We start from the raw sequence: 113,573 nt of genomic DNA, 5'->3' as shown, positions 1-113,573 counted from the left end.
CAGTCCCTCTGCGGGGAGAGGGACGATTACTGTGCCTGCGCCAGCTGACGGTCGCGGCGGCATTTGAACATCCAGCCCAGCAGCAGCAGGACGATCCACGCACAGCCCACGTAAAGGGAGATACGGGTATCCGGATGATAGCCAATCAGGGCGATGATAAAGACCAGGAAGACCAGACCGACAGCGGTTGTCACCACCCCACCCGGCACTTTGAACTTCAGCGCTTTCGCCTCTTCCGGTGACAGACGGCGACGGAACGCAATCTGTGACAACAGGATCATGATCCACACCCACACGGTCGCGAAGGTCGCCAGCGACGCAATCACCAGGAACACATTCTCCGGCATGATGTAGTTCAGGTAGACCGACAGCAGCAGGGCTACGGTCATCACCATTACCGTCACCCACGGCGTGCCGCGACGAGAGGTTTTGGCAAACACCTTAGGCGCACTGCCCTGCTCCGCCATTCCGTGCAGCATGCGGCCCACGCCAAAGACGTCACTGTTGATTGCCGAAAGCGAGGCGGTCAGCACCACAAAGTTCAGGATGCTGGCGGCAAACGCGATGCCCATATGCTGGAAGGTCAGCACAAACGGGCTGCCGTTAGTGCCCACCTGGTTCCACGGGTAGATGGACATAATGACGAACAGCGTCCCCACATAGAACACCAGAATACGCATTGGCACTGAGTTGATGGCGCGCGGAATGGATTTCTCCGGGTCTTTCGCTTCCCCGGCGGTAATGCCGATAATCTCGATCCCGCCGTAGGCAAACATGACCATCTGCAGCGACATCACCATGCCGAGCCAGCCGTTGCTGAAGAAGCCGCCGTTGCTCCAGAGGTTATGAATCCCCGTTGGCTGACCGCCGTTGCCGATACCCCAGATGATGATCCCGAAGCCCGCGATAATCATGATGATAATGGTGGCAACTTTGAAGAAGGAGAACCAGAACTCCAGTTCACCAAACACCTTCACGCTCATCAGGTTGACGGCACAGATGATCAGCACCACGCTCAGCACCCAGATCCAGTGCGGAACCGCGGGGAACCAGACGCCCATGTAGATGCCAAAGGCGGTAACGTCGGCAATGGCCACAATCAGAATTTCGAAGCAGTAGGTCCATCCGGTGATGAAGCCCGCCAGCGGGCCTAAGTTTTCCTGCGCATAGCGCGAGAACGAACTGGCAGACGGATTGTGAACCGACATCTCCCCGAGGGCGCGCATGATAATATACGCGGCCACGCCACCGATGATGTAGGCCAGCAGAACGCTGGGACCGGCCATTTTAATGGCATCTGCCGAGCCATAAAAAAGACCGGTACCGATAGCGGATCCCAGCGCCATAAAGCGAATGTGGCGGGTGCTGAGTCCACGTTTGAGTTTGTTAGTGCTTTCCATTTAAATCTTGCCATTCAACTCGAAAAAAACAAAAAACCACGGGGCCTTAAGCCCCGTGGTTAAACAGTTTGTTGCCGTTGATTAATGGGCGTTCGATGCGACCTGACGCCCTGCAGCACGATCCCAGATAATGGCCAGAACCAGTACAACAACGGTAGGCATCAACCAGGCCAGGCCTTGCTCGGACAGCGGCAGACGCTGTGTCCAGGCTGGCAGTATTTGCGCAAAGGCGGATGCTTTAATCCCGTCAAGGATACCAAAAATCAGGCTGATAAACATGGCTGGCGCAATAATTCGCGACGAGTTGTTCCACCACGGGCGGGTGAAGCTCAGCACCACCAGCACGATACACGGCGGATAAATGGCCGTCAGCACCGGGATAGAGACCTGAATCAGGTGGCTCAGACCGAGGTTTGACACCGCCATGGAGAAGATGCCCAGGATAAAGACCAGCGTACGGTAAGAGAGCGGCAGATACTGAGCAAAGAACTCAGCGCAGGCGCAGGTCAGCCCCACGGCGGTGACAAGGCACGCCAGGAAAATCAGTACCGCCAGCAGCAGGCTACCCGCACCACCAAAGGTGTGCTGTACGTAAGCATGGAGGATCGCCGCGCCGTTGGCATTTTGATCGACCAGTATGGCGCTATCTGAGCCCAGGCGGAACAGCGCCAGGTACAGCAGCGTCAGCCCCACACCGGCCATCAGGCCAGCCCAGATGGTGTAGCGAGTCAGCAGACGCGCTTCCGTCACGCCGCGGGAACGTGCGGCATTCACGATAACAATACCAAACACCATTGCGCCCAGCGTATCCATCGTCAGGTAGCCGTTCACAAAGCCGTTGGAGAACGCGGCGTTTTTATAGGCGTCCATCGCATCGCTAATCGGGCCTGCGGGCCAGACGATGGCCGCAACCGCCAGCACAATCAGCGCCACGATTTTCAGCGGAGCCAGGAAGTTACCCACGGTATCCAGCAGCTTGCCCGGATAGAGGGAAACCAGAATCACAATCGCGAAGTAGATCAGGCTGTAGATAAACAGCGGCATCGCGCCATCGCCAGTGAGCGGGGCAATCCCCACTTCGAAGGATACGGTCGCGGTACGCGGGGTCGCAAACAGCGGGCCAACGGCCAGATAGCAGACGGTCGCCAGCAGAATGCCGGCCACTTTGCCAATCGGGGTGCTGAGGCTATCAACGCCACCACCGACTTTCGCCAGCGCGACGACGGTCAGTACCGGCAGACCCACAGCAGTAATCAGGAAACCAAACGCAGCGGTCCAGACGTGTTCACCCGCCTGTAAGCCAACCATTGGAGGGAAAATGATGTTGCCTGCGCCAACGAACAGCGCAAATGTCATAAAGCCCAGCGCGATGATGTCACGCGATTTTAAGTGATGGGTCATAAAACCTTACTGCCTGTGGATGTGGTGTTGAAAACATTGAGATTTTCGCTATCCCTGACGGGACGATACAGCGGAAAATTTGCTCAATTTCAGCGGGATATGCTCCCGTCCTGGCGTGGAGAAGAATAGTTTTTCGATTTACCACGCAAATACAGTCGGTATGACAGTATCTGGGGCGCAATTTAAACGCTTATAACGTTTAAAGGCAAGATGGGATCGTGAAACCAGAACAATATGCCAGCATCAAAAATCAGACCAGCACAATACGCTAATTATAAGAAAAACCCATGGCTAATCATGCGAACAAAAAACAGCCAGCCGTATAATATTCAGCCGCGTTTCGCTTGACTGCAAAGCAAACGGGCCAGCAAACGCTGGCCCGTGGAAAGGTAAACTGACACGCCTGTCGTCAGGCGATCTTTTTGGCAATTAATCGTTCCGGGATAACGAAACTGAAGCGGGTTCCCTTACCCAGCGTGCTTTGAATATCGAGACGGCTTTCATGATGATTCACCGCGTGTTTCACAATAGCCAGCCCCAGACCGCTGCCGCCGGTCTGCCGTGAGCGCGCTTTATCCACCCGGTAGAAGCGCTCGGTCAGACGCGGGATGTGTTCAGGTGCGATCCCCGGCCCGTTATCCTCTACGCTGAACTCAGCGCCCGTTGGCGTGTGCTGCCAGCGCACCACGATATCCGTCCCCGCTGGCGTATGATTCACCGCGTTATACACCAGATTGGAAATGGCGCTGCGCAGCTCATCTTCGCTGCCAAGCACCTTGAGCGTGTTGTCGACCTCGAAGGTCAGCTGATGCATTTTATGGCTTAACGTCTGCGCTTCGCGCTCCACCACCCGCAGCATCATCGGCACATCAATGGTGTCATTCAATGCCAGCGAGGGGGCGGCCTCAATTTTCGAGAGCGTCAGCAGCTGTTTCACCAGCCCTTCCATACGGTGCGTTTGTTCACGCATCGTATGCAACGCCTTCTCGCGCGGCGCGCCTTCCAGCGTTTGCTCCTGCATCATCTCCAGGTACCCCTGAAGCACCGTCAGCGGAGTGCGTAATTCGTGGCTGACGTTGGCAAAGAAGTTGCGTCGCGCCCCTTCCAGCTGGTGCATCTGGGTGACATCACGGGCAACCATCAGCCACTGCTGATCGCTGTAAGGCATCACTCGGATTTCCAGATGGCGCCCATTGTTGAGCTTCAGGTTGTGGGGGCGGGTAAAATCACGCTTTTTCAGGTACAGCGTGAACTCGGGATAACGCAGAAGATTGAGGATGTTCTGGCCATTATCGTCCGGCCAGCGCAGGCCCAGCAGCTGTTGCGCGAGGCCGTTACACCAGAAGATCGTCCCTTCTTCGGTCGTCAGTATTACAGCATCCGGCAGCGACTCAGCGCCGCTACGGAAGCGTTTGATCAGGCTTCCCAGCTCCCGGCGCCGCTTTTTGTTACGCATCTGCATCTGGTGCAGACCGTACAGCAGCGGCTCCCAGCTTCCGCTTCCCGGCGGAGGCGTCATACTTCGGTCAACCCATAGCCACCAAGAGAGGCGCAGCAGGTTCCAGAAATGCCAGATCAGAAGCCCGGTAACCGACGCCAGCAGAAACCACGGCAAATATCCAAGAAAGGCCCCCAGAATGAAGGCCGGAATACAGCATAAGATCAGTTCAAAGACGAGCCTTTTCCATGACAGACGTTCCAGCACGCGTCACACTCCTGTCATTGTTCAGAAACGGGTTGAAAAACGATAACCCGTGCCGCGGACCGTCTGCACCATGCGATCGTGGCCGCTCAGTTCCAGCGCTTTTCGCAGGCGGCGGATATGTACGTCAACCGTCCGGTCTTCGACATACACGTTAGTTCCCCAGACGTTATTCAGCAACTGTTCGCGGCTGTATACGCGCTCCGGGTGAGTCATAAAGAAATGCAGAAGTTTAAATTCGGTAGGCCCCATATCGAGGGGATTTTCACCGGTCATGACGCGGTGTGAGGTAGGGTCAAGGCTCAGTCCCTGCATCTCAATCACCTCTTCCACCGCCATCGGTGAAATGCGGCGCATCACGGCTTTAATGCGGGCAACCAGCTCTTTCGGTGAGAACGGTTTGGTAATGTAATCGTCCGCCCCCGTTTCCAGACCGCGTACGCGATCCTCTTCTTCACCGCGCGCCGTGAGCATCACAACCGGTATGTCGCGGGTTAGCGCTTCACGTTTCAGGTGTTTGATAAACTGCAGCCCGGAGCCGCCAGGCAACATCCAGTCGAGCAGAATCAGATCGGGCCAGGGTTCATTCAGCTGGTTCACCGCGCTGTCATAATCTTCCGCCTCAACCGGCTGGAAGCCATTTTGCTCGAGCACGAAGCACACCATTTCACGAATCGGAGCTTCATCTTCTACGACCAGAATACGTCTCGCCATACTTTGCCCTGTTTTATCTTATTTAAGTTACAAGTTTGTAATGCGGCGTCATTATGCGTCAGATTTATGACAGATTTATGAAAAACAGTACCACTATAAAGGGCAAACTGTTGTTTTATTACAGCGGTTATTTTCTGTTCCCTGACAGTTTATAATCCTGCTTTCTCTTTTTCGCCACGGATCAGCAATGCGCATACTACACACCTCTGACTGGCATCTGGGTCAAAATTTTTACAGCAAAAGCCGGGCGGCTGAACACGAAGCGTTCCTGAACTGGCTGCTGGATACGGCCCGCTCTCATGAGGTGGACGCCATTATTGTGGCGGGCGACATCTTCGATACCGGCTCGCCCCCCAGCTATGCGCGCGAGTTATATAACCGTTTTGTCGTCAATCTGCAGCAAACGGGCTGTCATCTGGTGATTGTTGCCGGCAACCATGATTCCGTCGCAACGTTAAATGAATCCCGCGATATTCTGGCGTTTCTCAATACTACCGTGGTGGCCAGCGCAGGACATGCGCCGCAGCTCCTGAAAAAGCGCGACGGGACGCCGGGTGCGGTACTGTGTCCGATCCCATTTTTACGCCCGCGCGATATTGTCCAAAGCCAGGCGGGGCTTTCCGGCGCTGAAAAACAGCAGCATTTGCTGCAGGCTATCACCGACTATTACCACCAGCAGCATGCCCAGGCCTGCGCCCTTCGCGGTGACCAGGCGATTCCGGTGATTGCCACCGGGCACCTCACCACCGTTGGGGCCAGCAAAAGCGACGCGGTGCGTGACATTTATATTGGCACGCTGGATGCTTTCCCGGCACAAAACTTCCCGCCCGCGGATTATATTGCCCTCGGGCATATCCACCGGGCGCAGGTTATCGGCGGCTGCGAGCACATTCGCTACTGCGGCTCGCCCATCTCGCTGAGTTTTGATGAGACCGGCAAAGCCAAAAGTGTCCATCTGGTCAGCTTTAGCGACGGCAAGCTCAGCGCCGTTGACACGCTGGAAGTGCCCGTCACCCAGCCGCTGGCGGTGCTGAAAGGCGATCTGGACGCCATCACCGCCCAGCTTGAACAGTGGCGCGGCGTGGAACAAAACCCGCCGGTCTGGCTGGATATTGAGATCGCCAGCGCCGACTACCTGCATGATGTGCAGCGTAAAATTCAGGTACTCACGGAAGACCTGCCGGTAGAGGTGCTGCTGGTGCGCCGCAGCCGCGAGCAGCGCGAGAAAATTCTGCTCGGCGCTCAGCGCGAAACGCTCAGCGAGCTCAGGGTGGAAGAGGTCTTTGAACGCCGGCTCTCCCACGAGGAGATTGACGACGCGAAACGCGCACGGCTGAACGAGCTGTTTTCGCACACCCTGCATGCCCTGAACGATGAGGAAGAAAACGCATGAAAATCCTCAGCCTGCGTCTGAAAAACCTCAACTCACTGAAGGGTGAGTGGAAAATCGATTTTACCGCGGAGCCGTTTGCCAGCAACGGACTGTTTGCGATTACCGGGGCTACCGGCGCAGGGAAAACGACCCTGCTCGACGCCATTTGTCTGGCGCTGTATCACGAAACGCCGCGCCTGCAGAAAGTCTCCCAGGCACAAAACGATTTGATGACGCGCGACACGGCCGAATGCCTTGCTGAAGTTGAGTTTGAAGTCAAAGGTATTGCCTATCGCGCTTTCTGGAGTCAGAACCGCGCGCGAAATCAGCCCGACGGTAATCTTCAGGCCCCACGCGTCGAGCTGGCACGCTGTGAGGACGGTAAAATTCTGGCCGACAAAGTGTCGGATAAACTGGAACAAACGGCCGCCCTCACCGGGCTGGATTATGGCCGTTTTACCCGCTCAATGCTGCTCTCTCAGGGGCAATTTGCCGCCTTCCTCAATGCCAGACCTTCCGACCGCGCCGAACTGCTGGAAGAACTGACCGGAACCGAGATCTACGGTCAGATTTCCGCCATGGTGTTTGAGAAACACAAAGCCGCACGTAACGCCCTTGAGGTGTATGAAGCACAGGCTGCAGGCGTCGTGTTGTTGAGTGAAGAACAACAGCAGCAGTTACAGCAAAGTTTGCAGGCACTTACTGACGAAGAAAAAACGCTGCTGGCGCAACAGCAGAATCAACAGAAAGATTTTCAGTGGCTTACGCGCAATGACGAGCTTATACGTGAGCAGCAGCGCGTTGCCACCTTGCAGCAACAGGCGCAACAGGCACTGACCGAGGCTGCGCCCGAGCTGGCAACGCTCCAGCTTGCTCACCCCGCCGCCCAGCTGCGTCCACTGTGGGACAGCCAGCAAGAGCAAACCACCCGGCTGGGGCAAACGAAGCAGCGCATTGTTGAAGTAAATGCTCGCTTACAAGCAAAAACCGCGCTGCGCTCGCGTATCCGTAATACGGCCCAGCGTAGCCATGCACAACTGCAGACCGACCTTACGGCGCTGGCACAGTGGCTGGCAGAGCACGAGCGGTATCGTCAGTGGGGCCAGGAGATAGCAGGCTGGCGCGCCCATTTTGCACAGCTGAATCGCGATAAACATCAGATCGCCACGCTTTCCACGCGCATTGCTGAATTACGCCAGAAGCTGGCAGAGATGCCGGAAAACGCCCTGACGCTCACGGCTGACGAGGTCAGCGTGGCGATGGAGCAACAGGCTCAGTCACGGACTTTCCGCCAGCGGCTGATGTCGCTTCAGGCCCGTTATCTGCCGCTGCAACAACGTCTGCGCCAGAACGGTGAAAGCCTGCAGAAAGCCCAGGCAGAGCAGGTAAAACTCAATGAAACGCTGACGCTGCGCCGCCAGCAGTACAAAGAGAAAAACCAACATTATCTGGATCTTGAAACGCTCTGCAGACAGGAAGAGAAGATTAAAAGTCTGGAGGCAGAGCGTGCGCAGCTGCAGGCAGGACAGCCCTGCCCGCTGTGCGGCTCAACCTCGCACCCGGCGGTCACTGCCTATCAGGCGCTGGAGCTGAGTGCCAACCAGCAGCGTCGCGACCAGTTAGCCAAAGAGGTCGCTGCGCTTAAAGATGAAGGATTGTTAGTTCTCGGTCAGGTGAATGCCCTGACCCGGCAGATCCAGCGTGAGACAGACGACGCTCAGACGCTCTCTCAGGAGGAGCAAGCGCTCACTAAAGAGTGGCAATCGGTTTGCGCGTCCCTGAATATCACTCTGAATATTCAGGAAGATATTGCCCCGTGGATGAACGAACAAGAGCAGTATGAGCGTCAGCTTTACCAGCTGAGCCAGCGTCTGACGCTGCAGCAACAGCTGAATGAACAGGACGCGCAGGCGCGTCAGTATCAACAGCAGCTGACGGCCACGCGCCAGGCGCTGGAAACAACCCTGCTTACGCTGTCACTCAACGTCCCGGAGGAAGGCACAGAGGCTGCCTGGCTGAACGAACGTGAAACCGAGTTCGCACAGTGGCAGGAAAAACAGACTCAGCATGGCGTCATGCAGGAGCGCATGACGGCTCTGATGCCGCTGCTCGACACCCTGCCCGCCACAAACGACACAGAAACCGAACCGGCCATTCCTGATAACTGGCGCGAAACGCACGACGAATGCGTTTCTCTTCAGAGCCAGCTTGCCACATTGCAACAGCAGGAAAGCCTCGAAAGCGAGCGGCTGCAGCACGCCACGACGCACTTCACCGCCGCACTGACCGCAAGCTGCTTCGCCGATCGGGAGGCCTTTCTGGCTGCACTGCTTGATGAAGAGACTATCCGCCGTCTTGAACACCGTAAGCAGACCCTGGAAAACCAGCTTCAGCAGGCAACCGCGCTGTTCGCACAGGCAAACCAGCAGCTGCAGGCTCATCAGACGCAGCGACCGGAAGGGCTGGAACTCGACGCGCCAACCCTGCAGTTGCAGCTACAGCAACTCGGGCAACAGCTTCGGGAGAACACCACTCATCAGGGTGAGATCCGCCAGCAGCTTAAACAGGACAGCGATAACCGTCAGCACCAGCAGGTGCTCATGCAGCATATTGAAGAGGCCGCGCGGCTGGCCGATGACTGGAGCTATCTGAATTCGCTGATAGGTTCCAGCACCGGCGACAAGTTCCGTAAGTTTGCCCAGGGGCTCACGCTGGATAATCTGGTCTGGCTTGCCAACCAGCAGCTAAATCGCCTGCACGGGCGCTATTTGCTGCAGCGCAAGGTCAGCGATGCGCTGGAACTCGAAGTGGTGGATACCTGGCAGGCGGACGCGGTGCGCGATACCCGTACCCTCTCCGGCGGCGAAAGCTTCCTTGTTAGCCTGGCACTGGCGCTGGCGCTTTCCGATCTGGTGAGCCACAAGACACGCATCGATTCGCTGTTCCTGGATGAAGGCTTCGGCACGCTCGACAGCGAAACGCTGGATACCGCCCTGGATGCGCTCGACGCGCTGAACGCCACCGGGAAAACCATTGGCGTGATTAGCCACGTCGAGGCGATGAAAGAGCGGATCCCGGTGCAGATCAAAGTGAAGAAGATTAACGGGCTGGGGTATAGCAAGCTGGATAAGGTGTTTGCGGTGGAGTGAGGGTGCCCTGCATAAGGGCACCCTCATCCCGCCCCTCTCACGTAGGGAGAGGGAGAATGGCTATAGCGGCCAGAGCCACGCGGCGCCGCGCACGCCGCTGGAGTCCCCGTGCACCGCTTTGCGGATCGGGGTTTCACACTCGCCGCCGAAGACCCACTGCTTCAGCAGATTCGGCACCGTGGCATATAAACGGTCGACGTTGCTCATCCCGCCGCCGAGCACAATCACGTCAGGGTCAAGGATATTCACCACGTGCGCCAGGGATTTCGCCAGCCGCATTTCATAGCGGCTGAGAGCCAGCTCAGCCACCGGATCGTGTTCCCCGACCCGGCGCATAATTTCGTTCCCCTTGAGTGGCTGGCCACTCAGGCGGTGGTAATCGGTGGCAAAACCGGTGCCGGAGATAAACGTCTCAATACAGCCCTGCTTGCCGCAATAGCACGGCACCTCGGCGCGGTATTTAAGTTCATCTTCATCCATCCACGGCAAGGGGTTATGTCCCCACTCGCCCGCCGTACCGTTGCCGCCAATATGGGCACGCCCGCCCAGGGCCACGCCTGCGCCACAGCCGGTCCCGATAATGACCGCAAAAACGGTCTGGGCCCCTGCGGCGGCACCGTCAATGGCTTCGGAGACGGCCAGACAGTTGGCGTCATTTGCCAGACGCACTTCCCGGTTCAGGCGCTGACTTAAATCTTTATCAAAAGGCTGACCGTTGAGCCAGGTGGAGTTGGCGTTTTTAACCACCCCGGTATAGGGCGAGATTGAGCCCGGGATCCCCATCCCAACGGTGCCGGTCTGCCCTGTCGCCTGCTCAGCCATGTCGACCAGCCGGGCAATCGTCTCGATAGTCTGGTGATAATCATCGCGCGGCGTAGGCAGACGGTGGCGGAACAGTTGCTCCCCCTGCTCGCTCAGTGCGATGACTTCTGTTTTGGTGCCGCCCAAATCAATCCCAATACGCACAAGACACTCCTCATTATTTTGATTATCAACAGAGTAGAAGCCCGCTTCCCGATTAGCAATGCAAGCGATGCGACAATTCGTTATCATGCCCGCTGATTTAACGACAAGGCCGTGGAAATTATCATGCTGTGGTTCAAAAATTTGATGGTTTACCGTCTCAGCCGCGACGTTTCGCTGCGTGCAGAAGAGATGGAAAAACAGTTAGCCGCTTATAGCTTTTCCCCTTGCGGTAGCCAGGATATGGCAAAAACCGGTTGGGTTCCTCCAATGGGTTCACAAAGCGATGCATTGACCCACGCCAGCAGCACGGGTCAAATCATCGTCTGCGCCCGCAAAGAAGAAAAAATTCTGCCCACGCCGGTGGTCAAGCAGGCGCTCGAAGCGAAAATTTTCAAGCTTGAAGCCGAACAGGGTCGCAAGCTGAAAAAAACCGAAAAAGATTCGCTGAAAGACGAAGTTCTTCACTCTCTGCTGCCGCGCGCCTTTAGCCGTTTCAGCCAGACAATGATGTGGATCGATACCGTTAACGGGCTGATCATGGTGGACTGCGCCAGCGCCAAAAAAGCGGAAGATACGCTGGCCCTGCTGCGCAAAAGCATCGGCTCGTTACCGGTCGTTCCGCTGGCGCTGGAAACGCCGATTGAGCTGACCCTGACCGAATGGGTGCGCAGCGGTACAGCGGCCCAGGGCTTCCAGATCCTTGATGAAGCCGAGCTCAAAGCCCTGCTCGAAGATGGCGGCGTGATCCGCGCGAAAAAGCAGGATCTGGTGAGCGACGAGATCGCCGTACACATTGAAGCGGGCAAAGTGGTAACCAAACTGGCACTCGACTGGCAGCAGCGTATTCAGTTTGTGATGTGCGATGACGGCTCGGTGAAGCGTCTGAAATTCTGCGATGAGCTGCGCGATCAGAACGAAGATATCGATCGTGAAGATTACGCCCAGCGCTTTGACGCGGACTTTATCCTGATGACCGGAGAGCTGGCAGCGTTAATTCAGAATCTGGTGGAAGGCCTCGGCGGCGAAGCGCAGCGGTAATGCCTGCAGTGACCCTCTCCCGGCAGGGAGAGGGAATAAAACGTTTTATTTCAGGTAGCGGCACAGATAAGAGGTCGGTTCAGCAACCTGCAGATGGAATTCGCTGTGGCCAGGGACGTTGAACGCTTGTCCGGCAGAGTAAACTTTCCATTCTGTTTCCCCCGGCAGTAAGACGTTGAGCGCACCGCTGATCACCGTCATCTCTTCAGCTTCGGCTGTACCAAAGGTGTATTCCCCTTCAGCCATAACGCCGACACTGGCGCGGCCAGTGCTGCTGCTGGTAAAACCAATGGATTTCACTTTACCGGAAAAGTATTCGTTACTTTGAAGCATGAACTGGCCCTTATATTTTTAGATAAAAATTCACTATAGGGGCCATGATCATCACCTGTCACGCAAAATCATTAGATCAACAGCTCTGCGGCCAGCCGGGCCATCAGAACATTGGACAACAGCACCGGGACATCCAGCGCCTTTTGCAGTAAATCACGGTGGTGCTGGTGGAATCCAAGGCAGTCCAGAATCAACACATCGGCCCCTCTCTCCAGCAGTTCCCGTCCTGCCTCAATCAGCGCAGCCTCGCTATCCCAGAAGGGATTGGCCAGCGCATACAAAGGCATTTTTTCGAGTACGTGCCATTTTGCCGTCTGGTTGTCCATGAGCTCTTCAATGGGAACAATGACACCCACCTGATGCCCGTCAACAATGGAGGCCACCAGCGGCGGAATGATCCGCATCGGCTCCAGCAAAATCGCATTACGCGCGATGAGTCCCTTAACAGGTGCAGTACTCATCAGTAAAATAACGTCATAGCCTTGATTATCGAGCACTTCTATTACGCTCTGCAGCGCGCGCTCTATTTTCTGACGCGAAACATGCGCCAGTTTACCGTCACTTAATAACGTCGCCAGGGGATCCTCCCCCGCCTCTACAGCGTAGTCTTCCATGACCTCTTCCCGACTCATCTTCCCCAGCAGGCTTAGATGCGTTATCTGTTGTTCAGATACATGCTCGGTTAAGAGCGGTAACACTTCGCTTACAGGGACCACACCAATAGTGAGGATCGCCAACGTCGCCTTCATCTTCATCGCCTTCCATTACCGCTAAATCTTTCACACAGGTACAGGCTCACTACGCTGCACAGTTCGTTTTTTCAACAAAACAGCACCAAGCGTAGCAGGTGATCCCCATCGCGAAATGTAAAGATCGCCTGCCCATTACGGAGCTACCTGTAATAACTAAATATTAACTCCTGCTTAACATTTGCGATGAGTAAAAAGTGTGATTCAGGCACGGTATTTAGCCCTTTAGGAATTCATTCACGACTTATCAGGATCTTCGTAGCGCCGTTTGGCATCCAGCGCTTCCTGTTCAGTTTCATGTTCACTGATCAGAGAGTCTGGTTTGGGGTGATCGGCACGCAGCTGATACCAGGTAACGGTTTGATCGCCATTACCTTTTTCAACGGTAACGATGCGTGCTTCACGTGGATAGGGAGGTCTGGTTGGCATAGCTCATCCTTTTTTTATGTCTGAGCTATAAGTATAGACGCCGCTTAGCTGGCACAAGCCAAACGCAGGGCGGTAATAATCTGAATTACCACGTCCTCGGGTGAAGCGGAAGCATCCACAACGTGATGTGCCGCTTCGCGGTATAACGCATCGCGTTCGGCCAGCACTTCGCTCACCTCTTCGCTGAGCGGCCGGGAGGTCAGCGCAGGACGTTGCCCCTCTTCCGGAAATGCTTCCAGCCGCCCTACCAGGGCCGAAACGGGTGCGCTGAGGTAGATGACAATCCCTTTTTCACGCATAAAGCGACGGTTACACTCGGCGAGAACAATGCCGCCACCGGTTGCGATAACAGCAGACGGCGTGGTGACCGCCTTCAGCGCGGCCGTTTCACGAGCGCGAAAGCTCTCCCACCCCTCTTGCTCAACGATTTCCGCGATGCTTTTCCCGGCTTCGGTTTGCAGCCAGTGGTCGGTATCAACAAACTGACGATCGCACGCGCGTGCCAGTTCCAGGCCAACGGTGGTTTTCCCACAGCCGCGGGGGCCAACTAAAAAGATGGGTTGGGTCATAACCAGGTGTTCCCCTTGATGCCGGATGGCCGAAGAGCGTAAAGAAATAATTGCAGAAGATGTTGCGTTTACTTTACTGCAAAGCGGTACGGGATGACAACCCTGCGGAGGCCATACTGTACCACAAAGTGACAATGGTTATCATTACGCAGTGCGACGCTTGACTTCGAGCAGCCACTTATCAAGCTCTGCAGCGAACTGCTGGCGATCGCGCTGGGACAGGCTGTCTGGCCCGCCGGTCTGCACGCCGCTGGCGCGAAGCGTATCCATAAAATCACGCATGGTGAGTCTTTCACGAATGGTCGCCGGCGAATAACGCTCCCCTCTCGGGTTCAGCGCCGCCGCTCCCTTTTCAATCACTTCCGCGGCCAGCGGGATATCCGCCGTGATCACCAGATCCTCAGGGCTACACAGACGCACAATCTCGTTATCCGCCACGTCAAAGCCGGCCGGAACCCGCAACGCGCGAATAAATCGGGAAGGCGGTACGCGAATATTCTGGTTCGCCACCAGCGTAAGCGGCATCTGCACGCGCTCGGCCGCGCGGAATAAAATCTCTTTAATCACATTCGGACACGCGTCCGCATCAACCCAAATCGCCATATTGTCTCCCCATAATGATTCTGCCGACTATTGTCGCCTGCATTTCGTTGTTAAGCTATCAATCAGAGAAAACAACGCATAATGACGGAGAATCGTGATGGATAAGAAAATCGGGTTTATCGGCTGCGGTAACATGGGCAAAGCCATCCTGGGTGGCCTGATCGCCAGCGGACAGGTGCTGCCGGGTCAGATTTGGGTCTACACCCCATCACCGGACAACGTCGCCGCGTTACGCGATCGGTACGGGATCAACGCAGCCGAAAGCGCGCAGGAAGTGGCTCAGGTAGCCGATATTGTCTTTGGCGCCGTCAAGCCGAACATCATGATCAAAGTGCTGAGCGACATCACCACCAGCCTGAACAAAGAGACGCTGGTTGTATCGATTGCCGCGGGCGTCACGCTCGATCAGCTGGCGCGCGCGCTGGGTCATGACCGTAAAATCGTACGCGCTATGCCGAATACCCCGTCACTGGTTAACGCCGGCATGACCTCCGTCACGCCTAACGCGCTGGTGACGTCGGAAGACGTGGCGGATGTCCTGAACATCTTCCGCTGCTTCGGTGAAGCGGAAGTCATTGCCGAATCCATGATCCATCCGGTAGTGGGAGTGAGCGGTTCAGCGCCTGCGTATGTCTTTATGTTTTTAGAAGCGATGGCCGACGCCGCGGTGCTTGGCGGTATGCCACGAGCGCAGGCGTATAAATTCGCTGCACAGGCCGTGATGGGCTCTGCCAAAATGGTGCTGGAGACCGGTAAGCATCCGGGTGAACTGAAAGATATGGTCTGCTCGCCTGGCGGAACCACTATTGAGGCGGTGCGGGTGCTGGAAGAGCGCGGCTTCCGTTCGGCCGTTATTGAAGCGATGACAAAATGCATGGAAAAATCAGAGAAACTGAGTAAATCCTGATTATCTGAGCCGGACGTCAGGCGGCCACCTCGGTGCGGCCGCGTCCGGCATTTTTGGCCTTATACAGCGCCACATCGGCCGCTTTTAACCACTCCCGATAGTGCCCGAACTGCGGTCCCCAGGGCGCGACACCGACGCTAATACGCAGAGATTCCTTGGGCGCACACGGTAACGACAGCGTTTCCAGCCGCTCATGTACGCGTGACATCACGGCGATGGCACTGTCAGCCGCCGTCCGGGACATGATCACCGCAAACTCATCCCCGCCAAAACGGCCTATCGCATCCCCGGAACGCACCGTTAGCTGCAGTTGCCGCGTCAGGGCAATGATCGCTTCATCACCCACATCGTGGCCCCAGGTGTCATTGATATTCTTAAAATGATCGATATCGATAAGCAAAATCGTGGCGGTGCAGTGGTTGCGGCGACAGTGTTCAAATTCATTTCTCAACAACACTTCCCAGTGCCGGCGATTAAAGACGCCGGTCATGCCGTCGCGGGTACTCATCAGCTCCAGCCGCCGTTTATGCTCTGCAAGCCTGATGGCAGTACGATGGCTGAGCCAGGCAAAAAGCATCGGATATAACACCAGCACGGGAAGCGTTAAGCCCCATGCCAGAGGCTCCGGGTTAAAGACAGCCACCCGGCCCACGACGGGGAGCGTCACCAGGGAAGACAGAAGGGTTAACATGATGCCGGTAAAAAACAGCCGACAGCCGCCGGCCCCCATCATGTTCATTCCCACCATCATCAGCAGCGCTGCCGTAGGTAGCGCATTGATCCCCATCATGCCGATCCAAAGCCCGGCAATAATGGCATCAATCTTCAGATTAAAATGTTCCTGCTGATGAGGAGAAGCAGCGCGGCAGGACCACTGCCAGGCGAAATGGGGCCAGATAAATGCCCACCCCACCAGGAACAACCACCAGACGCCGGATACAGAAAAGGTGACCAGCACGCCAGAGAGGGGAAAAAACATCGCCGCCAGTCCGACAACACGCGCCAGCCGGGCTCGCCGGGCAAACGGGATCCCGGTACGGTGGGGGTCATCCTGAGAAAGGGTCATATTCCACTCTTCCCGAATGCGCTTTATATTGTAATAAGATTCATCATTCATCATTTTTGGGAATATTCTGAAATATTTCCCAAATTATAGAGAGGGGGCTTACGGGGAAAGTATGAAATTTCGGGTGAGCCGCCGGGGCCACTCACCCGATAGGACTACACGTTTTTCTTCAGACAGGCACTCATGAACTTGCTGCGATCGTCGCCTTTCAGGGACTGTTCGGTCGCTTTCGCATTACACTCGCGCATTTTTTGCTGCTGCGGCGTCAGGCTTTTCTCACCCGGTTTCGCGGCACCGTTTTTGAGGCAACCGCTCATGTAGGTCTTACGGGCATCGCCCTTCAGGCTCTGCGCGGTCGCCTGTTGATTACAGGTGGTCATGCGTTGCTGCTGCGGCGTTAATGTTTTCTCTTCCGCGTTCGCCGATGAGATCAGAAACAGACCCGAGAGCAGAGTAACCAGTAATGTTGTTTTCATTGCACCATCCTTTTGTGAACATTCACTGTAAGTCTGGTTCGTGACAGGAAAAAAACCACCCGGCAGATGTGATTTCCGCCGGGCTTTTATTATTTCAGCCCCAAAGCCGCTTTCATGGTGTAGAACAGATCCGTTTGATCGGTCAGCCCTACCACGTTTGCCGCATGCGGACCGTATGCTGCGATGCGCAACTGGGTTCCGGTATGCTCCATGGACTCTTCTTCAGAGTTGCCATAGCTCAACACCATCACCGCGCCGTCTTTGGTGTTCAGCGCCTGCGTCAGGCCCGGTGCTTTGGTATCCGCTGGGATGATCTGGCTGGCGTGCGCATGGTCTGCAGTAACGACCACCAGGGTATTGCCGTCTTTCTTCGCGAACTCAAGTGCCTTCTGCACTGCTTCGTCCAGATCGACCGTCTCGCCAATCTGACCGCACGGGTTAGCCGCATGATCCTGTTTATCGATCGACGCGCCTTCCACCTGCAGGAAGAAGCCCTTTTCACTCTTGCTCAGCAGTGAGATCGCTTTATCGGTCATCGCCGCCAGCGTCGGGATGCTGTCGGTACGTTTTGGGTTTGGCGCACAGGTTACGGCAGGTTTATCAATGTTGCCGTGGTAGGACGCTTTTGGCCCTTCCCAGCGCACCGGCATGTTGCCATCAGAGAAAAGACCCAGCAGCGGTTTATCCTGGCTTGCTTCGGTGATCGCCGCCAGAGAAGATGCATCACTCACCAGCTGATAGCCGCGAGCCTGCGCCTGCTCACGCAGCGTTTTGCCCTGCCATTCGCCCGCCGTTGCGGTTTCCGCGAAGGTTTTCGCCCCGCCGCCCAGCGTCACGTCAGGACGTGCGTTCAACAGTTGTTCCGTAATCGAGCCTTTGCCGCCCTTTTCCAGCGCGTTAGTCGGGCATTTTTCGCTGGTCACCGACGGGCCGTAGCATTTACGCGAGGTGACATGCGCCACCAGCGCCGCTGGCGTTGCATCCTGAAGTTCAGCCGTAGAGACGTTGCCGGTAGCCAGTCCCGCCGCTTTAGCCATCTCCAGAATGGTCTGGTGATCTTTTTCGTGAATATCTACACCCAGCGCACCATTATAGGTTTTCACACCGGTGGACCACGCCGTGGCAGAGGCAGCAGAATCCGTCACGTAATCGGGTTTACCGTTTTTTTTATCCAGCGCGTAATGGGTATATTGTCCGGTGAGAGGCAGTACGTCGATACCTTTAAAAAAGCCGCCCGCGCCTTCGGCATAATTTCGTGCTGCCGTTATTTCGGAATCGCCCATCCCGTCGCCAATCAGCAGAATAATGTTTTTAGCGGGTTTCTCATTCAGCGAAGCGCGAATGGCGGCGGTTTGATCTTCAGTCAACCGGCGCGCGCCGCCAGGCTGGGTGATATCCCCTTTGGCCGCACGATTATCCAGCACGCTGGTATTGTGATTGTCGGCATAAATAGCGGGTGACATTAACAGGGGAAGTAATGCGATGAAAAGTGCGCTCTGTTTCAATTTATTTTCTCCATGTACAAATACATAAAAAATAAAACAGAGCGACTATAGGCATCCTGCATGACAATTCTATGACACGCCGTCAGGTTCCGTGATGGTTTAGTTGCGAGGATGCCTTAACAGCTTTTTTACGTACTGGCGGAGCATTTCAGCATCCTCAACCGGCACCTGGGAATCGGGTCTGACGCTTTCCAGCGCGCCTTCAACGTTCTCAATCAACGTCTGTTGTTCGTTTTTCGCCATTTGTCGCAGCAGCGCGGTGACCACAATTTCCAGCGCTTCAACCTGGGCGACCAACTCTTTTGACTCTTCTTCCTTTTGTGCAAGCTTGACCAACAACTCAGCAATGAGATTTTTCATGGTGCTATTTCCTTATCCGTTTTGTCTGAACTTAGCATTCTGAATCCATTATGCAAAGAGAAGAAATTTATTATGTTATGCAAAAGTGATGCAGCAGGAAAAATAGATTACTCGCGGCTTTCAGCGAAACGTTTTTCTATAAAAAACGCCGCATTTAGTTATATAAAAATGCGGCGACCATAAGAATATATAATACATCCACGAAACAGCTATCGCGCCGACTTCGCCTCCGCCATTTGTCTGCGGCGACGCAGTGCAATAGCCAGTTGAATAATATTTATCAGCACCACAATAGCGGTAGCAGCAAATACCCAACGGAAACCGGCCATTGCCGAAACAGCGGCTCCCATAAGCGGACCGGCAACGTTACCTAAATACATAAACGACTGGTTATAGCCAAAAATACGGCCCGTTACCTGGTCACTGGAATATTTCACCAGCAATGTTTGCACCGCGGGTAACATCGCACCATCGGCAAAGCCCAGCAGAAACCGCAGCACGCCAAGCTGAAGCGGAGAAGTGACAAACGACATTGCGAAAAAGAGCACCACCGCAAAAATCAGCGTGGCCATCAGGATACGCGCCGTGCCGATCCTGTCGCCCAGTTTTCCAAGGCGTGGCGCCGAAATGAGGGCTGATACGCCCGGGACGGCAGCAATCATCCCGCTGAGGAAAGCAATATTATTGCTGTCTGGCTCCATCGACTTAATAAACAGCGCCAGAATCGGGCCGACCGAACCGTTGCAAAGCTGGATCACCATGGTGGTCACAAACAGGCTGATCATCAGGCCCGGATAGGGCAGCGAGGCGAAGACGGCCTTGCCGCTCAGGCGTTCAGCTTTGCTGATGACGGGGCGTCCTCCCTCTTTAATGAGGAAGAGCGTGACCAGAAAACTGACCACCAGCAGGATGGCCGTAATGATAAACACCGCGCGCAGCCCGACATGATCGGCGAGGAAGCCCCCTAGCAGCGGGCCGCCAATGACCCCGCTTATCTGAGCAGTAGAGAGCGTACTCAGCGCCCAGCCGCTGCGTTCACGGGGCACCTGCGAGGCCACCAGCGCCATGGCATTCGGAATATACCCGGACGTCAGCCCCATCACCGCTCGCAGGAAAAAGAGCTGCCATACGTTAGTGGCAAAGGCCTGCAGCAGAATGGCTATCGCCATCCCCAGCGATGCGCGCAGCAGCATCAGCTTGCGCCCTTTGCGGTCGGCCAGACTCCCCCACATCGGCGAGACGATGGCAGAGACCAGAAACGTGACGCTGAACGTCAGACCTGACCACATGGAGAGCGCTTCATGGGAGGTAACACCCAGCTGCGACACGTACAGCGGCAGGAAGGGCAATATCTGGCTGATGGCCAGCCCGGTAAAGAAGCACCCGAACCAGACCGAGATGAGATTAACTTTCCAGGATTCCATAAAAGAAATAGTCTTCATTTTTAGGCGAATTCGCCGACAGATTAGCAAGTTACGCGTTATGACGTCGCACCAGAGATGCGCACTTGCCGACTTTGGTGTTTTATCTTCCCAGTCATCATATTTGTGAAATAAGTCACAAACCATCCATTTTCTGACGGAATATTATGCTTCAGCGGCAGAGACCGAAACCGCGCATCCCCAGGTGAAAGTGGCTGGCATGGGCAGCGTTATACTCTGGCCCCAGGCTGTTACCGTAATAGCTGCAGCTCGCCGCCAGCATGCCTTTCAGCCATGGCTGCGTTTTTGTCGCCTTCCAGCCGTTTTGTACCGTGACCTTCTCACCGTTTGCCAGCCCAAACGCCGTGATATCCAGCGCCTCTGCCGTAGCATGTTCACTGCGTCGCGCGTCGGGGCGATGGTAAATGTTGCGGCAGGCAAAGCTGCCGAGATGCTCAATACGCGTCAGCTCACTTCCCGTATAGCGTCTGGTGAGTGGCCGGGCCTGCTGGCTGATAAACAAGGCAGAACTGAGCGCCAGCGGGCAGCTCGCAAGGAAACTGCTGTTCAGGCTGACCGGACCGAAGTTACGTACCCGGACGACGTTACGGAGTGGACACTCCCCACCGCTGTCTGCGACCGGTTGTGTGCGGATAAGCGCGCGTTGATTGGCCTGTGATAACAGGCTCGTGCACGCCTGGGGCGTTAAGTTCCGAAGCTTATACTGGGTAATGCGGCCTGGCGGGTCGTCGAGATGTAGCGGCGTGAAAGGGTTGTAGTAAGACGGCAACCAGCGATACCCCACCGTTGCGACAGCCGCAATAATGAAAACGGTCAGCAGAGTTTTTCCTTTCACGCTCCCCCCTTAACATTCCCCAAAACATTATGGCAGAAGGCCGCGAAACCCGCTGGGCATCGTGGTATGTTATTGGTTTTTCGTCAGACTGGAAGAGAGTGAGATGGCAAAGCAGCGCGTAGGTATTGTCTTTGGGGGAAAATCAGCGGAGCACGAGGTTTCATTGCAATCGGCCAAAAATATCGTCGATGCAATCGATAAAAGCCGTTTCGACGTGGTGCTGCTGGGCATAGATAAACAGGGGCAGTGGCATGTCAACGATGCCAGCCAGTATCTGTTAAATGCTGACGATCCGGCGCATATCGCCCTCAATCCTTCTGCAATCAGCGTCGCGACCGTACCCGGCGTGGTGCAAGGGCAGCTCATCGACGCCGGTAATGCGCAGTCTCTTGCCCAGATTGACGTGGTCTTCCCTATCGTTCATGGCACCCTTGGCGAAGATGGTTCGCTGCAGGGGATGCTGCGCATGGCCAACCTGCCGTTTGTCGGTTCTGATGTGCTGGGTTCCGCTGCCTGCATGGATAAAGACGTCACCAAGCGCCTGCTGCGTGATGCGGGGCTGAATATTGCGCCGTTTGTCACCCTCACCCGTGCCAACCGTGACCAACACAGCTTCGCTCAGATTTCCGGCCAACTGGGCCTGCCGCTGTTTGTGAAACCCGCAAACCAGGGTTCTTCCGTCGGGGTCAGCAAGGTGACAAGCGAAGCGCAGTTCACGCAAGCGGTCAGCCTGGCGTTTGAGTTTGACCATAAAGTGGTGGTTGAGCAGGGCATCAAAGGCCGCGAAATTGAGTGCGCCGTGCTGGGCAACGATTTCCCACAGGCAAGCACCTGCGGTGAAGTGGTGTTAAACAGTGATTTCTACTCTTACGACACCAAATACATTGATGATAAAGGCGCCCAGGTTGTCGTGCCTGCAAATATCGATCCGGCAATCAACGATAAGATCCGCGCGATCGCGATTAACGCTTATCAGACGCTCGGCTGCAGCGGCATGGCGCGCGTGGATGTGTTCCTGACGCCTGAAAACGAGGTGGTGATTAATGAAATCAACACCCTGCCGGGCTTCACCAACATCAGCATGTATCCAAAACTGTGGCAGGCCAGCGGGCTTAGCTACTCAGCACTTATCACCCGCCTGATCGAACTGGCGCTGGAGCGTCATGCTGCGGACAGCGCCCTGAAAAGCTCCGTAAACGGTTAATCGGGAGTTTTCGCCGTTTCCGTCTCATCCGCTGTCGTCTCTTCAGGACGACGGCGGATAATCATCCCCGCCAGCCAGAAGCTGATAACCCAGGTCACCAGACCCACGGCATACGTTTGCCACCCTTTTGCTTCAAATCCCAACAGCCCCACGACACCGTTAAGAATAAAGATCAGCCCGATAGCAAAGGCGTAGTAATGCCAGTCACGGCGTAGTTTGGAAGTGAGCTTCATGACAAACTCCGGCAGGAAAAAAAGATATCCTCTCACAGATTTATGACGAGGTCTGTGGCAGATGCGGAAATTCTGAAACACGCTGTTGTTTCAATTAAGTTAAGAAATTGTGATGCGCTGCAGAATTCGACAATCCAGGAGAATTCCTTAGGGTAAATTAACACGATTCTGATATTGACAAATGCTATGACCTGTCAAACTCACCTTGTAAGACGCATATAAAACAGAGTGATTTATCGGGAGGTCGTGATGGCTGACTTTACATTGTCGAAACCGATTTTTGGCGGTAAACAACCAAAAACCTCCACGGCGGGTAATATCGCTTATGCCCTGTTTGTCTTGTTCTGTTTCTGGGCGGGTTCGCAGCTACTCAATATGCTGGTTCATGCACCAGGAGTCTATGAACACCTGATGCAGGTGCAGGATAACGGACGCCCGCGAGTGGAAATTGGTTTTGGCGTAAGCACCCTGTTTGGCCTCATTCCTTTCCTCGCAGGGTGTATGATTTTAGGCGTTGTGGCATTAGTACTGCGTTTTCGCCGTCGCTTTTAAAGCCCCATACAGCGAGCCCGGCGGTCATCCACGCGTTTTGCGAACCAGGCGGTTGTCAGGTTACGCGTGATCTTCGGGCTTTCCAGCTGAATACCCGGCAGGATTGCCCTCGGTAACGTTTTCCCACTTTTCTGTTCTGCAAGCGTAAAGACTTTCTTGTAGAGATCGGTTTTCTCAAACGCCAGACTATCGCCTTTCTCAAGCTGATGGCGAATGTCGCTGTCACTCATGCCAAGCCTGTTCGATAATTTCCGCACCGCCCGCTCCGTGGTGCCAGCCTCGCTGCTGCCATAGGCAATAAGATCGCCATCCAGTGCCAGCTTCACGCCGCTCGCGCGGCTGACCGCATTCTGAAACGCCGCGTTACGACTGGCATACCAGCCCGCGTTAAAGTCCGCAAAGCGGTACAGCGGCTCACTGTAATTCGCCGGATAGTTCAGCAGATGATAAGTGCCGAACCACAGGCCGCCACGCAGGGAGAAGACCTCCTGACGCACCGTACCGTCAATTTTCCACGGGTAGCCGTCGGTATGCTTTTCCGCAAAGGCAATGCTGACCTGCATCGGCCCGCCGGTGTGTACCGGGTTAAGTGAACCAAACAGTGTCTGCCCCATCGGCACCATGCTGATGAAATCATCAAAGATGGCGCTGAGCTGTTTCTCGGTTTTTACCGTGTCCAGCCGTTCGCTGTAGCTTTTTCCATTTGGCGAGGTGATCTTAAACGCGGTATGCACGAGGAATACCGGGATATGCATCGATTCCGCACGGCGGTCGATCTCTTTCCAGGCTATTTTGTTCAGACCCGGCACGACCGGGTCTGACTGGTACATTGATTCCTGCTGCGCCACCGCCAGTACCGAGCAGATATTCTCCTCGGTAGGAGCAATCTTCTGGCTTTCAAAGGTTTTTGCCAGCGCATCCGCCCATGCATTGCGATCTTTCACGCTGGCGGGCATTTTTTGCCGCACAACGCTTGCCACATCAACAGGCTTCTCCCCTTCTTTAAGCGGAGCGGCCCCTTTTTCGGCACACCCCACCAGCACCAGAGCGGCCAGTAAGGACAACGGTAACGCACGCGGTACGGCAAAGGTCATAGCAACTCCCTGTATTAGCTAAATGTATTGGTGACTTCCTGCAGTTCCTGGCCGTCCAGCTCACGCTCAAAACTGCGTAAACGTTTATAGATGGACATCAGTTCCACCAGCGTGGTCCAGGAGCTGATCAGATACTGGAATGAGCCACGCACCTGACCAAAAACGTTAGTTATCTGGGTCATCAGACCGAGCGTAATCGTACCCGCAACGATGGACGGGAACAGCAGGAACAAACCGAAAACGTTATCGACCTGCAGATACAAAATGCGCGCAATATTGAAATACATATAGTGGAAGTAGAGACGGAAGTAGTTGCGACGCACGGCACCAAACAGCTCGCGTACGGTTGGTGGCGAGGCGCGGTTAGCATCATCTTCACCGTAGACCAGCTCTTTACGATAAGCCGCTTCCACGCGTTGATTTTTAAACTCCAGCCCCGGCAGCTTAATCCCGACCACCGCCAGCAGCCCCGTCCCCATCAGAGACCAGACAATCGCCGCAATCACCAGCCCATACGGCAGATGACCGACAACAGGCAGATCCGGCACGTGAGCCGAGAGCGTCACCAGCACCGGCAGGAAGGCAATCAGCGTCATGATGGCGTTGATAAAGCTGACGCCCATGTCTTCAAGGGTGGAGGCAAAACGCATGGTGTCTTCCTGCACACGCTGTGCTGCACCTTCGATATGACGCAGGTGTTGCCAGTGCGCCATATAGTGTTCGTTCATCGCGGTACGCCAGCGGAAAACGTAGTGGCTGACGAAGAAGTTGTTCATCACCCCGATCACCACCGCAATCAACGCGATACCGAGGAAAATGCCCACCTCATGGTAAAACTGATTAATGGTTACCTTATGCGGCGAACTCAGCGCGGTCTGGATAAGGTCGTAGAACGGGGCATACCAGGCGTTTACTGCCACCCCCACTTCCACCAGGAACCAGGTCACAAAGATAATCAGCGAGGTTCCCAGAATCGACCAGTATTGCCAGCGGTGCGGCGCATAGACAAACCAGAACAGGGCAAACAGGCCAACGCATACCATGTAGTAGGCGTAAAACAGCAGATAGCTAAGCGACCAGAAGCGGGCGGCGCTGATCGGGACGTCACCCGTTGCACCCGTTATGCGGGCCAGCCACGCCCCGCCGCCAGCCTGCCAGAAAATGACAGCGATCAGTGCCCAAATAAATGCCGACAGGAAAAAAGGCCCCGGCTTTGGGAAAAAAGACTTAAACATAATGCTTCCTTCTTGTTGTTATGGCTGTTGCTGTGCTCAACACATCACCACACGAAAATCTCGCCTGAGCCAGACGGCGCAGGCAAAAAGGTCAGACCCGAGGGTTAATTATTAGTTCGCTTTCCAGTTTTCGAGAATTGTTTCGGTGCGTTTCACCGCGAGAGGATTGGCCGGCGCAATAAAGTCACGCCAGACCTCGTTGTAATGATTAATCAGAATGGGCGCGTCGGCTGCCGGACGATTAGCCGTGGTATGGGCATCTTCCGCCACGGTAATGTGATAGCCACGGCTGACCCCGTTCTTGATGGTCGCGTCGACACAGTAATCGGTGGCACAGCCGCAGATGACAAACTCGCGAATACCTTGCTCGCGTAACACCGCTTCAAGTGCGGTGTTATAAAATGCATCGCAGGCAGTCTTGGTGACGTAAAGCGCGTCAGCGGGCTGATGGAGTTCAGGCAGCAGCGCAAACCCTTCGCTCCCCTCTTCCAGACCGCCTTCACCGGTATGCTGAATAAAAATCACCCGTTCGGCGGCCTGCGTGAGCTGATTGATAAGCGAAACACATTTCTCGCGCTGGTAACGCGGCGTTGCAAACACCCCTTGCTGCATATCGACAACCATAACCACACGCTTCACTGACATATCGTTCTCCGCAAGATTGAGTGACACTGGCCTCTATCATACGGCCGATGTCACAAAATGGGAGACTGGTCGCCAGGAAATTATGCTTATTTACCCATGGTTACGTTTTTCTCGCTATCGTTATGCAATTCGGGGCATTGCACCGTGCGCTTTAGTAGTATAAATACCCATTACTTTTCTCATTCAATTCATGGATGCTTTTCGTTGAAACGTTGTCTGCTCTCTTTTGCCGCGCTGTGTGCGGTGAGCTTCTCCACCGCCCAGGCAGCTCAGCCGCTGACGGCCCCCGTTTTGGCTTCAGATATTGCCGATCGCTACGCGAACCTTATCTATTACGGCAGTGGCGCGACCGGGATGGCGATGGTGGTCATCGACGGCAACCAGCGCGTATTTCGCAGCTTTGGCGAAACGCGACCGGGAAATAACGTTCACCCGCAGCTGGATTCCGTGATCCGCATTGCGTCCTTAACCAAGCTGATGACCAGCGAAATGCTGGTGAAATTACTCGATCAGGGCGTGGTCAAGCTCGACGATCCGCTCAGCAAATATGCGCCGCCAGGCGCACGCGTTCCAACCTATCAGGGCACGCCCATCACGCTGGTAAACCTTGCCACCCATACCAGCGCGCTGCCTCGCGAACAACCCGGCGGCGCGGCGCACCGTGACGTTTTTGTCTGGCCAACGCGCGAACAGCGCTGGAACTACCTGAGCACCGCCACGCTGAAATCGGCCCCGGGTTCACAGGCATCTTACTCAAACCTGGCGTTTGACCTGCTGGCAGATGCGCTCTCGACGGCAGCAGGCAAACCTTACCCGCAGCTCTTTGAAGAGCAGATAACGCGCCCGCTCGGCATGAAGGACACCACCTTTACCCCTTCTCCGGATCAGTGCCGACGCCTGATGGTGGCAGAGAAAGGCGCAAGCCCGTGTAATAACACCCTGGCAGCCATCGGCAGTGGCGGGGTCTATTCAACGCCAGGCGACATGATGCGCTGGATGCAGCAGTTCCTCTCATCAGATTTCTATGCGCGCAGTCACCAGGCCGATCGCATGCAGACCCTGATTTACCAGCGTAGCCAGTTGCACCGCGTGATCGGCATGGACGTACCGGGTAAAGCCGACGCGCTGGGCATGGGCTGGGTCTATATGGCACCCAAAAATGGCCGACCGGGCATTATTCAGAAAACCGGTGGCGGCGGTGGATTCATCACCTATATGGCGATGATCCCGCAGTCCAACGTGGGCGCGTTTGTGGTCGTCACCCGCTCTCCAAATACGCGTTTCGTCAATATGAGCGATGGCATCAATAACTTAGTGGCTGAGCTGAGCGCCAATAAAGCCCAGGTGCTCACCGCCTTCATCCAGCCTTAATATTCCGTGGGCAAACGGTTGATGCTGACCAGTTTGCCCCGGCTCATATTGATGTAGTTGCCTTGTCGCAAAGCAGCGAGCACTTCGGCAACGACAGAGCGTGAAATACGCGTGCTTTGTTGTATATGATTCATCACACCAATTTTTGAACGCAGCGTTTCATCCCACTCGGCCATATTCAGCAGCATTGCGCGGATCTGGTGATAGGAGTTATTTCCCACCAGCTGCCTGTCGCGTTTGCCCAGAATGTAATTTATCCAGGATAACCAGCAAAACGCGTCTTTCCAGAGCGAATGCTGTTGAATGAGTTGACGGGTGGTCGCCGCGGGCAAATAAAAACCGGTACAGGCCGTTTTGGCAGTGACTCTGTATTCCTGGCTGTGATTGATCACTACGGCAGACAGGCCAAAAATAAAAGGGGCTGACGCAATGCCAACCAGCAGATCGTCTGAATGACGATAAACTTCAATAACGCCGGTCTGGAATACGTAGGTACAAGGCTCACTCCCCTTGCCCGAGGTAATTAATTGCTGTGGAGCAGATTTAAACGGGGTACTGGCTGCTATCAAACATGCTTCGAGCCGGCTTAATTCAGAAAGTGGTTTCGCATTAACGTTCATGCAGACCTCAAGACATCCGTATTTGTCGGTTCACTATTATTTTTTATTGTCATCTATAAAAAAGCGGGGGCTTATCCCCCGCTTTTATTCATTACCAGGTATATTTCACACCCAGATTTGCGCCCCAGTTCTGGTCAACGTCACCGCCGCCCAGATAAGTGGCATCAGTGTAAGCACTGAAGTTCTTCGTAAAGCTAAACTGGGTACCCAGACCAACCCGCACTGCGGAGCCTTTCACGCCATTATCAATGCTGTCACCGTTAACATCGGCATCGTTACCAGCGTCGTCATAGACATAAGCGAGTTTGAAGTAAGGCGTAAGCGCCTGGTCACCGCCGTAGTTAAAGGTGTAACCGGCATCCACACCCGCTTCGTAACGCAGGCTGTCATAGGATTGACTATCCATGCGCATGTCGTTGCTGAGGCGATAGTCATCACCGGACTGGAACAGACCCGACACGGCCGCGTATGGCGTCACATAACCAGAGAGGTTTGGTTTCCAGTCATAGCCCAGTTTCAAGCCAAAACCAACGGCGTCGGTGGTGGTGTTACCGTCAACATACTGACCATTGCTCATGGTCGCGGAGAGATCGTTGTTGAATCGGGTGTAGCTCAGGGAACTGTCGATGAACAGATCGTTCGCAAATTTCGCGGACGCGTACATCATTGCCGTCTGGCTGTCCTGATCCACCTGACCGGTGCGATCGCTGATATCGCCTTTGGCGAAACCTGCCGCACCACCGACGATCCACTTCGCATTATTACCGTCAATCAGGGTATCCAGACCAACCATGATACCGCTCACGTCCTGATCGTAGCTGATAACGCCATTATCGCCGTCGAAGTTGCCGCCAACGTAGCTTACCCATGCGCCGCCGTTATCCGCCAGGCCATGACGGCTGTTGGTCAGACGCGCGCTAACTGCATCCTGCTGCAGATTCCAGATGTTGGTGTTAGCAGACGGGATGCTCAGCGCCATGTTGGCATAATCGGTCAGCGCTTGCTGTTGCAGAACAACAGTGTCGCCTTTCTGCTGCGCCTGATAAGTATATGCCCCTAAATCGGCTTTATTTGCCGCAGTGAAGCTGGCGCGGGTCTCCGTGTTGTTGTCATAAACACGGATAATCTCCTGGCCTTTATAGTCAGCAACAGAGCCGGCGCCGGTGGCGTTGTCGATACGCACGGCGTAATTCCCTGCCACGTCACCATTCACGGCCAGATGGCCGTCAGCGTTGAGTGCCACAACGCCATAGTCGTAATCGGCTTTGCTCATATCATTGGTGATATAGCGGGCGTTGTTCAGATCGCTGTTCAACACGTAATCACGGCTGGCCACGTTCAGCACGCCGCCATCCGTCAACACCATATTGTGCGTATCCACCTGGCCGAGGCCGAGAGACAGCTCCGCACCGTTGTCCACGGTAATGGTATTGGCATACAGCTCCGCGGTTTCCTCTGTCAGGGCCGCACGGCTGTCGCTGTCCAGATAGAGGCTGTCGGTTGCCACGGCACCATTGTCACCGATGTTCAGAGATGAAGCATTGGACAGGGTGATGGAATCAGCCAGCAGGCCCGAGTTTTCAACATTGACCTGCGAATGATTATTCACCGTCAGCGTGTCGATGTTAGAGAGCTTACGGGTATCCCACTCAGAGCCGTTATCCAGCGTGACGTTGAACAGACCGCTCTGATAGACCGCTTCACCCGCGACATGTCCATTATTGTCGAACGTGGAATCCGGCCAGATGCTATCTGGAGAGAGGGTGCGCCAGTCAACGTCACTGTAGCCCAGGCCATACATCTGCGCGGTGCCGATGGCCTCAACGCTGGACTGCGCTGCGCCGACCCATTTGCTGCCATTGGTCAGCGTGACGTCCAGCTTATCGGTGTCATCCCAGCCGTTGGTGGTTGGGTTGTATATACCGTCAGCCGTCGTATCGGTTGCCGGATCGCCGTTCGGGTAGAAGTTGTTATCGAAGGTACTGGAGAACAGGATATCGCCGGTGATCGTGGAGTGATCGAACGTGGCGGTGGTCTGCATCGCGTTGTCAGACGCACTGGCAGCAACAATCAGCGCCGCGTCGTCAGCCGCAGTGGCATTGGTTTCACCGTAATCGCTCGGCTTCGCAGTTTGACCATAGAACCCGCTGGTGCCCAGGTCACTGTATGCGCCAGAGGTCAGTACCGAGTCCTTCACCAGCAGCGTGTCGGTAAAGACATTGCTGCTGTTCGCCACACCTTCCACACCGTCATACGGGGTATTATCCAGTTCCTGATACCCCTGAGTCAGGGTAATGCCGGCGATGTGAGAGTTATTCTGAATAACAATATCCGATTCCACATCCAGGGTAATTGCATTGCCCAGCGCATAGGTGTCCAGATAATGCGTTTCCGTATTTTCCCCGTTCACAACGTCATACGCATAATGCTCGTAAGTATCGTTGATCGTGGAGTTATCGACGGTCAGGCTAAAACGGTCGTATTGAGAATGGGTTGTGCCGTCCGTATCCACGCCATCAGCACATGACGCGGTCATGCATTCTGAAGTGATCATGCCATTAATGGTGCTGTTGGAAATGCTCAGCGCATTCGCCCGCCCATTGATACCATCATCCAAATAATAGGTTGATATAACACCATTCACGGTGGATTTATTAATCACCGGATAAATATCACCATCGTGCGTCGCATCAGAGTAATCCCAGTCAGCGTAACCATAATACCAGGGTGCAGCTGCCGTATTATCATATCCGAAGGTATTATATGTCGTACCAGAAATATCCTTCGCATTGGCCTGAGAAGCGATAGCCAGGGTGCAGGCTAATGCAAGTTGTGATACAACCAGTTTCTTTTTCCATGTTTGCATTGGGTCATCCCTCCTCAGGGACGTAAGCAAGTTTGTCCATCTAACGATTTTGCAATACTTAATTGCGGAGGGAATTATGCATTTTCAATCTGAAAAGGTTCAATGAATCATTCCATTAAGTCCGCATTCAGACAAACAACATGAAAATAATACAAAAGCGATGCAATGCCATCAATAATCATTATAAAACAGGCAGTTAAAACACCCTCTTATAAAGATAAAAAATATAATAAAAATAAATAGATCATTCTCAATGATATATTCACTTCATCATAGAAATAAAACCAATATTTCGAGGACAATTAACGCCAGTGGAAGGAAGAATATTATTGATCGCGTAACGCGTTGGCATCGGGATTCCCCCTCGACAAAATGCCCACTTTGGTAAAACACCTTCTTTCACTTTGAGGTACACTAACCCTCTTTGTTCCACAAACCTCAGGCATACCATGACCGATTTAATTGCTCGTCCCCGTCGCCTGCGCAAGTCACCCGCACTACGCGCTATGTTTGAAGAGACAACACTGACCTTAAACGATCTGGTGTTGCCGATTTTTGTTGAAGAAGAGATTGACGACTACAAGGCCATCGAAGCCATGCCTGGCGTGATGCGCATTCCTGAAAAACATCTGGCGCGTGAAATTGAACGTATCGCCAATGCAGGGATCCGCTCGGTGATGACCTTCGGCATCTCCCATCATACCGACGCCACCGGCAGCGATGCCTGGAAAGAGGACGGTCTGGTCGCCCGTATGTCGCGCATTTGCAAAGAGACCGTGCCGGAAATGGTCGTGATGTCCGACACCTGTTTCTGCGAATATACCTCTCACGGCCACTGCGGCGTGCTGTGCGATCACGGTGTGGATAACGATGCTACCCTGCTGAATTTAGGTAAGCAGGCGGTGGTTGCTGCCGCTGCGGGTGCTGATTTCATCGCGCCATCGGCTGCGATGGACGGGCAGGTGCAGGCTATCCGCCAGGCGCTGGATGCTGCCGGTTTTACCGACACGGCCATCATGTCCTACTCCACCAAATTTGCCTCCTCTTTCTACGGCCCGTTCCGTGAAGCAGCCGGTACGGCGCTGAAAGGCGATCGTAAAACGTATCAGATGAACCCGCTCAACCGTCGGGAAGCTATCCGTGAATCCCTGCTCGATGAAGCCCAGGGCGCAGACGCCCTGATGGTGAAACCGGCGGGAGCCTATCTCGATATCCTGCGTGATATTCGCGAACGCACCTCGCTGCCGCTGGGCGCGTACCAGGTCAGCGGCGAGTACGCGATGATCAAATTCGCCGCCATGGCGGGTGCGATCGATGAAGAGAAAGTGATCCTGGAAAGCCTGGGTGCGATCAAACGCGCGGGTGCGGATCTGATCTTCAGCTACTTTGCGCTGGATCTGGCTGAGAAGAAAATTCTGCGCTAAGGCGCAACGGTGCCGGGGGGCGGTTTCGCCTGACCCGGCCTGCTCTCCCTGCCTCACGAAACTTCACCAAACTGCAATACAACCGACATCTCCCCCTTCTACTGTCATCGCAAGACGGCAGGAGGAGTGATCATGTTTAGTCTCGATAGCGTTCTCGATGACCTTTGGCCTCAGGCGAGGCCGGCACCCTGGCAAAAAAGTCTGTTAAAAAGGCTGTTTTACGAAGAAGAATTCCAGCAATTTGCCGCAGCACACCGCCACCTGAAAGGACTGGATATGGTGGAGCAAGTTCTGGAGCACCTTGATATTCTCTGCACCGTTTCCGCCCGCGATCTCGAACAAATCCCCGAACATGGCCCTCTGGTTATCATTGCCAACCACCCGACAGGTACTCTGGACGGGCTGGCGCTGATGTACGCCGTCTCACGCGTACGACGCGATGTCAAAGTCGTGACCAACCGGATGCTGACCCACCTGGAGCCGCTAAGCTCGCTGTTTATCCCGGTCGATAATATGGGCGGCAGAACGGCAAAAACGTCGCTGGTACAGATGGAACAACATCTGCAAAACGCGGGCGTGCTGATCTTCTTCCCGGCGGGTGAAGTTTCCCGGCCGACGCGAAAAGGCATTCGCGATAAAAAATGGCACTCGGGATTTATCAAACTCGCCACCAAACTGCGCGCCCCGCTGCTGCCGGTACATATTCAGGCGCACAACAGCCTCCTCTTTTATGCCAGCACGCTGGTGTCGCCGACGTTATCCATGCTGCTGCTGATGCAGCAGATGTTCCGCCGTCGCCATAGCCAGCTGCCGATTACAATCGGTCAGCAGATTGCCTGGAGTGACTGGTATAGCGCCACCCTTTCGTCGCGTGAGATGACCGAAAAGTGCCGTCAGCACGTGATACGTCTTGGCAAGGGAGTGCCTGGCGTCTTTAAAACCCAGTGCGCCATTGCCCGTCCGGAAGACCGGGCTACGCTAAAACGCGAGCTGGCGCAGGCCGAATGTCTGGGCAAAACCGGCGATGGAAAATCCATCTATCTCTGGCAGCGTAACGGCCAGGAAGAGGCGCCACTGCTACGCGAACTGGGCCGCCTGCGTGAGATTGCGTTTCGCGCGGTGGAAGAAGGGAGCGGTAAGCGCCGGGACACTGACAGCTACGATGATGATTATCTGCATCTGATCTTATGGGACGATGAGGATCTGGAGATTGTCGGTGCGTATCGCTTTATGCCCACCGCCAGACAAGTGGAGCGTCGGGGGCCGGAAGGACTGTACAGCTACAGCCTGTTCCACTACGACGACAAAATGCAGGATGTGCTGGAGCACGGCATTGAGCTCGGGCGCAGCTTTATTCAGCCGCGCTACTGGGGACGCCGCGGTCTGGACTATCTGTGGTCAGGCATTGGTGCCTATCTGGCGCGTTATCCCCACTACCGCTATCTGTTTGGTCCGGTCTCGATATCCGGCGGCTTACCGCCTGCCGCGCGGGATCTGCTGGTGGCGTTCTACCGCCTCTGGTTCCCGGCAAGCCATCCGCTCGCGGCGTCACGCCAGCCCTACCCGGCATCGCTTCCGGACGTGCTGGCGCAGTTTGGCGGCGTGGATTATGTCGACGATCTGACGAAGCTGAAATCCCTGCTCGGCAATCTGGGCTGCGGCATTCCGCCGCTCTACAAGCAGTATTCCGAGCTGTGCGAACCGGGTGGCGTACAGTTTATTGATTTCGGAAGCGACCCGGCATTCAACAACTGCGTTGACGGCCTGGTGCTGGTGGATTTGTGTTATCTGAAGGCGAACCGCTATCAGCGCTATATTGAGGCGCATTTGTAACCCTGCTTTCCCCTCTCCCGTCGGGAGAGGGTCAGGTGAAGGCATCAGCCCGCACGGTAAAACGGTTTATCCCCTAAAATCGTCGCCCGCTGCATAATCCGACGCTGCGGCAGATAATCCGCGTTCGCATAGTGTTGCGTCACGCGATTGTCCCAGATCGCCAGATCGTTCTCCTGCCAGCGCCAGCGCACCTGAAATTCCGGCCTGGTGATATGGGCAAACAGGAAGCTTAACAGCGCATCGCTCTCTTTTTCCGTCACGTCTACGATCCGCGTCGTAAAGCCTTCGTTCACAAATAACGCCTGCTTACCGGTCACCGGGTGCGTACGCACCACCGGATGCAGCAGCGGCGGATGTTTCGCGACCGCGTCCTGCCAGCGCAGATGTTCCTCTTCGCTTTTCCGGTACTTGTACTCCTGGAAGGATTTTTTGAAGTCATGTTCGGCCCGCAACCCGCTCAGCAGCGTCCGGAAGGGCACGGACAGCGCCTCGAAGGCGGCGATACCGCTGGCCCACAGCGTATCTCCACCGGTGTCCGGCAACAGCTTCGCCGCCAGTATCGCCCCGGCAGGTGGCGTTTCGATAAACGTCACGTCGGTGTGCCAGTTGTCGTTGTCCGGCGGATTATCGTTATGGGTATCCAGCACGATGATCTCCTCCACGCCTTCCGCATGGGGATAGACCGGGTGGATATGCAGATCGCCGAAGCGCAGGGCCAGCGCACGCTGCTGCTGCGGGGTGATCGCCTGTTCGCGCAGGAACACCACCTGATGGCGCAGCACCGCGTGGTACAACTGCTCGAACTGGTTATCGCTCAGTGGACGGGTCACGTCCAGGCCGGAGACCTGCGCACCAATGTATGGCCCCAGCGGGGTGATGGTCAGACGTTCACTCATTGTATTTCTCCATGCCAGGGCGTCAGACGTCGCTGTAGCGCGCGCAGCCCCAGTTCTAATCCAAAGGCGATCACGGCGATCACCGCGATCCCTGCCAGCACGACGTCAGTCGCCAGAAACTCTCCCGCCGACTGCACCATAAACCCTAATCCGCGCGTGGCGGCGATCAGCTCAGCCGCCACCAGCGTTGACCAGCCCACCCCGAGGCCAATGCGCAACCCGGTTAAAATCTCCGGCAGTGCGCCCGGTAAAATCACAAACAGCAGCACCTGAAGACGGCTGGCACCAAGCGACTGCGCCGCGCGGATCCGCACCTGCTGCGCACTCTTCACCCCAGCCAATGCCGACATAGCAACCGGGGAAAAAATCGCCAGATAAATCAGCAAGATTTTCGAGGTTTCCCCGATGCCAAACCAGATAACCATCAGCGGCAGATAGGCCAGCGGTGGGACCGGACGGTAAAGCTCAATCAGCGGGTCGAGAATACCGCGCACCGTCGGGCTCAGCCCCATCGCGATACCCACCGGGATGCCAATCACTACCGCCGCCAGCAGCGCCACCAGAATACGCGCCAGACTGGCACCTAAATGCTGCCAGAGCGTGGCATCCATAAAACCCTGCGGCCCGGCGATGGTGATGAGTTTCGCCAGCACCTGTCCCGGTGGCGGAAGGAACAACGGGCTTACCCACTGTTGCGCTGCCACCGCCCACCAGACTGCGAGCAATACCAGCAACGTGCCCGCACTCAGCGTGATCTGGCGAGAGAACGGCCAGCGTAACGCGAGACGAGGACGGCGCGTTTTTTCACTGAAGACAATGCTCATGAGAACGCCTCCCGTTGTTCAAATACGCGGCTTAAAACATATTCGCGCTGTTCAATAAACAGCGGATCGGATTTGATACTGCGGACCGGTTCACCGGCCACATAGCGACGGGCAAAGCTGAGCGGCAACCGCTCCAGCACACGACCAGGCCCCGGCGAAAGCAACACCAGTTCGGTCGCCATAAACACCGCCTCTTCGATATCGTGGGTAATCAGCAGTACCTGCTTGCCCGTTTCGTGCCACAGGCGCAAAAGCAGCGTTTGCATCTGCTCACGGGTAAAGGCGTCCAGCGCACCAAACGGCTCATCCAGCAGCAACAGCTGTGGGTTTGCCGCCAGCGCGCGGGCAATCCCGACCCGCTGACGCTGGCCACCGGAAAGCTGCCAGATAAAACGTTTTTCAGCGCCCTCCAGCCCCACCTTTTTTAGCATCTCACGCGCGGTCGCCAGCCGTTGTTCACGGTGAATCCCCGCAAGCTGCAGGCCGAAGGCGACGTTTTCCTGCACGTTGCGCCACGGAAGCAGCCCTTCACTCTGAAAGACCACGCCGCGCTCTGCACCCGGGCCCTCGACCCGTTTCCCTTCCAGCTGGATGGAACCATGCTGATACGGTACAAACCCGGCGATCAGATTCAGCAGCGTGGTTTTGCCGCACCCGGACGGACCCAGCACGACCAGCAATTCACCGCTGTCCAGCGTCAGGTTGATCTCCTCCAGCACAGGTTTACCGCCGTAATCAGCAGACAGATTTGTAATATTCAGCATCGCTTCCCCCTTATTTCACAAAGCGATCGGTCACGTACTGGCTGTAATCTGTCGCCACCGCAGGCACTTTGCCCTGCTCTTTCAGAAACGTAGCGGTATCGACAATCGCTTTATTGACCGGCCCATTGAGCTGCTGGACCTGTTGTGCAGGCGTGAGATAGGTATTGCCTTTCACCAGCCCCGGCACGTCCGCTTCCGGAACGCCGCTCAGGCGCGACAGTTTTTCCAGATTGCCCGTCTCTTTCAGCCACGCATCGGGGTTGCTGAGATAAGGCTGTTGGGCGTCAATGGCGCTTTTAGCAAACGCCTTCACCACATCAGGGTGTTTCTCCGCGAAGTCTTTACGCACGACCCACACGTCGAGCGTCGGCGCGCCCCACTGCCCCACCTGTTCGGAATCGGTCAGCACGGTGCCGTCTTTTTCCAGCTCATTCACGGCAGGTGCCCAGACGTAAGCGCCGTCGATATCCCCACGCTGCCAGGCGGCAATAATTGCGGGTGGCTGCAGGTTGATGATCTGCACCTGGCCCGGCTTGATGCCCCAGTGTTTGAGCGCCGCCAGTAGGCTGTAATGGGTGGTGGAGATAAACGGCACGGCGATGCGCTTGCCAATCAGATCTTCCGGCCGGGTGATGTTTTTCTTCACGACCAGGGCTTCAGAATTCCCGAGCTGTGACGCCAGTAGGAAAACCTCAACAGGCACCTGCTGGCTGGCAGCCACCGCCAGCGGGCTGGAACCGATATTGCCAATCTGCACATCGCCGGACGCTAATGCGCGCACGACGGCCGCCCCGCTGTCGAATTTACGCCAGTCCACCTTCGCGCCGCTTTCTTTGGCGAAGGTGTTATCCGCCTGCGCAACTTTTGCCGGTTCCGCAGAGGTTTGATACGCGACGGTAACGTCTACCGCCTGTGCCTGAAATGCCCACAGCGCCAGCGCGCCGAGAAGTGTAATTCGCGATGAAATTGCCATTGTGACTGCTCCCCTTGTTGTTATGAGGGCAGTATTTCCGGCGCAGGAATTTTGATAAAGGAATAAAAAAGAATCGTTAATTCCGATTCGTTTTTAGAAAAAAAGTGGCAAAGGATAGTGAATTTTGTGGGGTTTATTCTGGCTCCCTCTCCCGACGGGAGAGGGATGAGGTGAATGCATCAGACGACACACGGCATCAGCGCTGCGCCTTTAGCTCTGCAATGTCTGTCGGCGTGGTCCGGCAACATCCTCCAATCAACTTCGCCCCGGCCGCCAGCCACTGGGGTAAATAGCCCGCCAGCGTTTCGCAGGCTTCGCCATGGTGATGCCAGGTTTTGGTCACGGCGTCATAATGCTCCCCCGAATTCGGGTAGACCACCAGCGGCAGTGCGGTGAGGCTGTGAAGATGTTTCAGCGCCGCGGTGGTATTTTCCAGCGCGATACAGTTGATCCCCAGCGCCACAATTTGCGGATAGCGTTCCAGCGCAGAAATCACATCGCGCAGCGGCGTACCGTCGCTGAGGTGCTCGCTGTCACGCAGGGTAAACGAGAACCATCCCCGGGCCCGGGGATACTCGGCCAGAAGCGCCGCCAGCGCCTTGATTTCAGCAAAGGATGGCAGCGTTTCGCAGGCCAGCAGATCTGCCCCGGCATCCAGCAGCGCTTCCACGCGCGGGCGATGGAAATCGGTAAACGCTTCTGCGCTTCGCACGTAGTCACCGCGATACTCAGATCCATCCGCCAGGTATGCACCATACGGCCCAACCGATCCCGCGACCAGCAGCGTGCCTGCACGAGGGTTTTCCGCGAGATACGCTTCGCGCGCCTTACGCGCCAGCTCCACGCTTTTGCCAATCAGCGCGCGGGATTGCGCCTCATCCAGGCCTCGTGCGGCAAACCCTGCAGGCGTGGCCTGATAGCTGGCGGTGATCGCCACCTGCGCTCCCGCCCGGTAGTAGTCCAGATGAACGTCGCGGATAAGATCCGGGTTTTCAACCAGCACTTTGGCAGACCACAGGCTGTCTGCAAGATTACAACCGCGCGCTTCCAGTTCCGTCGCCATCGCGCCATCCAGCACCACAAATGGCTGTTTTTCAAGGATGGCGGTAAGCGGATTATTCTGCGACATGTTCAGGCTCCTGCGATGTCATGTTTCGGGTCAGGTAGTAGGCACCATAACACAGGGCAACAAACGGAAGCCCGCAATAAAGGGCAATACGCTGACTCGGGTCAAACGCCAGACCAACACAGGCCACCACGCAGAGGATAAAGCCAAGCACCGGCACCAGCGGATACCACGGCGCGCGATACTGCAGAGCGGAAAGCGGCTGACCAGACTGAAGATGGCGACGACGGAAGACAAAATGCGACGCGCAGATGCTGATCCAGACCGCCACCACAGCAAAGCCTGAGATGGCGGACAGTGCGACAAACACCGTGTCCGGTGCCACCACGCTTGAGAACAGCGCCAGTACGCCGCCAAGCATTGAAACAGAAATCGCCGTCATGGGTACGCCGTTTTTATTAACGCGCGCAAAGCAACGCGGCAGCGTTTTTTCATTCGAGAGCGACCAGAGCATGCGGCCAGAAGCGTACAGGCCCGAGTTCGCCGCCGACAGGATGGCCGTCAGGATCACGAAGTTAAAAATATCAGCCGCGTACGGAATACCGACCTTTTCGAACACCAGTACAAACGGACTTTTTTCCACGCCCGCCTGATGCATCGGGATCAGCGCGGCCAGCACAAACACGGTACCAATAAAGAAGATGATCAGCCGGGCAATGGTGGTACGAATGGCAACCGGAATCACCTTGTGCGGGTTTTCCGTCTCACCCGCCGCGATACCGATAAGCTCTGTCCCGGAGAAGGCGAAGTTCACCGCGACCATGGTCATCAGGATGGGCAGGCCGCCGTGCGGGAACCAGCCTTCGGCGGTAAGGTTGGTTAAGCCCGGCGCGGGAGAACCGTCCTGCATCGGGATAAAGCCAAACACCGCAGCCCCGCCAAGAATAATAAAGGCAATAATGGTGATGACTTTCACCAACGAGAACCAGAACTCGCCTTCGGCAAAGAAGCGCGTGGAGATGACGTTAAGGCCGAAGATCACCACGCAGAACACCACGCACCACGTCCAGACGGGCACCTGCGGGAACCAGTACTGCATACAGAACCCGGCAGCGGTAAAGCTCGACCCGAGCGCCACCGTCCAGGTAAGCCAGTAAAGCCACGCCACGGTATAGCCTGTAGCCGGGCCAAGATAGCGGGCGGCATAGACGTGAAACGCGCCGGTTTCCGGCATCGCAACGGAAAGTTCGCCCAGACACTGCATCACCAGCCAGACCACCAGCGCGCCAATCAGGTACGCCAGCAGCGTTCCCGCGGCCCCGGTCGTTGAAATGATATAACCAGTATTGAAGAATAGCCCTGTCCCAATGACCCCACCCAGCGAGAGCATAATCAGGTGGCGTGTTTTCATGGTGCGCTTAAGCTGCCCATTTTCTTGTTGTGTTTGCATATTACCTTCTATACGTATGGACATCTAAACATCCAAAGAAGGTGTGTTATACCGCGATTGTTAAGAAAAAGCTAGACGACCAGACGTAATCGGGCGCGCCGCGCGCTGAGTCTGGGGTGGGTTGTGAGGATCACATACAGGAACGGACGCCAGGCCATAAGCACCTCCGCAAGCAGATACTTACAGCATGGCGCGGACCCTGGCGTTCTTCGGTCAGTCGAAAGTGGTATCCGTAAGGAGCGGGTTCATACGCGGGATTTTACAGCGGCGCAATTCTTGGTAAATCCCTCAATCAGTTCTATAGTCGACACAGTTTCATCGTTACAGGATCAACTGATGCGTTTTAACGGACTGACCAAAGGTTTCTTTATCTTCATACTCGCCCTTGTCACCTGGGCTTTCTTCGACGTGCTCTCCCCCTACTTCTCCGCGATTTTATGGGCCGCCATTCTTACCGTTATCTTTAACCCGGTAAAAAACAAGCTGCGCGCGGCGATGGGCGATCGCAACGGACTGGCTTCGCTGTTAACCATCGGCATTATCTGCCTCATCGTCTTTATCCCGTTGATGGTGATCTTTTCATCGCTCGCCATTGAACTGAACGTGGTGTACACCAAGCTGCAAGCGAACAACACCCAATTCCCGGAAGTGGTGGCGAGCATCTTTAACCACCTGCCAGGCTGGGCCAGCGGCTTCCTTGCGGACCACAACCTGACGAACGCGGCGCAAATCCAGAAAAAACTCTCTGATGTAGCACTGCAGGGCGGACAGTATCTGGCCGGCAGCGCGTTTCTGATTGGGAAAGGGACGTTTGGCTTTGCGATCAGCTTTGGCATCATGCTTTATCTGCTGTTCTTCCTGCTAAAAGATGGCCCGTATCTGGTACGCCAGATCCTTGATTCGCTTCCTCTGTCTGATTTTGCCAAACAGCATCTGTTCGCCAAATTCGTCGGCGTCTCGCGGGCAACGGTAAAAGGTACGGCGGTAGTGGCGGTGGTTCAGGGCACGCTCGGCGGGATTGCATTTGCCATCGCTGGTATTGACGGCAGCGTACTCTGGGGCGCGCTGATGGCGTTCCTTTCGCTGGTTCCGGCCGTCGGCTCGGCCATTGTCTGGGTGCCGGCCGCCATCTTCCTGTTCGCCACGCATCAGCTCTGGCAGGGTCTCTTTATCGTTGGCTTCTTCGTCATCATTGTCGGGCTGGTGGACAATATCCTGCGTCCATTGCTGGTGGGGAAAGACACCAAAATGCCGGACTACCTGATCCTCATCTCAACCCTTGGCGGGATGGAGCTGTACGGCATTAATGGCTTTGTGATTGGGCCGCTGATCGCCGCGCTGTTCATCGCCTGCTGGAACCTGTTCTCCGGTCGCGATCACGCGGGTAACGCCGAAGAGCTGGATGCGGATTTCATCGAGGAAGGAAAAAACCCTCCAGATTTGTGATGATATGACGATAAAGACCACACCAGGCGGCACTGTGCCGCCTTTTTTTTCGCCTTAAATCAAACGTTTTCTATAATTTGAAAGAACGCCATCCTTCTCATGTCGTAAAAGGATCCACAGGTGCGAATCGCAACGATAACTAACTGGGCCTATGGTGCCACGGTCTGCCTGACCCTTGTCTCAGGCATCATCATGCTGATGGCATCCAATGCCGACACCGTGGAACGTCACGCCGTTGAACAGCGGCAGCGCTTTGATGAGCTGACGGAGGATATTGAAACCGACGCCTGGGCGCAGTCCGATTTAGCCCGCCTGTACGTAATAAAAAAAGATCCGCATACCCTCAGACAATACAGCCAGTCAGAGAACAACCTGAAAAATGTCGAGTTGAGGCTGGATAAACTGCGCGATAACGGCGCGTCCGATGAGGAGCTGTCCCTGCTGCGGGAAGGTCTCAAGATTATCGATGCGCTACAGGATGAACAGCAGACGGCCCTCACCAGTACAGAGCGGGGAGAAGATGCTCAGGCCATTGCCCTGCTTTATGGTGCCCCCTATGAGCAGGCGCTGGAACGCGCACAAAACCAGATTGATCACTTTCGCCAGATCCTCGACAAGCGGGTGATTGCGTCCGTGCAGGATGCCACCAAAAAATCGAAAGCGCTGCGTACGGCCTCTGAACTGATGGTTGGCCTGACCGCCCTGCTGTTTCTGTTTGTCCTGGGCTTTATCCTGAAACGTCGCGTGCTGCGCCCCGTGGTGCGTCTGAGCGACGTGGTACACCGTCTGGCGTCGCAGGATTACGCCGTCGAAACGCCGAATTTTAATCAGATTGATGAGATTGGCGATATGGCGCAGGCGATCCGTATTTTTCGTGAAAACGGCCTTGCCCGGCAACGGCTGGAAAAAGAGCGCGACGCCGACTGGGCTGTCCGCGAACTGCTGGCCCGCATGACGCAGCGGCTGCAAGGGTGTGAGAACTTTACCGATGTTATCAACGTGGCGGAGCTGTTTGCCCCCAATATCGCCCCGGGGGTCCCTGGCCGGCTCTATGTCCTTGACCGCGATCCCTGGCAGATGCGCTGCGTTGCCCAGTGGCTCTCCCCCACGGGAGAGGAGATGATGTTTCATCCTGACGAATGCTGGGCAGTAAGGCGTGGTCAGAGTCATCCCCCGTTCAGCGGTAAGCCGGATATCGCCTGCTATCATCTGCCGGAATCACTGGCGTATCGTTCGCTGTGCGTGCCGCTTATTGCCCAGGGCGAGGCCATTGGTCTGCTCTCATTCCAGAATATCACCGCGGAAAATGCCCCTGCCCGTGCTTATCTCGAACTGATGGCCGAAGCGCTCGGTCTGGCGCTGGCAAACCAGCGGCTACGCGATGCGTTGCTGGAAAAAGCATTGTTCGACCCGCTGACCGGCTTGCGTAATCGCCATCATCTGGAAGATACGCTTCATACCCAAATGACACAGGCCATTCGTAACGGCGAACCCCTGAGTTGCATGATGATCGATATCGATCACTTCAAGAGCATTAATGACCGGTTTGGCCATGAAGCGGGTGATCAGGTTATTAAAAGCGTATCCAGCATTGTGAAACGGGCGGTCCGTGAGAATGGCCTGGCGTTTCGCTTTGGCGGAGAGGAGTTTTTGATACTCCTACCAGGGGTAAATGAAGAGGTTGCCTTTACCTTCGCAAACGAGATTTTTGACGCCGTTCACGCGTTAACGGTGCGCAGTGGACTGACCGAAATCGGTCCAGTTGATGTCTCTATCGGAATCGCCAGCTACCCTCAGCATGCCGAAAGCGACAACCTGTTACGCGCGGCAGATGTTGCCTTATACCGTGCGAAGGAATTAGGGCGTTCTCGTATCGTCAGTTTTAGTACGCTCGAAGTTGAATAGTTAAAAAAAGAGACTGTTATCCCTCCTGGCAGTGTCTTTTCCCCTTCTTTGTCTTCCCTGAAACAGCGTGCTTCATTGCCGTACTTGTTTTGGTAATGTTAATTTCGTTTCATTATTGTAACTCACTGTGCAGAGTAATGTTTTTATGCCTGTCCAGGATCCTTGCAAAGATCGTCATATGACGATTTTGAGCACGTCTTTAAACAGGAAATCGTTTCTCTACCTCCCCTCCAGCCCCTCAACCAAAAGAACATAAATCTATATAAAAATTAAAAAGCAGTCATTTAAATTTAAAAAATCAATTTAAACGATATTTGCGTTTACCAAAATGCGCATTAAATGGTTTTATATCCCGACCAAAAGAGTGGGTAAAACAGTGTTCCGAAACGCTGTTTCCCCACCCTGGAAGTACCAGGTACATCGAAAATGAAAAAACGGGATATAAAACATGTTCAATAAGACATTAATCGCAGCGGCTATCATGTTTTCTGGTGCAGCAATGGCGGCAGAAAGCACGGGTGTCGCAGGTGGCACAATTACTTTTAACGGTTCAGTATCAGATACAACCTGTGATGTGACGACCAACAATGGTTCTGATTTCACCGTCAATCTGTCTCCGATTACCCTTACCGATATGGGGAAAACCGCGGGCATCGTGACGGCTAACGAAAAAGACTTCACCATGAGCCTGAAAAACTGCACCGCGGCAGACGAAGGCACCAAAACCCTCAAAATCACCTTCACCAGCAGCAACCTGTCTGACGACGGTAAATACCTGAAAAACTACAGCGAAGGCGGCGCAGAAGGTGTGGGTATCACCCTGACATCCGATGGCAAGACTGCCGTACCGTTTGATACCGCCTTCAATACCGGCCTCACGTCGGATGATGTTTCCAGCACCGACGGTATTACGCTGACCATGCATGCGAACTACTACAACTTTGGCGGTGCTTCTGTCACCACCGGTAAAGTCGTTACCGACGCAACTTACTCTTTTAGCTACGATTAATACCTCCACCGGGGAGCAATCCCCGGTTTTAAACATCATGAAAAAATTAATAATCTTTCTCATCGGGGCTGTCGCCTCGCAGATGGCTTTTGCCAGTGTCGTGATTAATCAGACTCGCGTCATTTATCCGGCAGCGGCGAAATTCGTTTCCGTACAGCTGGTTAATGACAGTGATAAAACGCATCTGGTGCAATCCTGGCTGGATGAGGGCGATGCTTCCGCTGCGCCTGAAAAGGTCAAAGTGCCCTTCTCACTTATGCCGCCTGTCGTAAAAATGGAGGCGCACAGTGGGCAAACCCTGAAGGTCGCCGCAATGAACACCCAGTCACTGCCAAAGGATCGGGAAAGCGTATTCTGGCTGAACGTTCTGGACGTGCCTCCGGTACCGGAAGGTGGAGCTGATAATTATCTCCAGGTCGCTATTCGCAACCGCATCAAAGTTTTTTATCGTCCAATGTCTCTGGAAGAACTGGACAGCTCGGTTATTGAAAAAGTCACCCTTTCCACCTCTGGCGATCGTGTGTGCCTTAAAAACAACTCCCCTTATTACCTGACCATTCCGCAAATCGTGACCTGGCAAGGTGGGCAGTTAAAACAGGCCAGAAAAGATAATTTACTGAACGATACCGCCTTTATTCCTCCGTTTGGTTGTGCGCTGGTTCCCGACAAAATCCATGCGGGTAATCAGTACCGAATCACCTGGCTTGATGATTTCGGCGCCAAGAGATTCAGCATCCTCCACTGATCGCAGACAGTACTCATGCCAGGTTCAATTTTGATGAAGAACAGATCGCTGTTTCGAAAAAGCCTGCTGGTTCATTCCATCAGCCTCGCCTTGTGCTCGTTTAGTGCATACGGTGAGACATTCAACAGTAGCCTGCTGGTCGGTAATTCAGCGGATATGGACTGGAGTAACAATCAGTTGGTCATGACGCCAGGGACTTACGATCTCGACGTTTACGTCAATAACGTCTGGCGTGGAAAGTTCACCTTAACGGTCGCCAATGACGATCGGGGCACCGTACATATTCATAAAGAAGATGCCACGCAACTGTCTATTCAGGAACTGGATGATGCTATCGCGAACGCTCACTCCGACATGATTGACATTAATACGTTACTCCACGGAGGTAAAAGCAAGCTGGTACCGGGAGAGATGCGTCTGGACCTGGAAGTTCCGCAAGCCTTTGTGAAAACTGACAGCCAAAACTGGGTGGCACCGCAGAAATGGGATCAGGGGATTAACGGTCTTTATACCAATTACAACGTTAACTATTACAACTTCCATGGACTGAGTGAAGGGTATACAAATAGCGATAATTTTTATCTTTCACTGAACAGCGGGCTGAATTTTTCAGGCTGGCATTTACTCGATAATTCCACCTGGATGCGTTACAGCAATCCGGGAAAAAGTTATTGGGTCAATACCACACGCTATGTCGAAAAACCGATTGTGGCTATCGAATCGCTCATGCGTGTCGGGCGGGCGTATACCGCCTCTGATTACTTTGATACCGTGAGATTCCGCGGCCTGACGCTCACGAAGAGCCGGCAGATGTTGCCCGACAGCGAACGTGTTTATATGCCTGTCATCACCGGGATCGCCACCAGTTCCGCGGTCGTGAGCGTGTTTCAGGACGGCCATATTATTCATCAGTTATCCGTGCCCGCCGGCCCCTTTGCAATTCGGGATTTAATGCCGACCGGTTCACGTGGCGATCTGACCGTGGAAGTAAAAAATAATGGCGGAAGTACCGAGCGCTTTGCCGTTCCATTTTCCTCTTTACCAGACATGCTCCGACCGGGCACCAGTGATTATCAGTTCAATATCGGTGAAGTGGACATGCGCGGCATTAACGACCATAGCCGCTTTGCCCAGTTTAGCTATTCACGCGGTATTAATAATTACGTTACCGCGACTGCCGGGAGCATCTGGAATGCTGACTATCAATCTGTATTGCTTGGGGGTGCCATATCTTTACCCTACGCGGGCTCGTTGTCTGGATCTCTTGAAGAGTCACAGTATCGCCTGCCGGGAGAGGAGCGGCGCCGCGGAGAAAAATACGCCCTTTCATGGAGTAAGTATTTTCCAACACGAACTAACCTGACGCTCGCATCGTATTATTACCGAACGCAGAACTATGCCTCCTTCAGCGATTTTGTCCTGACCCGATCCAATATTCAGGATTATGGCGGAACAGGCTCCTCGACGGTTAACAGCAAACAGGCATTCAGCGCCAATATCATTCAACCCCTGTCAGATGATTTCGGCCGTCTTTCGCTTTCAGCATACTGGCGTGACTACTGGCGCGGGCAAAAAACCAGCCGCCAGTATAACCTGACGTGGAGCAATGCCTGGCACAGCGTAAATTACGCCGTATCGCTGCGCCGTTCCGAAGTGACGCAGTCCTACTACGACTATGAAACAAATTATGAGGGTGATGTCGTCACTTCGTTGCGCACGCGTGGAAACACTGAGAACAATCTCTATTTTTCCGTCACCGTTCCGATGTCCCTCTTCGGCAGCGGTGGGAGCATCGCAACCCACGCCAGCGTGCAGAAAGGTCGATATGCGTCTTCAGACGTCAGCCTGAGCGGTAATTCCCACGATGTCGATTACAGCCTGATGCTGGCCCATGATAACGAGGGGGACTCCCGTTCGGCGGATCTCTATACCAACTGGAAAAACAGTGTGACCAGCCTTAACACCGGCCTGACCGTCGCCCGTGAATATCGCCAGACCAGCCTTGGTGCGAGCGGGAATCTGCTTGCGTGGCGTGGAGGGGTCATTGCCTCCCCGAATAATGGGCGAAACTTTGTGATCCTTGAGGCACCCGGCGTGGAAAATGCCGTGGTCAACGGCGATTCATCGACCCGTACAAACCAGCACGGTATCGCACTGGTGACCAGCGCAACGCCTTACCGGCAGAATAATTTTCATCTCGAGCAGGATGGGACAAAAAGCAGCGACGTTGATTTACAGGGTAATTTGCTGAATATCGCCCCGTATGAAGGCAGCATTACGTATCTGAAATACAAAACGGATACGCGGAAATTATTCACCCTGGAAGTTCAGGATACGAAAGGTGAACAGTTACCGTTTGGCGCATTTGTTTCAGATAGCGGTCATAACGAATTGGGATATGTAGCACAGGGAAGCCAGATTTTTATTAAATCCGATACGATGCCTGATTCTCTGCATATCGATATCAGCAAAGGCAAGGTAAAAAAAACCTGTGTCATTGCACAGCCCAATGAACATGCCGTCAATATCTGCCGGTAATTTAAAACGAGTATTAATACGATCATGAGTAAGTCTTTTTATCTCATCATAGCCGTATTCGCCCTGATATTTATACCAGGATTTTCCGCGCTGGCTCAACCCCAGTCCAGAGGCCTTACTGGCGATACGTGCAGAAATAGCGGCATTTTATTTAAAAACGTGGCAGAAGCGGATAAATCGCTGAATCTCTCATCGGAGTTTCTGACATCCAATGTCGTTGAAAGAACCTATACGACAAGCTGGTCTGGCAGCATGACCTGTACCTATGGCAATGTCGGGATTGGTGGTGTATTACAGGATCATCTTTATTATTTCACCGGGTTTAATAATAACCCCGTGTACCTCAATTTTAACAGCGCCGATGGCGAAAACAGCTACTGGATTAAAGTGACGGCACAAATTACCGGCACAACAAAAGTGACTGTCAGCGGGATTGTGGGCATCCACTCCCTCGCCTATCCAACACAATATACATTGCGCGCAGAGCTTTTAAACACGCCGCCCACCGGGGTCGCAGCCTACACCAAGACGACCACTAATGGTGCACTCAGCGTTATACCGGCGGTAATGAGCGGTACGGGGAGCGGAGCGGATTCACCCTTGTTATCCAGTAAAACCTATGCCTACCGCGCGTGGGACAACATGATGACCGACACCTCGCGCAAAAGCTGGAATACCGATTATTTTCTCGCTTACGAGAAAGTTACTATTCAGTTTGAACCGAAAGAAACCACCTGCAACATGACCCATGACATGACGGTTAAGCTCCCCCCCGCCTCGCTGAGGACATTAAAAATAAATGGTAAAGCTAACGGTGCCGATTTTACCATACCGTTTAAGTGCGGGAATCTGGCGGGAGTCAAAACTGCCACCCGTAATATCAAGGCCTGGATATCCAGTAATGACTTGGTTACTACCGACAGCACTTACCAGGTCATGGTTAATGATGAGACCACCGCTAGCGGCGTGGGCATTGCGCTTCGCAGTCGTTATTTCCTTGGCGAACATGAGGAGATAAAAATCTCCAGCAGCAATAATATGGAACATGCAACACAAATATTAGACATTGCAAAAGATGATAACATCCAGGATATACAATATATTTATTTGCATGCCTATTACAAAGTCTACAACGCATCAGCGCTCTCGACCGGAACGGTGGTAGCAACTGCACAAATTATGTTTGGTTACGATTAATTATTTTAGTATTTAGCTCAGGGCTTCCATGAATATATCTGTTCAAACCGTGCTTAACTTATTACATCGAATTATTTATCCGGTCTCTGCTGACCTGGTAAATCATTTGCAACGCACGGCAATCATCACCTGGTATTTAAGCCATCAGGCAGGACTTGATCACTCCGGAATCAAGACGGCCTTTCTGGCCGGCATGCTTCATGATATTGGTGCACTCAGTAAAGATCGCGCACACATCATGCCGGGAGGTGATGGCTTTCAGGATGGCCATGAACAGTTGGGTGGGTCAATGACGGCGGGCATTCGTTTTCTGCAGCCGGTGACCGCCATTCTGGAAAATCATCACAGCGAATGGTCAATATCAGACAACAATACGCTCCCTCTGGTACATCATCTGGTGCATATGGCCGATACGTTCGAACTGTTCCTGCGCGAGGTTAAAGGCGATTTTGTCGCACAGCGCGAGGATATCCTGGCCCGCTTCTTTGCACGGCCTGAGCAGTGGCCTGATGTGCTTTCGAATGCCCTGTATGAATCGAGTCGCCAGGATGGCTTCTGGTTCAGGCTCTGTAACCCGGCACAAGACCAGGTGCTTAATGCCATTAGCCCTCTGCAACACGACATGCTCGATCATCATGACTTTCTTGAAGTGTGCCAGCTGATTTCAAAAATTGTCGATAAATACAGCAGCTTCACCCGCACTCACAGCGCCAGCGTGGCCCATGTGGCGGCCCGTCTTGCTGCACTTTATGGCTATGACCGCGATATGCAGGAAAAAATCTGCATTGCGGGTTATTTACATGACATCGGCAAGCTCTTTACACCGCTCGCTATTCTCGAAAAACACGGCAAGCTTGAAGACCATGAATACGCCCGTATGAAGCAGCACAGCTACAAAACGCTGGTCATGCTTCACCCTATTACTGAACTCGGCAGCATCGTGGATTGGGCAGCCAATCATCATGAACGTCTGGATGGCAGCGGTTATCCTTTCCGGCTAGGCGCCGCGTCGCTGGATATTCCGTCACGAATTCTAGCCGTAGCGGATGTTTTTACCGCAATGACAGAGAACCGTCCCTACCGACGAGGAATGGACAGCGATAAAGCCATGAGTATTCTTCGTGAAGAGGCCGCAAATTATCGTCTGGACTGGGACATTGTGACATTGCTGGGCCATAATATTAATTCTGTTAAACCGCTCGTTGCGAAGTGTTAACGCCCTAAGAATAAATAATGAAATATTTGATTGCCCATACAGTTGTCTACGATACGGAAAGTGGTGAACTCACTATTCCAGGCGCTGAGGCACCTGAAGGCAAAAAACTGACAAACACGGCGAATCGTATTCTCTCGTTGCTGATTGCAACGCCGGGAGCCGTTCTTGAACGTCAGTATCTGCTGGAACAGGTGTGGGAGTCCGCCGGACATACCAGTTCCAGCTCCTCACTTAATCAGTATGTGAGTATTTTACGTAAGACCCTGACCTCCCTGACAGATATTGAAGAAACGATTATTGTTGTCCCCAAAGTGGGCTTTTTCTTTTCTTCTGATATTGATGTGCAGATTATAGACACCACTGAAGGTGTCACTAAACTCGAGAATATTAGTCCTCGCCGGGTCAGAAAGAAAAGATTCCCACAGCGATATATATGGGCAACAGTCGGTATTGTTGTGCTGCTAATAGCCAATATCTGGGTCTGGCGCAAGGAACCGCCAAATCAGCGATATGACGAACTCACGATGATTGGCCATCTCGGGAAGTGTAGCGTCAACACTTTTGAACATCTTTCTGGTGATATGCGAAAGCATTTGATTGACGTGTTGCTTTCTGCTCAGCCCAGTCTCAAAGAGAAATGTGCGTTGCATGCAGCTCAACTGATGGTGAATATACAGCCGAACGTGTTTTATGGTAGCCGCGGGAGAATTTTTTACGCTTTTTGTCCCCTGGACTCAGAAAACAACACGTTGATCTATTGCGAAAATCATTATGCATTTAACTGGGAAATGAAATGAAAAACGCACTGGTATTCGCGACGATAATAACTGTACTTACAGGCACGCTTTTCTGGGGTATTATTGTACGTCCATCAACGTATATAAACGATCGCTGCTTTGCGAATTTCTCCTATAAAGATGGTTCAAATGACCAACCGTTTACATTTTCAGGCAATGTTGCCTTTGAATTTTCCGAGGATAAAACAGGTCAATCTAATTTATACGGCGACATAGATTACCAGGGCAAAAATTACACCTTTTCCCGCTACGTAAAGTTTAAGTACCTTAATACCTCCAGCAATGCGTATACGGTGAAGATCCTCAAGCAGGAAAAGCTGGCACATGATAACACGCCCGAAAATCTGTCCTCTCTGGCTATTAAAGTATTCTTTTTAAGCGGCGAGCATTCCATGTATATGAAAAAACATGGCGACAGTTTTATCACTATCGGTAATACGCTGTCGCCCGTGATGAATTGTGTTATCCAGTCATAAAGATAGTTTGATGATCGCATGGAAGATATTGTGTCGACAAAAAAGAAAACATCCCGGTGTGTCAGTTGCTCAGAATGCGGTTTTGCTGACGTGTGTCAGGCCTATCTTTTTGACCGCCAGGAACCCCTGTTTATCCACGATCTGGCGCGCGGTAAACGTATATCGAAAAATGCCTTTATTTATCAAAGCGGCACTCCGGTAACTGCGCTCTATGCCCTGAGAAGCGGCGTGGCTAAAATTTACGATACGCAGCAGATTCTTCAGGGGATCCTGCTGCCGGGGCAAATTTTTGGTGCAGAAGAACTCTTCACCAGCCAGCATCAATATAGCGTGCAGGCTGCTACAGACGTGGAAATCTGTGAGCTACAAAAAACGCATTTTTATGAGATAAGCCAGCTAACCAGCACGTTCACCCACTTTATCATTCGTATACTCTCCCGTTCAGCCAGAGAAAAACAGTTGTTTATTAACGTGCTGGTGAAGAGCGACGGTTTACAGAAGGTCAGTGATTTTATCCAGCTTATCGCGGATATCCGAAAAGAGTATGGCTTTGAGCACCGCGCGATTGAACTGCCGCTCACTAAAAAAGAACTGGCGCAATTACTGGGTATTTCCCAGTCGACACTGGCGCGTGCGCTGGCGGCGCTGGTTGAGCAGCAGAGGGTCTTAATGAATAAAAAAGAAATTACCTTATTACACCACTGAGCGTTTCCATGGCGTGTTGTCAGAAGCCACCCGATATTACGGGTGGCGCTTAATTAGCGCTTACTCATGGCCAGCCTGGCAGCAAACAGCAGAAACACTACGCCGGTCGTTCTGTCCATCCATTTAACGACCGCGGGCTTTTTCAATACTTCTGCCGCATAGCCGGTTGCGATAATTAACGTTAACGACCAGAGCGTGCCAATAAGCACATGAATACTCACGAGCAAAAATGTCCACACAAACGGTGAATGACCTGCTGGAATAAACTGCGGCAGGAAAGAAACGTAGAAGATACCCATTTTAGGGTTTAGCACGTTACCCAACATGCCACGTAAAAAATCGTTGCTGCTGCGGGCATTACCGTCAGAGGAAAGCGAGAACTGCTGACGCGGGCGTAACAATAACTGGAGGCCCAGCCAGCAGAGATAGAAGGCCCCACACCACTTTAAAAAGGAATACGCGAATTCGGAGACAGCCAGTAGTGCTCCCAGGCCGAAGGCGACCAGCGCGCCCCAGATAAAGCAACCCGTATCAATACCCAGCGCGACGTGAATTGCTTTTTTACTGCCATCCGCAGCGGCAGTGCGGAGAATTAACGCGGTATCCAGCCCGGGAGTCAGGGTCAACAGCGTGGCAGCGAGAGTGTAAGCAAGAAGGGCATCGGTGACAGTCATGGTGCTACTCCGAAAACACAGAGCGTATTGGAAAGTTAACATTGCTGCAACACCAAAAAGAGGGGGGTACAGGTACTCTTCTTCCCAGAATCTGCGTCGTGTTTTATCCGGCTTACGGGTTATGCAGAGGTAACTTCAGGTAAGGCGTAACTGATTTTATTCATCGGTGAACTCGATTATACGTTACGGGTAACAAGGCGTAGTTTTAATACCGCTAGTTCAAGGCTATATGCCACAGGATATCAATACAGGAGTAACAACTATGCCATATGTAACCACACAGGACGGGGTAAGTATTTATTTTAAAGACTGGGGCGATAAATCAGCGCAACCCATCATGTTTCACCATGGGTGGCCGCTGAGCGCAGATGACTGGGATAATCAGATGCTATTTTTCCTAGCCCACGGTTATCGCGTTATTGCTACGGACCGCCGCGGTCATGGCCGCTCAGACCAGGTGAGCCACGGGCATGATATGGACCATTATGCATCTGATGTTAACGCCGTCGTTGAGCATCTGGATCTGAAGAATGTTATCCATGTAGGCCACTCCACCGGTGGAGGACAGGTTGCTCGCTATGTTTCAAGATTCGGACAACCTCAGGGACGCGTATCAAAAGCGGTTCTCATTAGCTCCGTCCCTCCCCTCATGGTAAAAACTGACGCCAACCCAGACGGAACGCCGATTGAGGTCTTCAATGATTTCAGAAAGGCACTTGCCGCTAACCGCGCCCAGTTCTATCTGGATGTCGCCTCAGGTCCTTTCTACGGTTTTAACCGATCCGGTGCAGCAATCTCTCAGGGCACAATTCAAAACTGGTGGCGCCAGGGTATGAACGGCGGTGCGATTGCTCATTATGAGGGTATTAAGGCATTCTCAGAGACAGACCAAACTGAAGATCTGAAACAGATTTCTGTACCTGTTCTGGTCATGCAGGGCGATGACGATCAGGTCGTCCCCTATAAGAATGCAGCGATTATGCAGGACAAGCTCCTGAAAAATAGTCAGTTAATTATTTATCCTGGTTTCCCTCATGGAATGCACACCACCCATGCTGATGTTATAAACTCAGATATACTGGCATTCATTAAGAAATAAAATCATTACCAGCATTATTCAGGGTAGCTATTCAGCTATCCTGAATTACGTTTTAATGCCATCCCTCCACCGCATTAAACCCCCTATCAGCGCCCCAACATGTCGTTATTGCGTGGTCAGGAGATCAATCATCGCGCGGGTGGCAGCGGACTGGCGCCGGTGTGGCGCGAAGATCACCGAGAACGGCCGCGAGCGTCCGCGAAGGTGAGGAAGTACCTCCACCAGCTGACCGTGCTGTATCCTGTCCCGAACGATAAATTCATAGCTCTGGCAAATCCCCATACCGTGTTCAGCCAGGGAGACGACGCCAAGCACATCATCCGATGTTTCGATAGGTGAAACGGGTAGCCAGTCCACATCGCGTTCGTCTTCCCGAAACACCCACGGAGCGATGCGACCGGTGCGCGGCAAAATAAACGGCAGACACATGTGTCGGTGCAAATCATCCAGCGTTTGCGGAGTCCCCATCCTGTGAAGGTACGCGGGTGATGCGACCAGCAGCAAAGCGGCATCCTCCAGTTTACGCGCGACTAAACCACTGTCGGGCATCTGACCCAAACGAATCGCCAGATCGAACCCTTCAGCAATCAGGTCGACGTTGCGGTTGGTGATGTTCAGATCCACCTGAACGCGCGGGTAGTGTTGGGAGAATTGCGCCAGCAAGGGCGGCAGACGATAGTGACCGTAGGTAGTCGGTACACTCATGCGCACGCGTCCGGTCAGGTCGCCTTCCTGGCCCTGCCCATTACGTTCAGCTTCATCCAGCAGGGAAAAAGCAGAGCGCGCCTGCTCCAGATAGACTCTCCCTGCCTCGGTCAGGCCTACCCGACGGGTGGTTCGCTGTAAAAGCTGTCGTCCCAGACGCGTCTCAAGGCGGGAAACCGCACGACTCAACACCGAGGGCGTGGTGGACAGGGCAACGGCAGCAGCAGTAAATGAGCCGTGTTCAACGACAGCGATGAAGACCTCAACATCGCCAAGATAATCGAATTTTCTGCTCATTATGCTCTTTCAGGAACAAATGTTTTTCAATTCCGCTAATTTATCTCCAGTTGGGCGATGAGTAAAGTGTGCGCATTCATCACCAGAGAGTAAAATCATGGATCTTCAACTCACCGGTAAGACAGCACTCGTTACTGGCGCAACCGCGGGGATTGGTCTGGCCATCGCCCGCACGCTGGCGCGCGAAGGCGTGGCCGTCACCATTACTGGTCGTGACCACGCAAAATTGCAAAACGCCGTGGCAGACATTACCGCCGCTCAGCCTCAGGCGCAGGTCACCGCCATCGTTGCCGACCTGGCAAGCGCTGAGGGGGCAAAAGCCCTGATCGCGGCCTGCCCTGACACCGATATTCTCATCAACAACCTGGGCTTTTACGAAGCCCGAGATTTCGCCGACATCACCGATGATGAGTGGCTGAACATGTTCAACATCAATGTCATGTCCGGCGTTCGCCTGTCACGGCATTACTTCCCGCGCATGCTGGAACGCAACTGGGGCCGGGTGATTTTTATGTCGAGCGAAGTCGGCGCGTTCACGCCGCCAGACATGGTGCATTACGGCGTCAGTAAGTCGGCGCAACTCGCCGTTTCGCGCGGTATGGCCGAACTCACGAAGGGGACGGGCGTTACGGTCAACAGCGTACTGCCTTCAGCGACCCGCTCCGACGGCATTATCGAATACCTGCGCCAGACCGCACCTGCACCGGGTATGACCGACCAGGAGATCGAAGCGAATTTCTTCCAGACCTACCGTCCCAGCTCTCTTATCGCGCGAATGATCGATGCTGATGAGATAGCCGCGATGGTCGCGCTGCTGGCAAGCCCGCTGGGCGCTGCCTCTAACGGTGCCGCGGTGCGCGTCGAAGGCGGCACTTTCCGCTCCATTCTTTAATGCAGCAGCCGTCATGACCTGAGGGGAATCAGTGTCCCCTGCTTTCCCCTATTTACCGGAGCATAGAAATGTTCAAACGTACCCGTAATATGTCCGCCATCGCGATGGCAATATTGTTCTCTTTTGCGAGCGTAGCCAGCGCAGCGAACCAGGCCCCTCTTGAGCGCTGGCGCAGCTATACCGGCGTAACCTGGAATACGCCTGAGAAGGGGGATACGCCGACGCCGTTTTCCGGCTCGGTTAACGCGCCCATCGCAGGCATCCACTTTGATGCAAAGGGAAGAGCCTTTGTCAGTACCCCTCGACTGGTTTCAGCCGGTGCACCCGCGACGTTAAGTATTCTTGATACGACCGTGCAGACCGGACCGGCGCGCCTCACGGCATTTCCGTCCCGCGAGGGGAATGCGGTGGAAACCGCTCCCGATCAGAACCTGCGTAACGTGCTTGGCTTCTATATTGACCGTAAGAATGGCTGGCTGTGGGCCCTGGATATGGGGTTCGTCGCGGGAGAAGCGGAATCCCCCGTGGGTTCGCAGAAACTGATGGTGCTGGATCTGAATACCGGCCGCACAATCAAACGCATTCCACTGGATGGCGTGGCAGACCGCAAGGCGAGCTTCCTCAATGATGTGGTTGTTGATGAGACGCGCCGTGTCGCCTACATCTCCGACAGCGGCTCGCGCAGTGCGCCTGAGAACCGCGTCGGTCTTATCATCGCCGATTTCGCAACCGGCACTGCCCGACGCGTGCTCGACCGTCATCCAGACCTGCAGATTGAGCCGGGTGTGAAAGTCGTCTCGCACGGGGCTGAAGTCTGGCCTGGTCATCCATTACTGATTGGCATCAATGGTATTGCGCTGTCTCCGGATACCGGCACGCTCTACTGGACGGTGACGACAGGGACCCATGCGTTTGCGGTACCGACTGACATTCTGCGAAAGCCAGGTGCTGACGATGCGCAGATTGCGGCGCAGATCCGGGATCTTGGATCGGTGGGAGGCAATACCGACGGTATCGTGACCGATGCCAAAGGCAACCTCTATATCACCGATGTGACACACAACGGTATTGTCAGGTATGAACCGAAGAGCGGCTCAATGACCTTGATGGCGTCAAACGACGGCGTACACTGGCCGGACACGCCGGCCATCAATCCGGACGGGGATCTGATCTTTACCTCCAGCAGCCTGAACGACCATTTTGCTGGCGCGGTCAAACCTGGCCAGGAGCGCTATGACGTATGGCGTTTACCCCTGAAGGCGTTGCAGGATAAGCACCAGTAACGCGACTGCGCATGCTCAGAACTGGAAACACTACACGCTCACAGGGACTCTCCTTGTGGGCGTGTACATTACTGACGCCGGTGTATGCGAGATAACCGGTGCAGCCAGAAGCAAACGGGCAATGACAGCAACAGAAAAAGGCAAAATGCGGCCAGGAATGCATCCGTTGTAGTAAAATGCAGGACTGAAGCCGCCAGTCCCCCTGCGATTCCACTGAGCACTATCAGGCCAAAAAACACCCACCCGGTAGAGTACCAGAGAATATTGTTGATTAGTCTTCTTATCATCTGCTGAGTTCTGCGAATAATATTGGAATGAATAAGATATCGGTTTGAGAACGCCGGACATCATCCCTGCCGCCATCTCAATGGGGCTGAAATCGCTGTATCCGAAACGACCCGTTCTTACCGGTATACATTGACGCTGAAACTGCCGGTATTATCAGAGTATCCAGCCTCTGTATCGGCAATATACAGATGCAGGATACCGCTCTGGGGAGCCGCCCATTTATATACTCCACCGCCTATATCATAACCTTTGCCAAGGGTATCAAATCTCGCCTTCAGCACCTTATCATTGCAGGTAATGAGCCCTTCTTTCACCCTGCCATCCGGCACCGCCAGCGCAAATTCTTCTTTACCGTATTTAATCCAGCCAGAGGCCATTATCGTTATCTCATCACCGGCATTCAGTTGCAGGACTGTATTAATACCGGCAGGAATATTTGCAGGAACTTCTCCGGACCATTCTGGCTTAGACGTCATGCTATTCTCCTTTATCAAACTTCATTAACATTACATTTGATGCGTGCTTTACATCAATCAAAGACAAAACTCCCTGCATGTGACAGACATCACATTTAGTATTCATAACGTTTCATCATGGATGCATATGAATATATTTATCTTTTCCAGACTTATGTCGAAAGAATAATGCGATTTCTTTTTTTACGCTGCGATTTATATAAATCCACCAACACAATCAACAACTAAGCCACTGATTTACAATTGATTTTAATGTTAACTATAGGAGTAATCGCACTTTTAATCATGACTGTAATTATACCTTTAGTAAATTAATTATCATACCTGGCTGGCGGTAATAATAGGTATGCGAAGCAGTGAGATGGCGCATTACAGCACCGCCTGCCGCGATATCCGCCCAATAAAAAACCTCTACCAACCCACTTAATTTCTCGCCTCCACGACGGAAAAGGAATGGGTTAACAAGTATCCACTTAGTTACCCTGTGTATTACTTTTTTGGTTTCAACATATACCTCTCACTCACACGCATTACCGCTCTGGAGCAACAAAACACAGCATGAGATTAATCCTAATATTTAATTCACAGAACTGCAGCAGACGGGAGACGAACAGAAATCACCAGCATCATTTCCAGAATATTATTTGCTGAGTGGCGTATCTGTTTATATTCTGATTGTGAATGCCGTACCCCTGAGTAACAAAAATCATTATCTGTAGACTATTTATTACCTCATACCACTGACAAGCTGGACGCTGTCACGATTACGGAGAATTATATGACTGTTTCACCTGCATGGTCGGGCAATATTGACGCAACTGCTGACAAGGGCATTAATACCGGACTTAAACTAAAAGCCGGGCAAAAAATCAGTATTATTGCGGAAGGATGGATTAAATACGGTAAGGAAGACTACGCCCTGGCATCGCCATACGGCAGGCTAAAAGAGGGCTTTGTCTTACGGAACGATAAGGTGCTGAAAGCCCGATTCAGTGCATCCGGAAAAAGCTATGACATTGGCAGTGGTGTTTACCAGTGGTCGGTACCGGAAGACGGCGAGCTGATTCTCGTGGTCAGTGACTCTTCACATCGCGACAACAGCGGCGCTTTCAGCGCGGTTGTGTATATCGCTGAAGACGAAAAGAAAGCGGCGGCTAAAAAGGCGGACTGGAAAGGTCATGTTCCTGCAACGCGCAGTGACTGGACCCACACCGGCGTATCCGTGAGCAAAGGGGATAAGGTGATGCTGATTGCAGCCGGTACCGCTCAGTACGACAGCCGCGGTCGCAGCTTTGGACCTGACGGCGACAGCCAGCATCCGTCAGCGCAAAAACCGGATCCCACTTTTGTCCTGCCAGAAGCACTGGCGGGGAAATTACTGATCAAAGCGGGTGAGCATATTTACGGTATCGGAAGCGGCGGTAGCGACTGGGAAGTCCCGGCTGATGGCGAAATTTCATTCATTTTTAATGATACAAATGTTGCGTCTGAATACGCCAATAATACGGGAGGCTATGACGTCAGGTTTGTTGTGCTCGGTTGAAATGCCCGCAGGGAGGCAACGTGCCATTCACTGCCTTCCCTGCCGGTTCACTGGAAAACAAAAATGAACGTTAATGGAGCCCCTGATATGAGCATTATGGACAATAAAAAAGTTGATTTGGTTTTCATCATCGACAGCAGTCTTTCAATGAAGGATGAAGCGGAAGCGCTCTGTGCAAAACTTGAGAGCGCCATTGAGGAGGCCAGAAAAGCCTGCCCTTCGGATTTACGAACTGATTTTCTGGGTATCGAAGGCGTTTTTGCCGGCACCAAATTTAATAAAACGGTCCGTCAGTTCCTGACGAGCGAGGCCGGTGCTAACCCGTCCGCCCTGAAAAGCAGAGAGTATGTCAAAGAGGGGAACCCCGCTCAGGAAGATGTGGCGCCAGCTGCGGAGGACGTTATCCGTTATTACAACTGGCGTGACGGCGCTGAAAAGAATATTTTTGTGCTGGGAGACGAAAGTCTGAAAGGCGGAGAGATGACCCTGGATGCGGGCCGCATCAAAGCCTGCGATGATGCCATTGCCACCGCCCTGGAGTACGGTGTCAAAATCCACTCCTATCTGGGCACGCCTCATGTCTCATTACCTTATCCCACCCCGGATGATGAGAAAGCCATGGTTCGGGAATACAAGCGCCTGGCGCTTCGTACGGGTGGTGAGCATTATATCTACACCTCCGGCATTGCCGATTTTGCCTCGGTTTTAAAAAGCACCATTTGCGCCAGTAAGGCCACGCAACAGGACAGCGTGGCGAACAAAAAAGAAGAAGCAGATGCGCTGGAAGGCAAAACGCCAGCGAAGACGTCTGATAATGGCAGCGATCTTTGCGCACAGGCCCCTGAGATTGTCCGGGCGGTGAATACGCTTGCTGATGTGCTTAAGAACCTGATTGACGCTTGCGCCAGCGACTGTCGTTGCAAAGAGAATACGCCCCCTTGCCCGTGTCAGGAACATCACAACAAACCGGTGACCCCCTCCTCACCCCCCGCTGCGCCGGACACTCCCCCTGTCAGTCCCGAGCCGCCAGCAAAACCATTCCTGGATGAGAGTAAGTTTACGAATAATCATCTGAATCACTGGCAGTTCGGACCGGCAACGCCTGAGCATGAGTTTTACTCAGAAGGTGGCGCGACCATGATTCGTTTTCCGACCACCAATGTTAAAGGCCGGACACACAATGGTGTGCTGCTTTATAAACATTATTCGGAACTCCAGCCGGGGAAACGCTATCGCTTCAGCCTTCAGGCTCGCAGGGATAATGACTACAAGGTGATACCCGAACTGTCACTGCGGGTGGCAGGCCAGGATATTACCTCGGTTACAGCACTTGCCGTGAAAGGCGAGTGGGTCACGCTGTCAGGTGAGTTTACGGCGGCGCAGGGCGATAATGTGCTGGAAATTTTCAGCCATAAAGCCAGCGGCGATGGTAACGATTTCAGCATTACTGGAATCACAGTAAAATCCGTCGATTGATTTTGTTACGCTGAATTCATTTCAGATATGAAGTGATGCCGGTTTGGCTACGCGTTGGTTAAACCAGGCATCACTGCTTAGCCAGTGTGCGTCACGCTTGAGATAACGTTGGTCTGGCCCGGTAATACACGGTGGGCATGATTACCCTCGTCGACAGGTTTACCTGAGCAGTTAAACCTGCGTGTTACCAGGGAAGCGCAATTTTCTCATCATTCGCTTTCTCGCCGTAATACAAAGAAGGCAGGAAACGAGACAAGAACGTGAACTCTGTATAACAGTGTCGCATAAGCGCTAATCCAACGTCATCGGCAGGTTCAGCGTGGTCGTCATTACTCATACCCAGAATAAACCGGCTACGTAGCACACACCCAAAAGGCGTATCCCGGACAACATGTAGCATTTGTCCGTCCAGCGGGTCGCCCTGACTATCCAGTTCAGTTTTTTCACCGAAGCCTATCCTTGCGGCAATGATTGCCGAGACACTCCCATCCGCCATTGCCTTGTCGACAGCCATTTCTCCAAATACCGATGCAGGGTGATGGAATTTAAGGCGCGCGGGAATGGGAGGAATTTCAGCTAATGATTCAACGGCATGGATGCTTGCGCCGTAAAAACTTTCCCCACGCTTCCAGTTGGCGTCCCATCCACGATGTTCAACATGATCAACGGGATGCCACCATTTTATATGCTGCGTCGTTTCAAAGAAGGTAAACCACCAGTTAATCATACGTCCTTTGCAGCCATGTAAATCAGTGCGTACGGCGACCAGCAGACTCCCGTCATCCAGACGTTTAATACCGGTCTCCAGCGGCATGGGAGAAGGATCAAGCAATGCCGAATAATCCAGCCAGGGCCTGGCAATATCGTGTTGTCGCATTTTTTTCTCCATTAGCATCGGGAAGTTCGCACCATTTAGGAAACGAAGTGCGTTTCCTAAACATTACCGATAGAATGGTCATATGACAAGCGAAAAGGAATCTCAAGGATGACCTCACCAACTAAACCACGCGGACGTCCCTCAGTCCCTGAAGAAGAGGTGAAGAAACAAATCATTGGTAGCGCGATGGCCTTGCTTTTTGATAAAGGCTATGACGCCACAACAATTGAGGCGGTTGCATCGCATGCAGGCGTTGCCAAAAAGACCGTCTATCGCTTTGCGAAAAACAGGGAGGAATTGCTTGGCCTTTCGGTTCGAAACTGGACGGATAACTACGCCCCACTCCTGCAGAGCGATCCGACAGATAAGAATGACGTTTTACCGGCGTTAAGAAAATTACTGGCTGCGATTTGTGGTCAGGCGCTATCAGTAACCGCCGTGAAAATGTTTCGTCTTCTCAATACTGAATTTCCTGGCAAAGATGATCTCCTCAAGAAATACACTGAAAATGGCATAGCGCGTGGCCAACAATTACTCACTGAGTGGATTACACGACAGCAAAAACAGGGCTGGTTGCCGATGTTACCTGCAGATACCAGTGCCAAAGTCATACTCGCCATGTGTGTCGCCGAACCTCTTCGGCAGGCGGCGATTGGTTTAACTCATCCCGTTGAGAAAACCGATATTGAGGCACATTTGGATTCTTGTATGCCTTTTATTTTACTTATATTCAGGCAAGGTGATGAATGACATAGTACCTAGTGATTCGATAATAGGAGCACAACAAGACACAATATGCCATTGATTTAATTAAATTATTTACGTTTGAGTTTTATAGGATACCCCCAAAAATACCCCCATTGATGTTTTCCTATAACGAAGTTGAAACTCAAAGGGCAAGTCAAGCTCTCACCGTTCTAACTTGTGCTCATGACAAGACTGGATCGAGCTGAGAGCTCAATAATTAACATAATGAATTCTGTTCCAGTACAATTATTAATTAAATAGTTTCTACTTTCTCATGAAATCATTCAATTTATTCTGTAACTTATAAAAAATCGTCAACCAAGCAATAAGGGAAGTTATATATCCCCCGGTTAACAACATATGATCCCCAGCAAACAAAATAACTTTACACGGCATATAAATTATCATTAAAAGAGGAATGTTTATAAAGGATAAGCTAACGTTTCTGACCCATGAAAAGAATAGTAACTTACCTTTATGCTTTTCAATATCAATTTTATCAACATAGGCGCCCCCATCGAACTCCTTTGATATTGATAGTCTAACATCTCCTATTTTAGTTGTTACCCATTGCCCCGTCAGAGACTTTATAACACTCCAAGGTAAGAAAAACGAAAAAACACCCAGATTGATAGGTTTTAAATTTTTAACAGAATCCCCTTCAAAGGTGATAATATAATCAGCTTTCTTACCAAAATTGACCCCAAGATATTTGCTTTTAAATAAACCACAAAACATTAAACCTTGAGTGCGCGTCTCAAACCTTCCTTTATCTATAATATTTTTACCATCAGTTTTTTTAGTTAAATGATACACTCTCTTGATCGTAAAAACATATTTCAAGCAAACGTTAATTACCAGCATTAGTATTAACACCACGGTATACGCCCTTGATAAAATAGTATCTTCCACTAAATCCAAAAGTGACATAAACATACCTAACGCTTCACTCATGACGGTTCCTTTTTATGAAATAAATTCTCTATGGCTTAAAATACAAACTTTTAACCATCTTATGCTTTCAAAATACACCCGGGTAAAAAATTATAAAATTATTATCCAGGTGTTATTTGAAATTATCAAAAGTTTAATAACTAAACACTTTTAGTGTCGTCAGACTTTCCAACTGAAGCAGTATTGCTTGCGGCCTTTGAGATAGCTGATGTAGCTTCATGGGCTGATGCAAGAGCTTTCTCTGCTAGTGACTTAAATTGCTCTCCTAATCCTGGTACGGCTTTAAGTGCCTCTTTAACAGTATTAGACGACAAAAGCTCATGATACGGGCTTCCGTGTGTTTCATTTTCAACCAATCTTAATGGGATTTCATCTAATCGAGAGAGAGCTGAAGCTAAAAGTTTCGCCTCAAGGGTTTTATCAATTCGTGAAGCTTCACTTCTGAATCCTTCGTATGCACGTGAAATAGAAGCTTTAAATGCATAATCCTCAGAAAGGCGGAAACGTTGACCAATCTGTTTAGTTGCTAGCCATGCAAACCAAACAGGTCCACCTACAGACAATATTGACAAAAATATTCTTGTTAAGATGATTGGAATAGATGGTTCCGATTGCCATGTTGAATTTATTAAACTTTGAACATTGTGAGAACCAAAAATAACAGCAGAGCCTAATGCTAACACAAGGCCTCCTACCCACCAATATAATGAATTGCTGAGCTCTTTAGATCTCTCGCTGAACGCTGCTGCTAATCCAACACTAGTTGAAGCCGCATATGCTGTTTTACAAAGTTCAATAATTGTTTCTGCTTCAGTTTGTAACCGCTTCAATTCTTCAATATTATCTTGCCCTTTTTCTTTGGCCTTTTCTATAATATCGATGTCTATATCAGTTTTCTTGACAGCAAGTTCTATTTTATCTCTTGATTCTTTTAAACTAACCATATCTGCAGGAAGCTGTTCTGCGGCTTCATAAGCGTCTTCTATGCGTTGAACCATTGAAGCTAAATCATTAGCTTTTGGTTGAATGGTCTCCATACTGGCTTCTACAGTTCTAATTTGTCTTGTTAACTTATTTAGATCCGTTATTGGGTTGCTTAAACTAAATTTATTGAGCTCATTACGCAACCCTTCCATAGTAAACATAAATGCAGGAACGCCAACCGCAGGATTTGACCATATATTCTGCAACGTATTATCTGCCATAAAACGAAGCCTATCTGCGTAGCTTTTGAATTTTGATGGGTCTACTTCTACATTCTGAGTTTCAATATTCACCACTTTTTCGAGTAATTCATTTGCAATACTTAAGAGATCATCTCTGCTGATACCAGGAAAAGTCCAATTAGCATGGACAATATTCAAAGGATCATTTGATGGTATTGCCGTTTGAATTTTCTCGATTATTTTTCTTAACTCATTACCAACATCAGAAATAGGATTATCCATTTTACCCTCTATTTTTTAGTGTTTAACGCTGTGTATCAGAACAGTTTATATCAACCCACAATAAATGTAACTAAATATAAACAAAAGATATTTGATATATTACACGCAAGCAGACATCCCCTACACGCGAACCATTAGCATGCTATTTAAATTAATTGTAATTAATTTAATGAAAATGAACTTCATTCACTATTACACCGGATTGCGCTAAAAGAACGTCAGGAGCCGAAATTTTGGCAACGTAAAATCATAGAATTGAGTAGTGTAAATCGCTATGTGCGTTACAGTCCTATGCAACTGTAACTTAGAGCGCGTTCTGCCAAAAATCCCCACTGGCGCTGCCGGTGGGTGACAACTTTTGACAACTCAACCTGAACGCCAGCGTCCGGGCAAACCAGAACAGCGATCTGAAAGAGGCTCAAGGATGGTTGCAAAGGGGGAATGCTTAACACCTCCCCTTCACGAGTTCGTGTACCTGAAGTTTTCTAAAGCGGTAGCGGCTGACACTTTACCCCTAGTTTTCCCTAGTAAGGCATAACAAACCATAACAGGCTGACACCTGCCCTGCTTCACATCAGGATTAACAAAAGCTAACAACCAAGGCTCAACAATTCTCAACGCCAGCCCTTTACACTTCTGCTGTAGCTTCTGTTCGTAGTCGTCAGGATCCGTTAGGTTGGGTTGACACTTTTCCCAGTTTCTCGCGAAAAAGTGTCAAGTTTGAGGGGCTGAGGGGTTTACAGTTTTTCGCCGTCCAGCAGGCAGAGTGACATTAAACCAGTTTTGTTCCAGTCATCCAGCGTATCGGGGTGCATTGTGGCAACGTAAGCCAGCTCAGAACGAAGAAACCGTAAAGCGCCTGCTGCACGGTCTTTGCCATAGAAGCTGTGGGTTTCTTCATCCGGCCGGAAGAGAATCAGTAGTTGCTCTGCGGGCTCGTGCTGAACATCAAAACCCAGCTCAGCGGCTGCTGCCTCTATACGCTGGCCAGCATCAATATCAGCCGGCAGCGCTTCCTCGCCGTCATGCTTCCATACCCATGCGGCGGCCTGCGCCCACGTCATTTCAGTCTGGTGTTCGCCAGCACCAGCAGAATTTTGTTTAGCCTGCGATGCTTCGACATCCACTTTATCGCCTGAAATTACAATTTCACCGCGGGCTATCCAGCCGTAAACAGTTTGCCGGCTGACGCCCATATGCCTGGCGTAGGCTGATTTACTTAACAGCATCCTGTGTTTCTCTCCGGGCAGAAAAAAGCCGCCCTCAGGCGGCCTGCTTCTCTTCTGAATGTGTCTGCCGCTGGCTGCCTTTGAGCATCGCGCTGACATGTTCGCTTAACTGATCAAGGCCGGTCATGCGGGGCAGAACTTCTGATGGATCGTCGTTCTTCCCGTAAACGAGATTGTTATACCAGGTTCGTACGGCTGTAATTTGTGCGACGTCTTTTCTCACCGCATCGACCAGATCGGCAACCGCGCTAATCACCTGCCCATTCTCTGATGCGATACGGGAGAAGCCGAGACGTTTTAGCTGTTCCGTATCGAGTCCCGAACACACAGCATGCGCCCTTAGTAAGGCGTCCGCCAGCTCCTGATGCTTTCCGCTGTGCATCGACAGCAGCATTTTTTCCTGGCTGCGGCGATCCAGCCTTGCGAATGCCAGGCGCATTTCACTGTCACGCATGAATCCCTGAACATCATCAGATGCCAGTGGACTAACCGGAGCGAGCCTGTTCTTCAGGTAATCGAGAATGTTTGCGGCCTGCTCGCTTACGGCTGCCACCCCGCGGGTAAAGTCTTTGAGCGTGTCCGGGTTCCGGGCTTCACCTGCCCTGCGGTTTTTTGCCTGTTCGTTCAGATCCGGATCGTTACGTATAACGTCAAGCAAATCCGCCTCAGCTTCGGCCTGCTGAGCCGTTGTCCTCAGGCTGGTGAGTTCGCCCGCCATACCACGGAATAAAGCGGCCATCTGAGTATTTGGCGCAACAACCTTACCGGCATAACCTGCCAGCTCGATGCTATGTTTCCCTATTTTGATTGAGTAGCTCACTGGCCAGCCTCCATTTTTGACAGCCCCGCATCAAATACCTTGCGCGCAACAGCATGGATTGACGGCGCGATCCCCATGCCCGACTTCTGGCGCTCCCTCTCCTGAATGGTTTTCAGAGCCTGAATCTGCTCCCCATTCAGCAAAACGGGCTTAACGTTAACCTTGCTCATGATGCCCCCTGTAATAGCGACCGTTGAAGTTCCATTAATCGCAACAATCAAATAATTAATTGCGATTTATGAAACGATGTTAATGAAATTGCAGGGGTGCACAACGCGAAAAGTGTGGATGCGTTTTAAAGAATTTGCCCTCAAGGTATACATGGTGTTCATAAAGGCAATAAATTGCTTATAAAACATAATATTAACCTATGAACACCAGCCTACATTTTGGGATTTCAGGTCTACACGGTATACATCATTCTGTTTAATAAACCATCAGATGATTAATGAGAGAATGAATACCATGTACACCCTGTGTATACCTGAAAACAAGGTATACATGGTTTATTTTACTGATTTATCTATAAATTATTCACTCGATGTACACCATGTATACCTTTCTCCATATTTATCTGAACTTCATTCTTTATGACCGGCTACAGGATGCGTCTGAGGTAACCAGTCTTCCGCACTTTCCGAAAGTTCAACGTTAGTCACCATGCCGCGGGCTTTCCGTTCCTTACGGTACTCGTGATTAAACTCCCTCATCGCACTTTCCATCCCCTCTGCGAATTTATTCAGCGTCAGCGGCTTGTCGAAACCGTTGGCCTCCAGGAATGCCAGATAAGCGTGATAGAGATAAATTCGCGGATAGTGCGGCGGATTGCGGTTTCCTACCATCATTCCCGCACAATCAGCCAGTCGCTCAAGGTGAGCGCAGAAGGCATAAAGCGGATCTGTTTTCTGCTTTACCTCCAGTGCTTCTTCGCTATTCCGTTGCTCCAGCAGCAGCGCCCGCGCTTTTTCCGGGTTCGCAAAGTTCGCCAGCAGCCGGCGAACAACCACCGGAATTTCAGCGGATATCTTTTCTGCAAGGTCGGGATCCTTATCCTCTTCGCTGACGCGCCGGTTAAACTGGAAAATTACGCGGCGCCGGGAAACGCCGCCGGCGCGTTCGGTGAAAATCATCGGCGTGTTGTTCGTGGCCACAACCACCGCCCGCAGAACGGCGGTGTACTGGTGCTCGTGTTTCGGGTCGATCTCCACCGCATCCCCGCCGGTGATTGCCTTTATCCCGGTGCCCTCACCTGAATATTTGGGCTGATCAGGAAGCGTTATCATGCTTTTCCCGACGAACTGCGCCCGCCCACGCGCGCTGTCGAGCGCCGCCATGTTCCCGCTGGCAGTGTTATGCGCGCCGGCTAGCATCGTGGCGATGTGGGTAAAGACGCTTTTCCCGCTGCCGCCCTCCCCGGTTATCTCGAGGAACAGCTGCCAGTCGTACCGGTTCGCCAGCACCATAAAGAGCGCTGCAGCGATACGCTGCATCTTAATTGCGTCTCTATCTGATGCGTAACTTAGCCACTTATGGAAGTTCGGCGCGTGGTCGCGGAGGTTTTCACCCGGCACCGCCGGCATGTAGGTCACGCCATTGTGGTTGGTCAGCCAGTTATCCTGGCTGTGTTCGGAGAAAACGCCGGTTTCCATATCGTAGACACCGTTTGCAAAGGGGATCAGGCTCCGCCGCGGCTCCCCCATCACCGGGATAACGATTTTCAGGGCGTCGATAACGTTGTTGATCGCGCGCTTGCTGAAGTTGGTTTTGTTCTCGTTGTAGATAGCCACCATTTCGCGGCTCAGCTCGAGCAGAGACGTTTTCTCCCAGATGCCGGCGCGGTAGACGTACACGCCCTCGCTGTTTTCGTTGATTGCAATGCCGGTGTAACGCGCGGCCAGTATGAGCGCCTTTTCGTTATCAGCCAGGTCGCGGAGGTTTACATCCGTCAGCGGTTTGCCGATCACCATGCTTTTGCCGGCTTCCGCATCGGCTTTGAGGCGCGGCAGCTGCGGCGTCCAGTCCTCCAGAAGCTGATAACCTTCAGAGTAGAATTGCGCGCGCTCCACGCCGGCCACCGCCAGCTTTGTCGCGAGAATGGTTATCTGCCGTTCGGTCAGGTGCCCGCCGCGGCAAACCCGGGCATAGAGCCGGCCATCATCCACAATGCGGATATTCTCCAGCTCTGCCAGCTGCTTTTTATCCAGCACAACCGGCGGCACCGTATCGCCAATCGGGTTCATTTCCTGCCATGCTTTGGCGAACGTCCAGGCATCGGCGCCGGCAAAGATGATTGACTCCTCCATGAGATCCGCCGGCTGCTTTTTAAGGTTTGGTGCATTCTTCATTTTCTGTTCCCTCGCTCCCTGATGATTTCCCGCATAACCCGAATTCGTTCGATGCCCTGCAACCGCATAATTCGATCGATATCTCTTCCACCGGTGCCCGGCGCGGAAGAAACAAATTCAAATTCCCGCACCAGTCTTTCTGGCGTGCAAAAACACGGTGAGCTGTACCCTTCGCGGCAATATGTCACTCTGTCGAATCGGTAACTTTCGATAATTACGATGTTGCCCCGACCGTCCTTCCATTTATCGCCCGGCCTGATTTCAGGGTGAGCGCGGCCACCAGCAGCTAAGCCGGAATTTTTAATCGTCATATTTTTTACCTCACGCCGCTGGCGGGATTACCTGATAACCAATTTTCCTCAGAAAGCGCGCGGCACTCTCTACCGTAAAAATGATCTCGTCGTCCATAAGGGGGCGCATCGACTGAAGACCATTTGACGTGTCCACCAGATAGCGGCCGCCGGCCGGGAAACTGAAAACGTTTTTGCCGTCGGCCCGGCGAACCAGATCGTAAACAGGAGTCATAATTTCCCCTCCCCCTCCCTTAATGACTGGCTGGCAAAACAATATCGCGCGCTATTTAATTGCTCAAATACGTGATCGGCAAAAGCGCCGAGACGGAAAAATTGGATAACCATTTTCATACAGATACCTCCATGGCCAGACGGGATTGAATGGCGGAGGCCTTACTGCCTAACTGGAGGTAAGTTCGGGTGATTGCCGGGTTACTGTGCCCGAGCATTTCAGAGGCGACCAGCAATCCCTGTTCGCCGCCGGCGGACATGAGATTAAAGGCGGCAATTTTGCGACTGGAGTAGGCGCTCAGGCGCAGACGCGTGTTTACGACGCGCGTAAACCACAGCATTACGTTGTGCAGTTTCTTCCAGATTGTCTGGCGACTCACGCTACCTTCCAGAGACTGGCAACGGTTACTTTCAATCTGGCTGCGGGAAAATACCAGGTCGTCACCGATAAGATTGCGCTCCATGCGTTCCCGCAGTCGTTTGATGATGCCCGGCGGCAGCTGTTTGGTGTCGTGCTTCACTTCAGCCTTTGCCACCAGCTCAAACACGATCGCCTGTTCTTCTTCCGTCATGCCGGCGGCCAGCTCGTCGCAGCTCACGCTATCCCAGTGCATGTACCCAATGTGATCGCCAGCAAGCCGGGCAGCGTCCTTGCGCTGCTGGCGAACAATCTCGATCCCCTTCCGGGTCGCTCTGGCTTCCGCTGCTTTGGTCTGCTTCGCTACGATAATTGTTGCAATGCCGGTTTCCCAGTTGATGCAGGAGTAACGGAAGTTGCACACGTCGCTGGTACGCCAGCCGGTTACGGTCGCAATATCCCACCAGAGTAAAACCCACTCCGGCTGGGTCTGCTGGATGCGCTCGCGCAGTTTGCGCTGCTCTTCCCGTTCGTAAACGGGCGTCATGGTGCGGGTGCCTTTCGTGGTAGTGGCTTTTACCACGTTGCCGCGCAGCTCGCGGGCTTTAGCTGTAAGGGTCTGGAGGTTAAACATGCTGCACCTCCTCAACACGAAATCGACACGCCAGAATACAGACACATCCTTCTGGCGTTTTTTCGCGGGCTTCGCGCTCGGTGGAAGCAGTAACATTGACGATCTGATTTGTGAATTCACCCAAGGTGAGAAAACGCCATGTAAATTCAGGGCGTGTTTGGGTAGACTTAGTGCAAGCCATAATGTTACCTCAACTAACGTTTTGGTTAGACGCCCTGAAAGTGTTCCCGCACTTCGGGGCGTTGTCTTTTTCATTTCCTGTGTGTAATGTGTCACTACACATAAACACATTACATCGGGTGTAATTGACGTGTCAACACACAAAAACGAGAGACGAGGCAATCCTCCATTCCAATTTCGGCTTGATCCAGAGCTTCGAGAGATGATGGAACGAGCGCAACAGCAAGATGGTGATGAGTCTCTAGCCGCATGGCTTAAGAGAATTATTCGCAAGGAACTCCAGCAGCGTGGTATCGAGCCAAAGGGCTGATTAAGCATGCTCTCTGCCGGGTAAAAATCCCGGCTTCTTCCTGCCTTTTTATTCATCGCTATCTTCCTTCAGTAACTCGGGTTGATACTTACGCCACAGCTGAATCTCCTCTTGTTCAAGAGCTTCTTTTGCCCCCTTACACTGCTGCAACTTATACCCGCGTTTGCTGGCCTCCTGCTGATAAGCCGCCATCCGCCGGCTAAAATCGTTCAGGAACGCGAACGGCACACCATAAGAGCCAGTTTTGCGGATAGAAGGGATAACCTCGCGAAATACCCAATTACTGAAACGATGGGCGAATGTGCCCGGCGTAATAGCTTTACGGCTGCGGGCGATCAGCTTGTAGAAACCAGATTCAGAGACAGCGCTATGATTTGGGTTCCCGCGAATACCGTAAGTTAAAGTTACGGTATTTCTCTCGTCATCATCCAGAGCCTGCAACGCCATGCGCGAATTTGATAGTTCCAGCGCCGCGCAAACATCTTTTGCAACGAACCACGGTTCACCGTTGATCTTAACAATACGCACTTTCGCGGCCTCAAATTTAATGACCGAAATATCATCGCTGCTGTTTTCAGGTTGAGCGAAACCCTGCCCGGCTAGGGCATTTTTGTTAGTCATAATAAATTTCCCGGGCTAAGTTACAGTTGAGGTTTTGTGGAAATTAATGCATCACGTTCTTCGATACGCTGGCTTATCCAATCATCAACTTCACTTTCAACAAATGCGATGGCTCGAGAACCAATCTTGACCGATTTAGGAAAGCGATTGTCTTTAAGAAGACGATAGATCCAAGCCTTGCTATATCCAGTGCGTTTTTGTACTTCAGCCAATCTGATTAAAGAGTGGGACATATTTACCTCATAACGTCTATTGTGGTGTACGAGATAAATTCAACCAGATATCAGATTAGCTGTGTGGAAGTCGGTATGATTTTAATTGGAAGTGACAACTGCGAGAGTGGATCCGTTTTACAGGTTTTTTTAGAACCTGTAAAACAAGGTTTGGAAGTGCGGCGTCAGTTTTGGAAGTCTTTACTTCGAAATTTTGGAAGCGTGAAGCTCAAGAGCTTCATCTATCAACATAATCAGTGCCTTACTGGTTACATCGATACCGTCTCCATGGTCATTAATCAGTTTAGTCGCAGTCCTTGCCACCTCAGATTTGTTTAATTTGCCACCACGTAGATATTTCCCCTGACTTTTCTCGAGAGCAATTGCCATTCCGGCTATCAATTTGAGTGCTGTGTCTTTGCCAGCGAAGTTGCCCCACTGGGTGGGTTCGTGTAAATATTCATTGCACTGCTCGGAATCTAAATCAGCGGAGTGGCTATCAATCATCCTTAAACCACTCTCAATTTCATTAGCAACCCAAGGCCAGATATCCTTTGCGAGGAAGGTTGCATTAACAATCGGAGTATCCAGAGTTATAGATTCAACATCTACTTTTAATCTGACGGCCTCAGGTAGACCATATTTATAATCAGCTAACTTGAAAGCTTGAAGTGGCTTTAATTCCTTTAGCTGAATGGCTTGTATGATGGTTTCCTTGTAAATAGATGCCTGTTCATGTCCTATATAATTCCCTTCTACTGCTTTTTGTACGCTATCAACCTTTTCAGATATTCCAGCCATAACTAAGGCTGCCTGATCTAAAGATACAATTCGCAAGCGTCCAATATGCACCGGTAAATCGAACATTACGTCACCTCACGCCCTCTATTAATTGAGCGGCTATGCCAGCCCGCAGAGGTGTACGGGTTTTCGGGGATCAGCCTAGACATAGCCTATTCTTTGTTCGTCTACCGAAGTCTACTACTGTCAATTAGCACTGTCTATACATACAGTTAAGCACTTTTCCCAAACGTTCCATGCACTACATTTTCGCCGTTTTCTAATGCCTCCATATAGTCGGCATACCATTGAAGCATTTCACGGCGGCCGTCTATGTATTGAGCATGGTTGTAAGTACCTCGAATAGAGTTTTTGTCGACGTGTGCCAGCTGCGTTTCTATCCACGAGGTGTTGTAGCCCTGTTCGTGCAGGATGGTACTCATGGTGTGCCGGAAACCGTGCCCGGTGACTTTTCCGTCATAGCCAATCCGCTTAAAGACTTGGTTTATGCTGGCTTCACTCATTGTTTTTCGCGGATCGTTACGGCCAGGGAACATAAGCGGGTAATTGCCTGTCAGCTCTTGGAGCTGGCCAATAAGCGTAAGAGCTTGCCTGGACAACGGCACCACGTGAGGGCGACGCATTTTCATACGTGAGGCTGGTATTTCCCAGACCGCCTTACTGATTTTGATTTCATCCCAAAATGCCCCGCGGAGTTCGCCGGTACGCAAGCCGGTGATAATCAGCAGACGAGCGGCCAAAACTACTAACGCGCTTCCGGTATATCCTGACAACGCCTTGAAGAAATCAGGCAATTCTTTCGGTGTGAGGAAAGGATAATGATTGGACTCATGCCCTTGCATGGCGCTGGTGAGATCCGGAGCGGGGTTATACTCAGCACGGCCGGTGACTATTGCGTAACGGAAAACTTCCCCGCAGCGCTGCCTAACTTTTTTGGCCTTTTCTGTAGCGCCGCGCCCCTCAATGCGCCGCAGCACATTCAACAGTTCAAGCGGTTTGATATCGGCTATTGGTTTTTTGCCAATGTAAGGGAACACATCTTTGTTGAAAGCTTCCAGGATGTCTGAAGCATACCCAGCAGACCATTTTTTTAATTTGCTGCTGTGCCACTCAAGGGCAAGATCTTTGAAGGTATTGTTTAACTGAGTTTCACGGGCAATCTTCTCTTCCCGTTTCGCTTCCATAGGATCGATACCCCCAGCGATACCCCTTTTCGCTTCTTCACGTTTTGACCGAGCATCGGCCAATGTGACTTCAGGATACACACCCAGCGCTAACAGCTTCTCTTTGCCGGCTACACGATACTTGAGCCGCCAGTATTTGCCGCCATTAGGTTTAATCAGGAGATACAAACCACCACCATCAGCCAGCTTGTAGGGCTTTTCTTTAGGTTTGGCGGCGTCCACCTGCCGGGCGTTTAGTTTCACTTGGGGGTACCTCCTCTAGACCGAACAGCATATACCCCCATAAGTACCCCCAAATGACCGTAGATTTCAGGGAACTTTAGTAGACGTAGAAATACTAAAAGGGGCTGTAAAGCGCAGAGTATAAGGGGTTTCAGTGAACTTTAGTAGACTTGGGGAGACGTTAGAATGGTGCCGATAATAGGAGTCGAACCTACGACCTTCGCATTACGAATGCGCTGCTCTACCAACTGAGCTATATCGGCCCTGAAAGGCCGGTTACGAGCGTAACCACGGGGCAAAAGGTTAGATCTAACCGGGTGATGCGTCAATGCCCTTTTGAATCAAACGGCTATTTTTGCATCACCCGTGATTATTTACGCACGAATCGTATCATCACCGAAGCCGATCCACTTGTAGGTGGTCAGTGCTTCCAGGCCCATCGGGCCTCTTGCATGCAGTTTTTGCGTGCTGACAGCAACTTCTGCGCCCAGGCCGAACTGACCGCCGTCGGTGAAGCGGGTTGAGGCATTCACGTACACGGCGGAGGAGTCCACCTCATTCACAAAGCGATCGGCATTGCGCAGGGTACGCGTCAGAATTGCATCCGAGTGCTGGGTACCATGTTCACGGATGTGAGCAATGGCATCGTCAAGACTCGCAACCACCTTCACATTCAAATCCAGCGACAAAAACTCGTCGTCGTACTGTTCCGCTTTGACCGGTACCACCGTCGCCGGGCCGTCTTTCAGCAGTGCCAACGCGTTGGCATCCGCGTGCAGCGTCACGCCGCTTTCGGCCATCTGTTTGCTCAGAGCAGGCAGGAAGGTGTTGGCGATGCCCTGATGCACCAGCAGCGTTTCAACCGTATTACAGGTGCTTGGACGCTGGGTTTTGGCATTGACGATAATCTTCAGCGCCGGTTCAATCTCGGCACTGTCATCGACCACGATATGGCACACGCCGATACCGCCCGTGATCACAGGAATGGTCGACTGCTCACGGCACAGCTTGTGCAGGCCCGCGCCACCGCGTGGGATCAGCATGTCGATGTATTTATCCATGCGCAGCATCTCGTTCACCAGCGCACGGTCCGGGCTCTCGATTGCCTGTACGGCACCTGCCGGCAGGCCGCACTCTTCCAGCGCCTGCTGGATAACGTTTACGGTCGCGGCGTTGGTACGCCAGGTCTCTTTCCCGCCACGCAGAATGGCGGCGTTGCCGGTCTTCAGGCACAGGGAAGCGACATCAACCGTAACGTTGGGACGGGCTTCATAGATCACGCCAATCACGCCCAGCGGCACGCGACGACGCTCAAGGCGCAGCCCGCTGTCGAGCAGCCCACCATCAATGACCTGACCTACCGGATCGGCAAGATTGCAGACCTGGCGGACATCGTCAGCGATGCCTTTCAGACGTGCCGGGGTCAGCGCCAGGCGGTCGAGCATTGCTTCGCTCAGGCCATTGCGACGCGCTTCCAGCAGATCCTGCTCGTTGGCGAGCAGAATCTCCTGCGACTGCGATTCCAGATAATCAGCGATTTTTTCCAGCACGCGGTTTTTCTCGCGGCTGGAAAGGAGCGCCAGTTTGTAAGAGGCGGCCTTCGCGGCTGCGCCCATTTGTTCCAGCATTTTCTGGCTCCTTAACGAATAATCATGTCATCACGATGCACGGCAACCGGGCCATATTCATAACCCAGAATGGCGTCGATCTGCTGTGAATGGTGACCCGCAATACGGCGCAGGGCATCGCTGTTGTAGCGGCTTACGCCGTGGGCGATGTCACGACCTTCGAGATTACGGATACGGATCACTTCACCACGTGAGAAGTTGCCTGTCACGCTTTTAATTCCTTTAGGAAGTAATGAGCTCCCTCTTTCCAGAATTGCGGCGGTCGCCCCTTCATCAACGGTGAGTTCGCCTGCCGGCGGTGCGCCAAAGATCCAGCGTTTGCGGTTCTCCAGCGGGGATGCCTGCGCGTGGAAGCGGGTTCCCACGGAGATGCCTTCCATCACGTCGCCAATCACGCCAGGACGGCTGCCCGCGGCAATGATGGTGTCGATACCGGCACGGCATGCCACGTCGGCAGCCTGCAGCTTGGTCCCCATCCCGCCGGTCCCGAGGCCTGAAACACTGTCACCTGCGATGGCGCGTAGCGCATCGTCGATACCGTGTACATCGGTAATCAGTTCAGCATCTGGGTTTGAACGCGGGTCGGCGGTGAAGAGCCCCTGCTGGTCGGTCAGGAGCAGTAATTTATCAGCGCCTGCCAGAATTGCGGCCAGTGCCGAGAGGTTATCGTTATCACCCACTTTGATTTCAGCGGTGGCCACGGCATCGTTTTCGTTAATGACGGGAACGATGTTGTTATCCAGCAGCGCGCGCAGCGTATCGCGCGCGTTCAGGAAACGCTCCCGGTCTTCCATATCCGCACGCGTCAGCAGCATCTGCCCGACGTGGATGCCATAGATAGAAAACAGCTGTTCCCAGAGTTGAATGAGTCGGCTTTGTCCCACGGCGGCCAGCAGCTGTTTCGAGGCGATCGTCGCGGGGAGTTCGGGGTAACCCAGGTGTTCACGCCCGGCGGCAATCGCCCCGGAGGTCACAATTACAATACGATGCCCTGCGGCATGCAACTGAGCGCACTGACGTACAAGCTCAACAATGTGGGCGCGATTAAGGCGGCGCGATCCGCCTGTTAAAACACTGGTACCGAGTTTTACCACCAGCGTCTGGCTGTCACTCATGATTCTCTGCCGTTCAACGATAAGGGAAAATGATGTCAAACGAACGTTTTAACAGGTGTCAGCCCCGTTGCCAACTGCCTTAGCACATCGCGAAACACTTTGTTGCGCGGGATCAGGAAGCGTAGCGGCAAAATTTGACAGTTTTATTACCGAAATAATAAATCACAGTTTTTTAAAATTATTCTTAATTTGTCATAAAAGTTTCATTGCGTAACGTTAAAACCCTTTCTGTTTTTTCACGGGACTTAAGCATGAGCTTATCGTCCAGCGAATTTTTTTAGCGCGTTTATAAGACAGGATCGAAAATGAAAAAGAGCACACTGGCATTAGTGGTAATGGGCGTTGTGGCTTCCGCATCTGTACACGCAGCCGAAGTTTATAATAAAAACGGTAATAAACTGGACGTATACGGCAAAGTTAAAGCAATGCACTACATCAGCGATGATGACACTAAAGATGGTGACCAGACTTACGTCCGTTTCGGTTTTAAAGGTGAAACACAGATTAACGATCAGCTGACGGGCTATGGCCGTTGGGAAGCTGAATTTGCCGGTAACAAAGCCGAAAGCGACTCTACACAGAAAACGCGTCTGGCGTTTGCTGGTCTGAAACTGAAAGACATTGGCTCTCTGGATTACGGTCGTAACCTGGGCGCACTGTACGATGTTGAAGCCTGGACCGATATGTTCCCTGAGTTCGGCGGTGACTCTTCAGCCCAGACTGATAACTTCATGACCAAACGTGCGAGCGGTCTTGCCACCTACCGTAACACCGACTTCTTCGGTGCGGTTGATGGCCTGGATATGACCCTGCAGTATCAGGGCAAAAACGAAAACCGCGACGTCAAAAAACAGAACGGTGACGGTTTCGGTACCTCTCTGACCTATGACTTCGGTGGCAGCGACTTCGCCGTCAGCGGTGCCTACACCAACTCTGACCGTACTAACGCACAAAACCTGCTGACGCGCGGCGAAGGTAAAAAAGCAGAAGCATGGGCAACCGGTCTGAAATATGACGCTAACGATATTTACCTGGCTGCGATGTACTCTGAAACCCGCAATATGACCCCAATTTCGGGTGGTTTTGCGAATAAAGCTCAGAACTTTGAAGTTGTTGCACAATACCAGTTCGATTTCGGTCTGCGTCCGTCCCTGGGTTATGTCCAGTCTAAAGGCAAGGATATCGAAGGTGTGGGTGACGAAGATCTGGTGAAATACATCGACGTGGGCGCGACCTATTATTTCAACAAGAATATGTCCGCGTTTGTTGATTATAAAATCAACCAGATTGATGACGACAATAAACTGGGCGTGAGCAGCGATGACATCGTTGCTCTGGGTATGACCTACCAGTTCTGATATTGTTGAAATAAAAAATCCCGGCGCAGATGCCGGGATTTTTTTTGCCTGGAGGGGGTCGGGTTTACTGCCCTCACCCCATCCCTCGCGAAGAGAGAGAGAAATATCGCGATTACGCCGTCAGCTTAACCGCTTCGCTGGAAAAGTTATCCGCGGGTTCAAGCTTCAGATCCAGGGTGGCCAGCAGTGCTCTTGCCTTTTCGAGGTACTCTTTCAAAGTATGCTCCAGGCGGTCGATCACTTCCTGGTCTTTGATGGGGGCTGTTTGCCAGTAGCCGTCTTTATTAAACAGGCCGAACTGGTAGCTATACGTAAAACGTTTTTCTTCCGCTTCCATTTCCATCCACCAGCCCCAGAATTCACGTTTTTCGGGTGCAGGCTTCACGTTGACGCATACAGCCAGGCAGTCGAAAAAAAAGCGATTTTCTTCACACTGCTCTTCTCGAATATACGGGCCGAGAGCCATAAACTTCTTGATCAGTCTACTTTTCGGGTGTCCACTCGGTAACGTCATTGCGATCTCCTTTTGTGAAGCCACTGTTTTACCAAACCAGCAAAATTTAGCAATCTATTAACACAATCTCTGCGCGATCCAGCGTGTGATCTCTCTCAATGCTTTGTCAAAATTCTGGTACACCGGGCTGAACGGTACCTCAAGCAATTTGCCATCCGCAGATGACGAAGTGATTAAGCGTGACTCCTCTTCGGGACTGAAGGGATCGTTTTTCCAGTACCCTGACATCATCGGCGTAGGGCAACGCCGTCCCAGCAACCCCTGTGTTTTTAGCGAGTAACGATTGAGTTCAACGCGCAGCGCTTCGTCTGATGCATCATGCATGCCAAGGCGACTGGCCAGCACATCAAGGTACATTTCCGGCACGCGGCCCTGCCGGGTCGGATCGCTGAGCAGAGCGTGCACCACCGGGCCGAGACAGGCGACGGCCTTCAGGCGTGAAGCTTCAAGGTAAGCCAGACGCACGGCGACGTTGGCGCCAAAGCGGAAGCCAAATGCAGCAACACGCGTGTGGTCAACCCATGGAATGTTTTCCAGCGCTTTTAGTGCATGCTGGTGCAGAAGACTCGAGTCCTGAGTCAGTTTCCATTTGGATGAAAAGCCAATTGAGGGCATATCCAGCGTCAGCATCGCGATCCCTTTTGGTGCGAAGTAACGCTCATACAGGCTGTAATAGTCGATTTGCAGTGAATCCAGCCCGCCGCACATCAGAACAGTCGGGAACGGGCCTTCGCCTTCTGGCATATGCAGGAACCCGGTGACGGGCGCGCCACCCGGGATGGTAAACTCCAGCTCGCGCATCCGGCCCGGTAAGCGTTGAGCGGCCTCTTCGTAGGCGCGATTCGCCAGCGCCTGAGCCTGCTCGGCCAGCTCATCACCTTTCAAATGCGGGTATGCGGCAATAGCATAGAGGTTGGCTGCATGCAGCCAGTGTTTGCCGCTGAGCGTGGCGTCCTCTTCCTGGCTGGCTTTTTGCTGCCAGAGCATCGCCTGTTTAGACCATTCGTAGATCCAGTTCCCCCCGCGATAACCCACGACCGTATCGTAGAGTTCACTGTCGGTGCGCTCGGCTTCGCTCATCACGATACGCGCCTGCACATCAAGGATTTCACGGGGATCAATACCGCGCCAGATCCACATCAGACGGTTAATCATGCGGTACCAGTGGGGCACGTTTTTACCGTCTAATGCAGACTGGACGGCAGGCATGGTCCCCGGATTAAACCGGCGCACCAGCGTCGACGTTTCAGGATGTTTGAAACGGGGTTTGAAGAGAGTCTCGGTGAGATTCGCCTGCGTCATTACGTTGCCTCCATGAATACGTCATATAGAGACCATTGTAACGCGCGTCAGACTAAAAAAAACAACGCCCGGTATCACCGGGCGTTAAATAAGTGCGTAAGAGAATTAACGACCAGAGATTGGCGGTACGAATACCACGCCCATATCCCATGGCTGTTCAATCCAGGTATCCTGAGGGATATCAATCACGTAATCGTCAACCAGCGGACGGCCTGCTGGCTTCGCGAAGATGGTGACGAAGTGGGCTTTTGGATACATTTCGCGGATAGCCACCGCGGTACCGCCGGTATCAACCAGGTCGTCGATAACGATGAAGCCTTCACCGTCGCCTTCCGCACGTTTCAGCACGGTCAGCTCACGCTGGTTGTCATGGTCATAGCTGGAGATGCATACGGTATCGACATGACGAATACCCAGCTCACGTGCCAGCAGCGCCCCCGGTACCAGACCGCCACGGCTGACGGCAATAATGCCTTTCCACTGTTCGGAAGGCATCAGACGCGCAGCCAGTTTGCGTGCGTGAATCTGCAACATGTCCCAGGTGACGACGTATTTTTCGCTCATGTGAAGTGTCCCAGCCTGTTTGTATACGGCTTAAAAAGTGTTCGAGGGGGAAATAGGTTGCGCGAGATTATAGAGATCTGACGCACTAAAAACCAGTGTTTAGCGCCCGGAGCCTGAGTTTTTACATGCTTTATGCTACCAGCCATCGGAGAAAGTGGTATTCTCAGTTGCATCTCGCAAGCCTGTCTTGTGGTAACTATTAACCTGCTAACCCTGTGACCTGCAACTCGCTTTGCAGGGCATCGACAAGGAGACTTATCGTGTCTGAACTGTCTCAATTATCTCCACAGCCACTGTGGGATATTTTTGCCAAAATCTGTTCCATTCCCCACCCTTCCTACCATGAAGAACAGCTTGCCGAACATATTATGGGCTGGGCGAAGGAAAAAGGTCTGCATGCTGAACGCGACCAGGTTGGCAACATTCTGATCCGCAAACCGGCGACCGCAGGCATGGAAAACCGTAAACCGGTTGTGCTACAGGCGCACCTGGACATGGTTCCACAGAAAAACAACGACACCGTTCACGACTTCACCAAAGACCCTATCCAGCCTTACATCGATGGCGACTGGGTGAAAGCGCGCGGCACGACCCTTGGTGCAGATAACGGCATTGGTATGGCGTCTGCTCTGGCGGTCCTGGCGGACGACAGCGTTGAGCACGGTCCGCTGGAAGTGCTGCTGACCATGACGGAAGAAGCAGGCATGGACGGCGCGTTCGGTCTGCAGGCGAACTGGCTGCAGGCGGACATTCTGATCAACACCGACTCTGAAGAAGAGGGTGAGATCTACATGGGCTGCGCCGGCGGGATTGATTTCATCACGACCCTGCCACTGTCCCGCGAAGCGATCCCTGCTGGTTTCCAGACCTTCAAGCTGACGCTGAAAGGGCTGAAAGGCGGCCACTCCGGTGGTGATATTCACCTGGGTCTGGGCAACGCCAACAAACTGCTGGCACGCTTCCTGGCTGGCCACGCGGCTGAGCTGGATCTGCGTCTGGTGGATTTCAACGGCGGCACACTGCGCAATGCCATTCCGCGTGAAGCCTTCACGACCGTGGCAGTACCCGCTGCAAAAGCTGACGAGCTGAAAAAGCTTTCCAGCGTGTATCTGGATATCCTGAAAAACGAACTGTCAGCGAAAGAGAAGAACCTGACCGTGGTGCTCGAGTCCGTGACTACCGACAAAGCGGCGCTGACCTCCCCGTCTCGCGACGCCTTCGTTCAGCTGCTGAACGCGACGCCAAACGGCGTGATTCGTAATTCAGACGTCGCGAAAGGTGTGGTTGAAACCTCCCTGAACGTGGGCGTGGTCACCATGAGTGATGACAGCGCGGAGATCATCTGCCTGATCCGCTCGCTTATCGACAGCGGTAAAGAGTATGTGGTGAGCATGCTGGAGTCTCTGGGTAAACTGGCGGGTGCGCACACCTCCGCAAAAGGTAGCTACCCAGGCTGGCAGCCGGATGCCAGTTCCCCGGTGATGGCGCTGGTGCGAGAAACTTACCAGCGTCTGTTCAACAGTACCCCGAACATTCAGGTGATCCACGCCGGTCTGGAGTGTGGTCTGTTCAAGAAACCGTATCCGAACATGGACATGGTGTCTATCGGGCCAACCATTACCGGTCCGCACTCGCCGGATGAGCAGGTTCATATTGAAAGCGTGGGTCATTACTGGACTCTGCTGACTGAACTGCTGAAAGCGATCCCTGCTAAGTAATTCGCCGTATGATGCCCGGTAGCACGTTGCCTGCCGGGCTGACGAATCCGTCAGCTATAACCCCAATACCAGCTGCCGCTCCAGTTGCGGATCCAGCAGCGTCACGTGTAACCCCACCAGCCTCACTCCCCGCCCTGCCCGCCGCTCTTCCCAGGCTTTTCTCGCGGTGGCGATAAGATCGTCTTTATTCAGTCGCGGCCAGACATGCTCCTGCGTCGTCTGCTGGAAATCATTAAACTTCAGCTTAACGCCCTGACGGGCAATCAGCAGATCGGGTTTTACTTTCGCTAACCGCCGCTCCAGTTCGGGATAAAGTTGGTCAGTGATAATGACTTCACACTCGGACCAGTCATGGATGTCTTCCATCAGCGTGCGTTCAACCCCGACCGATTTACGCAGCCGCTCACTGCTCACGCTGCGCTCATCAATTCCCTGACTGCGCTCCCACAGCACGCGACCAAACTTACCGAAACGCTTAAGCAGCATGGCCAGATCGCTTCGCTGTACATCTTCACAGGTCCGTAATCCCATACTTTCCAGCTTTGCAGCAGACACTTTCCCCACGCCGGGGATTTTGCCGAGCGGCAGCGTTTTTAAAAACGCCGGAACCTCTTCCGGAGTGATGACGTACTGACCATCGGGTTTATTCAAATCAGACGCTATTTTGGCGAGAAATTTCACCGGTGCGACGCCCGCGGAAGCGGTCAGATTTAGCTCGTTGAAGATAGTCCGGCGGATCTCCTGCGCCATTAACGTTGCGGAGCCGTGGCAGTGCAGGCTGTCAGTGACATCCAGGTAGGCTTCGTCCAGCGACAGAGGTTCAATCAGCGAGGTATAGCGAGAGAAGATCTCGCGGATATGCAGGGAGGCTTCTTTGTAGGCTTCAAATCGGCCGGGCAACAGCGTGAGATGAGGGCACAGCTTTAGCGCCATGGCAGTTGGCATAGCGCTGCGCACGCCAAATTTGCGCGCAGGGTAGTTGGCGGTGCTGATCACACCGCGCTGGACACGGCTACCACCAATCGCAATAGGTATATCCCGCAGCGCCGGATTATCACGCATCTCCACTGCGGCAAAAAAGCAGTCCATATCGACATGGATTATTTTGCGCATAGTAAGCCCTCACTCATCACTGGATAAGTATACAGTAAAGAAATGAGAGTTGAGAAGTGTGTTTCCCCTCTCCTCCAGGAAGAGGGGAAACACCGGACTCACTACAGGATCCGCCGGGCCTCGCGCGCCATGCGTTTTTTACGGGCGTCGCAGGGTTCGGGGCAGTCGCACACTTTTTCCATCCCGAGCGCGGAGATACCACCACAGCTGCCCTGAATGCTTTTACGCTTTATGATCCAGCCCAGAGACATGCCGAGTACAACAAGCAAAAAAACCGCGAAAGTTGCCAGAAACGTCAGCATCATCACCCCCCGAAGTCATCCAGCAGGATGTTCTCATCTTCCACACCCAGGTCTTTTAGCATCTTAATGACTGCAGCGTTCATCACTGGCGGCCCACACATGTAAAATTCGCAATCCTCTGGCGCAGGATGCTGCTTGAGGTAGTTTTCATAAAGCACGTTGTGGATGAACCCCGTGTGGCCGGTCCAGTTATCTTCCGGTTGCGGATCGGAGAGGGCCACATGGAAGGTGAAGTTTGGGTTTTCACGCGCCAGTTGCTCAAACTCATCATCATAGAACATCTCTCGCAGCGAACGTGCCCCGTACCAGAAGCTGATTTTGCGCTTGCTTCCGAGGCGCTTGAGCTGGTCAAAAATGTGCGAACGCATCGGTGCCATGCCCGCGCCACCACCGATAAAGACCATTTCAGCCTCGGTCTCTTTAGCAAAGAACTCGCCAAACGGACCGGAGATGGTCACCTTATCTCCCGGTTTCAGGGACCAGATATACGACGACATGACGCCCGGGGGTGCATCAGGCACATTCGGCGGCGGCGTGGCGATACGCACGTTGAGCATAATGATGCCCTTCTCGTCCGGGTAGTTGGCCATTGAGTAGGCGCGAAGCGTCGGTTCTTTAACGTCAGACACAAAACGGAAAAGATTGAATTTGTCCCAGTCGGCACGGTACTCATCCGGAACGTCGAAGTCCGTATACGCCACGGTGTGCTCCGGGCACTCAATCTGGATGTATCCCCCTGCCCGGAACGGAACATCTTCCCCTTCCGGCACGCGAAGCTTCAGCTCTTTAATGAAAGTCGCTTTGTTATCGTTAGAGATAACTTCGCACTCCCATTTTTTGACCCCGAAGATCTCTTCCGGCAGCTCAATTTTCATGTCCTGGCGCACCGCGACCTGGCAGGCCAGACGGCAGCCCTCTTTCGCCTCACGCTTCGTGATATGCGCCAGCTCAGTGGGCAGAATATCCCCGCCCCCCTCTTTCACCGTGACGCGGCACTGACCGCAGGAGCCACCGCCACCGCAGGCTGAGGAGACAAAGATCCCGTTGCCGGAGAGCGTATTGAGCAGTTTATCCCCCGCCGGCGTGCGGATCTGGTTTTGCGGCTCACCGTTGATATCAATCACCACGTCGCCGGAATTCACCAGCTTCGCGCGTGCCGCCAGAATCAGTCCTGACAACACCAGTACAATCAGCGTGAACATCACCACGCCAAGAATAATTTCCATCTGTTAGCCCTTATAGCTGCACACCGGAGAAGGACATAAAGCCCAGCGCCATCAGCCCGGTGGTGATAAAGGTGATCCCTAAGCCACGTAAACCCGCAGGCACATTGGCATATTTCATTTTTTCGCGGATCCCCGCCATGGTAACGATAGCCAGCATCCAGCCGATGCCGGAGCCGAAACCATACACAACGGATTCACTGAAGTTGTAATCACGCTGAACCATAAACGATACGCCACCAAAGATGGCGCAGTTCACCGCGATCAACGGCAGAAAAATCCCCAGCGCGTTGTATAGCGACGGGAAATACCTGTCGAGGATCATCTCCAGGATTTGTACCAGCGCCGCAATCACACCGATAAAGGTGATGAAGTTCAGGAAGCTGAGATCGACACCCTCTACCAGCGCACCGTCGCGCAGCACAAAGTTGTACACCAGGTTGTTAATCGGTACAGATAAGCCGAGCACCACCGTGACCGCAACACCCAGACCAAACGCCGTCGATACCTTTTTGGAAACGGCAAGAAACGTACACATGCCCAGGAAAAACGCGAGTGCCATGTTTTCAACAAACACCGCGCGCACAAATAAACTCAGGTAATGAGCCATCGTCGGTTACTCCTTTTCCTGCTGTTCTGGCTTCAGGGTACGAATCAGCCAGATCAGCAAACCGATAATGAAAAATGCGCTTGGGGCCAGCAGGAAGAGTCCGTTTGGCAGATACCAGCCGCCGTTTTGTACCGTGTCCAGCACCGTGACGCCAAACAGCTTACCGCTGCCAATCAGCTCGCGCAGGAACCCAACGGTCAGCAGGATAACGCCGTAACCGAGACCGTTACCGATCCCGTCCATAAAGCTCGCCAGCGGAGGCATTTTCATCGCATAAGCTTCGGCACGCCCCATCACGATGCAGTTGGTGATAATCAGGCCGACAAACACCGAGAGCTGTTTTGACGTTTCATACGCGAAAGCGCGCAGTAGCTGATCGACCACAATCACCAGCGACGCGATGATCGCCATCTGCACAATGATCCTCACGCTATTCGGGATGTGGTGGCGGATCATGGAGATAAACATGCTGGAAAATGCCGTCACCAGCGTGACCGCGACGGTCATGACCAGCGCGGTTTCCAGTTTTGTCGTGACCGCCAGCGCCGAACAGACTCCCAGCACCTGTAAGGTAATAGGGTTATTCGCCAGCAGCGGGCCAATGAGCACCTTTTTGACTTCTTTCAGTTCACCCGTATCAGCCATTGTTCAGCGCTCCTTCACGTACGTTTTTCAGGAAAGGACCAAAGCCCAGCTCGCCCATCCAGAAATCAAAACTGTGCTGCACCCCTTTTGACGTGAGCGTTGCCCCGGAAAGCCCGTCTACGACATATTCGTCACCCGGACGCGCAGCCCCTTTCATCACCTTCAGGGCAGGCAGGCCGTTATCGTCGAGCACTTTCTTGCCGACAAACTGCGCGCGCCAGTTAGGGTTTTCAACCTCACCGCCGAGCCCCGGCGTTTCGCCCTGGTCATAATAGGTAATCCCTTTCACCGTGCGACCATCCGTATCGAGTGCCACAAAGGCGTACATCATCGACCACAGCCCGTTGCCGTATATCGGCAGCACGACCTCCTGCACCCGCTTCTGCTCATCGCGCACAAGGTAAATTTCGGCGAGGTTACTGCGACGCTTGATGCCAGCGGGATCTTGCGATGCCTCCAGCGTCAGGCTCATCTGAGGGTCTTTCAGTGCCAGTGCCTGGTTAAATTTCGTCGGGTCTTTATCCAGCAACTGGCCGGTTTTTAAATCCACCAGACGCGCCGAAATGCGCTCCGCGAAGAGTTCAGCCACGTCGTCTGTACTCATCCCTTCCTGCATTAACCCGGCCACAGCCAGGATGTTGCGTTCTTTATCCAGCGCACGCTGCTCCTGTTGCCGTGGTTTTAACCCCACGGCAGAGCCAGCCACGACAATGGAACAGACCAGGCAAAGGACCAGCACCACCAGCAGCGTTTTGCCGATGCTGTCGTTATTTTTGCTTTCAGCCACGCGCTTTCCTCCGCTTAATGTTGGCGCGCACGACCAGATAGTCGAAGAGCGGCGCAAACAGATTGGCAAACAGAATGGCCAACATCATCCCTTCCGGATAAGCCGGGTTGACCACACGAATCAGGACACACATCGCACCAATGAGCACGCCATAGCTCCATTTACCTTTGTCGGTAAAGGACGCAGAGACAGGATCGGTGGCCATGAACATCATGCCGAAAGCGAACCCACCCAGCACCAGATGCCAGTACCAGGGCATGGAGAACATCGGGTTGGTGGCGGAACCGATGAAATTAAACATCGTGGCTGTTAACACCATGCCAATCATTACCCCTGCGACAATGCGCCACGACGCGACGCGTCCGAAGAGAATGATGGCGCCACCGAGTAAAATCATCAGCGTGGAAACTTCCCCAACAGAGCCGGGAATGTTGCCAATAAAGGCATCCAGCCAGGTCACGGGTTGGCCCGTGGCGTTGTTAACCAGCGTTTCGCCCCCGTGCGCGGCCCACTGCGAAAGCGGCGTCGCACCCGAGAACCCATCCGCGGCCGTCCACACCAGGTCGCCCGAGATTTGCGCCGGATACGCAAAGAACAGGAAAGCTCGCCCGGCCAGCGCCGGGTTGAGGAAGTTGCGCCCGGTGCCACCGAAGATCTCCTTGGCAATCACCACGCCAAAACTGATCCCCAGTGCCGCCTGCCAAAGCGGCAGCGTTGGTGGAACAATCAGGGCAAACAGAATCGACGTCACGAAGAAGCCTTCGTTGATCTCATGTTTGCGAATGATGGCGAACAGCACTTCCCAGAAGCCACCCACGATAAACACCGTGATGTAGATTGGCAGGAAGAATACGGCTCCCAGCGTCATCATGCTTATCCAGCCGGCATCGGCTGCAAAGCTGACGCCCAACGTCTGGGCCAGGCGGTAGTGCCAGTCCGACTGGATAACCTGAGCCAGCTGTGGGGCATCATATAAATGATGCAGCGCCGGAATGGTCTGCAGACCAACGTTGTACATACCCCAGAACATGGCCGGGAAGACCGCAAACCAGACCAGAATCATCATTCGTTTGAGGTCGATAGCATCGCGGACGTGTGCCGCCCCTTTTGTGACCAGCCCCGGCGTGTAGAAAATGGTCGCCGTTGCTTCATACAGCGGGTAGTACTTCCTGAGCTTCCCGTGCGTAAAGTGCGGCTCTATTTTTTCAAAGAGGTGTTTTAAGTCCATCTGTTATCCTTCCTGCTCAATGCGGGTTAACACCTCGCGCAATACCGGTCCATATTCGTATTTTCCCGGACAGACATAGGTACAGAGCGCCAGATCTTCTTCGTCAAGCTCGAGGCACCCCAGCGCCTGGGCACTGTCGGTGTCGCCGGCCAGCAGATCGCGCAGCAGCAGAGTTGGCAGAATATCCAGCGGCATAACGCGCTCGTAGTTGCCAATCGGAACCATGGCGCGCTCTCCGCCGTGGGTGCTGGTCGAGAAATTAAAGAGTTTGCGACGCAGGAAGTGCCCAAGGGTAGTGCGGGTCACGGAATACTTCTCAGCGCCCGGCAGAACCCAGCCGAACAGCTCTTTCTCGCGACCTTCCAGAACCACACTGACCTGCAGGTGGAAGCGCCCAAGATACGCCTGCGCGCCAGCCGCATGACGGCCACTGAGCACCGAGCCGGAAATCAGGCGGTTTTCGCCCTCTTTCGTTTCACCGGCAAGCAGTTCATTAATGTCCGCACCCAGCAGCGTTTTCACCAGGCGTGGATTTGCTGCCTGTGGCCCGCCGAGGGCGATCACCCGTTCAGCGCACAGTTCACCGGTGGTAAAGAGCTTACCAATGGCAATCACGTCCTGATAATTCAGATGCCAGACCTGTTTCGTCAGGCTCACCGGCTCCAGAAAGTGGATATGCGTTCCGACTAACCCCGCCGGGTGCGGGCCTGCAAACGCATTAAACGTAACTTGCCCCTGCGGATGGCCTCCGAGTTTGCCGCCGCCCGCCTGACAGACGTGGACCTTCCCTGAGGTCAGACGGGTTAACACGGTTAGCCCGGCATCAAACGCGTTACGCTGCGCCAGAATAATGGGCTCCGGGTCCGCGCTGAGCGGGTTGGTATCAATGGCAGTGACGAAAATAGCGGCCGGAAGCGTATCCGGAACAGGCGATTTGCTGAAAGGTCGCGTGCGAAACGCCGTCCACAAGCCGGACGCCAGCAGTTGTGCCTGAACGGCTTCCCGGCTCAGGGCGGCGAGGTCTGCTGCGTCGAAACGGGAAAACTCACGTTGTTCGTCGCCTTCAATACGGATAACCACCGACTGCAGGACGCGACGTTCACCGCGATTGATTGCCACCACGGTACCGCTCGCGGGGGCCGTAAACATAACGCCAGGATTTTTTTTGTCCTCGAAGAGCGCCTGTCCTTTAATGACGCGATCGCCTTCCTGCACCAGCATTGAGGGACGCATTCCCAGGTAGTCATCGCCCAAAATGGCGACATGGCGGACACTTGCGCCAGGCGAAACGTGCGGCTCGGGCACGCCTGCAATCGGCAGATCAAGTCCTTTTCTGATTTTAAACATGTGGTTAGCAAGCTTCCATGAACTTCAATCCAGAGGGGGCGAAGTGTACCATTTTCGCTGTTTTTCGGGCACCAAAACCTCGGTTGCAGGCGCTAAAGTGCGAGGTATTACGCAAAGTTCCTGGAGCCAACGCGATTTTGATGGTTTATAAAGTAAAACTAATTTGTAAACTCACCGTCCGGCTCTTGCGAAAATCTATGGCGGTGCTAATGTGAGCGCACCTAACAGAATAATCTGATTTCGGGTCTCTTTTGCCGTCCTGGCAATTTGGTCTTAGTTTTATCAAGGAACTAGTAGTATGCGTAAAATCGCATTGTTCATTGCGATGCTCCTGATTCCGTGCGTATCGTTTGCCGGGCTGCTCAGCAGCAATAGCTCAACCACGCCGGTCAGCAAAAAATATAAACAGCAGTTAATGGGATCACCGGTTTATATTCAAATCTTCAAGGAAGAACGCACACTCGATCTGTTTGTAAAAATGGGCGAGACATATCAGCTGCTTGATAGTTACAAGATTTGTAACTACTCCGGTGGTCTGGGGCCAAAACAGCGTCAGGGCGATTTCAAAAGTCCGGAAGGGTTTTACAACGTTCAGCGTAGCCAGCTAAAACCTGACAGCCGCTTCTATAAAGCCATTAACATTGGCTTCCCGAACGCCTATGACCGTGCCCACGGTTATGAAGGCAAATACCTGATGATCCACGGTGCATGCGTGTCTATCGGCTGTTATGCGATGACCGATACCGGCATTGATGAGATTTTCCAGTTTGTCACCGGCGCACTGGTCTTTGGTCAGCCGAACGTTCAGGTCAGCATCTACCCGTTCCGCATGACCGATGCCAACATGGCGCGTCACAAGTACTCCTACTACGCGGATTTCTGGAAACAGCTGAAACCGGGTTACGACTACTTTGAGCAGACGCACAAGCCGCCGGTTGTCTCGGTTGTCGATGGCCGCTATGTGGTCAGCAAGCCGCTGAGCCACGAAGTCGTCCAGCCGCAGCTGGCATCAAACTACTCGGTCCCCGAGACAAAATAAGACCCACTCGCCTGGCATAATCTTTTGCCAGGTTTCGTTGCCCGTCAGCGGCTGGGTCGCGATCACTGTGACCACATCATTCGGTGTGGTCTCTCGTTGAAAATCAATTTCCACATCCTGATCGAGCAGCTTGGCGACGCCAAACGGCGCGCGGCGCGTGATCCAGAACAGATTGGTCGAACAGAACGCCATCACATAACGCCCGTCAGACAGCAGCATGTTGAACACGCCCTTCTCACGCAGTTCTGATGCCAGCGACGCAATGTATTTGAAGACGGCGGTCATGTTGCCGGGCGTGCGTGGATAACGCTGCGTCAGCTTGTGCAGCAGCCAGCAAAACGCTTTTTCGCTGTCGGTCTCACCGACCGGACGGAAATTGCCCGTCTCCAGCGACTTATAGCCGGAGAGCTGGCCATTGTGCGCGTAGGTCCAGTGACGGCCCCACAGCTCGCGGGTGAACGGGTGGGTATTTTCCAGCGCCACTTCCCCACGGTTTGCCTGACGGATGTGGGCAATCACCGAGCGGGACTTAATGGGATAGTCCTGCACCAGTCTGGCAATCGGGGAATTAAAGCTGGGCTGGGGATCTTTGAATGTGCGACATCCTTTGCCTTCGTAGAAGGTAATGCCCCAGCCGTCTTTATGCGGCCCGGTACCCCCGCCGCGCTGAACGAGCCCGGTGAAGCTAAAGCAGATATCGGTTGGCACATTGGCGCTCATCCCGAGCAATTCGCACATACATCACCTCCACAACAGCGGGGGCAATCATGCCCCCAGCGAAGTCTTACTTAACCATCTCTTTTTCGATCAGCTGGATCAGGATGTGGATCACTTTGATGTGAATTTCCTGAATACGGTCAGCATAACCGAAGTGCGGAACACGGATTTCGATATCCGCCGTACCGTCCATCTTACCGCCATCTTTACCGGTCAGGGTGATGACTTTCATCCCTTTTTCACGCGCTGCGGCAATCGCTTTGATCACGTTAGCCGAGTTTCCGGACGTCGAAATACCCAGCAGCACGTCACCTTCACGGCCCACGGCTTCAACGTAGCGAGAGAAGATAAAGTCATAACCAAAATCGTTACTGACGCAGGAAATGTGGCTCACATCGGAAATCGCAATCGCCGGGTAGCCCGGACGGTTTTCACGATAACGCCCGGTCAGCTCTTCTGCAAAGTGCATCGCATCACAGTGGGAACCACCGTTACCACAGGAGAGCACTTTACCGCCGGCCTTGAAACTGTCGGCCAGCAGGACCGCTGCGCGCTGAATAGCGTGAATATTGGCATCATCTTTCAGAAAGTTAGCCAGCGTTTCCGCCGCTTCGTTCAGTTCGTTACGAATAAGATCCTGGTACATGAGGATAATCCTTCAGTATTGATGAAATAACACAGTGGAGTGTACCGGATAGCGGGAAAAGCGAGAAGCTAAAGCCATGCGAATCGTCTGGCGTTTTGCGTTTTCGTGCCGGCTTAAACCTGAACAATGTGAACCAGGTTGTAATTATTTTGTAAACACATTGCTAAAGGAAATAACATCAACTACAACCATATCATCACAAGTGGTCAGACCTCCTACAAGCAAGGGAGCTTTTCTTTATGATGATTTTGAGCATTCTCGCAACCGTTGTTCTGCTCGGTGTGCTGTTCTATCACCGGGTGAGTTTATTCCTGAGCAGTCTGATTCTGCTGGCCTGGACGGCTGCGCTTGGCGTCGCTGGCCTGTGGAATATCTGGCTTTTAGTCCCGCTGGCTATCATTCTTCTGCCGTTTAACTTTACGCCGATGCGTAAATCGATGATCTCCGCGCCGGTGTTCAAAGGCTTCCGCAAAGTGATGCCGCCCATGTCGCGTACGGAGAAAGAAGCGATTGATGCCGGTACCACCTGGTGGGAAGGCGACCTGTTCCAGGGCAACCCGGACTGGAAAAAGCTGCACAACTATCCGCAACCGCGTCTGACCGCTGAAGAACAGGCCTTTATTGATGGTCCGGTGGAAGAAGCGTGCCGCATGGCAAATGACTTCGCGATTACCCATGAAATGGCGGACCTGCCGCCAGAACTGTGGGCGTATCTGAAAGAACACCGCTTCTTCGCGATGATCATTAAGAAAGAGTACGGCGGTCTGGAGTTTTCCGCTTACGCTCAGGCCCGCGTCCTGCAAAAACTGGCAGGCGTTTCCGGGATCCTGGCGATCACCGTTGGCGTGCCGAACTCGTTAGGCCCGGGTGAACTGCTGCAACACTACGGTACCGAAGAGCAGAAAGATCACTACCTGCCGCGTCTGGCACGTGGCCAGGAAATTCCATGCTTCGCGCTGACCAGCCCGGAAGCGGGTTCCGATGCGGGTGCGATCCCGGATACCGGCGTCGTCTGCATGGGTGAATGGCAGGGTCAACAGGTGCTGGGTATGCGCCTGACCTGGAACAAACGTTATATTACGCTCGCCCCTATCGCGACCGTACTGGGCCTGGCCTTTAAGCTCTCCGATCCGGAAAAACTGCTGGGCGGTGAAGAAGATCTGGGCATTACCTGTGCGCTGATCCCAACCTCCACCCCAGGCGTTGAAATTGGTCGTCGCCACTTCCCGCTGAACGTACCGTTCCAGAACGGCCCAACCCGCGGCAAGGATATCTTTGTACCGATTGACTACATCATCGGTGGTCCGAAAATGGCCGGTCAGGGCTGGCGCATGCTGGTGGAATGTCTGTCGGTTGGCCGCGGTATTACCCTGCCGTCGAACTCGACCGGTGGTTTGAAATCTGTCGCGATGGGGATTGGTGCATACGCCCATATCCGCCGTCAGTTCAAAATCTCTATCGGCAAGATGGAAGGGATCGAAGAGCCGCTGGCACGTATCGCAGGCAACGCTTACGTGATGGATGCTGCCGCCTCCCTGATTACCTACGGCATTATGCTGGGCGAAAAACCGGCCGTGCTGTCAGCTATCGTGAAGTATCACTGTACCCACCGCGCACAGCAGTCAATCATTGATGCAATGGATATCGCGGGCGGTAAAGGCATTATGCTCGGCGAGGGCAACTTCCTGGCACGCGGCTACCAGGGCGCACCGATTGCCATTACCGTTGAAGGGGCAAACATCCTGACCCGCAGCATGATGATCTTCGGCCAGGGGGCAATCCGTTGCCATCCTTATGTGCTGGAAGAGATGGCCGCCGCGCAGAATAACGACGTGGATGCCTTCGACAAGCTGCTGTTCAAACATATCGGTCACGTGGGCAGTAATAAAGTACGCAGCTTCTGGCTGGGTCTGACGCGCGGTCTTACCAGCGCCACGCCAACCGGTGATGCGACCAAGCGTTATTACCAGCATCTTAACCGCCTGAGTGCTAACCTCGCTCTGCTGTCAGATGTTTCTATGGCGGTGCTGGGCGGTAGCCTGAAGCGTCGCGAGCGTATCTCTGCCCGTCTGGGTGATGTGCTGAGCCAAATCTTCCTCGCCTCTGCGGTCCTGAAACGCTACGACGATGAAGGCCGTCAGGAAGCCGATCTGCCGCTGGTTCACTGGGGTGTTCAGGATGCGATGTATCAGGCGGAACAGGCCATTGAAGATCTGCTGGCGAACTTCCCGAACCGCTTTGTTGCAGGCGCCCTTCGCGTGGTGATCTTCCCGACCGGTCGTCATCATCTGGCGCCGTCTGACAAACTGGATCACAAAGTGGCGAAGATCCTGCAGGTACCGAGCGCAACCCGTTCCCGTATCGGCCGCGGTCAGTATCTGGCTCCCACGCCGCATAACCCGGTTGGTCTGCTGGAAGAAGCGCTGCTGGACGTGATGGCTGCCGATCCCATCCACCAGAAGATCTGCAAACAGCTGGGCAAAAACCTGCCGTTCACCCGCCTGGATGAACTGGCGAAACAGGCCCTGACGGGCGGGATCATCAACAATGATGAAGCCGCTCTGCTGGTGAAAGCCGAAGAGAGCCGTCTGCGCAGCATTAACGTGGATGATTTCGACCCGGATGAGCTGGCGACACAGCCGGTAAAGCTGCCGGAGAAGGTCCGCAAACCTGAAGCTGCATAACGCGTTTCGCTTCTACAAACCCCGCCACGCGCGGGGTTTTTTATTGCCACATTTTCTCTTTATGTCGTGCTACAGTGTCAAAAAGTGGTCGTTTGAGGAGTCTGAATTGTGCCTGGTCTGAAGATTTCGATTTTGCAGCAACCTTTAGTGTGGATGGACGGCCCTGCCAACCTGCGCCACTTTGATCGTCAACTGGAAGGCATTACCGGGCGTGATGTGATTGTCCTGCCGGAGATGTTCACTACCGGCTTCGCCATGGAAGCGGCGCAACAGTCAATGCCACAGCAAGAGGTGGTCGTCTGGATGCACGCCAAAGCGCAGCAAACCAATGCGCTGATTGCCGGCAGCGCTGCGCTGCAAACCGAACGCGGGCCGGTCAACCGCTTCCTGCTGGTCGAGCCGGAAGGGAAAGTGCATTTCTATGATAAACGCCATCTGTTCCGCATGGCAGATGAACATCATCACTATGAAGCGGGTGATGCGCGCGTGGTGTTCGAATGGCGCGGCTGGCGTATTCTGCCGCTGGTTTGCTACGACCTGCGCTTCCCGGTGTGGTCACGCAACCGCAACGATTACGACCTGGCGCTGTATGTCGCCAACTGGCCTGCCCCGCGCTCCCTGCACTGGCAGTCGCTGCTGGTCGCACGCGCCATTGAAAACCAGGCGTATGTGGTCGGCTGTAACCGCGTGGGGACCGATGGCAACGGGCATCATTATCGGGGGGATAGCCGGGTGGTGAACCCGCAGGGTGAAATTATTGCCACCGCCGAGCCGCATCAGGCAACGCGCATTGATGCTGAGTTGTCACTGACGGCCCTGAAGGAATATCGCGAGAAGTTTCCGGCCTGGCAGGATGCGGATCCGTTTAGCATTGGATAACGGTTTCCCCTCCCTCTCACAGGAAGAGGGAGGGGACATCATTAACTCACCAGCGCCTGCCCGTCTTTACGGCTCTCTGTCGCCGCCACATAGTGCCCTTCCGGCATACGATAAATCACCTGCGCGCCGCCGAAGTTGTAATCCTGGAGCGGATCTTCCACCACGATCTGGTGCCCGCGCTCACGCAGTGCGGCGATAGTATTGCGATCGAACGTCGATTCGACGATCACTTCCCTGCCCTGCACCACGCGCCAGCGAGGCGCATCAATTGCCGCCTGCGGGTTTTGCCCGTGCAGCATGATGCGCAGCGCCATCTGCATATGCCCCTGCGCCTGCATTGGGCCGCCCATGACGCCAAAGGACATCAGCGGTTTACCGTTGCCGTCCATCGCAAAGCCCGGAATGATGGTGTGGAACGGACGCTTACTGCCCGCCAGCACATTCGGATGGTTTGGATCCAGCACAAAGCCACAACCGCGGTTTTGCAGACTGATCCCGGTCTCCGGCACCACAATCCCGGATCCAAAGCCCATATAGTTGGACTGAATAAAGGAGATCATCATACCGCTGGAATCTGCAGCGCTCAGGTAGACCGTGCCGCTCTGCGTCGGCGAACCGTAGACGAAATCGGAGGCGTTATCGGGGTCGATAAGCGCCGCGCGCGACGCCAGGTAACGATCGCTCAGCAACGCCTGGGCCGCGAACTCCATGTGTTCTTCATCAGCGACGTAGCGATCGAGATCCGCCAGCGCCAGTTTCATCGCTTCAATAGACAGATGAAGCGACTGCACGGAATCCGGATGATGTTTTTCAATTCCACACTGCTCCAGAATACCGAGCGCAATCAGCGTGGCGATGCCCTGCCCGTTTGGCGGCAGCTCCTGCACTGAACCACCGGCAAAATCACGCGACAGCAGTTCTACCCAGTCCACACGATGATTGGCCAAATCCTCTGCCGTCAGGTGCGCGCCATGCTCTTTCGCGAAAGCGGCAATTTTCTGCGCCAGCTCGCCGCGGTAAAACGCTTCACCGTTGGTTCTGGCAATCAGCTCCAGCGAATGAGCCTGCGCCGGGTTACGGAAGATCTCGCCAACCCGGGGAGCACGCCCCTCCGGTGCAAAGCAGGCGCTAAAGCCTGGCTGATCTTTCAGCTTGTTATAACCCCGCTGCCAGAGATGGCCAATCAACGGGGAGACCGGAAAACCGTTACGCGCATACTCGATGGCCGGTTGCGCCAGCGTAGTGAGCGGCAGCGTGCCAAAACGTTCTGCCAGCGCCACCCAGCCCGAAACCGCACCCGGCACGGTGACGGCGTCCCAGCCAATTTCTGGTACCGCGGTTTTACCGGCAAACAGATCCGCGTGCCAGCTGGCAGGCGAGCGGCCAGAGGCGTTCAGGCCGTGGAGTTTTTCACCATCCCAGACGATGGCAAAGGCATCGCTGCCAATACCGTTGCCGGTGGGTTCAACCACCGTCAACGCCATGGCGGTTGCAACCGCCGCATCAACCGCGTTCCCGCCGAGCTGCAGCATTTTCATTCCCGCCTGGGCCGCCAGCGGCTGAGATGTCGCCACAGCGTTGTGGCCCATCATCGGCGGGCGTCGTGAATCGTAACCGGAAGTGAAATCAAGCGCTTTGGTCATCATGACTCCTTAGTCATGGCGCGGATCGAGCGCATCGCGCAGCCCGTCGCCGAGTAAATTAAAGCCCTGCACGGCAAGAAAAATCGCCACACCGGGGAATACAGACATCCATGGAGCCTGCTCAAGGAAACCTTTCGCGGTATTAAGCATTGAGCCCCATGACGGGTTCGGCGGCTGCTGGCCTAACCCCAGAAACGACAGACTGGCTTCAGCAATGATTGCCGAGGCAATGGCCAGCGTGGCCTGCACCAGAATCGGAGACATCACATTGGGTAGCACATACTTAATGATGATCCAGCGATCCGGCAGGCCAATCGCCCTCGCGCCGTCGATATACTCTTCGTTGCGAATGGCGATCACCTGGCCGCGCGTCAGGCGGGCGAAGATCGGCATTGCGGAGAGGCCAATGGCGATCATGGCGTTGGTCAGGCTTGGGCCCAGAAACGCCCCGAGCGCGATCGCCATGATCAGGAACGGGCAGGCCAGCAGCGCTTCAATAAAACGCGAGATCACGCCGTCCCACATCTTCTGGAAGTAACCCGCCACCAGCCCCAGCGGAACGCCAATGACCACGGCGATCACCACCGACATACAGCCAGCCATCAACGACGTTCTCGCCCCCCAGATAATGCGGGACAAAATATCGCGGCCCAGTTCATCGGTCCCAAACCAGTACATCGCCGAAGGCGCTTTACGCACCGCCAGGAAATTGGCTTTCACCGGATCAAAGGGCGCGATCCACGGCGCCAGCAGTGCCACCAGCACAAAAAAGCCCACCACTACGGCACCCATCACCGCGCTTTTATTGGCGAGAAATTTCTTCAGTACCCGGTTCTGCGCTCGGGGCTGAACCGCGGCAATGGTTTGAGTTGTCAGTTCCGCCATGCTTAACCTCGCATTTTCGGGTTGATAAGAACGTAAAGCACGTCGGCCAGCAGGTTCAGCAGCAGGAAACCGATCGCCACGATAAGCACCACCCCCTGCACCACCGCATAGTCACGGTTAAAGACCGAATCGACGATCATCTTGCCGAACCCTGGAATGGTGAAGACCTGTTCGGTCAGTACCGCGCCCCCCAGCAGTTCGCCGAACAGCAGCGTGGTCAGGGTGATCACCGGAACCAGCGCATTGCGAAACGCATGCTTTAAAATCACCGCGTTTGGCAACAGCCCTTTAGCCCGTGCGGTGCGGATGTAATCGGCCTTCATTACCGCGATCATGGAGGCGCGGGTATGGCGCATCAGCGTGGCCGCCAGCCCCGTTCCCAGTACCGAGGCAGGCAACAACAGCGTACGCAGGTTCTGGATCGGATCTTCACTAAACGGCACGAAACCCGACGCTGGCAGCCATTGCAGATTGACCGAGAAGACCAGAATCAACAGGATCCCGAGCCAGAAATGCGGTATCGAGATCCCCGAGATCGCCACAAAGTTGGCACCGTGATCGACCCAGCTGTTTTTGTTGACCGCCGCGAGGATCCCCATGCTGATGCCAAACACCAGCGCGATGATCATCGCCAGCAGCGACAGCTCCAGCGTCACCGGCAGTTTGCTGGCAATGAGCTGGGTGACCGGCTCGTGAGTGCGTAAGGAGACACCAAGATCGCCCTGCAGCGCGCGCGTCAGCCAGTTGAAGTACTGCACAGGGATGGGCGCATCGAGATTGAGCTCAGCACGCAGCTGGGCGATCACCGCCGGATCGCGCTCCTCCCCGGCCATGGCGATCAGCGGATCGCCGGGCAGCAGTTTTTGCAGGCCGAACACCATCATGCTCACCAGCAGTAAGGTCGGGATGGCCAGCAGCAGACGTTTGCAAATCAGTTCCAGCATGGGTTCTCCTCAGGCCAGTTATTTCGCCAGCGTCAGACCAGCCAGACGCACAATGCCGTCCGGATACGGTTTAAAGCCCTGCACGCTCTTGTTCAGACCAAAAATACGCGGTTCAAAATAGAGGTAGGCAATGGGCATATCCGTCTGCAGCTGTTTCACCACCTTGTCGTACAGCGGCTGACGGACGGCTTTGTCGTTGCTCAGGCGCGCCTGCGTCAGCCATTCATCCACCTGCGCGTTACTGTAGCGACCGTCGTTAAGGGTGCCTTTGCTGTTAATGAAGCCGTAGATGCTGCCATCCGGATCCGGACGACCCGACCAGCCAGAGAAGCTCAGCTGATAATCACCGCTTTGCTGACGGTCGAGCAGCGTGGCGAACTCGGTCATTTGCAGGTTCAGGTTAAAGCCAGCCTCTGCGACCATCGCCTGCAGTACCTGACCGACCTGCTGTGAAGTTGGGTTGTTGGGCACCAGCAGATTGACATTCAGCGGCGTAGTGACGCCTGCCGCTTTCAACAGCGCTTTGGCTTTGTCGACATCGCGTGGTGGCACCGGCAGGTTAACGTGATACGGACTTACGGTAGAAAACGCCTGGTTTGCCGGGGTGTACAGTCCCTCGAAGACCACCTGATTTAACGCATCGCGATCGATTGCCTGAGAAAATGCCTCACGCACGCGGGCATCCTTAAACGGATCGTTCGCCGGGACCTTGCCGTTATTGATATTGAAGGTAATGCCCTGATAACCCAGACCGGTCACCTTCGCCAGCGCCAGTTTGCTGTCGGCTTCTACGGTTTTAACGTCGCTTGCGGCAATGCCTTCCGTCAGATCAAGATCCCCTGCACGCAGGTTAGCCAGACGCACGGAAGCATCCGGGATCGGCAGATAGATAATTTTGTCGAAATGGTAAGCGCCTTTGTTCCAGTAGTTGTCAAAACGCGTCAGAACGATACGGTCCTGTGAGACGCGGCTGTCGAACTTATAGGGGCCAGAGCAGACCGGATGGGCGGCAAAGTCAGGCTTTTTCGCGGCGTCGGGTGCCATCATCGCCCCGGCGCGATCGGTAAGCTGCATCAGCAGTGCGGCATCAGGTGTTTTCAGATGCAGGGCAATCTGCATCGGGCCTGTCACCTCAACGGACTCAACGGACGAGATTTCACTTTTACGCAGCGAACCTTTTAACGTCAGCGCGCGGTCGAGGTTGTATTTTGCCGCGGCGGCGTCAAATTTTTCACCGTCATGGAAGGTCACACCTTCACGCAGATCCATGGTCAGCGTTTTGCCGTCGTCACTCCAGGCCCACGATTTCGCCAGGCCGGGAACCACTTTCAGATGCTCATCCACGTCCACCAGCCGGTCGCACAGAGACGCAAAGACGAAACGGCCGTAATAGGTGCGCGCCAGATGCGGATCGAGCATATCCGGATCCGCCCCCAGACCAATTCGCAGTACGCTTTCAGAATGGGCGGGCAGCGCCGCGCCAAGCAACATAACACTTCCCAGTACGGTCAAAAGAGAATTACGCATTGTCATTATCATGAGTTCCTTGAAGGAAGGGAGGAGTGAGTGGCCGCGTGTTCAAACAGCGCGCGGCGGCGCAGAAAGGCTGCGGATGGCGGTGCTATCTGGATAACACTGCGATCGCGGTTAATCTCCTGCCAGCGATGGCAGGCAATCTGGCGTCCCCCGTCCAGCACCTGATTGATCGGCTCGACCTGGCGACATTCATCCGTGGCATACGGACAACGGGTATGGAAACGGCAGCCTGACGGTGGGCTGGCCGGGTTCGGTAAATCCCCCTGCAGCAGAGGTGCCACGCGCGGCGCGCCTGGCTGCATCTGGGGGGCGGAGGCGATTAACGCCTGCGTATAGGGGTGTAGCGGGGCATCAAAGATTTCGTCGACGGTCGCAAGCTCAACAATTTGCCCGAGATACATCACCGCCACGCGGTCACTCATATGGCGGATAACCGCCAGGCCATGGGCAACAATCACCATTGTCAGCCCCAGCTGATGCTTCAGACTTTCCAGCAGGTTGACCACCTGCGCCTGAACCGAGACATCCAGCGCGGAGACCGGCTCGTCCCCCAGCAACAGCTTTGGCCCGGAGGCCAGTGCACGCGCAATACCGATTCGCTGACGCTGCCCTCCGGAAAATTCGTGCGGATAACGTTGCGCCCAGGCCGCTGGCAGCCCTACGGTTTTAAGCAGCTCCGCCACCCGATATTGCCTGTCGGCTTTCTTCATCGACTGGTGTAGCCACAGCGGCTCACCGACGATCTGCTCGACCGTCATGCGCGGGTTTAACGATGCGAAAGGATCCTGAAAGATGATCTGCAGCTCCCGCCGCAGCTGGTTCAGACGCGCTCCCGAGGCATGAGTGATCTCTTCACCCTGATAAAATACGCGTCCTTCGCTGGCCGCCAGCAGCCGCAGAAGAAGACGGCCCAGCGTCGATTTTCCGGATCCGGACTCACCCACAATCGCCAGCGTTTCACCAGGCATGACGGAGAGGGAGACGCGATCGACCGCGGTGACAAAACGTGCTGGAGTAAACAGTTTTTTAGGGCCGGGAAAAAGTTTGCTCAGGTCCCGGGCTTCAAGAATGGGCGTCGTCATGCAATTTCTCCCAGCGCAATATGTTGTTCCAGCGGCACGCGGAAGCAGGCCACCTGATGGTCGGTCTCCATCGCCGTCAGCGACGGCTTTTCGTCATGACACCGCGCTTGCGCGAAGGGGCAGCGGGTAGCGAACCGGCACCCCTTGGGCATGGATTCCGGCAGCGGAACGGCACCGGGAATAGTGGAAAGCACGCCTTTACGCGCGCCGAGGGACGGAATAGAGCCCATCAGCCCAATGGTGTACGGGTGTTGCGGGTCGGCAAAAATGGCCTCCACGCTCCCCTGCTCTACCACCTGTCCGGCATACATTACCGCCACCTGCTGCGCGACTTCCGCCACCACGCCCAGATCGTGGGTGATCATTAACACCGCCGTACCGGTCTCTTCTTTGAGGGTATTAAGCAGCGCGAGGATCTGCGCCTGAATGGTCACATCCAGCGCGGTTGTCGGCTCGTCGGCAATCAGCAAACGTGGATGGTTAATCAGCGCCATCGCAATCATCACGCGCTGACGCATCCCCCCGGAAAGCTGGTGCGGATACGCTTTCAGGCGCATTTCTGCTGCCGGGATCTGCACCTTCTCCAGAATCTGCAGCGCAACCTTCATCGCCTCTGCACGAGAAAGTTTCTGATGGCGCATCACCGCTTCACTGAGCTGGTCTCCCAGCGTGAAGGCAGGGTTGAGCGAGGTCATTGGCTCCTGGAAAATCATTGCCAGTTCGCTGCCGCGAAGATCGGCATATTCCCGCGGTGAAAGCTTTCGTAAGTCGTGACGACGGAACTGCATCTCGCCGCTGACGATCTGTGCGCTGGCGGGCAGTAAGCCCATCAGCGCTAATGAGGTGATACTTTTCCCGCAGCCGGATTCCCCCACCAGCGCCAGCGTTTCTCCCGCGTTGACCGTCAGTGAAATACCATCAAGCACGCTCACCGGAGAGCCGGCGAACGTTACGTTAAGATTTTGCAGCCGCAGTACAGGCGTGGGGTCCTTAAACGGGATCGTCGTCATAGCGTGAAGTCGTCCTCAAGGTGAATAGCCTGAATCAGGGCTGACTGCAGGCTAAGCAGGTGTTCGCGCATGGCGGCCGCTGCTTCATTAGGCTGGCGATGGATAATCGCAGACATGATTTTTTGATGGTGGTCGTTGTAGTGATCAACCCGCTCGGGTGTACGGGCTAATTCGCGCAAATGCTGCCAGCCCGGTTCACGTCTGACGGCATCAATGGCATCAAACAGGCCAAGCATCAGGCGATTACCGGCAGCCTCGGCAATGGCGCGGTGAAATGCGCTATCCCAGAGTTCGTTGAGATCGCGGTCGTCCGGGCTGACCTTATCAATGCGTTCCAGCATGCGCTGCATAAGCGCGAGGTTTTCCCTGGTGGCACGCAGTGCCGCAAGCCGGGCTAAGCCGGGTTCGAGCTGAAGACGAGCTTCCATGACTTCCAGAAGGTTGGTTTGCTGAACCAATCCCTGAAGGGCCAGAGGTTCAACAGGTGCAGACGGGCCTATAAAGGTCCCTTTGCCCTGTTTACGCCAGATCCGCCCCTCCTCTTCCAGCACATCCAGCGCACGACGTACTTCACGTCGTCCTACGCCGAGAGTCTCCGACAGCTCACGTTCAGTGGGCAGCGGAGTGCCTGGTGTTGACTCATGCTGGTTGATCAGTCCGCGCAGCTGCTCAAGCGCGGTGCTGGAATTGGCCAGAAACCGTGACGGTTTTTCCATATTGGTTCGCTCGCTATCATCATTACTTTATTTTTATTAACGATAAGTTATTGATATGACGTGCTACTTACCGTGCTAATGATTAAGCAATAAACGAACCAATAAAGCATTGGTTCATGAACTTTCTGAAGGGATGGAGATAAGCGAATGATTTTCTGTGAATTATTTTTTACAAAATTACACATCTGCTCCGCTGCCAAAAAGACAATCGGTGGCAAAATGCACAAATACAGTGCAAATTGTGCACTATCATTGATCAAATGTTAATTAATTGCACCACGGATATTAACTTTTTGTTAATAAAGACAGGGGGGGCGGATAAAGAAGATTTGCAGACGCAGAAACGACGAAGGCCTGAATCATTTCTGATTCAGGCCTTCTGAATAGTGGCGGAACGGACGGGACTCGAACCCGCGACCCCCTGCGTGACAGGCAGGTATTCTAACCGACTGAACTACCGCTCCACTGTTCCCGCTGGGGGAACGAGGCGCATATTACGGTTTGCCTCCGGACTCGTCAACGCTTTTTCTCACGTTTTGAATCGTTTGCTGCAAAATTCACCCAAACGATGATTTTACAGGCATTCCGGCCCTTTTTCAGGCCCGCCACATGCAGCTTCCGCCTTTCTTCTGCACTAAATCAAGACGGGATTCATGGTTAAGTAACTCGTCATCATTGGCTAAAACCACTCGCAAACGACTGGCCTGGCGAACAACGCGTTGAATCCCCGCTTCCCCCTGCGTCTGCTGCGATTCATTTTCCATGCTGAACTTCATGGATGTCTGACCACCGGTCATCGCCAGGTAGACATCCGCCAGGATCTGGGCATCGAGCAATGCGCCGTGCAACGTTCGCTTGGTGTTATCTATTTCATAGCGAGAACAGAGCGCATCCAGGCTGTTACGCTTGCCTGGAAACATTTTCCTTGCCAGCGCCAGGCTATCGGTCACCTTACAGAACGTGTTCGTTTTCGGAATATCGCGATGGAGCTTACTGAACTCATAGTCCATAAAGCCGATATCGAACGACGCGTTGTGAATGATAAGCTCGGCGCCTTTGATATATTCCAGAAATTCGTCTGCCACTTCCGCGAAGGTCGGTTTATCCAGCAAGAACTCATCGGCGATACCGTGCACGCCGAACGCTTCTGGGTCCACCAGCCGGTCGGGTTTGAGGTAGACATGGAAGTTGTTCCCCGTAAGACGACGGTTCACCACTTCAACGGCACCGATCTCGATGATCTTGTGCCCTTCGTAGTGCGCGCCGATCTGGTTCATACCGGTGGTTTCGGTATCGAGGACAATCTGGCGAGTAATTGCAGTGCTCATAGCGGTCATTTATGTCAGACTTATCGTTTAACTGAACGTTTCAAATACAGGAAGTCTACCAGAGATGCGTAAACAGGTAGAAATTTTCACCGATGGATCTTGCCTCGGCAACCCAGGGCCTGGCGGTTATGGCGCGATTATGCGCTATCGTGAGCATGAAAAAACTTTTAGCGAAGGCTATTTTCTGACCACCAACAACCGCATGGAGTTGATGGCCGCCATTGTGGCGCTGGAAGCGCTAAAAGAACACTGCGATGTGGTGTTGAGCACTGACAGTCAGTACGTACGCCAGGGGATCACCCAGTGGATCCACAACTGGAAAAAACGCGGCTGGAAGACGGCAGACAAAAAGCCGGTCAAAAACGTCGATCTCTGGAAACGTCTTGATGCTGCGCTGGGCCAGCACGAGATTAAATGGGAATGGGTTAAAGGTCACGCAGGCCACCCCGAAAACGAACGTTGTGACGAACTGGCACGGGCAGCGGCATCCAACCCCGCTCATGAAGACACAGGCTATCAGCCCGAATCCTGATCAGGATTTTCTGTACTGCCGCGTGGCGCCCACGGTCTGGCGAATGGGCGATTTCGATTTACTCTGCTTCATCGGATTAAGCGTAAGGGGGATGGTCCGCTTACGCGCGACAATAAACTGCATGCAGCCTAATGCCGGCAGATGGGTGCTCAGAACAACGCCCCCCTGCCGCGCCCAGGGAAGTACCTGAAAACCGCCCGAGCAGAGCACCTCAAAATTCAGCAGTGAAAGCCAGTCAAGCTGGCGCATCATCGTGAACATCCTGCTGTTATACGGCGGTGTCCGGCGAAGCACCGGAACCAGCTTGCGCAGCCCCATCAGACTCAGCGGATTGAACCCGCTGAGTATCAGCCAGCCATCATCAATCAGGACGCGGTCGGCCTCGCGCAGCAGGCGATGAGGATCGCTGCACCAGGGCAACGTGTGTGCCAGCAGACAGGCATCAACGGACTTTTCCGCAAAAGGCAGATGCAAAGGATCCGCTTTCACCTGAACCGGCGATGCGCCAAGAGAGACATTAACCTGATGTGAGATAGCGCAGCTTTCGGTATTGATTTCCGCGCTGAGATTGCCAATCTTAAGCAAGTGAAAACCATACATTTTCGCGAGCCAGGGTTTAAGCTGCTGTTCCAGGTTCTCGCGATAGTATTCACCCCAGGGCAATTCGGCCCAACGTTCAGGTGCCGGGACAATCAGAGGTATCCTTGCCGGTTTCATCAACACACCCACCACGCTATAAGAGGTAATTTATGAATCTTATCAGTATTCCCGCCTTTCAGGACAATTACATCTGGGTTTTAGTCGATGACGAGCGTCGGTGCGTCATTGTCGATCCTGGAGAATCGGCTCCTGTATCAGACGCGATAAAAGAGAACGGCTGGCAACCAGAGGCCATCCTTCTGACCCATCATCATAACGACCACACCGGCGGCGTTGCTGACCTTCATGCCCAATTCCCGCATCTGGTGGTTTACGGACCGGCAGAGACACAAGATAAGGGAACAACGCAGGTAGTCGAAGAAGGTGAAAATATCCTCATACGCGAGTGGGAGTTTTCTGTATTTGCTACACCAGGTCACACTTTGGGACATCTTTGTTTCTACAGTAAACCTTATCTTTTTTGCGGCGACACGCTGTTCTCCGGAGGCTGTGGAAGACTTTTTGAGGGCACCCCATCCCAGATGTACCAGTCATTACAGAAGATTAGCGCATTACCTGACGATACCCTTATTTGTTGCGCACATGAGTATACATTAGGAAATATGAAGTTTGCGGCGAGCATCTTGCCAGAGGATCGGGCGATTCAAGATTATTATCACAAAGTGAAGGAGTTACGTGCAAAAAACCAAAAAACACTCCCCGTAATTCTGAAAAATGAGCGTAAAACTAATTTATTTTTACGAACAGATGATATTGATTTAATTGATGAAATTAACAAAGAAACAAATTTGTCACAACCAGAACAGCGATTTGCATGGTTAAGGTCAAAGAAAGATAACTTCAGATAATTGCGGGTTGCCTTTTCAAAATTTCGCCGTTATCATCGCTCGTCTTTTAAGCAACTATTGACACACACATGAAGGCAAAAGCGATATTACTCGCCTCTGTCCTGCTTGTAGGTTGCCAGTCGCAGAACGGCAGCAACGTACAACAGCACGCACAGAGCCTTTCTGCAGCTGGTCAAGGGGAAGCAGGGAAGTTTACAAGTTCAGCGCGATGGATGGACGATGGGACGTCTTTCGCACAGGATGAAGACTTGTGGACCTCTATTGGCGACGAGCTAAAGATGGGAATTCCGGAAAACAACCGGATTCGCGAACAGAAGCAAAAGTATTTAAGAAATAAGAGCTATCTCCACGATGTAACTTTACGGGCAGAGCCGTATATGTACTGGATAGCCGGGCAAGTTAAGAAACGTAACATGCCGATGGAGCTGGTACTCCTACCCATAGTGGAGAGCGCTTTTGACCCACACGCGACGTCTGGCGCCAATGCCGCAGGCATTTGGCAGATCATTCCGAGCACCGGGCGAAACTATGGTTTGAAACAGACCCGCAACTATGATGCGCGTCGTGATGTTGTCGCTTCAACGACAGCCGCTCTCGACATGATGGAACGTCTTAATAAGATGTTCGACGGCGACTGGCTGTTAACGGTCGCAGCGTATAACAGTGGCGAAGGTCGTGTACTGAAGGCAATGAAAGCGAATAAAGCACGGGGTAAATCCACCGATTTTTGGTCGCTCTCACTGCCACAGGAAACGAAGATTTACGTACCGAAAATGCTGGCATTGAGCGATATTCTCAAGAACAGCAAGCGTTACGGTGTACAACTGCCAACACCAGACGAAAGTCGTGCACTGGCGCGCGTTCGCCTCAGCAATCCGGTTGATATTCAACAGGTTGCTGATATGACGGGTATGTCGGTAAGTAAACTGAAAACCTTTAATGCAGGCGTTAAAGGCTCAACGCTGGGGGCCAGTGGTCCGCAGTATGTAATGGTTCCGCAGAAACATGCTGAGCAGTTACGTGAGTCTTTAGCATCGGGTGAAATTGCCGCTGTTCAGTCAACGCTGATCGCGGATGCATCATCCGTGAACAGCCGCAGCTATAAGGTTCGGTCAGGTGATACGCTTTCGGGCATTGCCTCACGTCTTGGCGTGACGGCAAACGATCTGCAGCAGTGGAATAATCTGCGCAGCTCAGGCCTGAAAGTGGGTCAGACTCTGACGGTGGGTGCAGGTAACAGTGCACAGCGTCTCGCCAGCAACAGCGATAGCATTACCTATCGTGTGCGTAAAGGTGATTCACTGTCCAGTATCGCAAAACGACACGGCGTAAATATCAAGGATGTGATGCGCTGGAACAATGATACTGACAATCTGAAACCCGGCGACCAGCTGACGTTGTTTGTGAAAAACAGCGCCACGCCAGACTCCTGATGACACGACCTAACGATAAAAAGGCACCGATTCCCCTCGGTGCCTTTTTTCTTTACGCCGCTTTTTGCGCTTCAGCCATGATGGTATCGCTGGTAAATGATCCATCATCCTGCAATTCAAAGTACGCCTTCACTTCCGCTGACGCACTATCCTGATACAATCGAATGGCCTGGCTTAACGCTTCCGGCGTGCGCATACGAGCAATCCACGAGCTGAACTCCAGCGGCAAGCGGTCCATTATCAATGCACGTGTGATCAGCCCCGCTTCAGTAATCAGCGCTAACCACTCCCCGCTGGAGTAGTTTTGCACATGCGAGGTGTCGCGCAGCGCTTCAACCGTTTGCAGCCAGATATTACGCACCGGATGTCCCGGCGACATCACATCCATAATGATAAAGACCCCGCCCGGCTTCAGAACGCGTTTAACTTCACGTAATGCCTGGCCGACGTCATGCCAGTGATGCGCAGAATAACGGCTGATAACAACTTCAAACGAGGCATCTTCAAAGGGTAAGGATTCGGCATAGCCCTGGCGCGTTGCGATGTTGTTCAGCCCTTTGGCTTTTGCGGCCTCTGCAACCACCTCCAGCATCTGACTGGATAAATCATAGGCCGTGACCTGCGCCACCTGCTGTGCTGCCGTGAAGCTGGCATGCCCGGCACCACAGCCTAAGTCCAGGACGTGCGCGTGCGGCACTGCCGCCAGGCGTTCACCGAGACGGACCAGATCACGGCCAGACGCGTGCACGGCACTGCTCAGATAAGCATTTGCCTGAGAGCCAAACTGTTTTTCTACGTTGTCATGATGGGAGTGTGTTGTTGTCATCGTACTGTCCTTTTGTTGTTTAAAATAAAGGGCAGCACCCGAATGGCCTGCCCCACGGCAGACCTGACATACCATTATTTATCAGGTTTGCCGGGACTGAATTCAACGAGTAGAGGATTGTGATCGGAGGCACGCGTCACCAGAACAGAGGCGTCGTGAACGTTCAGACCACGATAGAAGACAAAATCGAGAGGACGACCAAACGCTTTCTTACGCTGGTCATCGCTAAAACGAACTTCACGCAGCGACATTTCGCGTGCAAAGCGATACAGCGCATTCATGCGCGGACGGCTCCAGGCATTAAAATCCCCGGCCATAATGATGGGCCCGCTGTGATGGGCGATCTGGTCACCGATCGGAAGTAACTGCTTACTATACACATCCACGCCCAGGCTGAAGTTGACCGCGTGGATATTCACAACCATCAGCATGCGCGTGTCCGGCAGCGGGTAGACCGTTACCAGCGCGGATTTCGCCAGACGCAGAATCGGCTCGCGCTCGCGCAGCGGGCAGCAATAGACCGGATGAGCCGAAGAGAGGGTCATCACGCCAGAAGGATGTTGCGGCAAGACAAACGCGGGGACCTGGTCAGCAGCAAGGTAGTGAGTCGTAGCAAACCTTACCAGCTCGGGGGTGGTTTGCGCCTCCTGCAACAGCACCAGATGGGCGTCTTTCCCAAAATTCTTGAGTACCGATAACCACTCAGCGCGCTGTTGTTTAAAGATGTTCCACACCAGCACCCGGATTTTTTCATCGCTGCTTAAGGGTGTCCCGGCAGGTAATGCCTGACTTATGCTCGCAAACGACCCCGGAGGCAAGATCCTCTCCGCGGGCATTCCGGCAACATAACGCATGGCATAGGTATTTTTTCGCACTTTTGGAAACGGCCTCTGTAACATGAACCAGCCCGGAAAACGGACTGGTTATAATGTTATAGGGACTTTAGGTTACACTTTCAACGCAATTTCAGATAAACCGCTTTCCAGTTTTGTAAGCAAGCACTTACTGATGTTATCCCAGCACTACACGAGCGGGTTTATCAAGGCGCCCACTCAGGCTAATGAGCAGGAAAGCGACCAGAACAATCACCGCACCAATCCATGGCGTTTGGGTTAATCCGAAATGTTCAACGGTTTGCCCACCAATGATAGACCCCAGCGCAATCCCAATATTGAACGCGGCAATATTCAGGCCCGATGCGACATCTACCGCGTTGGGTGTATAAAGTTCGGCTTTTTGTACCACGTAAACCTGCAGGCCTGGCACATTACCAAAAGCGAAGATCCCCATCACCAGTACCGTTATCAGCGCGGCGTATTGCATCGATGCCGTGAACTGGAAAATCATCAGCAGAACAACCAGTGCTGCGAAGATAAACTTCAGGGCCGGCACTGCACCATGTTTGTCCGCAAGCTTCCCACCCCAGATATTACCGATGGCGACGGAGATACCATAACCCAGCAAAATCCAGCTCACTGCACTGGGTGAGAAGCCTGCCAGGTCCTGCATCATCGGAGCCAGGAAGGTGAAAGCCGTGAATACCCCCCCATAGCCGAGCGCTGTGACGGCGTAGATGATCAGCAAACGCGGATGCGTGAGTACCTTGAGCTGATCGCTCAGGCTGGCACTCGCACGTCCTGCAATTGTCGACGGTACCAATAGCAAGCTGGCAACCAGGGCAATCACCCCCAGTAAAGAGACGGCAAGGAAGGTTTCGCGCCAGCCAAAGTGCTGTCCGATAAACGTTCCTAACGGTACACCGGTGACAAGAGCTACAGTCAGACCACCGAACATAATCGCGATGGCGGATGCTGCTTTCTCTTTTGGTACCAGGCTGGTTGCAATAGTTGAACCAATGGAGAAGAACACACCGTGAGCGAGACCGGTCAGCAGCCGGGCAATCACCAGCGTGGTGTAGTCCGGCGCCTGCCAGGCCAGAATATTGCCAGCGGTGAATAACACCATCAGCGCAACCAACAGCTGCTTACGCGGGAAACGTCCCGTCAATGCGGTCAGGACGGGGGCGCCGATGGCAACCCCGAGCGCATAGATAGAAACCAACAGGCCGGCAGAGGGCAGCGAGATTGAAAGCTGGTTAGCTATCGTAGGCACCAGTCCTACGATAACAAATTCGGTCGTGCCAATTGCAAAGGCACTGATCGTCAGGGCAAGTAGCGCCAGTGGCATAAATAACTCCATATCATCAGGATTAAGATGACAGGCAGTATGCGCCAGTGCTTAAATAACAAAAATGGTCAAAATATCAATAGAATTTTGCAGGTGGTGCAACAATGAAAGCAACGTCGGAAGAGCTGACAATTTTTGTCGCCGTCGTCGAAAGCGGCAGTTTTAGCCGTGCGGCCGAGCAGCTGGGGCAGGCTAATTCAGCCATCAGCCGCTCGGTGAAAAAACTGGAGATGAAGCTCGGCGTCAGTCTTCTCAACCGAACGACGCGTCAGCTAAGCCTGACGGAGGAAGGCGAGCGTTATTTCCGCCGTGTGCAGTCTGTCCTGCAGGAGATGGCGGCGGCAGAAACAGAGATTATGGAAACCCGTAGTACGCCGCGCGGATTGCTGCGCATTGATGCGGCAACACCGGTTGTTCTTCATTTTCTGATGCCGCTGATCAAGCCTTTCCGCGAACGCTATCCGGAGATGACGCTCTCGTTAGTTTCCTCAGAGACGTTTATCAATCTCATCGAGCGGAAAGTGGATGTGGCGATCCGTGCCGGCACCCTGACCGACTCGAGCTTGCGGGCCCGCCCTCTTTTTGCCAGCTACCGCAAGATAGTCGCGTCACCGCAATACATCGCAGAGCATGGCAAACCAGAGACGGTTGAAGAACTGAAGCAGCACCTGTGCCTGGGCTTCACGGAGCCCGTATCGCTGAACACCTGGCCTGTGGCCTGTCATGATGGTCAACTGCATGAAATCACCAGTGGGTTATCGTCCAACAGTGGAGAAACGCTGAAGCAGCTTTGCCTCGAAGGAAATGGGATCGCCTGTTTGTCGGACTATATGATTGATAAAGAAATTGCACGCGGTGAGCTTGTAGAGCTGATGGCAGATAAACGTCTGCCTGTGGAGATGCCTTTTAGTGCAGTTTATTACAGTGACAGAGCGGTAAGTACGCGCATACGCGCCTTTATCGATTTCCTGAGCGAACATATAAAAACAGCTCCCGGGGGAGCTGTGTGAGGGTTTCAGGCTACAGAGGAAAGGGTCAATATTAATCCCAGTCAGGTGCCAGACCTTCAGGGCTGACCAGACGATCGTTGCATTCCAGGGCAGCGATCGCTTTTTTGTCTTCGTCGTCCAGCTGGAGATCCCTCGCTAACAGGTTGCTGGCCAGGTTTTCACGTCGGGTTGAAGAGGGGATCACGGCGTAACCTTCACCCATCGCCCATGCCAGAATCACCTGTGCAGCCGTTGCGCTATGTTTTTCTGCGATACGATTAATCACGTCATCTTTCAGTGCTTTACCGTAGGCCAGGGTCATATATGAGGTGATGTGGATGCCGTTCTGTTTTGCCCAGTCCACTACTTTGCGGTTTTGCAGGTAGGGAGAGAGTTCAATCTGATTGGTTGCAATGTTTTCTGCCCCCACGGCGGCTATGGCTTTTTCCATCAGCGGGATGGTGAAATTAGAAATACCTATTTCACGCGTTAAGCCCTGCTCTTTCGCTTCACGCAATGCCTGCATGAACTCCTCGACTGACACGGCATCGTTCGGTGATGGCCAGTGGATCAACGTCAGATCCACATAGTCGGTACGCAGTTTTTCCAGGCTCTCTTTCAGGCTGGGGATCAATTTGTCTTTGCTGAGGTTTTCAATCCAGATTTTGGTGGTGATGAAAAGCTCGCTGCGCGCTACGCCGCTCTCTTCGATAGCCTGACCAACGGCAGCTTCGTTATCATAAATCTGCGCCGTATCAATTGCGCGATAGCCAAGCTCAAGTGCAGTTTTAACAGATGCGATAACAACGTCGTCTTTCAGGCGGAAAGTGCCCAGACCCAGTGCAGGGATAGTCATGTAATCCTCGTTATTCATAATGATTGTTAACTGGGGAGGATTATCGCTGCTGCCGTTATGCAGAAAAAGAGCGTTTAACGCAGAGGATTTTTGCTGATTTGGCAATAATGATACGACAGATATGAAAAAAGCCCTGAGCGTTAACTCAGGGCTTTTAATAAGTGGCGGAACGGACGGGACTCGAACCCGCGACCCCCTGCGTGACAGGCAGGTATTCTAACCGACTGAACTACCGCTCCACCGAAGACTGCTGTAACCACCGGATTTATGCACCGGCTTACTACGTAATTTGATGCCTGGCAGTTCCCTACTCTCACATGGGGAGACCCCACACTACCATCGGCGCTACGGCGTTTCACTTCTGAGTTCGGCATGGGGTC

At 53.4% G+C, this 113,573-nt stretch carries 110 protein-coding genes, 3 tRNA genes and 1 rRNA gene; 35 read left to right on the top strand and 79 right to left on the bottom strand.

Annotation, left to right across the window (positions count from 1 at the left end; all coding sequences use genetic code 11):
* Positions 1-26: 26 nt before the first annotated feature.
* The 4 genes from proY to phoB all read right to left on the bottom strand — a co-directional run bounded on the left by proY (position 27) and on the right by phoB (position 5,217).
* Positions 27-1,400, bottom strand: a complete 1,374-nt coding sequence (proY, locus tag AC2FAP_RS16365; RefSeq protein WP_014168835.1) for a proline-specific permease ProY — start codon at positions 1,398-1,400, stop codon at positions 27-29.
* An 81-nt stretch (positions 1,401-1,481) separates the two neighbouring features.
* The gene (brnQ, locus tag AC2FAP_RS16360; RefSeq protein ID WP_449541496.1) at positions 1,482-2,801 is read right to left on the bottom strand and encodes a branched-chain amino acid transporter carrier protein BrnQ; all 1,320 of its coding nucleotides are present in this window, start codon (positions 2,799-2,801) and stop codon (positions 1,482-1,484) included.
* Between the two features lie 409 nt (positions 2,802-3,210).
* Positions 3,211-4,506 (bottom strand): phosphate regulon sensor histidine kinase PhoR, encoded by a 1,296-nt coding sequence (phoR, locus tag AC2FAP_RS16355; protein WP_014168833.1) that lies wholly within the window; start codon positions 4,504-4,506, stop codon positions 3,211-3,213.
* A 21-nt stretch (positions 4,507-4,527) separates the two neighbouring features.
* Positions 4,528-5,217 (bottom strand): phosphate response regulator transcription factor PhoB, encoded by a 690-nt coding sequence (gene phoB / locus AC2FAP_RS16350; protein WP_008503265.1) that lies wholly within the window; start codon positions 5,215-5,217, stop codon positions 4,528-4,530.
* 187 nt (positions 5,218-5,404) lie between these two features.
* On the opposite strand from phoB, the gene sbcD reads away from it, so the two are divergent.
* Positions 5,405-6,610, top strand: coding sequence for an exonuclease subunit SbcD (sbcD, locus tag AC2FAP_RS16345; RefSeq protein WP_449541497.1), 1,206 nt, complete (start codon positions 5,405-5,407; stop codon positions 6,608-6,610).
* On the top strand, positions 6,607-9,738 hold the full coding sequence (gene sbcC / locus AC2FAP_RS16340) for an exonuclease subunit SbcC (RefSeq protein WP_449541498.1): 3,132 nt from the start codon (positions 6,607-6,609) through the stop codon (positions 9,736-9,738). The genes sbcD and sbcC overlap by 4 nt, the downstream gene beginning before the upstream one ends.
* A 60-nt stretch (positions 9,739-9,798) precedes the next feature.
* On the opposite strand, the gene mak is transcribed toward sbcC, so the two are convergent.
* Positions 9,799-10,704 (bottom strand): fructokinase, encoded by a 906-nt coding sequence (gene mak, locus AC2FAP_RS16335; RefSeq protein WP_333169685.1) that lies wholly within the window; start codon positions 10,702-10,704, stop codon positions 9,799-9,801.
* Between the two features lie 123 nt (positions 10,705-10,827).
* Between mak and rdgC the strand changes: the two genes are divergently transcribed.
* Positions 10,828-11,742: a recombination-associated protein RdgC gene (rdgC, locus tag AC2FAP_RS16330; protein WP_014882739.1), complete on the top strand. Its 915-nt coding sequence runs from the start codon at positions 10,828-10,830 to the stop codon at positions 11,740-11,742.
* A 45-nt stretch (positions 11,743-11,787) separates the two neighbouring features.
* On the opposite strand, the gene ppnP is transcribed toward rdgC, so the two are convergent.
* The 5 genes from ppnP to AC2FAP_RS16305 all read right to left on the bottom strand — a co-directional run bounded on the left by ppnP (position 11,788) and on the right by AC2FAP_RS16305 (position 14,425).
* Positions 11,788-12,075, bottom strand: coding sequence for a pyrimidine/purine nucleoside phosphorylase (gene ppnP, locus AC2FAP_RS16325; protein ID WP_014168827.1), 288 nt, complete (start codon positions 12,073-12,075; stop codon positions 11,788-11,790).
* A gap of 71 nt (positions 12,076-12,146) precedes the next feature.
* Positions 12,147-12,824: an AroM family protein gene (locus AC2FAP_RS16320; RefSeq protein ID WP_032670756.1), complete on the bottom strand. Its 678-nt coding sequence runs from the start codon at positions 12,822-12,824 to the stop codon at positions 12,147-12,149.
* Positions 12,825-13,061: 237 nt separating this feature from the next.
* A complete protein-coding gene (yaiA, locus tag AC2FAP_RS16315; protein WP_013095817.1) occupies positions 13,062-13,253 on the bottom strand; it encodes a protein YaiA in 192 nt (63 codons plus the stop codon).
* A 44-nt stretch (positions 13,254-13,297) separates the two neighbouring features.
* Positions 13,298-13,822: a shikimate kinase AroL gene (aroL, locus tag AC2FAP_RS16310; RefSeq protein WP_020885238.1), complete on the bottom strand. Its 525-nt coding sequence runs from the start codon at positions 13,820-13,822 to the stop codon at positions 13,298-13,300.
* Between the two features lie 144 nt (positions 13,823-13,966).
* Positions 13,967-14,425, bottom strand: coding sequence for a YaiI/YqxD family protein (locus tag AC2FAP_RS16305; RefSeq protein WP_014168823.1), 459 nt, complete (start codon positions 14,423-14,425; stop codon positions 13,967-13,969).
* A gap of 97 nt (positions 14,426-14,522) precedes the next feature.
* Here AC2FAP_RS16305 and proC point away from each other — a divergent pair, with 97 nt between their 5' ends.
* Positions 14,523-15,332: a pyrroline-5-carboxylate reductase gene (gene proC, locus AC2FAP_RS16300; protein WP_020885239.1), complete on the top strand. Its 810-nt coding sequence runs from the start codon at positions 14,523-14,525 to the stop codon at positions 15,330-15,332.
* Between the two features lie 16 nt (positions 15,333-15,348).
* Here proC and adrA read toward each other — a convergent pair whose 3' ends face one another.
* The 6 genes from adrA to AC2FAP_RS16270 form a co-directional block, all read right to left on the bottom strand.
* Positions 15,349-16,452, bottom strand: a complete 1,104-nt coding sequence (gene adrA / locus AC2FAP_RS16295; protein ID WP_020885240.1) for a diguanylate cyclase AdrA — start codon at positions 16,450-16,452, stop codon at positions 15,349-15,351.
* A 101-nt stretch (positions 16,453-16,553) separates the two neighbouring features.
* A complete protein-coding gene (gene psiF / locus AC2FAP_RS16290; protein WP_014168820.1) occupies positions 16,554-16,874 on the bottom strand; it encodes a phosphate starvation-inducible protein PsiF in 321 nt (106 codons plus the stop codon).
* 89 nt (positions 16,875-16,963) lie between these two features.
* Positions 16,964-18,379, bottom strand: a complete 1,416-nt coding sequence (gene phoA, locus AC2FAP_RS16285) for an alkaline phosphatase (RefSeq protein WP_485452991.1) — start codon at positions 18,377-18,379, stop codon at positions 16,964-16,966.
* A gap of 99 nt (positions 18,380-18,478) precedes the next feature.
* Positions 18,479-18,739, bottom strand: coding sequence for an anti-adapter protein IraP (gene iraP / locus AC2FAP_RS16280; protein WP_014168818.1), 261 nt, complete (start codon positions 18,737-18,739; stop codon positions 18,479-18,481).
* Between the two features lie 209 nt (positions 18,740-18,948).
* Positions 18,949-20,163 carry a multidrug efflux MFS transporter gene (locus tag AC2FAP_RS16275; RefSeq protein WP_025204998.1) on the bottom strand — a complete coding sequence of 405 codons (1,215 nt, stop codon included), beginning with the start codon at positions 20,161-20,163 and terminating at the stop codon, positions 18,949-18,951.
* Between the two features lie 169 nt (positions 20,164-20,332).
* The gene (locus AC2FAP_RS16270) at positions 20,333-21,016 is read right to left on the bottom strand and encodes an extensin-like domain-containing protein (protein WP_328704261.1); all 684 of its coding nucleotides are present in this window, start codon (positions 21,014-21,016) and stop codon (positions 20,333-20,335) included.
* Between the two features lie 103 nt (positions 21,017-21,119).
* Between AC2FAP_RS16270 and ddlA the strand changes: the two genes are divergently transcribed.
* The gene (ddlA, locus tag AC2FAP_RS16265; RefSeq protein WP_020885244.1) at positions 21,120-22,220 is read left to right on the top strand and encodes a D-alanine--D-alanine ligase; all 1,101 of its coding nucleotides are present in this window, start codon (positions 21,120-21,122) and stop codon (positions 22,218-22,220) included.
* Here ddlA and AC2FAP_RS16260 read toward each other — a convergent pair.
* On the bottom strand, positions 22,217-22,453 hold the full coding sequence (locus AC2FAP_RS16260) for a DUF2754 family protein (protein ID WP_025205000.1): 237 nt from the start codon (positions 22,451-22,453) through the stop codon (positions 22,217-22,219). The genes ddlA and AC2FAP_RS16260 overlap by 4 nt on opposite strands.
* A 249-nt stretch (positions 22,454-22,702) precedes the next feature.
* On the opposite strand from AC2FAP_RS16260, the gene AC2FAP_RS16255 reads away from it, so the two are divergent.
* A complete protein-coding gene (locus AC2FAP_RS16255) occupies positions 22,703-23,005 on the top strand; it encodes a DUF2755 family protein (protein ID WP_020885246.1) in 303 nt (100 codons plus the stop codon).
* Here AC2FAP_RS16255 and AC2FAP_RS16250 read toward each other — a convergent pair.
* The 3 genes from AC2FAP_RS16250 to AC2FAP_RS16240 form a co-directional block, all read right to left on the bottom strand.
* Positions 23,002-24,099 (bottom strand): DUF1615 domain-containing protein, encoded by a 1,098-nt coding sequence (locus AC2FAP_RS16250; protein ID WP_025205001.1) that lies wholly within the window; start codon positions 24,097-24,099, stop codon positions 23,002-23,004. The genes AC2FAP_RS16255 and AC2FAP_RS16250 overlap by 4 nt on opposite strands.
* A 14-nt stretch (positions 24,100-24,113) precedes the next feature.
* Positions 24,114-25,334 (bottom strand): peptide antibiotic transporter SbmA, encoded by a 1,221-nt coding sequence (gene sbmA / locus AC2FAP_RS16245; protein WP_025205008.1) that lies wholly within the window; start codon positions 25,332-25,334, stop codon positions 24,114-24,116.
* 111 nt (positions 25,335-25,445) lie between these two features.
* Entirely contained in the window at positions 25,446-25,979 is a 534-nt protein-coding gene (locus AC2FAP_RS16240) for an isochorismatase family protein (protein WP_307372485.1), read from the bottom strand.
* Positions 25,980-26,183: 204 nt separating this feature from the next.
* Here AC2FAP_RS16240 and ampH point away from each other — a divergent pair, with 204 nt between their 5' ends.
* On the top strand, positions 26,184-27,350 hold the full coding sequence (ampH, locus tag AC2FAP_RS16235; protein ID WP_449541500.1) for a D-alanyl-D-alanine-carboxypeptidase/endopeptidase AmpH: 1,167 nt from the start codon (positions 26,184-26,186) through the stop codon (positions 27,348-27,350).
* Here ampH and AC2FAP_RS16230 read toward each other — a convergent pair.
* Positions 27,347-27,970 carry a helix-turn-helix domain-containing protein gene (locus tag AC2FAP_RS16230; RefSeq protein WP_014168808.1) on the bottom strand — a complete coding sequence of 208 codons (624 nt, stop codon included), beginning with the start codon at positions 27,968-27,970 and terminating at the stop codon, positions 27,347-27,349. The genes ampH and AC2FAP_RS16230 overlap by 4 nt on opposite strands.
* A 91-nt stretch (positions 27,971-28,061) precedes the next feature.
* Positions 28,062-30,836 carry an autotransporter outer membrane beta-barrel domain-containing protein gene (locus AC2FAP_RS16225; protein ID WP_333192581.1) on the bottom strand — a complete coding sequence of 925 codons (2,775 nt, stop codon included), beginning with the start codon at positions 30,834-30,836 and terminating at the stop codon, positions 28,062-28,064.
* A gap of 449 nt (positions 30,837-31,285) precedes the next feature.
* On the opposite strand from AC2FAP_RS16225, the gene hemB reads away from it, so the two are divergent.
* Complete coding sequence (gene hemB, locus AC2FAP_RS16220) at positions 31,286-32,260, top strand: porphobilinogen synthase (RefSeq protein ID WP_020885251.1); 975 nt, start codon at positions 31,286-31,288, stop codon at positions 32,258-32,260.
* 132 nt (positions 32,261-32,392) lie between these two features.
* On the top strand, positions 32,393-34,093 hold the full coding sequence (gene olsF, locus AC2FAP_RS16215; RefSeq protein ID WP_086532887.1) for a bifunctional ornithine lipid synthase OlsF: 1,701 nt from the start codon (positions 32,393-32,395) through the stop codon (positions 34,091-34,093).
* Positions 34,094-34,137: 44 nt separating this feature from the next.
* Here the strand turns inward: olsF and tauD are convergent, their stop codons facing one another.
* The 6 genes from tauD to mmuP all read right to left on the bottom strand — a co-directional run bounded on the left by tauD (position 34,138) and on the right by mmuP (position 40,066).
* On the bottom strand, positions 34,138-34,989 hold the full coding sequence (gene tauD, locus AC2FAP_RS16210; protein WP_014168804.1) for a taurine dioxygenase: 852 nt from the start codon (positions 34,987-34,989) through the stop codon (positions 34,138-34,140).
* A complete protein-coding gene (tauC, locus tag AC2FAP_RS16205) occupies positions 34,986-35,813 on the bottom strand; it encodes a taurine ABC transporter permease TauC (RefSeq protein WP_410387365.1) in 828 nt (275 codons plus the stop codon). The genes tauD and tauC overlap by 4 nt, the downstream gene beginning before the upstream one ends.
* On the bottom strand, positions 35,810-36,577 hold the full coding sequence (gene tauB / locus AC2FAP_RS16200) for a taurine ABC transporter ATP-binding subunit (RefSeq protein WP_014168801.1): 768 nt from the start codon (positions 36,575-36,577) through the stop codon (positions 35,810-35,812). The genes tauC and tauB overlap by 4 nt, the downstream gene beginning before the upstream one ends.
* Positions 36,578-36,587: 10 nt before the next feature.
* On the bottom strand, positions 36,588-37,550 hold the full coding sequence (tauA, locus tag AC2FAP_RS16195) for a taurine ABC transporter substrate-binding protein (RefSeq protein ID WP_014168800.1): 963 nt from the start codon (positions 37,548-37,550) through the stop codon (positions 36,588-36,590).
* 196 nt (positions 37,551-37,746) lie between these two features.
* Positions 37,747-38,679, bottom strand: a complete 933-nt coding sequence (gene mmuM / locus AC2FAP_RS16190; RefSeq protein WP_449541501.1) for a homocysteine S-methyltransferase — start codon at positions 38,677-38,679, stop codon at positions 37,747-37,749.
* A complete protein-coding gene (gene mmuP, locus AC2FAP_RS16185) occupies positions 38,666-40,066 on the bottom strand; it encodes an S-methylmethionine permease (RefSeq protein WP_025205021.1) in 1,401 nt (466 codons plus the stop codon). The genes mmuM and mmuP overlap by 14 nt, the downstream gene beginning before the upstream one ends.
* Before the next feature lie 336 nt (positions 40,067-40,402).
* Here mmuP and AC2FAP_RS16180 point away from each other — a divergent pair, with 336 nt between their 5' ends.
* The 10 genes from AC2FAP_RS16180 to AC2FAP_RS16135 all read left to right on the top strand — a co-directional run bounded on the left by AC2FAP_RS16180 (position 40,403) and on the right by AC2FAP_RS16135 (position 52,100).
* Complete coding sequence (locus AC2FAP_RS16180) at positions 40,403-41,512, top strand: AI-2E family transporter (protein WP_020885256.1); 1,110 nt, start codon at positions 40,403-40,405, stop codon at positions 41,510-41,512.
* 120 nt (positions 41,513-41,632) lie between these two features.
* Complete coding sequence (locus tag AC2FAP_RS16175; protein WP_449541502.1) at positions 41,633-43,417, top strand: diguanylate cyclase; 1,785 nt, start codon at positions 41,633-41,635, stop codon at positions 43,415-43,417.
* A 448-nt stretch (positions 43,418-43,865) separates the two neighbouring features.
* Positions 43,866-44,426, top strand: coding sequence for a fimbrial protein (locus tag AC2FAP_RS16170; protein ID WP_014168795.1), 561 nt, complete (start codon positions 43,866-43,868; stop codon positions 44,424-44,426).
* A gap of 37 nt (positions 44,427-44,463) precedes the next feature.
* Positions 44,464-45,171 (top strand): fimbrial biogenesis chaperone, encoded by a 708-nt coding sequence (locus tag AC2FAP_RS16165; protein WP_449541503.1) that lies wholly within the window; start codon positions 44,464-44,466, stop codon positions 45,169-45,171.
* 33 nt (positions 45,172-45,204) lie between these two features.
* Positions 45,205-47,709 carry a fimbria/pilus outer membrane usher protein gene (locus AC2FAP_RS16160; RefSeq protein WP_410398238.1) on the top strand — a complete coding sequence of 835 codons (2,505 nt, stop codon included), beginning with the start codon at positions 45,205-45,207 and terminating at the stop codon, positions 47,707-47,709.
* 24 nt (positions 47,710-47,733) lie between these two features.
* Positions 47,734-48,906 (top strand): fimbrial protein, encoded by a 1,173-nt coding sequence (locus AC2FAP_RS16155; RefSeq protein ID WP_449541504.1) that lies wholly within the window; start codon positions 47,734-47,736, stop codon positions 48,904-48,906.
* 28 nt (positions 48,907-48,934) lie between these two features.
* Entirely contained in the window at positions 48,935-50,122 is a 1,188-nt protein-coding gene (locus AC2FAP_RS16150) for an HD domain-containing phosphohydrolase (protein WP_025205028.1), read from the top strand.
* 17 nt (positions 50,123-50,139) lie between these two features.
* On the top strand, positions 50,140-50,919 hold the full coding sequence (locus tag AC2FAP_RS16145) for a winged helix-turn-helix domain-containing protein (protein WP_333178007.1): 780 nt from the start codon (positions 50,140-50,142) through the stop codon (positions 50,917-50,919).
* Positions 50,916-51,395, top strand: a complete 480-nt coding sequence (locus AC2FAP_RS16140; protein ID WP_279256687.1) for a hypothetical protein — start codon at positions 50,916-50,918, stop codon at positions 51,393-51,395. The genes AC2FAP_RS16145 and AC2FAP_RS16140 overlap by 4 nt, the downstream gene beginning before the upstream one ends.
* Before the next feature lie 30 nt (positions 51,396-51,425).
* Positions 51,426-52,100, top strand: coding sequence for a Crp/Fnr family transcriptional regulator (locus AC2FAP_RS16135; RefSeq protein WP_237770629.1), 675 nt, complete (start codon positions 51,426-51,428; stop codon positions 52,098-52,100).
* Positions 52,101-52,153: 53 nt separating this feature from the next.
* On the opposite strand, the gene AC2FAP_RS16130 is transcribed toward AC2FAP_RS16135, so the two are convergent.
* Entirely contained in the window at positions 52,154-52,774 is a 621-nt protein-coding gene (locus AC2FAP_RS16130; RefSeq protein WP_279256686.1) for a LysE family translocator, read from the bottom strand.
* A gap of 262 nt (positions 52,775-53,036) precedes the next feature.
* Between AC2FAP_RS16130 and AC2FAP_RS16125 the strand changes: the two genes are divergently transcribed.
* On the top strand, positions 53,037-53,873 hold the full coding sequence (locus AC2FAP_RS16125; RefSeq protein ID WP_032681596.1) for an alpha/beta fold hydrolase: 837 nt from the start codon (positions 53,037-53,039) through the stop codon (positions 53,871-53,873).
* Between the two features lie 105 nt (positions 53,874-53,978).
* On the opposite strand, the gene AC2FAP_RS16120 is transcribed toward AC2FAP_RS16125, so the two are convergent.
* Positions 53,979-54,875, bottom strand: coding sequence for a LysR family transcriptional regulator (locus tag AC2FAP_RS16120; protein ID WP_449541505.1), 897 nt, complete (start codon positions 54,873-54,875; stop codon positions 53,979-53,981).
* A gap of 97 nt (positions 54,876-54,972) precedes the next feature.
* Here AC2FAP_RS16120 and AC2FAP_RS16115 point away from each other — a divergent pair, with 97 nt between their 5' ends.
* Entirely contained in the window at positions 54,973-55,767 is a 795-nt protein-coding gene (locus AC2FAP_RS16115; protein WP_020885260.1) for an SDR family NAD(P)-dependent oxidoreductase, read from the top strand.
* A gap of 68 nt (positions 55,768-55,835) precedes the next feature.
* A complete protein-coding gene (locus AC2FAP_RS16110) occupies positions 55,836-57,050 on the top strand; it encodes an L-dopachrome tautomerase-related protein (RefSeq protein WP_449541506.1) in 1,215 nt (404 codons plus the stop codon).
* 404 nt (positions 57,051-57,454) lie between these two features.
* Here the strand turns inward: AC2FAP_RS16110 and AC2FAP_RS16105 are convergent, their stop codons facing one another.
* Positions 57,455-57,814 carry a LecA/PA-IL family lectin gene (locus tag AC2FAP_RS16105; protein ID WP_449541507.1) on the bottom strand — a complete coding sequence of 120 codons (360 nt, stop codon included), beginning with the start codon at positions 57,812-57,814 and terminating at the stop codon, positions 57,455-57,457.
* A 778-nt stretch (positions 57,815-58,592) separates the two neighbouring features.
* Here AC2FAP_RS16105 and AC2FAP_RS16100 point away from each other — a divergent pair.
* Both AC2FAP_RS16100 and AC2FAP_RS16095 read left to right on the top strand, forming a co-directional pair.
* Positions 58,593-59,357: a LecA/PA-IL family lectin gene (locus AC2FAP_RS16100; RefSeq protein WP_449541508.1), complete on the top strand. Its 765-nt coding sequence runs from the start codon at positions 58,593-58,595 to the stop codon at positions 59,355-59,357.
* An 87-nt stretch (positions 59,358-59,444) separates the two neighbouring features.
* Positions 59,445-60,833, top strand: a complete 1,389-nt coding sequence (locus tag AC2FAP_RS16095; protein ID WP_449541509.1) for a carbohydrate binding domain-containing protein — start codon at positions 59,445-59,447, stop codon at positions 60,831-60,833.
* Between the two features lie 184 nt (positions 60,834-61,017).
* Here AC2FAP_RS16095 and AC2FAP_RS16090 read toward each other — a convergent pair whose 3' ends face one another.
* Complete coding sequence (locus AC2FAP_RS16090; RefSeq protein WP_020885264.1) at positions 61,018-61,710, bottom strand: DAPG hydrolase family protein; 693 nt, start codon at positions 61,708-61,710, stop codon at positions 61,018-61,020.
* 108 nt (positions 61,711-61,818) lie between these two features.
* Between AC2FAP_RS16090 and AC2FAP_RS16085 the strand changes: the two genes are divergently transcribed.
* Complete coding sequence (locus tag AC2FAP_RS16085; RefSeq protein WP_277492642.1) at positions 61,819-62,460, top strand: TetR/AcrR family transcriptional regulator; 642 nt, start codon at positions 61,819-61,821, stop codon at positions 62,458-62,460.
* A gap of 261 nt (positions 62,461-62,721) precedes the next feature.
* Here the strand turns inward: AC2FAP_RS16085 and AC2FAP_RS16080 are convergent, their stop codons facing one another.
* The 11 genes from AC2FAP_RS16080 to AC2FAP_RS16030 form a co-directional block, all read right to left on the bottom strand.
* Positions 62,722-63,411: a hypothetical protein gene (locus AC2FAP_RS16080; RefSeq protein WP_062935302.1), complete on the bottom strand. Its 690-nt coding sequence runs from the start codon at positions 63,409-63,411 to the stop codon at positions 62,722-62,724.
* Between the two features lie 140 nt (positions 63,412-63,551).
* Positions 63,552-64,859 carry an ATP synthase subunit B family protein gene (locus AC2FAP_RS16075; RefSeq protein ID WP_062935303.1) on the bottom strand — a complete coding sequence of 436 codons (1,308 nt, stop codon included), beginning with the start codon at positions 64,857-64,859 and terminating at the stop codon, positions 63,552-63,554.
* A 737-nt stretch (positions 64,860-65,596) separates the two neighbouring features.
* The gene (locus AC2FAP_RS16070; protein ID WP_410397733.1) at positions 65,597-66,088 is read right to left on the bottom strand and encodes a DNA-binding protein; all 492 of its coding nucleotides are present in this window, start codon (positions 66,086-66,088) and stop codon (positions 65,597-65,599) included.
* Positions 66,089-66,122: 34 nt separating this feature from the next.
* Complete coding sequence (locus AC2FAP_RS16065) at positions 66,123-66,908, bottom strand: hypothetical protein (protein ID WP_410397734.1); 786 nt, start codon at positions 66,906-66,908, stop codon at positions 66,123-66,125.
* A complete protein-coding gene (locus tag AC2FAP_RS16060) occupies positions 66,905-67,078 on the bottom strand; it encodes a hypothetical protein (protein WP_014830800.1) in 174 nt (57 codons plus the stop codon). The genes AC2FAP_RS16065 and AC2FAP_RS16060 overlap by 4 nt, the downstream gene beginning before the upstream one ends.
* A gap of 411 nt (positions 67,079-67,489) precedes the next feature.
* Positions 67,490-69,253 (bottom strand): DNA primase family protein, encoded by a 1,764-nt coding sequence (locus tag AC2FAP_RS16055; RefSeq protein ID WP_410397735.1) that lies wholly within the window; start codon positions 69,251-69,253, stop codon positions 67,490-67,492.
* A complete protein-coding gene (locus tag AC2FAP_RS16050; RefSeq protein ID WP_485452990.1) occupies positions 69,250-69,564 on the bottom strand; it encodes a DUF4222 domain-containing protein in 315 nt (104 codons plus the stop codon). Before AC2FAP_RS16050 ends, AC2FAP_RS16055 begins: the two co-directional genes overlap by 4 nt.
* A gap of 10 nt (positions 69,565-69,574) precedes the next feature.
* Positions 69,575-69,778 (bottom strand): hypothetical protein, encoded by a 204-nt coding sequence (locus AC2FAP_RS16045; RefSeq protein WP_020686326.1) that lies wholly within the window; start codon positions 69,776-69,778, stop codon positions 69,575-69,577.
* Entirely contained in the window at positions 69,775-69,897 is a 123-nt protein-coding gene (locus AC2FAP_RS16040) for a hypothetical protein (RefSeq protein WP_475682433.1), read from the bottom strand. Before AC2FAP_RS16040 ends, AC2FAP_RS16045 begins: the two co-directional genes overlap by 4 nt.
* On the bottom strand, positions 69,894-70,769 hold the full coding sequence (locus AC2FAP_RS16035) for a tyrosine-type recombinase/integrase (protein WP_126501463.1): 876 nt from the start codon (positions 70,767-70,769) through the stop codon (positions 69,894-69,896). The genes AC2FAP_RS16040 and AC2FAP_RS16035 overlap by 4 nt, the downstream gene beginning before the upstream one ends.
* Positions 70,762-70,950 (bottom strand): host cell division inhibitor Icd-like protein, encoded by a 189-nt coding sequence (locus tag AC2FAP_RS16030; protein WP_071531908.1) that lies wholly within the window; start codon positions 70,948-70,950, stop codon positions 70,762-70,764. Before AC2FAP_RS16030 ends, AC2FAP_RS16035 begins: the two co-directional genes overlap by 8 nt.
* Before the next feature lie 129 nt (positions 70,951-71,079).
* On the opposite strand from AC2FAP_RS16030, the gene AC2FAP_RS16025 reads away from it, so the two are divergent.
* The gene (locus AC2FAP_RS16025) at positions 71,080-71,259 is read left to right on the top strand and encodes a hypothetical protein (RefSeq protein ID WP_086519776.1); all 180 of its coding nucleotides are present in this window, start codon (positions 71,080-71,082) and stop codon (positions 71,257-71,259) included.
* Between the two features lie 48 nt (positions 71,260-71,307).
* Here the strand turns inward: AC2FAP_RS16025 and AC2FAP_RS16020 are convergent, their stop codons facing one another.
* The 7 genes from AC2FAP_RS16020 to proB all read right to left on the bottom strand — a co-directional run bounded on the left by AC2FAP_RS16020 (position 71,308) and on the right by proB (position 77,042).
* Positions 71,308-71,880, bottom strand: coding sequence for a BRO-N domain-containing protein (locus AC2FAP_RS16020; RefSeq protein ID WP_313390007.1), 573 nt, complete (start codon positions 71,878-71,880; stop codon positions 71,308-71,310).
* A 20-nt stretch (positions 71,881-71,900) separates the two neighbouring features.
* Positions 71,901-72,113, bottom strand: coding sequence for a helix-turn-helix transcriptional regulator (locus AC2FAP_RS16015; protein WP_071891605.1), 213 nt, complete (start codon positions 72,111-72,113; stop codon positions 71,901-71,903).
* Between the two features lie 180 nt (positions 72,114-72,293).
* Entirely contained in the window at positions 72,294-72,959 is a 666-nt protein-coding gene (locus AC2FAP_RS16010) for a hypothetical protein (RefSeq protein ID WP_313390009.1), read from the bottom strand.
* Positions 72,960-73,105: 146 nt separating this feature from the next.
* Positions 73,106-74,320: a tyrosine-type recombinase/integrase gene (locus tag AC2FAP_RS16005; protein ID WP_062935308.1), complete on the bottom strand. Its 1,215-nt coding sequence runs from the start codon at positions 74,318-74,320 to the stop codon at positions 73,106-73,108.
* A 166-nt stretch (positions 74,321-74,486) separates the two neighbouring features.
* Positions 74,487-74,562 (bottom strand) — tRNA-Thr (locus AC2FAP_RS16000).
* A gap of 111 nt (positions 74,563-74,673) precedes the next feature.
* Positions 74,674-75,927, bottom strand: coding sequence for a glutamate-5-semialdehyde dehydrogenase (gene proA, locus AC2FAP_RS15995; protein ID WP_014168771.1), 1,254 nt, complete (start codon positions 75,925-75,927; stop codon positions 74,674-74,676).
* Positions 75,928-75,938: 11 nt separating this feature from the next.
* On the bottom strand, positions 75,939-77,042 hold the full coding sequence (gene proB, locus AC2FAP_RS15990) for a glutamate 5-kinase (protein WP_020882782.1): 1,104 nt from the start codon (positions 77,040-77,042) through the stop codon (positions 75,939-75,941).
* A gap of 305 nt (positions 77,043-77,347) precedes the next feature.
* On the opposite strand from proB, the gene phoE reads away from it, so the two are divergent.
* Positions 77,348-78,400, top strand: coding sequence for a phosphoporin PhoE (gene phoE, locus AC2FAP_RS15985; protein WP_014168769.1), 1,053 nt, complete (start codon positions 77,348-77,350; stop codon positions 78,398-78,400).
* 112 nt (positions 78,401-78,512) lie between these two features.
* On the opposite strand, the gene crl is transcribed toward phoE, so the two are convergent.
* From crl to gpt, 3 genes are all read right to left on the bottom strand, one after another.
* Positions 78,513-78,914, bottom strand: a complete 402-nt coding sequence (crl, locus tag AC2FAP_RS15980) for a sigma factor-binding protein Crl (RefSeq protein ID WP_020882784.1) — start codon at positions 78,912-78,914, stop codon at positions 78,513-78,515.
* A gap of 57 nt (positions 78,915-78,971) precedes the next feature.
* Positions 78,972-80,216, bottom strand: a complete 1,245-nt coding sequence (gene frsA, locus AC2FAP_RS15975) for an esterase FrsA (RefSeq protein ID WP_014168767.1) — start codon at positions 80,214-80,216, stop codon at positions 78,972-78,974.
* Between the two features lie 105 nt (positions 80,217-80,321).
* Positions 80,322-80,780 (bottom strand): xanthine phosphoribosyltransferase, encoded by a 459-nt coding sequence (gene gpt, locus AC2FAP_RS15970; RefSeq protein WP_010427903.1) that lies wholly within the window; start codon positions 80,778-80,780, stop codon positions 80,322-80,324.
* Between the two features lie 260 nt (positions 80,781-81,040).
* On the opposite strand from gpt, the gene pepD reads away from it, so the two are divergent.
* Positions 81,041-82,498: a cytosol nonspecific dipeptidase gene (gene pepD, locus AC2FAP_RS15965; RefSeq protein WP_032677472.1), complete on the top strand. Its 1,458-nt coding sequence runs from the start codon at positions 81,041-81,043 to the stop codon at positions 82,496-82,498.
* A gap of 54 nt (positions 82,499-82,552) precedes the next feature.
* Here pepD and dinB read toward each other — a convergent pair whose 3' ends face one another.
* From dinB to AC2FAP_RS15925, 8 genes are all read right to left on the bottom strand, one after another.
* Positions 82,553-83,611: a DNA polymerase IV gene (gene dinB / locus AC2FAP_RS15960; RefSeq protein ID WP_014168765.1), complete on the bottom strand. Its 1,059-nt coding sequence runs from the start codon at positions 83,609-83,611 to the stop codon at positions 82,553-82,555.
* Positions 83,612-83,712: 101 nt separating this feature from the next.
* Entirely contained in the window at positions 83,713-83,916 is a 204-nt protein-coding gene (gene nqrM, locus AC2FAP_RS15955) for a (Na+)-NQR maturation NqrM (RefSeq protein WP_020882787.1), read from the bottom strand.
* Entirely contained in the window at positions 83,916-85,139 is a 1,224-nt protein-coding gene (gene nqrF, locus AC2FAP_RS15950; protein ID WP_025205098.1) for an NADH:ubiquinone reductase (Na(+)-transporting) subunit F, read from the bottom strand. The genes nqrM and nqrF overlap by 1 nt, the downstream gene beginning before the upstream one ends.
* A 10-nt stretch (positions 85,140-85,149) precedes the next feature.
* Positions 85,150-85,746 (bottom strand): NADH:ubiquinone reductase (Na(+)-transporting) subunit E, encoded by a 597-nt coding sequence (gene nqrE / locus AC2FAP_RS15945; protein WP_044867920.1) that lies wholly within the window; start codon positions 85,744-85,746, stop codon positions 85,150-85,152.
* 6 nt (positions 85,747-85,752) lie between these two features.
* Positions 85,753-86,391 (bottom strand): NADH:ubiquinone reductase (Na(+)-transporting) subunit D, encoded by a 639-nt coding sequence (locus AC2FAP_RS15940; protein ID WP_025205100.1) that lies wholly within the window; start codon positions 86,389-86,391, stop codon positions 85,753-85,755.
* Complete coding sequence (locus AC2FAP_RS15935; RefSeq protein ID WP_449541510.1) at positions 86,384-87,178, bottom strand: Na(+)-translocating NADH-quinone reductase subunit C; 795 nt, start codon at positions 87,176-87,178, stop codon at positions 86,384-86,386. Before AC2FAP_RS15935 ends, AC2FAP_RS15940 begins: the two co-directional genes overlap by 8 nt.
* The gene (locus tag AC2FAP_RS15930) at positions 87,171-88,406 is read right to left on the bottom strand and encodes an NADH:ubiquinone reductase (Na(+)-transporting) subunit B (RefSeq protein WP_485452989.1); all 1,236 of its coding nucleotides are present in this window, start codon (positions 88,404-88,406) and stop codon (positions 87,171-87,173) included. Before AC2FAP_RS15930 ends, AC2FAP_RS15935 begins: the two co-directional genes overlap by 8 nt.
* Positions 88,407-88,409: 3 nt before the next feature.
* Positions 88,410-89,753, bottom strand: coding sequence for a Na(+)-translocating NADH-quinone reductase subunit A (locus tag AC2FAP_RS15925; protein ID WP_073395555.1), 1,344 nt, complete (start codon positions 89,751-89,753; stop codon positions 88,410-88,412).
* A 298-nt stretch (positions 89,754-90,051) separates the two neighbouring features.
* On the opposite strand from AC2FAP_RS15925, the gene dpaA reads away from it, so the two are divergent.
* Positions 90,052-90,792, top strand: coding sequence for a peptidoglycan meso-diaminopimelic acid protein amidase (gene dpaA, locus AC2FAP_RS15920; protein ID WP_449541511.1), 741 nt, complete (start codon positions 90,052-90,054; stop codon positions 90,790-90,792).
* Here dpaA and AC2FAP_RS15915 read toward each other — a convergent pair.
* The gene (locus AC2FAP_RS15915) at positions 90,763-91,530 is read right to left on the bottom strand and encodes a class II glutamine amidotransferase (protein WP_014168756.1); all 768 of its coding nucleotides are present in this window, start codon (positions 91,528-91,530) and stop codon (positions 90,763-90,765) included. The genes dpaA and AC2FAP_RS15915 overlap by 30 nt on opposite strands.
* A gap of 46 nt (positions 91,531-91,576) precedes the next feature.
* Positions 91,577-92,155 carry a D-sedoheptulose 7-phosphate isomerase gene (lpcA, locus tag AC2FAP_RS15910; protein ID WP_073395554.1) on the bottom strand — a complete coding sequence of 193 codons (579 nt, stop codon included), beginning with the start codon at positions 92,153-92,155 and terminating at the stop codon, positions 91,577-91,579.
* A gap of 239 nt (positions 92,156-92,394) precedes the next feature.
* On the opposite strand from lpcA, the gene fadE reads away from it, so the two are divergent.
* Complete coding sequence (gene fadE / locus AC2FAP_RS15905) at positions 92,395-94,839, top strand: acyl-CoA dehydrogenase FadE (RefSeq protein ID WP_449541512.1); 2,445 nt, start codon at positions 92,395-92,397, stop codon at positions 94,837-94,839.
* A 108-nt stretch (positions 94,840-94,947) separates the two neighbouring features.
* Positions 94,948-95,718 (top strand): amidohydrolase, encoded by a 771-nt coding sequence (locus tag AC2FAP_RS15900; RefSeq protein WP_449541513.1) that lies wholly within the window; start codon positions 94,948-94,950, stop codon positions 95,716-95,718.
* A 41-nt stretch (positions 95,719-95,759) separates the two neighbouring features.
* Here the strand turns inward: AC2FAP_RS15900 and AC2FAP_RS15895 are convergent, their stop codons facing one another.
* From AC2FAP_RS15895 to dnaQ, 9 genes are all read right to left on the bottom strand, one after another.
* A complete protein-coding gene (locus AC2FAP_RS15895) occupies positions 95,760-97,361 on the bottom strand; it encodes a gamma-glutamyltransferase family protein (protein WP_181240404.1) in 1,602 nt (533 codons plus the stop codon).
* Positions 97,362-97,370: 9 nt separating this feature from the next.
* Positions 97,371-98,246 carry an ABC transporter permease gene (locus AC2FAP_RS15890; protein ID WP_014168751.1) on the bottom strand — a complete coding sequence of 292 codons (876 nt, stop codon included), beginning with the start codon at positions 98,244-98,246 and terminating at the stop codon, positions 97,371-97,373.
* 2 nt (positions 98,247-98,248) lie between these two features.
* Positions 98,249-99,190, bottom strand: a complete 942-nt coding sequence (locus AC2FAP_RS15885; RefSeq protein WP_032677468.1) for an ABC transporter permease — start codon at positions 99,188-99,190, stop codon at positions 98,249-98,251.
* A gap of 18 nt (positions 99,191-99,208) precedes the next feature.
* Positions 99,209-100,723 (bottom strand): ABC transporter substrate-binding protein, encoded by a 1,515-nt coding sequence (locus tag AC2FAP_RS15880; protein WP_020882796.1) that lies wholly within the window; start codon positions 100,721-100,723, stop codon positions 99,209-99,211.
* A gap of 2 nt (positions 100,724-100,725) precedes the next feature.
* The gene (locus tag AC2FAP_RS15875; protein WP_014168748.1) at positions 100,726-101,808 is read right to left on the bottom strand and encodes an ABC transporter ATP-binding protein; all 1,083 of its coding nucleotides are present in this window, start codon (positions 101,806-101,808) and stop codon (positions 100,726-100,728) included.
* The gene (locus AC2FAP_RS15870; protein ID WP_106503741.1) at positions 101,805-102,818 is read right to left on the bottom strand and encodes an ABC transporter ATP-binding protein; all 1,014 of its coding nucleotides are present in this window, start codon (positions 102,816-102,818) and stop codon (positions 101,805-101,807) included. Before AC2FAP_RS15870 ends, AC2FAP_RS15875 begins: the two co-directional genes overlap by 4 nt.
* Positions 102,815-103,534, bottom strand: a complete 720-nt coding sequence (locus tag AC2FAP_RS15865) for a FadR/GntR family transcriptional regulator (RefSeq protein ID WP_014168746.1) — start codon at positions 103,532-103,534, stop codon at positions 102,815-102,817. The genes AC2FAP_RS15870 and AC2FAP_RS15865 overlap by 4 nt, the downstream gene beginning before the upstream one ends.
* Positions 103,535-103,921: 387 nt before the next feature.
* Positions 103,922-103,998 (bottom strand) — tRNA-Asp (locus AC2FAP_RS15860).
* 132 nt (positions 103,999-104,130) lie between these two features.
* A complete protein-coding gene (gene dnaQ / locus AC2FAP_RS15855) occupies positions 104,131-104,862 on the bottom strand; it encodes a DNA polymerase III subunit epsilon (protein ID WP_032669568.1) in 732 nt (243 codons plus the stop codon).
* A gap of 64 nt (positions 104,863-104,926) precedes the next feature.
* Here dnaQ and rnhA point away from each other — a divergent pair, with 64 nt between their 5' ends.
* Entirely contained in the window at positions 104,927-105,394 is a 468-nt protein-coding gene (gene rnhA, locus AC2FAP_RS15850) for a ribonuclease HI (RefSeq protein ID WP_014168741.1), read from the top strand.
* Here the strand turns inward: rnhA and AC2FAP_RS15845 are convergent, their stop codons facing one another.
* Complete coding sequence (locus AC2FAP_RS15845) at positions 105,395-106,111, bottom strand: class I SAM-dependent methyltransferase (protein ID WP_449541514.1); 717 nt, start codon at positions 106,109-106,111, stop codon at positions 105,395-105,397.
* 32 nt (positions 106,112-106,143) lie between these two features.
* On the opposite strand from AC2FAP_RS15845, the gene gloB reads away from it, so the two are divergent.
* Both gloB and mltD read left to right on the top strand, forming a co-directional pair.
* Positions 106,144-106,902 carry a hydroxyacylglutathione hydrolase gene (gene gloB, locus AC2FAP_RS15840; protein WP_449541515.1) on the top strand — a complete coding sequence of 253 codons (759 nt, stop codon included), beginning with the start codon at positions 106,144-106,146 and terminating at the stop codon, positions 106,900-106,902.
* 68 nt (positions 106,903-106,970) lie between these two features.
* Positions 106,971-108,335 (top strand): murein transglycosylase D, encoded by a 1,365-nt coding sequence (gene mltD / locus AC2FAP_RS15835; protein WP_014168738.1) that lies wholly within the window; start codon positions 106,971-106,973, stop codon positions 108,333-108,335.
* A 52-nt stretch (positions 108,336-108,387) separates the two neighbouring features.
* Here the strand turns inward: mltD and AC2FAP_RS15830 are convergent, their stop codons facing one another.
* From AC2FAP_RS15830 to AC2FAP_RS15820, 3 genes are all read right to left on the bottom strand, one after another.
* A complete protein-coding gene (locus tag AC2FAP_RS15830; protein WP_485452988.1) occupies positions 108,388-109,161 on the bottom strand; it encodes a class I SAM-dependent methyltransferase in 774 nt (257 codons plus the stop codon).
* 74 nt (positions 109,162-109,235) lie between these two features.
* Positions 109,236-110,036: an endonuclease/exonuclease/phosphatase family protein gene (locus AC2FAP_RS15825; RefSeq protein ID WP_025205128.1), complete on the bottom strand. Its 801-nt coding sequence runs from the start codon at positions 110,034-110,036 to the stop codon at positions 109,236-109,238.
* Positions 110,037-110,172: 136 nt separating this feature from the next.
* Positions 110,173-111,348 carry an MFS transporter gene (locus AC2FAP_RS15820; protein ID WP_485452987.1) on the bottom strand — a complete coding sequence of 392 codons (1,176 nt, stop codon included), beginning with the start codon at positions 111,346-111,348 and terminating at the stop codon, positions 110,173-110,175.
* Between the two features lie 104 nt (positions 111,349-111,452).
* Between AC2FAP_RS15820 and yafC the strand changes: the two genes are divergently transcribed.
* The gene (gene yafC, locus AC2FAP_RS15815) at positions 111,453-112,358 is read left to right on the top strand and encodes a DNA-binding transcriptional regulator YafC (RefSeq protein ID WP_014168734.1); all 906 of its coding nucleotides are present in this window, start codon (positions 111,453-111,455) and stop codon (positions 112,356-112,358) included.
* 31 nt (positions 112,359-112,389) lie between these two features.
* On the opposite strand, the gene dkgB is transcribed toward yafC, so the two are convergent.
* From dkgB to rrf, 3 genes are all read right to left on the bottom strand, one after another.
* Positions 112,390-113,193 carry a 2,5-didehydrogluconate reductase DkgB gene (gene dkgB / locus AC2FAP_RS15810; protein ID WP_309162673.1) on the bottom strand — a complete coding sequence of 268 codons (804 nt, stop codon included), beginning with the start codon at positions 113,191-113,193 and terminating at the stop codon, positions 112,390-112,392.
* Positions 113,194-113,355: 162 nt separating this feature from the next.
* Positions 113,356-113,432, bottom strand: a tRNA-Asp gene (locus AC2FAP_RS15805).
* A 55-nt stretch (positions 113,433-113,487) separates the two neighbouring features.
* Positions 113,488-113,573: ribosomal RNA gene (gene rrf, locus AC2FAP_RS15800) — 5S ribosomal RNA — on the bottom strand; the annotation flags it as partial.

Source organism: Enterobacter cloacae complex sp. 394I7, from assembly GCF_057320345.1.
Note: the sequence above shows the minus strand (reverse complement) of the source record. Positions and strands in the feature narration are given on the sequence as shown.

What these genes read in the sequence shown, in the direction of transcription:
- proY (WP_014168835.1), bottom strand. Translation starts at nt 1,400, where the DNA reads ATGGAAAGCACTAACAAACTCAAACGTGGACTCAGCACCCGCCACATT.
- brnQ (WP_449541496.1), bottom strand. Translation starts at nt 2,801, where the DNA reads ATGACCCATCACTTAAAATCGCGTGACATCATCGCGCTGGGCTTTATG.
- phoB (WP_008503265.1), bottom strand. Translation starts at nt 5,217, where the DNA reads ATGGCGAGACGTATTCTGGTCGTAGAAGATGAAGCTCCGATTCGTGAA.
- sbcD (WP_449541497.1), top strand. Translation starts at nt 5,405, where the DNA reads ATGCGCATACTACACACCTCTGACTGGCATCTGGGTCAAAATTTTTAC.
- sbcC (WP_449541498.1), top strand. Translation starts at nt 6,607, where the DNA reads ATGAAAATCCTCAGCCTGCGTCTGAAAAACCTCAACTCACTGAAGGGT.
- rdgC (WP_014882739.1), top strand. Translation starts at nt 10,828, where the DNA reads ATGCTGTGGTTCAAAAATTTGATGGTTTACCGTCTCAGCCGCGACGTT.
- ppnP (WP_014168827.1), bottom strand. Translation starts at nt 12,075, where the DNA reads ATGCTTCAAAGTAACGAATACTTTTCCGGTAAAGTGAAATCCATTGGT.
- AC2FAP_RS16320 (WP_032670756.1), bottom strand. Translation starts at nt 12,824, where the DNA reads ATGAAGGCGACGTTGGCGATCCTCACTATTGGTGTGGTCCCTGTAAGC.
- yaiA (WP_013095817.1), bottom strand. Translation starts at nt 13,253, where the DNA reads ATGCCAACCAGACCTCCCTATCCACGTGAAGCACGCATCGTTACCGTT.
- aroL (WP_020885238.1), bottom strand. Translation starts at nt 13,822, where the DNA reads ATGACCCAACCCATCTTTTTAGTTGGCCCCCGCGGCTGTGGGAAAACC.
- AC2FAP_RS16305 (WP_014168823.1), bottom strand. Translation starts at nt 14,425, where the DNA reads ATGGCGATTTGGGTTGATGCGGACGCGTGTCCGAATGTGATTAAAGAG.
- proC (WP_020885239.1), top strand. Translation starts at nt 14,523, where the DNA reads ATGGATAAGAAAATCGGGTTTATCGGCTGCGGTAACATGGGCAAAGCC.
- adrA (WP_020885240.1), bottom strand. Translation starts at nt 16,452, where the DNA reads ATGATGAATGATGAATCTTATTACAATATAAAGCGCATTCGGGAAGAG.
- psiF (WP_014168820.1), bottom strand. Translation starts at nt 16,874, where the DNA reads ATGAAAACAACATTACTGGTTACTCTGCTCTCGGGTCTGTTTCTGATC.
- iraP (WP_014168818.1), bottom strand. Translation starts at nt 18,739, where the DNA reads ATGAAAAATCTCATTGCTGAGTTGTTGGTCAAGCTTGCACAAAAGGAA.
- AC2FAP_RS16275 (WP_025204998.1), bottom strand. Translation starts at nt 20,163, where the DNA reads ATGGAATCCTGGAAAGTTAATCTCATCTCGGTCTGGTTCGGGTGCTTC.
- ddlA (WP_020885244.1), top strand. Translation starts at nt 21,120, where the DNA reads ATGGCAAAGCAGCGCGTAGGTATTGTCTTTGGGGGAAAATCAGCGGAG.
- AC2FAP_RS16260 (WP_025205000.1), bottom strand. Translation starts at nt 22,453, where the DNA reads ATGAAGCTCACTTCCAAACTACGCCGTGACTGGCATTACTACGCCTTT.
- AC2FAP_RS16255 (WP_020885246.1), top strand. Translation starts at nt 22,703, where the DNA reads ATGGCTGACTTTACATTGTCGAAACCGATTTTTGGCGGTAAACAACCA.
- AC2FAP_RS16250 (WP_025205001.1), bottom strand. Translation starts at nt 24,099, where the DNA reads ATGACCTTTGCCGTACCGCGTGCGTTACCGTTGTCCTTACTGGCCGCT.
- sbmA (WP_025205008.1), bottom strand. Translation starts at nt 25,334, where the DNA reads ATGTTTAAGTCTTTTTTCCCAAAGCCGGGGCCTTTTTTCCTGTCGGCA.
- AC2FAP_RS16240 (WP_307372485.1), bottom strand. Translation starts at nt 25,979, where the DNA reads ATGTCAGTGAAGCGTGTGGTTATGGTTGTCGATATGCAGCAAGGGGTG.
- AC2FAP_RS16230 (WP_014168808.1), bottom strand. Translation starts at nt 27,970, where the DNA reads ATGAACGTTAATGCGAAACCACTTTCTGAATTAAGCCGGCTCGAAGCA.
- AC2FAP_RS16225 (WP_333192581.1), bottom strand. Translation starts at nt 30,836, where the DNA reads ATGCAAACATGGAAAAAGAAACTGGTTGTATCACAACTTGCATTAGCC.
- hemB (WP_020885251.1), top strand. Translation starts at nt 31,286, where the DNA reads ATGACCGATTTAATTGCTCGTCCCCGTCGCCTGCGCAAGTCACCCGCA.
- olsF (WP_086532887.1), top strand. Translation starts at nt 32,393, where the DNA reads ATGTTTAGTCTCGATAGCGTTCTCGATGACCTTTGGCCTCAGGCGAGG.
- tauD (WP_014168804.1), bottom strand. Translation starts at nt 34,989, where the DNA reads ATGAGTGAACGTCTGACCATCACCCCGCTGGGGCCATACATTGGTGCG.
- tauC (WP_410387365.1), bottom strand. Translation starts at nt 35,813, where the DNA reads ATGAGCATTGTCTTCAGTGAAAAAACGCGCCGTCCTCGTCTCGCGTTA.
- tauB (WP_014168801.1), bottom strand. Translation starts at nt 36,577, where the DNA reads ATGCTGAATATTACAAATCTGTCTGCTGATTACGGCGGTAAACCTGTG.
- tauA (WP_014168800.1), bottom strand. Translation starts at nt 37,550, where the DNA reads ATGGCAATTTCATCGCGAATTACACTTCTCGGCGCGCTGGCGCTGTGG.
- mmuM (WP_449541501.1), bottom strand. Translation starts at nt 38,679, where the DNA reads ATGTCGCAGAATAATCCGCTTACCGCCATCCTTGAAAAACAGCCATTT.
- mmuP (WP_025205021.1), bottom strand. Translation starts at nt 40,066, where the DNA reads ATGCAAACACAACAAGAAAATGGGCAGCTTAAGCGCACCATGAAAACA.
- AC2FAP_RS16180 (WP_020885256.1), top strand. Translation starts at nt 40,403, where the DNA reads ATGCGTTTTAACGGACTGACCAAAGGTTTCTTTATCTTCATACTCGCC.
- AC2FAP_RS16170 (WP_014168795.1), top strand. Translation starts at nt 43,866, where the DNA reads ATGTTCAATAAGACATTAATCGCAGCGGCTATCATGTTTTCTGGTGCA.
- AC2FAP_RS16165 (WP_449541503.1), top strand. Translation starts at nt 44,464, where the DNA reads ATGAAAAAATTAATAATCTTTCTCATCGGGGCTGTCGCCTCGCAGATG.
- AC2FAP_RS16160 (WP_410398238.1), top strand. Translation starts at nt 45,205, where the DNA reads ATGAAGAACAGATCGCTGTTTCGAAAAAGCCTGCTGGTTCATTCCATC.
- AC2FAP_RS16155 (WP_449541504.1), top strand. Translation starts at nt 47,734, where the DNA reads ATGAGTAAGTCTTTTTATCTCATCATAGCCGTATTCGCCCTGATATTT.
- AC2FAP_RS16150 (WP_025205028.1), top strand. Translation starts at nt 48,935, where the DNA reads ATGAATATATCTGTTCAAACCGTGCTTAACTTATTACATCGAATTATT.
- AC2FAP_RS16145 (WP_333178007.1), top strand. Translation starts at nt 50,140, where the DNA reads ATGAAATATTTGATTGCCCATACAGTTGTCTACGATACGGAAAGTGGT.
- AC2FAP_RS16140 (WP_279256687.1), top strand. Translation starts at nt 50,916, where the DNA reads ATGAAAAACGCACTGGTATTCGCGACGATAATAACTGTACTTACAGGC.
- AC2FAP_RS16130 (WP_279256686.1), bottom strand. Translation starts at nt 52,774, where the DNA reads ATGACTGTCACCGATGCCCTTCTTGCTTACACTCTCGCTGCCACGCTG.
- AC2FAP_RS16125 (WP_032681596.1), top strand. Translation starts at nt 53,037, where the DNA reads ATGCCATATGTAACCACACAGGACGGGGTAAGTATTTATTTTAAAGAC.
- AC2FAP_RS16120 (WP_449541505.1), bottom strand. Translation starts at nt 54,875, where the DNA reads ATGAGCAGAAAATTCGATTATCTTGGCGATGTTGAGGTCTTCATCGCT.
- AC2FAP_RS16115 (WP_020885260.1), top strand. Translation starts at nt 54,973, where the DNA reads ATGGATCTTCAACTCACCGGTAAGACAGCACTCGTTACTGGCGCAACC.
- AC2FAP_RS16110 (WP_449541506.1), top strand. Translation starts at nt 55,836, where the DNA reads ATGTTCAAACGTACCCGTAATATGTCCGCCATCGCGATGGCAATATTG.
- AC2FAP_RS16105 (WP_449541507.1), bottom strand. Translation starts at nt 57,814, where the DNA reads ATGACGTCTAAGCCAGAATGGTCCGGAGAAGTTCCTGCAAATATTCCT.
- AC2FAP_RS16100 (WP_449541508.1), top strand. Translation starts at nt 58,593, where the DNA reads ATGACTGTTTCACCTGCATGGTCGGGCAATATTGACGCAACTGCTGAC.
- AC2FAP_RS16095 (WP_449541509.1), top strand. Translation starts at nt 59,445, where the DNA reads ATGAGCATTATGGACAATAAAAAAGTTGATTTGGTTTTCATCATCGAC.
- AC2FAP_RS16090 (WP_020885264.1), bottom strand. Translation starts at nt 61,710, where the DNA reads ATGCGACAACACGATATTGCCAGGCCCTGGCTGGATTATTCGGCATTG.
- AC2FAP_RS16085 (WP_277492642.1), top strand. Translation starts at nt 61,819, where the DNA reads ATGACCTCACCAACTAAACCACGCGGACGTCCCTCAGTCCCTGAAGAA.
- AC2FAP_RS16080 (WP_062935302.1), bottom strand. Translation starts at nt 63,411, where the DNA reads ATGAGTGAAGCGTTAGGTATGTTTATGTCACTTTTGGATTTAGTGGAA.
- AC2FAP_RS16075 (WP_062935303.1), bottom strand. Translation starts at nt 64,859, where the DNA reads ATGGATAATCCTATTTCTGATGTTGGTAATGAGTTAAGAAAAATAATC.
- AC2FAP_RS16070 (WP_410397733.1), bottom strand. Translation starts at nt 66,088, where the DNA reads ATGCTGTTAAGTAAATCAGCCTACGCCAGGCATATGGGCGTCAGCCGG.
- AC2FAP_RS16060 (WP_014830800.1), bottom strand. Translation starts at nt 67,078, where the DNA reads ATGAGCAAGGTTAACGTTAAGCCCGTTTTGCTGAATGGGGAGCAGATT.
- AC2FAP_RS16055 (WP_410397735.1), bottom strand. Translation starts at nt 69,253, where the DNA reads ATGAAGAATGCACCAAACCTTAAAAAGCAGCCGGCGGATCTCATGGAG.
- AC2FAP_RS16050 (WP_485452990.1), bottom strand. Translation starts at nt 69,564, where the DNA reads ATGACGATTAAAAATTCCGGCTTAGCTGCTGGTGGCCGCGCTCACCCT.
- AC2FAP_RS16045 (WP_020686326.1), bottom strand. Translation starts at nt 69,778, where the DNA reads ATGACTCCTGTTTACGATCTGGTTCGCCGGGCCGACGGCAAAAACGTT.
- AC2FAP_RS16040 (WP_475682433.1), bottom strand. Translation starts at nt 69,897, where the DNA reads ATGAAAATGGTTATCCAATTTTTCCGTCTCGGCGCTTTTGCCGATCAC.
- AC2FAP_RS16035 (WP_126501463.1), bottom strand. Translation starts at nt 70,769, where the DNA reads ATGTTTAACCTCCAGACCCTTACAGCTAAAGCCCGCGAGCTGCGCGGC.
- AC2FAP_RS16030 (WP_071531908.1), bottom strand. Translation starts at nt 70,950, where the DNA reads ATGGCTTGCACTAAGTCTACCCAAACACGCCCTGAATTTACATGGCGT.
- AC2FAP_RS16020 (WP_313390007.1), bottom strand. Translation starts at nt 71,880, where the DNA reads ATGACTAACAAAAATGCCCTAGCCGGGCAGGGTTTCGCTCAACCTGAA.
- AC2FAP_RS16015 (WP_071891605.1), bottom strand. Translation starts at nt 72,113, where the DNA reads ATGTCCCACTCTTTAATCAGATTGGCTGAAGTACAAAAACGCACTGGA.
- AC2FAP_RS16010 (WP_313390009.1), bottom strand. Translation starts at nt 72,959, where the DNA reads ATGTTCGATTTACCGGTGCATATTGGACGCTTGCGAATTGTATCTTTA.
- proA (WP_014168771.1), bottom strand. Translation starts at nt 75,927, where the DNA reads ATGCTGGAACAAATGGGCGCAGCCGCGAAGGCCGCCTCTTACAAACTG.
- proB (WP_020882782.1), bottom strand. Translation starts at nt 77,042, where the DNA reads ATGAGTGACAGCCAGACGCTGGTGGTAAAACTCGGTACCAGTGTTTTA.
- phoE (WP_014168769.1), top strand. Translation starts at nt 77,348, where the DNA reads ATGAAAAAGAGCACACTGGCATTAGTGGTAATGGGCGTTGTGGCTTCC.
- crl (WP_020882784.1), bottom strand. Translation starts at nt 78,914, where the DNA reads ATGACGTTACCGAGTGGACACCCGAAAAGTAGACTGATCAAGAAGTTT.
- frsA (WP_014168767.1), bottom strand. Translation starts at nt 80,216, where the DNA reads ATGACGCAGGCGAATCTCACCGAGACTCTCTTCAAACCCCGTTTCAAA.
- gpt (WP_010427903.1), bottom strand. Translation starts at nt 80,780, where the DNA reads ATGAGCGAAAAATACGTCGTCACCTGGGACATGTTGCAGATTCACGCA.
- dinB (WP_014168765.1), bottom strand. Translation starts at nt 83,611, where the DNA reads ATGCGCAAAATAATCCATGTCGATATGGACTGCTTTTTTGCCGCAGTG.
- nqrM (WP_020882787.1), bottom strand. Translation starts at nt 83,916, where the DNA reads ATGATGCTGACGTTTCTGGCAACTTTCGCGGTTTTTTTGCTTGTTGTA.
- nqrF (WP_025205098.1), bottom strand. Translation starts at nt 85,139, where the DNA reads ATGGAAATTATTCTTGGCGTGGTGATGTTCACGCTGATTGTACTGGTG.
- nqrE (WP_044867920.1), bottom strand. Translation starts at nt 85,746, where the DNA reads ATGGCTCATTACCTGAGTTTATTTGTGCGCGCGGTGTTTGTTGAAAAC.
- AC2FAP_RS15940 (WP_025205100.1), bottom strand. Translation starts at nt 86,391, where the DNA reads ATGGCTGATACGGGTGAACTGAAAGAAGTCAAAAAGGTGCTCATTGGC.
- AC2FAP_RS15930 (WP_485452989.1), bottom strand. Translation starts at nt 88,406, where the DNA reads ATGGACTTAAAACACCTCTTTGAAAAAATAGAGCCGCACTTTACGCAC.
- AC2FAP_RS15925 (WP_073395555.1), bottom strand. Translation starts at nt 89,753, where the DNA reads ATGTTTAAAATCAGAAAAGGACTTGATCTGCCGATTGCAGGCGTGCCC.
- dpaA (WP_449541511.1), top strand. Translation starts at nt 90,052, where the DNA reads ATGCGTAAAATCGCATTGTTCATTGCGATGCTCCTGATTCCGTGCGTA.
- AC2FAP_RS15915 (WP_014168756.1), bottom strand. Translation starts at nt 91,530, where the DNA reads ATGTGCGAATTGCTCGGGATGAGCGCCAATGTGCCAACCGATATCTGC.
- lpcA (WP_073395554.1), bottom strand. Translation starts at nt 92,155, where the DNA reads ATGTACCAGGATCTTATTCGTAACGAACTGAACGAAGCGGCGGAAACG.
- fadE (WP_449541512.1), top strand. Translation starts at nt 92,395, where the DNA reads ATGATGATTTTGAGCATTCTCGCAACCGTTGTTCTGCTCGGTGTGCTG.
- AC2FAP_RS15895 (WP_181240404.1), bottom strand. Translation starts at nt 97,361, where the DNA reads ATGACCAAAGCGCTTGATTTCACTTCCGGTTACGATTCACGACGCCCG.
- AC2FAP_RS15890 (WP_014168751.1), bottom strand. Translation starts at nt 98,246, where the DNA reads ATGGCGGAACTGACAACTCAAACCATTGCCGCGGTTCAGCCCCGAGCG.
- AC2FAP_RS15885 (WP_032677468.1), bottom strand. Translation starts at nt 99,190, where the DNA reads ATGCTGGAACTGATTTGCAAACGTCTGCTGCTGGCCATCCCGACCTTA.
- AC2FAP_RS15880 (WP_020882796.1), bottom strand. Translation starts at nt 100,723, where the DNA reads ATGACAATGCGTAATTCTCTTTTGACCGTACTGGGAAGTGTTATGTTG.
- AC2FAP_RS15875 (WP_014168748.1), bottom strand. Translation starts at nt 101,808, where the DNA reads ATGACGACGCCCATTCTTGAAGCCCGGGACCTGAGCAAACTTTTTCCC.
- AC2FAP_RS15870 (WP_106503741.1), bottom strand. Translation starts at nt 102,818, where the DNA reads ATGACGACGATCCCGTTTAAGGACCCCACGCCTGTACTGCGGCTGCAA.
- AC2FAP_RS15865 (WP_014168746.1), bottom strand. Translation starts at nt 103,534, where the DNA reads ATGGAAAAACCGTCACGGTTTCTGGCCAATTCCAGCACCGCGCTTGAG.
- dnaQ (WP_032669568.1), bottom strand. Translation starts at nt 104,862, where the DNA reads ATGAGCACTGCAATTACTCGCCAGATTGTCCTCGATACCGAAACCACC.
- rnhA (WP_014168741.1), top strand. Translation starts at nt 104,927, where the DNA reads ATGCGTAAACAGGTAGAAATTTTCACCGATGGATCTTGCCTCGGCAAC.
- AC2FAP_RS15845 (WP_449541514.1), bottom strand. Translation starts at nt 106,111, where the DNA reads ATGAAACCGGCAAGGATACCTCTGATTGTCCCGGCACCTGAACGTTGG.
- gloB (WP_449541515.1), top strand. Translation starts at nt 106,144, where the DNA reads ATGAATCTTATCAGTATTCCCGCCTTTCAGGACAATTACATCTGGGTT.
- mltD (WP_014168738.1), top strand. Translation starts at nt 106,971, where the DNA reads ATGAAGGCAAAAGCGATATTACTCGCCTCTGTCCTGCTTGTAGGTTGC.
- AC2FAP_RS15830 (WP_485452988.1), bottom strand. Translation starts at nt 109,161, where the DNA reads ATGACAACAACACACTCCCATCATGACAACGTAGAAAAACAGTTTGGC.
- AC2FAP_RS15820 (WP_485452987.1), bottom strand. Translation starts at nt 111,348, where the DNA reads ATGCCACTGGCGCTACTTGCCCTGACGATCAGTGCCTTTGCAATTGGC.
- yafC (WP_014168734.1), top strand. Translation starts at nt 111,453, where the DNA reads ATGAAAGCAACGTCGGAAGAGCTGACAATTTTTGTCGCCGTCGTCGAA.
- dkgB (WP_309162673.1), bottom strand. Translation starts at nt 113,193, where the DNA reads ATGACTATCCCTGCACTGGGTCTGGGCACTTTCCGCCTGAAAGACGAC.